The following is a 115343-nucleotide window of genomic DNA, read 5'->3' as shown; positions in this document are numbered from 1 at the left end:
TAGCGGTTTGTCCCGGACCTGCTGGCATCCATTTTTTCAAAGAAGCAGGATTTCCACCGCTCCTGGTTAATGTAGCAGAAAAAATTGATACACCTATTGAAACGGTGGTGCGAGATGCCCTGAAAGCATTTGAAAAACGGGAATCGATCGTGATTCCTGGGAATCCGCTCAATCCAATTCTGGCAACGCTGCCCCGGTTCTTACCACGAGAAGCCGTTTCTCGCTTTTGGGGACTGGTATTGGGAAGTAATGCTGGCAAATGAAAATCTGGCAAATGAGAATCGGAGCGTAATGGATGCTTATCGAGGCTGATCGCCTCTTTGAATGCACTGCATACAAACGTTGAACAGAACGAACACAGAGACAACTTCGATCGGAATTTGCAATACGGGCGGAGACGCAATCAGCCCAGCCAGAATAAAAGCTGAACCTACAAAGACAGAGACTATCAGAATTACCTCATCGTCAAACAGCTTTAGTCCAGCCCAGAAAGTGCCAAACCCGAGTATCCAGAAGATGAAATACTTCATAGGTTGATGTCTCAGTGAATCAACACGCTGATATCAGCAGAATACTTTAAGGTATCACAAGGCATCACAGTTTTTTGTCTTGTTACAGCGTTTTTCACTCCCGTAAGGTACGAGGGGTGTGGGGGCTTTCTCGCCGTACAGAGTTCTGCCCCTGCACCCCATTTTTTGTACTTCAATCGTCTGAACAAGGTTGTATCTGATGTCATCTCAATCGAGTCATCCATAAAAATGGCTCAGCCTGAAAGCGGAAACCCAGCCGCTAACACCCAGCCAAAAAACAGCGCACTCGCGATCGACGAGATCCAGGCTTCATCGATCGATGCCACCACAAACGACAGCACGGCAATCAGTGGCGGAAACAGCGGCAGCAGCAAAAACACAAACCCCAGCTCTGGCAAAAAGTTCAGCGTTAGCACAAAGCCACCGATAAGAATTGCACTCTGGGCAAACCACCAGGCAAATCGCTCTCCGTTTCCCGCGCCCTGCTGAGCAATGCCAGAAGCCAGAAACCAGGGCAGACAGGCGATCGCAAACGGTAGCCACACCTGAAGCCGAGTTGGAATTAACCACCATTGCAGCCAGACCACCTGCGCCATTGCCCCAAACGCAAACCATAGCAGCACAAACAGTCCGAAACCAATCGCGATCCGTCGCCCGCTCAGCCGAGGAATTCGTCCCAGCAAAGCCAACCAGATACTTCCGGCAATCAAAAACCAGAGTCCGATCGCCCCGCCAACCTGCACGCCGCCCAAACTTTGCAGATTGATTCGGGAATTCAGCAGCACCAGTCCCGCAACACCCGGCAGGGGAGCCAGCAGCAGTCCCCCCCATCGCTTAATCGCAGAGATTTTCATGCGATCGGGTTCAAACCAGCCTGCTACCGTGGGAGCCACTGCCCCAATCAGCAGCAGTCCGCCCAGCAAATGCAAACCATACCAGGCCATCCGCCGATCGCGATAAGAGCTGGACTGGGTCTGGTTAAACGTGGCATCCAGCCAGCGCACGGCAGCCTCGTGACTGCGATCGCTAAACAAAATCGTGATGTGCTCGACATTGGGCACGATGACTAGTTCTCGCGCCGTTCCTGCGGCAAAGTTTTTGTTTTCACCGCCACCGGTCTGCAAAATTCGCTCGGCATTACTGATAAACCTGCCTTCCCAACTTCCTGCCTGCATTTGCAAATTTCGGGGAGCCTGGGGCGTTACGGCTGCCCCTGTGGGAGAAACAGCGATCGTGGCTGCAAATCGATCGAGATTTTGAATTCCGGCAGACATGGCAATGCCGCTGCCCATCGAGTGCCCCAGGACTGCCAACCGCGTGCGATCGACTTCTGGCTGTTCGAGCAGTGCCCTCAACCCCACATCCAAATTGGACTGGAGGTCGTATCGCTGCAATCGATTCGGATTTGCACCGTGTCCGTCAAAGTCCCAGAGCATCACGGCATAGCCAGCGTGAGCCAGCACATGAGCATAGCCCAACATGAGCTGTTTGGAACCTGCATAACCATGCGCCACCAGCACACCCGGCACTGAATTTGCCCCTGAATTTGCCAGTGCCGGAGCGACATAAATCAAGGGAATGTTTTCCTGCTCCAGGGTTCGCACGACCAATCCACTCCGCGCTGCAACAATATTCCACCAGGACAGCACAATAAGCGCGATCGCCCCGATCAGTAGCCCTAGCTGAAATCGCTTCAATCTTCTGTCTCCCGGTTTCGATCGATCTGCCGCTATTATTTCAACAATCCAGCGGTCGGGCGCATCACTCCAAGGGCAGCATCCGGGATAGCTAGCGGGCAAAAAGAGCCGGGTCTTGATCTCGACGATGCTTGAGCATAATCGCAATCCCCTGACGCTCGCCCACTAGAGCAGCCGTTGCCTCCAGTGCCTCTCTCAGCCGCTTTGCTGCATAAATGGACATATCGCGAGGCACATTAATTCGATCGCGCAAATACCGCAGGGCAGCATCCGATCCAGGTGGTGGAACACAATCTTCGCCCGTCATCATCCGGGTTAAGGCACAGCGTAACGCCTGATCAAAGAGCGCATCGTCGGCAGGGTTCACGCGAATAATATTGGCACGATGCTTGATCACCCGATAAAGAGCTTCCTGACGCGCGTTTCCCGGCTCTGGATAAGTTACATCCGGCAGACCAAACCAGGGTCCGTTGTCTACTCGATGCTTGTTGATCAGCATTTGCGGCTCCCCGTTTTCCCAGCAGCCGCCCATCTGAGGAGGCAAATCGTGAACGTGGGTATGAAAGTCGCTTTGCGTGCCGCGATAGGTCGATCGGCTCTCCATCGCATCAAACCAGGCACTCAGGCTGGGATTCGATCGCAGCGAGTAGCCTTTGTAGTAATAAAGGCTGGCATTCATGCGTTCGACGTAGGGTGTGAAGATCACATCCGCCGTGCCAAACTCTTCCAGAAAATAAGAACCGGGCGTACTTGCCAACGCAAACTCAACCTTATCCACAATTCCGGTAAACTGCTCTCGGCTATGCTGTTCCTGCCGGGCTGACGTTGATGGATAGCAGAGCCAGCCGCACCAGGCACGAAACAGCAATCGCTCCAATCGGCGCAGAGGAATGACCTGGGGGTCTTCCATACCCTTTCCTAAAGAACCAAAAGCGCGTTCCAGGGCAAGTAAAATATCATCGCTTTCGGTAATCAGCCGTCCGTCTAACTCCAGCGCGGGCAGCATCCCGGAAGGCACTTTGCGTTTGTACCAGCTTTCCTTTTCCCCGTAACAAAACATCGTCACTTTCTCGATGCGGTAGGGAATTTGCTTTTCCTCAAGCCACAGCCAAACCTTCTGGCAGTAGGGACACCAGGCATGATTGTCGCGATAAAGCGTCACCCGCACATCGGACTCGGAATGACCAAACAACCGCAGCCGCGCCTGAGCATTGGTTGGACCATTGACCGTATCAATTTGAAAGTCGGTAAGGGCTTCGAGTTCTGTCCAGTTTAGGGGGGCAAGGGTCATGCGATCAACTGTCCTAGAATACGCTCAAGGCTTTCAGTCTATCAGAAGCCAATCCTTCCCTGTCCTGACTCTCCTTCCGTTACAGGAAGGCAAAGCATTTAGCCAATGTGACCTTTCGAGTTCTTCTTCCGATGCTGCAATCGGGTAGAAGTTTCATAACCCTGCTGCTGTCAGCATCCAATTGTCATCAAACTCCGCTTTTCGGTTGCGATAAATGGCACGCATCGCCTTTGGATTGTCGCTTGGCTTAACTTTAATTTGGCAAAAGGAAACTCATCCCTAGTAGGCTAGAAAAGCTGACTTTTTGGTTTACCACTGCTCGATTCATGCAAAAAACTAAAGCTTTCGCAATCCTGGTTTCTGTTCCAGAAATGCACCTGATATCTGGTTTAGAAGCGATCGCTGCCCAACTGGATTCTGAGGATCTGCCGCCTGATCAGCTCCCTAAAGTGGCGTTTGGCAGCATGGATTTTGAGCTGTTTGGGGAGATCGAGAAGCTGCGGGGCGGGAAGGCGATCGAAGTGTTCATCCATGCTGCTGATGCCAAGGGAGACCAGCCCCTCAACCCAGAAGTGACCTGGCGGGGATGGTATGTAGGGTATGTTGCCTCCCGTCGCGGTCGCTATCCCGGCAAATCGATCTATCGCCCCCCATCGACTGCGACTGATCCCCCAACCTGGGCAGTCTTTTGGGAGGCGCAGGAATTAGAGCAGCTCAAGAAGCCAATTGCGATCGGCCACCTGCGAGGGAAAGGGAAGAAAACTAGTCTCCAAGCTCGCTTTATTCCAGAAAGCCCCGTTTTAATTGAATATCCCGCTATCCGGCAGTAGTTTAATTTGCGCTGCAAGGAATGTACAGTACATTGCTGCCCACGATGGCAATTCTGAATTAGTGGCAGGAGTGGCTGCACGACCAGGTCTTCAACGACTCTGACCAGCAAGCAACCGTGTGAATCGATCTACATCACGGTAGCTCTGGGCGATCGTTGCATTCCCAGAAACCCAGCCAGTGAGAGCAGCACTAAGGGAACTCCCAACACCCACCGCTGCCGCCGTCGCGCTGCATTTCGCAGTTCTCGCTGCACAAATTTCTCTCCGTTTCGCATCTCGTGAAACGACATGGTATAGGAGGAGATGCGGCGCAGTTCTCGATCGCTCAATCCTTCTCCCTGCCAGCGGCTCTGACGTTCGATTTGATCGAGTCGGGCAATTTCAGACTGCCAGCGATCGGACCCTAACCCCGCCTGCTGAAGGTCATTTTGTTCATCGGAACTCAGAAACGCCTGCCGCAACGCTGGATAACAAGTTTCCAGCCAATCCAGTAAGGGCTGATCAGCATTGGGATTCAGGGTTAACCAGATGCCAGAAGCAAGGGCGATCGTGAGAAGGCTGGTAATTCCCCAAGAGCCTGCCTGCTTCAGAATTTGCAGCCGCGCTGAACTAAAAATAAACGGTCTCAGGAGTGCTGTCAGTGCCAGGATGCCGCCAAACACGCAGACAATCGTGGCTCCTGTAGGCAGATTGCCGACAAACGACAGGCTTAATCCGACGCTGCTGGATAAGGTGCCAATCGCCCAGCCGATCAGCAGTTTCGGCAAAATCCGATCGCTGTAGAGTGCGCCGATCGCCGCCGGAATAATCAGAAAGCAAAACACCAGCAGCACCCCTGCAATGGCAACCGAACTCGTCACCACCACGCCAAAGGAAACATAAAACAAAAAATCCCACAGCCACAGCCGCAAGCCTGCCTGTTTCGCCAAATCGGGCTGAAAAGAAATTAGCAACAACGGTTTGCGAACAAACCAGTGAAACAAGCCGACTGCGCTGTAGAGCAGCACAACTTTCAGCAAGTCTGTCTCAGTGACGGTGAGGATGCTGCCAATCAACATTTGCTTGATGTGCTCTGCGCCCTGCGGGGACTGATCCACCAGCAAAAACGCTGCCGCTGCCGATACCACATACACTACGCCGATAAAGGTTTCCTGTGAAACGCGCCCAGTCCAGCTTCGGCTAAAGCTGAGGACGATCGCACCACCGATCGTAAATGCCAGCGAATAGCCGTAAGCCGCGATCGATTGTGGGTAGTAGCCCAGCAAAAAGGCAACCGTCGCGCCCAGTGCTGAGATCTGGGCCAGTGCCAAATCGACAAAAATAATGTTGCGGCTGAGAACGTGGATGCCCAGATAGGTATGGATGCCTGTCAGAACCAGGGCAACCAGAAACGGAATCGTCAATAATTGCAGCCAATCAGCCATGCGATCCCCCCAGTGCCGCTAGCAGTGCGCTGATGTTGTAGTCGAACAGGGAAAAATAATCGTATGCTTGGGGAATTGCACCGATCGATGAAACTAGCATCACAACGGGAACTCTGGTTTTGCTGCTGAGTAAGCGCGGAATGCGATCAGACTCGTAGGGTTCGCGGATAATGACGGCAACCTGCTGGTCTTTGATTTCTCGCAGCAGGGCAGCGATATGGGTAGGGCTGGGCGGAATTCCAGGTTTGGCTTCGATAAAGTCCAACAGATTCAACCGGAAGCGACGTGCCAGGTAGGGCCAGCTATTGTGATAGGCGACGATCGCCTGACCGCGAAAGGGAGCAAGCTGCTGTTCCCAGGTCGTTAGCCGCTCCTGCAACTGAGCCAAAAAGCGCGATCGATTGGCTTCATACAAGGCGGCATGGTTAGGATCAATGCGCTCCAGCCCTTCCAGGATGCCGCCTGTAATCACCTCAGCATTTGCTGGATCAAGCCAGTAGTGCGGATTTCCAGCACCGTGATTGTGACCGTCGATCGGGGCAATACTGGTCGATCGCACTTCCAGGAGAGGGATTCCGACAGAGGCATCAACATAGCCCACTCCGCCCCGCTGAATTTCCCGGTTTCCGGTTTCTGCCAGCAGCGAATCGATCCACAGGTCATGATCTAAGCCAACTTTCACGACCATCTGTGCGCTTTTGAGCATCTGAAAGTCACCCGGACGCGGCTCAAAACTGTGGGGATCTTGGGCAGGAAGGGCGATACTTGTGACTGTTACGCGATCGCCGCCCACGACCTCCACTAAACTTTTCAAATCCGTTGTGGTCGTTACTACCTGCAGAGGTGTGCTATCTGCCCAGGCAGGCATCATCCAACCCAGGCAGAAGATAAGCAGGTAAACGGCTCCAAACCAGAATCGTGTCATTTGTTTATTTGAAGTACAAAAAATGGGGTGCAGGGGCAGAACCCTGTACGGCGAGAAAGCCCCCACACCCCCCGTACCTTACGGGAGTGAAAAACGCTGTAATCTACAAAGCGTTAATCAGCTTTTTACCCAAACGCTCTTCGGCAATACACAGGAGAGCCCCTTCTCTTCTGCATCCATTTTGCTAATCCGGCAGTCCATTTGCACACTTGCCAGGCCGTAGGCATCCAGCTCAGATAAGCCTTTCTCCTGCTGCAAAAGCTGAATCATTGCCATGGATGCGTTCGCCATGACCTGATTCAGATCGGAACCGCGATCGGAGGTGACAAAATATTCAGCGTTGCTGCTGGTCGGATAATCAACCGGCCTAGCTGCTCGCGGATTTTTCGGATTCAGACAGTGAATGCCGCGTACTCGATTCACAACCTGCGAAATGCGACAGTCCGAAATCCTGGGCATCAATTCCGCCGCCGCTTCCAACGTGATGCTGCGCTGTTCCGCCAGGAATTTCACCGTTTCTGTTTTTGCCATCTCCAGTGCCGTGTCCAGGCTTTCATTTAAGCCGATCGTAATCCAGTCCGTTGGCGTTTCACCGCGCGGCATCGTCAGGCTTTGTCCTTTAATCACCGAAACGTTTAGCACCAGTTCTTTGAATGCGGTTTCCAGTGCGGTCAGGTTAATTTCGCCGTTGCCCTGTGCAGCGTGCGAATCCCCGGTCCAGAGCAGTGCCCCATCGACAAACACAGGAATATAGAGCGTTGTGCCTGCGGTGAGATCGCGAATGTCCAGGTTTCCGGCGTAGGGTCCGGGGGGAACGGTGCTATATTCTCCGGCTTCTGCCCGCGCCACGCCGATCGTCCCCGGAAAGGGTTCTAGCGGAATTTCGATTTCTGGCGTAAACTTCGCAACCTTCTGCTCCATATCCAGATACAGATACTTCACCTGTCCATTCTGGAAGCGATCGGGAAACAAGCCGAACAGCCCGGGCAGGTTAAAATTTGCCGCATAGGAGCGGGGCACAACTCTGAGGATATCTACCTTCAGCACATCCCCTGGCTTTGCATCACGAACATAGATTGGACCGGTAACCGTATGCGGTCCCCGTCCCGGAAAATCGGTTCGCAGCTTTTTCAGTTCGTCTACGGTTTTACCAGGAACGACCTGATTGTGGGAGTGCATCATCGTCTCCACCACAACGGTATCCCCAGAATCAATTTCCATCACGGGAGGTTGAGCATTGTTAAACCATCCCCACTGGGTTGTTTCTAAGGTTGCGGGCAGCAAATGCACCTTGCCGGGATAAGATGCGTCCGTTGTTCGCAGCAGCGCAATTGTCGCTTTTGCATCCATTTCTTGCACCTGCTGAGCATAGGCAGCCGTAGCAAAAATGACGGCAAACACCGCTAGCCCTAAACTGAGCCATTTTAACCGCAGCGACTTCCAGCTATCTCGCAATTGTGCGATCGATTTTTGAATGTTTTGCATCAATACCTCCTTACTCCACACTCATGATGATTCCTGTCATCCGAACCGCCCCCTATATTCCCCCAAGCCTGGGGAAAAGTGTGCTTCCCTGCGGGTTCCAAAGTCTCCCAATCCTGGGTATTGCGGGAGCAATGTAGAAAATTTGCTACTTTTTAACTATCTTCAACTATCCTTTCAACCTTGCTTCTAGAACAAACGATGCAAAATCGCAACAGTACCAGATAAAACCTGTCCTAAACCAATCAACGCCAGCACCATCATAATAAACTAAAACCAATTCCTTGAGGGATCGAATTCTATGTCTGATCGCCTATCCCGATTCGTTCTCGTTGATGTTTTAATTGGCATTCTCATGCGTGTTCTTACCACTTCTTATAGGGCAGAAACTTACCGTTCATAATCACCTTCACTCGATCGCCCTTTGGATCTTCTTCTTTCTCAATATTCAGGGTGAAGTCGATCGCGCTCATAATGCCATCACCAAACTTCTCGTGAATGATTTCTTTCATCGGCATTCCGTAGACCTGCATGATTTCGTAGAAGCGATAAATCAGCGGGTCGGTTGGGACGATGGGACCCAAACCCTTTGCGGGATACGCCATCAGTTCTGTCGCAATGTCGCTGCCCAAACCCAATGCTTCTACAAGTTTGCTAGCTTCTTCTGCCGATGCGCTTGCCTGCCGATAAATCACAGCAGCAATCCAAACTTCATTGCGCCCGACAACCTGCTCTAACTCAGCAAAACTGATTCCCTTTTCGGCTTTTGCTGCCAGAAGTTTTTGCGTAATCATCGGAATTTCTACATCAGACATTGATCTTCTCCTCAATCATTTGGACAACAATTTGGAATAGAAATAGCATCAAGGGTGCTTCCTGGGGATGGACATCTGGACTCTCATCGGGATATCCCACTTCTACAGTTGATTGAATCCAAAATTCTTTTCGTGATTCAGTTCACTGCCTGAATGCGGAACTTTTCAACCGCGATCATCGATCATTGCCGCTGGCGTCTGAGGCACACTTTCCCAAAACTCCCAGTGGTCTTGGGACAAATGATTACCGCTACAGGGACACTCAGCCTTTGCCGTCAAGTCAATTCCTTGCAAACCTGTCATGGCAGTGAATGAGTAAGAATAAGTGAATGCGGTATCCACCGCAGCGGGAACGATACGAGTTAAAGAATTTCGAGCAGCCCCTGAAGGATATTCAAACAGGTAATGAAAGGGGACTCATGAAAACTTTTTGGGAAAAATAGGATTTTTTTTAGATCTTTTTTAGATAATAAATTGACGCATAGAGTAATACTTAGAAAAGCTAAAAAAGCTACAAAACGAATTTCAGGAAAAAACAGCCAGGCAGCATACTTTACCTCACCTGAATGTATTGTTCAAAACAGAAATAAAGCTATTTTTCAGACAGAAATTAGCTTGCCTGCGTCTCTAGCCCAGGCACAGGTGTACTCTGCCGCCACACTTGCGGGGAAACGCCGTGAATCTGCCGGAACTGCCGAATAAAGTAGCTCGCATCTCGATAGCCGATCGCCTGAGCAATTTCCGCGATCGATTGCGCGGTGTCGGTTAGGAGATGACGTGCCTGCACCATGCGCCGCTCGGTAATCCACTGCTTTACAGTGCGTCCAGTTTGATCCTGCACCAGCGTCGTCAGATAAGCCGGGGAATAGCCTGCTGCCTGCGCCACATCCGACAGGCTAATCGCCGAGTGATAGTGCGCTTCAATGAACTGAAAGACTTCGCGCAATTTCGGACAGGTCGGGAACAGCGTTGGTTGGTTTGCCAAATGGGCAGGCAGGGTAGCGTGGCTATACCAAGCTTTGAGTGCGTCCCGCCGCTCGAGCCGAATCGTGATTGCCGCCAGAAATTGCTCGATCGTGCAGGGCTTGGTCAGATAGTCGTCCGCTCCCAGTTCCATCCCGCACCGCAAATCTGCCATCGTTACCTTTGCTGTAAGGAAGATGAACGGAATCATTGCCGTTGCTGGATGCTGACGTAGTTGGGACAACACTGCATAGCCGTCCAAGTCGGGCATCATAATATCGCATACGATCAGATCAGGTACATGAATTTGAGCGAGCTTGACCCCGATCGCACCCCCTTCTGCGCCTAACGCCCAAAACCCCTCGAACGTGAGACAGCGCACAAAGAGTTCACGAGTTTGCGCTTCATCTTCAATCACCAAAATCTTTTTCATCGCGACACCGAATATAATATTGACCGAATCGCACCAACTCACCTCAAGCGGTTCCCGCATCTTTGCACGATCGGTTCTCTAGTTCTAGATAAGAGATCAATCGAAAATTTTTGGTGTCATAGAATACCGCAAATCGATCGTCGGATAGAATTGGCTTGAATCTCAGTCGGAATCAGCACAACAGGATAATGCCGCAATCTCACTGGCTGACCTCACCGCATTCCCCAACCCTCACTGATCTAATCTTGAATGCGATCGGGGAGGGGGTGTATGGCGTTGATCTGGAAGGCAAAGCGACGTTTGTCAATCCAGCAGCAGCTCAAATGATTGGATGGCGCAGCGAAGAACTTTTGGGACGATCGATGCACGAAGTTCTACATCATTCCCACGCGGATCACTCCTGTTATCCCAAAACCCAATGCCCAATTTATGCTGCCTTTAAAGATGGCACGGTGCATCGCGTTACTGACGAAGTGTTTTGGCGAAAAGATGGAACTTGGTTTCCAGTGGAATATATCAGTACACCGATTCGGGACGATCGAGGACAGCTAATTGGGGCAGTGGTGACGTTTCGAGAAATTAGCGAGCGCAAATGGGCAGAAGCAATTTTGCACCAAATGAACGAAGAACTTGAACAAAAAGTGCGAGAACGAACGGCAAAACTGCGGCAGGCAAACGAGCAGCTTAAATCCTTGAACGAGCAGCAATCCCGCCTGGTGGCGATGGTGTGTCACGAGTTCCGTAATCCACTAAACAACATCCTGCTGGCGGTTTCCTCGCTCGATCGCTATACGCATTATCTAACTGCAGCTCAAAAGACAGAATATCTCCAGAGTATTCAAACTAACGTCGATCGCATGACCTCTATCATTGACGATATTCTTGTGATTGGCAAAGCAGAAGCCAATCGCTTAACGCCGAATTTCAAAGCGATCGATCTAGTTCCGTTCTGTCGCAGATTAAGTCAGGAAATGCAAGCTGGAACTCAACATACAATTGATTTTGTCTGCCGTCATTCGTCTTTAATGACTGAAATTGATGAGAAAATTCTGCGGCTTATCCTGACCAACCTGTTATCGAATTCAATTCGTTACTCGCCCCACTGTCAGCAGATCCAGTTCAAGCTGATGCGTCAAAAGCAGCAAATTACATTTCAAATTCAGGACTGGGGGATTGGCATTCCCCCGGAAGATCAGCCCTACCTGTTTGAGCCATTTTATCGGGGGCGAAACGCCAGTAATATTCCGGGAACTGGGTTGGGATTGAGTATCGTCAAGCAACTCGTCGATCTTCACCAAGGTAAATTACAGGTTAAAACTCGACCCGGAAAAGGGACAACAGTTCGAGTGCTGCTTGATGTGAGGCAAATCCCGATAAATTTTTCCGCTGCAAGTCCAGCCAGATCGATCAAGTTTTGATCAGATAGGGAGTGGTTTTCCAGCAGCACTGCTGCGATCGCCCCTGGCTGAATAATGTGGCATTAGAGCGACTGTTTAATCACCCGATCGCTACTAGGCTGAATCGGTCGCACATTCGCGGGAAAGAGCGCGGCAAATTGCTGTACCTGTTCGGTCGAGACCTCGGTTTCAAGGCAGGATGCGGTTTTACGATCGATTCTGCAAAAAGCACGACTGCTTGCCGATCTGTACCAGGCACAGGCTAAAGAACAGGCACAAGCTAAAGGACGAGGGGGCTGCGGCAGTTTTCTAAAAACTAACTTACGGGAGACGATAAACAACTGGACGATCGCTAAGCTTAGAACAGCGTTCAATAGCTCCCGATGACTTCCTACTTACCCTCTCAGCATCGTCGCAAAGAAATCCTACGGGGCATTCTTGCCGTATCGCTGGTGATTGTTGGCATCACGCATTTTTTGAGACCGGAGCAATACGCCCGCATTGTGCCGCCCCCGTTTCCACCTTTTGCATCGGTTTATCTGAGTGGAGTCTTTGAAATTTTGGGAGGACTCGGCTTATTGGTTCCGGTCTTGAGTGTGACGGCTGCTTGGGGCATAGTTGCTTTGTTCATCGGCGTTTTTCCTGCGAACCTCTACATGACGTTCCATTTGATTAAAATCGACGGCATTCCCCAAAGCCCAGTTTTGTATTGGGCAAGGTTGCCGTTGCAAGCCGTATTGATTGCTTGGGCATATTGGTACACGCGCAATCCCCAGGGACAGATGGGCGCGTCAGCCGTTGCCCAGAAACCGGATTGATGCGGTGAATAAAAATTGCTCAGAAAATTGCTCAAGTACCGCTATCTGCTTGAATGATTAGTTGAATGATGGGTCGAATGATTGCGGTTGCTTCGCAGTTTCCCGAAGGGTTAATCGCCCAACTCACTCCCTCAATTATCCCTTCAGACTTCAATGATTATGCTGCTTAAAACATCGACTTTATTCTCAATTCTTTTTGCGGTGGCTAGCGTATCAGGCTGTGCTTCACTTCAAGGCAATCGCAACACCCAGCAACCTGCAACTTCTGCTGCCCCTACTGCTATATCGCCTGCTGCCCCTACTGCTGCATTGCCTGCTGCCTCTACTGCTGCATCATCGTCTCCTGCGCTTCCAGCAGATATCGGTGCCGTTGCAACCGTTGCAAAACAGGTCGGACCCGCGGTGGTGCAAATCAATACATCCCGCACCGTCAGAGAATCGGTCAATGACTTTGGTTTAGATGAGTTTTTTGGCAGACGAGCCCCGCGCCAAGGACAGGTGCAGCAGGGAACAGGATCAGGCTTTATTACCACTGCAGACGGGCAGGTGATTACCAATGCTCACGTCGTTGCCGATGCTGACACTGTAACGGTGGTGCTCAACGATGGACGGAATTATTCAGGGCGCGTCGTCGGCACTGATCCCATCAGCGATCTTGCTGTCATTGATATTGATGCAGATAATCTCCCGACGGTTTCCTTAGGCGATTCTGATGCTTTGGTTCCAGGACAAATTGCAATTGCGATCGGGAATCCGCTGGGACTGAGCAATACGGTGACGCAGGGCATTGTCAGTGCAACCGAGCGATCAGTCGCTGAAATTGGCATCGCGGATAAACGCATCAACTTTCTGCAAACCGACGCTGCCATCAATCCAGGAAATTCAGGTGGACCATTGCTAAATGCCGCCGGACAAGTGATCGGAGTCAATACGGCGATTATTCAGGGCGCACAGGGCATTGGATTTGCCATTCCCATCAATACGGTGAAGCAGGTATCTCAGCAACTTGTGACGCAAGGACGAGTAGATTACCCCTACATCGGCATTCAGATGGCGGAACTCACGCCAGAGCTGCGATCGCGAATTAATGGGAGTGACGTTGGCTTTCAGGTGACGCAAGACCAGGGCATCATTGTTCTAAAAGTGCTGCCAGACTCTCCAGCGGCTCGTGCCGGGCTCCGTGCAGGTGATGTAATCGTTGCTGTAAATGGAAATTCAATTGAAAACGTGGATCAAATTCAACAGCAGGTGGATGCTACCGGAATTAACAATACAATGCAGCTTACTGTAAATCGAAACGGCAATACGCAGCAAGTCACAGTTCGTCCAGAAGCGTTGCCTGCTCAGCAGCCTGGCTAATTAAGCTGGATCAAGTTCGCTACATCAGGCATCAATAAAAGCGCGCTGCACTTCGGATACGTCCCTGTCCTGACATCGACGTTCAACTCGTTGCACCGTCCATCTTAGGCAAGTTCTCAACCTGTCACACTACCAATCTCCTTTGATTGATCCGTCCGATTAGATGGAGAAAGCACAACGGGGATGGTGCTTGATTCACTTCACCTGAATAATCTCCGATTCAGGGCTAGACAGGGACTATGTTGAGAAGATTTCGACGATCGCTGCGACAATTTTTGACTCGGACTCGATCGATCAACAAGCAGCCACTGAATACAGTGAGCTTGATTGTCATCGTTCTGATTGACATTTTCATCCTGGTCAACGTTTTCACTGGGCTTCACGACATTAGCCGGTGGACGCTGAATCCCGATGAAGCTTATCCCTGCTATTCAGAGTGGCGCGACTACCGAACTTCAACACTGGATAATAAGGAGCTGGATAATAAGGACTTTGAGAAAATTCGGAGCATCACGGCAGATGAGAATGCTGACCCTGCTCTGGTTGAATTACCACAGTCGCTGAGCGTTCAGGAGCAATATCAACAGATCAATCAAGGACGACTCGGCAGTGTTTCATCGACTTGTTTGAGCTTTGCTGAACTCAAAGACCGGATTGATAATTCTGAGAACCAGCAATTGACGAAAGCGATCGACCAAAAACAAAGTAGCATCGAAAATCTAGAAAATTCCAATCGAACCATTCGCACTCAATATGATTCGACCCTGCTCGAACAAATTGCAGGACAGAATCGCAATCAATCGATTAATGCTGTTGGGGCAGACAGAGCCAGAGCACAGCTCAACAAAAACAATCAGCAAATTGCTCAACTCAAAGGTGAGATTGTAAAACTCAAAAGTCAGCTGGTTGCGAAACCCGAAAGCGTTGAGTTTCTTAAGTTTCTTAGAAATGATGCAGCGTTCAACGAAGCCGATCGCGGCTATCAAAGAGCATCATTTTGGTATCCCAGCATCCAACTGACGTTTCAAGCCCTGTTCCTTTTACCACTGTTGGCGGGCGCGGGTCTGGTCTACCGATTTGCCCATCGTAAACGCTACGGGCTGGTTGCGCTCATCAGCTGGCATCTGCTGATTATTTTCTTTATTCCGCTGATCCTGAAAATCTTTCAGTTTCTGCAAGTTGGCGCACTGTTTAGTTTTTTGTTCGATGTCATTAGTACCATCTTTGGCGGATTACTGTTTCTAATTAGCTATGCTTACATTTTGCTCATTCCGATCGCAGGCTTTGTCTTAATCAAATTCTTCCAAAAAATTGCGGTTCGCACCAAACTTCCACCTTCCTCACTAGTGCAGCAGTCCCGCTGTTTGAACTGTACAAGAACCTTAAAGCACAACGAAGGTTACTGTCCACACTGCGGCTATCATCAACATCTAGACTGTCACAACTGCCATCAGCCAACCTACAAGCACTTACCTTACTGTCGCAACTGTGGAGCAGAGCAAGATCTAGGTCGATCGAGTAGCAGTACATAAACAATTCGATTGTGCATCAGAGGATGGTGGGACAGGTAAAGTAGAGGAACATCCACTTGTACGAATTCCGGATGAGATGTATCCACAAACACTACCCTCAAATTGAGTAGCGAGATCTGACAGTTTCACTCCGGCACAGCCAGCGCAGAAACCACGAATAAATCCTCCACGAATTCCTTGTTCAGGTTTTCGTAGGAGAATGTTGTCTAAAACAATACCTGAACTCTGTAGAAACCGTTTCAGACCTTTCTAGTTCTTCAGATTGCAGCACTAGGGTACGAGCGCATTAGCATTCGCGTCAGCGATCGCGCACAATCACAAAATTTTTATAAAAAATGGTATTTGAAATTGCCTGTCAATTGACGGAACATGAGGCGATCAAGCAAGTCAACGCCCATGAAGGTACTTACCTCAAATTACTTACCTGAAATTGTCCTGGTGTTACCAAAGCTTAAGCAGATGCCCTGACATTCTAAGTCAGTGACCGATCATCCAGGGTCGCTCTCCTGCATGGCTTCTGACTCTTGAAGGTTCCTGTGCTTTCTCTCGCGTAACGACCTGAGGCTCCCGATTCTCATGCTTTAGCCGCAGCGAACCTGATAGCAGAGCCGGTGGCGAAAAGATGCGTTTGGCGACCTTCTCGCAGTCAGGGCACTGAGCGGGTGCATTACACTCTGCCATCGTGCGCCATTCGTCGAATACACCGCATTCATCGCAGCGAAACTCATAGAGGGGCATACTGTATTCTCCAACGTTTTGGATAAGCTGCAATTGGTTTTTCTCTGCGTCAGGCAGGGTTCTACTGCTGCTTAAAGAGAACGAATTGTTCAGCCGAAGGATGCTGTTGATCCGCCTTCTTACCTAACTATCAAACAGGCAAAATGTTTTTGTCGAAAATTTCGGTTGGAATTGCCAGGGTACAGCAAGCATTGGGAATATCGACAATCCCACTTATTCGCCCCTCGACTGGCGCACAGCTTAACAGCAGGTAAGCCTGCTCTCCGGTATAGCCAAACTTCTTGAGATATTCGATCGCATTCAGGCAAGCCCGCCGATAAGCAATATGCACATCCATATAGTATTGCTTGCCTGTGAATTCATCGACCGAGATGCCCTCAAACACCAGATACTCCGAATAGCGGGGTTCAACGGGACCAGGCTTAAAGATCGGATTGGTCATGCCATATTTTTCAACGCCACCCTTGATCAGATCCACATGCAGGTCGATAAAGCCTGACATCTCGATCGCCCCACAAAAGGAGATTTCACCGTCCCCCTGCGAGAAGTGAATGTCGCCCATCGACAGTTTTGCGCCTTCCACATAAACCGGGAAATAAATGCGCGTGCCTCGCGACAAGTTCTTGATGTCGCAGTTGCCCCCATGTTCGCGCGGCGGTACGGTTCGGGCAGCTTCAGCCGCAACTCGCTCATACTCAGACTTAGGCAGCGTTCCCAAAATCGCATTTTGGGGATTGGGCAATGCGGCAAGGACGGGCTGGTCGCCTGAAAGTCCTGCCCCATAGGTGCGGCGATCGGGAGCTGTCTTCACCAGTTCTGCTTCGCGCTGGTTCCACTTCGCTAACAGTTCATGGGAAGGGGCACAGCCAATTAAGCCGGGATGGGTAATGCCTGCGAAGCGAACGCCAGGGATGTGGCGAGAGGAGGTATAAATGCCCTGAAAATCCCAAATCGCTTTTGCTGGATTGGGAAAGTGATCGGTGAGAAAGCCACCCCCGTTTTTTTTGTCGAAAATACCGGTAAAGCCCCATTCATCGCCCTGGAGTGCACCGATATCGAGCAGGTCTACCACGAGAATATCGCCCGGTTGCGCTCCATTTACCCAGATCGGACCACTCAAGACGTGAACAACCGTCAAGTCAACATCGCGGATATCATCTGGACTATCATTATTTTTGATTTGTCCATCAGTCCAGTCCTTGCATTCAATCCGAAACACATCACCAGGATTGGCAGACGCCACAGCAGGAATATCAGGATGCCAGCGGTTGTGACCGGGAAGTTCCTGCTGATCTATTGGCTTCGTGAGGTCAACTTTGAAAAGTGTTTTTGGCATAGTCCCGTTCAGTTTAAGCAACGAAGTGGTGAACAAAGATTGAGACAAATATTAAGGCGATTGAAGACACTTAAGTAGTGAACAATCGTTGAGAAAAACGATGATGAGATATTTGAGCAATGTCAATGTAGGTGTACATGACCATAGGTCATCTAAATTGGCTAAAACTGCATTCTGGGCTACCGTTTCTAAATCTGGAGCGATCGCCGCTAGAGTTTGCTGAGCCGTCATATGCCCCAGTACGCCGAGTCGAGTCCCTGCGCCCAGTAATCCCGCCGTAAAGCTGTGCAGGAAGGCGAAAACAGTATCAGTCTTGGTTAACTGAGCCGCCTGTCCAACCAGCGCAAAGACGATTGCGTGCGCACAAACCATCCCTGCAACCGCAACAAGCTACCAAAGTGTCGTTTAAAAGGCGCGTCATCAAACCTAATCACGCAAATTGGGTGGTGATGTTCCAGCAGTTCTTCTAGAGTTATTCGGTTTAATCGTCATTCGATTAAAGTCATTCGATTAAAGTCATTCGGTTTTATGCGGTTTCATACAATTGGCGGTGACGATCGGCAAGCCTGAGATAGTCCGGGTCATTTTTGGCAAGCTGCCACTTCTCGTAAAAAATCCGGGCAGACTCGGCTTTGATCGGGTCTTCCTCACGCGGCAATACCGTCTTGCTGTCCTTTGCATACTTCCGCCCAGATTTGTGATTCGCATAGCGGCGCGACCGAGTGTAGCCCATCTGCAAAAACTTCCGCGCCATATCCATTCCCACAAAATCTTCCTGCGCCTTGTAATCCAAAAATCGCTGATAAATTGCCTCCGCCGACTGACGCGCAATCTCCGGGGTTTTAAACTTCCAGTCCGGCAAAATCTCGCTCTTGTAGGGTTCAACCATCAAAACACCCTGCTCTCCGCGACCAATTCGATAAAGTTCTGGGTGCTGGCGGAAGTCGATCGTTTTGTAGTCAAGGGAGTAGTTGAATTCGAGCATGGGGGAGTGGGTGAGAGTTTTTGGTTTGGGCGATCGGGCAATCAGGGGCGATCGAATCACTTTTCTATTGATTTACCCTTTCTTATCCCTTGCTTGTCTTCTCCCTAAATGCCTGTCCCAGCAAAACATCCGGCTCATAATCCCTACCTTCTGCCAACGCTATCACTATCGCTTTCCGACTGCCTTCCCCAACCTCATTTCCCTGCCAAGCCTCAAAAAATAAACTTAAAAAAACTATATAATCTATCTTTAGGAGGATGACTTGTGCCACAGTGTTGGTGATCTTTGCTTACCCTTCCTTTACCATGCAGCCTATTTCTCCCCAGTACTATCTTGCCCAAGTGAATACTGCCCGGTTACGCGCTTCGTTGGATACGCCGGAGATGGCAGATTTTGTTGCTCAAATTGAGGGAATTAATGCGATCGCTGACGAAGACCCTGGGTTTGTCTGGCGGCTTCGGAGTGAGGGCGCAAATGATGCCACAAGTATTCGTGCGTTTGATGATGACCAAATCCTGATTACGCTAACAGTCTGGAAATCGGTTGAAGCATTATCGAACTATGTTTATCGGGGCGCACACGGAGGAATTATGCGCGATCGACGGAAATGGTTTGAACGGCTAGATCAGCCCATTCTTGCGCTCTGGTGGATTCCGGTCGGGCATTTACCCACGATCGAAGAAGCTAAAGAACGGCTTGCCTATCTTCAGCAACACGGTTCTACACCGTTTGCTTTCTCGTTTGGAAAATCCTTTCCCAGCCCCGACTGCCTTGAAGGGGAAACTGCTTCGCATCGCATTCCAGTTACAGCAAGCGGCGCAGAATTGTAGCGGTTCAGCATCGCGATTATTGAGTTCGCGATTATTGAGTTTGAGCGATGTTCCAGCCTCTGCATTGCCCCCGCTATTTTCCTTCCTGACCCCAAACGTTGGGGGATTCTGAGCGTCAGAAAAGGCTCGGTTCCTCCTAGAATTGGGGGCTGGAACGTGCTTTAAAGTCCTTGCAGTCCCAATTCCTGAATGCTGAAGAACCTTTGACCCCTGCAAAGTTCCCCTATCTTGGGGGATTTAGGAGGCTTAAAGGACTTTGCAATTTAGCCGTTTAGAGTTTCAAAACATGCCATAAGAGACAGTTCGGTAAAGAGCATCGGTAAAGATCGATCGAAATCGAATAAGTTGAGAAAGTTCCTTGTACAGAACTTGTACAGAATCTCGCTCAAGCCCTTCCTTAAGGCGACTTCCAGGATTTTGGCTGCTGAAACCGATAAATATCCTGAATCGCCTGTACCCAGCCTTCCGCCAAAGATGCCAGAATTCGATCGCCTTTCTCGGCGGTTGCGGTAAGCGGATCACCAATCACACCCGATCGGCTTAAGTCACGGGTCGTCCAGGCAAAGGGCAGCTTTCCTTCGATGCTGAGTAGGCTCCCTTGCGGAAGTTCTGCGGGGTACTCGGCAACGGCATCTTGCATTCGCACTTGATCAGGCAACAGCGACAGCAACAGACTAGTTTCGGCATCCCCAGCATGAATTCCCAGTTCGGCTTCTTTGGGAGTCAGCAGTTCCAGCGCAATATTGGGCACGTTCCAGACGAAGCAGGGAAACACCATAAAATCTTCGTGTTTTTGATGCAGATCGCGGGCAACAATTTCGAGGATCTGGGGTTGTCCACCGTGCCCGTTCACAAACACCAGCTTGCGAAAGCCCGATCGATAAAGGCTTTCTCCCACTTCCATCAGCATCGTGATGAGCGTTTGAGCCGAAAGGGTAATTGTGCCGGGAAAGTGCCAGTGTTCGTTTGATTTGCCGTAATGCAGCGTGGGCAGTGCGTAAGCAGGAATTTCCTCATCGAGCTTTGATAGGGTTCTGCCAACAACTGCCGTACTAATTGCGGCATCTACAATCAGCGGTAAATGGGGTCCATGCTGCTCGATCGCCCCGATCGGCTGAATCAGGACAACGTTATCCTTATCGGGCATTGCCTGAATTGTGGTCCAGGTTAGATAAGGAAAGAACCGTTCTGGAGGAATGTATCCGTGCATGGAAGGAAGGTTACACCAAATTACACCCGTATTTTATTAATGATGGCATGACCCGATGTGTTCGCTGAAGAACTTTATGTTTTATACAAGCAGTGAATCAATTTGGGGAGATAGTGGGGAACTAGGAACACCGATCGTATTTCTATTGAATTTCCTCTGCTGACTCGGTCACAGCCTAAGCTTTGCGGCTCTCTCATCAAATCCTTAGTTTCTTCATATTTTCTTGTTGCTCAGAGATTGCTTGAAGGTGGGGTCTACTAGTAAAAAATGAATATAGGCCCAATTACGTTCGTCACGAATAATTCGATACATTTGCAGACCCCCTACTGCTATCCAATTTACTGGAGTCTGTCATGTCATTCGACAACGTTACTACAAAGCATTGCTTACTGCACTGGCTTTTGCGTATTTACACTGGCATAAGCTGAAAAAATAAAGCAAATATGCTTTGCAAAAACTACCTAGGCGTCCAGTATATTATTTCTGTTTTTGTGAAACACAGGTCAAGGCGGGCAGGCACGGAGAATTTGAGTCCAAGATCCTATAGTTTAGCGAGTCTCCTCAAAGCAATTCAGTGCGAGTTGCATAGTGCATCACTTAGCCTGATCTTGACTTGGGTGACTCATCAATGAGTGGCACTCGCACCACAAAAACTTGTCAGGCTTCAGGTTTCGCTCGATTGGCGTGAGTTCGTAAAGCAGAGAAGTTTTTTCAGGGTAATTCACTAATTTAAGTTGAATTCAGCCCTTCAAATCATTCACCAGCACGGGGTTTAATACTATGCATTGGACTGTTGCGGCTTCGTTTATTCATGATCTTAATTTGACGACCTCTACCTGGCTGACCCCCTTTGTGAAGAACCACCAGCATCACTTCACAATCATCCCTCGTTGCGTACCTCTTGCGAGCTGGCACACCCGCAAATCCTCGGTGACAGACTTGAAGGAATGGATGGATCATTGGTTCCAGGCAAGCGACGCCCTCCACAGAACACATGGAGGTGTGATTACCGTTTTTCCGCAACTTGCCGCAGCTGTAGCGATGCAAAAGCATTTACTCCGCAAAGATGCCCCGGTCGTGGCATGGATGTACAATGTGGGGACTTGTTCTTCGGGAGTGCGTCGTCTACTCGCTCAAAAAAGCAGTCAAGCGATCGATCGCTTTGTCGTTCATACGCAACGTGAGCGGCAGATTTACAGCGATTGGCTGGAACTGCCCATTGAGCGGTTTGAGTTTGTTCCTTATCAGGTTCCAGAAATTCCGGTAACTTATGAGGAAAACACCGCTCAGCCGTTCATTGCAGCACTGGGGTCTGCCCATCGGGATTTTCCTGCCTTATTTGAAGCGGTCAAAACCCTCAACATCCCGACGATTGTGGCTGCTAGCAAGCGATCGCTAGAAGGAATCAGCGTGCCTTCGCAAGTGCAAACCCCGTTTGATATTGGCAAACAAGACTGTCTGCGTCTAGCTCAAGAAGCTCGAATCAGTGTGGTACCCATGGTGCCCAATGAGCAAATCACCGCCGCCGGACAAGTCACCATTGTTGAGGCAATGCGGATGGGTCGGGCACTGATTGCCACACGCTGCAACGGGGCAGAGGATTACATTATTGACGGAGAGACGGGTTTGCTCGTGGAGCCACACTCTGTTAAAGATTTAACCGATGCCATTCAAAAGCTGTGGGAAGATCACGAATTGCGGAATCGCCTGGGTCAAAATGCAATGCGCTACGCGGCTGAACACTTCTCTAATGAAGCGGCTGGTGCAGCATTAGATCGAATTCTCACTGAGGTCGCCAATCAAGTTGGTGAAAGAAGCGTCGCTGCGTCCACGGAAACCAGTAGTGTAATGTCGCTGAGACTGGCTCAGCCATAACCGGTGACTGGTTCAAATTAGGGCGTTGCTGAGTTGAAGAGATACATCGCGGTGTTTGGTGGTGAGCCATTCCATCGTTTAGCAACGCTAAAACGAAAAAGGACTCCTCTATCAGGGGGAGTCTTTCTGTTTACAGATATATTCTTTTGCCAGATGACCAAATCGGGCTTCATTCCACGCGGGCAGTATTGTTAAGCGGGCGGAAGAATCTTCTAATTTGCGTATTTTTTTTAGCTTGGATCATCAAAGCATTCCCCAAAAGGTCTACCCAACCGTCAGCGTTTATTTCTTCGAGTTTTTGCCTTTGTTCTTTTTGCCTTTCTTTTTCTTATGTTTTTGTTTGGGTTCTTCTGAGTTCACTGCAGCAACGCCAGCAAGCACAGCCTGAGTTGTATTCATCGCGCTATTAATCCAGCTATCTAGATTTGGAGCAGCCGTACTCAAGTTTTCTTTGGTTTCAGTGACAACATCACGCACCAGCGTAGCAACCGCTTGTTTTGGGTCGTTTGAGGAGGCTTGCAGCACGGCGATCGCTTCATTTAGACGCGGGGTAGCTTCCTCTACAGCCGCTCGCACCGTTTTAAGAATGTCCTGCATCCCAGGCTTGATCTGGGTAACGCGATCGCTTACCGCGCCAGCAACGGTGGCAACGGGCTTATTTTCTAACTCAGCGCCTATCGGCTTAGCGTTCATCGGCGAATCTGATTTGGCTTCCTCAGAATGATCACCCGCTGCGTCGGATTGTGCATTAGATCGGAAAAGACGCTCAAGCACTTGCTGCACAATTTCAGTCACCAGTGTGGTCAGGAGCGCGACGGCAATTCCGTTGAGTCGTCCGCCCAACAAGCCGTTATTTTGCGATTCAGTAGATTGGTTTTTTTTCTTCGATTTCTTTTTAGAAGTCATTTTTATTCTTATGGATCTTTCTATGTTTGAGTCATCTAAATTAACGAATTTAGCCTGTCACCTGCGTCTATAGAAGGAATGAAGCGTTCTATTAACTAAGACAGAGTAAGATAAAGAACATCTGTATCTCGACCGATTCACCCTTAATTAATGCTTTCGCACCCCAAACCGAATGCTTGACCTGATGAAGCTTGCCCGCCAGATGCAGGGCATTGGTCAACACCTGACCCAGGAAGCCACCGCTGCCCGTCAACGGTTAGAGCTGGCAGAACAGCTTTTAGCGCAAGCCCGCGATCGACAGGAAGAATTGCTGGCTCTGCAAACTCAGTGGCGCGATCGATTGGGGTTTACAGCAGCGGAACCTGTGGAACCGCTCGATACGCGAGTTAGCATTACGCCTGCCCCAGCCCTTCACAGCGTCATCGCCACAGACGGGTCGCAAATTGCCCCCAGCCATCACGAAATTGCCTACTGCTATTTGATCAACGTTGGGCGAATTGTGCTGCACTATGGGCAAAATCGCCATCCGTTGCTGGATAGCCTGCCGGAGGTGTTTTATCGCCCGGAGGATCTTTATGTGTCGCGGCAGTGGGGCATCCGCACCGAGGAGTGGATGGGCTATCAACGCACGGTATCCGAAGTGGAAACCCTGGCAGAGCTAGCAATTCATCAGTTTGCAGATTCAGAGCTTGCAGATTCAGAGCTTGCAAATTCCCAGTTCACTAATTCCCAGATTGCAGATTCCCATCTCGCAAATTCGTCTGCTGGGATTGCCGCAGTTTCTACCGCGATCGACTCTGCCAGCGATTCATCTAGCCATCAGCTTTCGATTCCCTATGCAGTTCCTGAAGTGCCGCCACGTCTGGCAATGGTAGACGGTTCGCTGATTTACTGGTTTCTGGAAGCTCTGCCCACGGAAGCTCGCGATCGACTCTTGCCTCCCATTTTGACCGCCTGGGATCGACTGCGATCGAAACAGGTTCCGCTAGTGGGCTATCTCAGCGCAGCACGAAGCGGAGAAGCACTCAACTTTCTGCGGTTCCATACCTGTCCTTTTCCGGCTCCCGACTGTCACACCTTTTGTCCGGGTGCGACTGAAACGGCTCCCTGCCAGGTGTTTGCTCCGCTTCGGGATACGGCTCTCTGGGGGTTGCTGCTTGAACCGGGTCAGCGGGGGGCACTCTGGCGCAGCTCTGCCAAGATTCTGGAATGGTACGGCGATCAGGCAATTTACTTTTGCTATGTCAACGTAGGTTCTGAAATTGCGCGGGTGGAGTTTCCTGCCTGGGTTGCCGAAAATCCGACTTTGCTGGAAACTGCCCTCAGTCTGACTTTAACCCAGGTGCAAAAAGGCTACGGCTATCCGGTTGCCCTAGCAGAGGCACATAATCAAGCGGTCGTGCGTGGGGGCGATCGTGCCCGGTTTTTCGCATTACTGGAACAACAAATGATTCGATCGGGCTTGCAAAATATTGGAACTTCTTACAAAGAAGCTCGAAAGCGAGGCAGCATTGCCTGAACGTTGAATCTTATTCGCGATCGCATGAGGGCCAGCACAAACATTTTGACAATCTCTTCATGCGGTGAATACCTGATCAGACTCAAAAAATCTGCCTTAATTCGATCGAGCCACTGTGCCTCTACCGCTTCGCTCGCTGCAGCAGGCTATTGCCATTCGCTAAAAAATCGGGGTCCTGTACCCATTGCAGGCCAAACTGTTGCTCAACGTCACCCAGCTCCAGATCATTTGCAGAAGCAATTTGGACGATCACTCACCCGAATGGAGGACTAGCTTTAGTGTATCGGGTGAGTCCGATCGATTTCTTTCACTCGATCGCTAATATAGAAAACAAGGGAGTAAAAGACCGCTATACTCTCTGAAAATGCGATCTGAAAATGCGATTCACAAAGCCATAACCTGAACGCAATAACGCTGACCTATTCGATATCGTTTGCAGGGCTAAACTATGACCTCCTACGCCACTTCCACCGCACGATCGGATCTGAGTGAACTGAGACGGCTCAAGAGCTTGCTGCCGCCGGAACTGAAGAGCTGGGTAACGGTTGAAGCTTCAACGGCTGTCAATCCGGTACTGATCACCAGTGAGGAAATTGGAAAAGACCAGATCGAAGTGCAAATCGACCTGGTAAAGTGGGATCAGTTGGCACTGGATCAGCGCAATCTGCTGTTCTGGCATGAGGTTGCCCGCGTTCAGAACGATACAATTCCCCGTGACGGCTGGGAGATGGCAGCTCTGGCGATCGGTCTGGGCGGTGCAGTGGGCGAACTCTGGGTACAAGATGGCTTGCTGCTGATACTGGCATTGGCACTGTGCGGTGTTTCGGGCTGGCGGCTCTACGTTCGCAACAATGGGGAAAAGACGCTTCAAGAAGCAATCCAGGCAGACGAAAAAGCGATCGCCCTGGCAACCCGATTTGGCTACACGCTTCCTAATGCCTACAAGAGTTTAGGCAGTGCACTGAAAGTTTTAATCGAGCAAACGCCGAAGAAAAAGCAGCGGAAACGCTATGAGCAGCGGCTCGACGCACTGAAAAAGAGTGCCGCCAAAGCGAAAGAGCGGGCTAAGGGTAGCCGCACCGAAATGGCAGACGGTTACTAAGCTCTAGGCAGGCGATTTCTCCTGTGGCTGTTTATTCCTTTGAGTGGCGGCGATATCGGCGATTGTTTCGTCAGCCGCTCCGAACTCACCACGGCAGTTGGTCGGAGCGTGAGGGAATTATCGTGCGTTTGCAGCATGATAATCAGCAAATGGGCTGGGGCGAAATTGCCCCGATTTCCTGGTTTAGCAGCGAGACGATCGATCAAGCGCTCGAGTTTTGCCAGTCGTTGAAGGGACAGATAACCGAGGAGCAAATTGCTGAAATTCCGAATCAATTACCTGCCTGTCAGTTTGGGCTAGAGTCTGCTCTGGAAACGCTGAAGTGTGGGGCGATCGATACTGCTTTGCGATTGAATTTGCCTTGCAGTGTGCTGCTGTCGCCGGAGGCAGTGCTTGCGGATGAGACGAACTTGGAGCAGGGTGAGGAGTCTTACATCAGCTCCCTCAATCCCTTAATGCTGGAAAACTTTGAGATTCAAAACGAGCGGCTCGGTTCCTTCCAGCCTTGGGGGGCTAGGGGGAGGGCATCCCAGCGGGGCAAGCACTCTTCTAGAATTCTGTCTGAATTCGGCGAACCCGAACTCACGTTTAAGTGCAAAATTGGCGTGCAGGCAATCGATCGCGAAATGGCCCAGCTCGATCGCCTGCTCAAAGTTCTTCCCAAACAAGCAAAATTGCGGCTTGATGCGAACGGGGGATTGAGCGAAACAGAGGCTTATCGTTGGTTGGAATGGTGCGATTGTCATTCCCAGAACCCGCCGCAAATCGAGCTAATTGAACAGCCACTTTCGCCCGATCAATTTGAGCAAATGCAGCAGCTTAACCAGCAGTTTCACACACCGATTGGGCTGGATGAGTCCGTAGCGACGATCGATCAGCTTCAGGACTGCTATCGGCAGGGATGGCGGGGCATTTTTGTGATTAAGCCTGCTATTGCTGGATCTCCCTCGCGGCTGCGCCAGTTTTGCCAGGAGTATCAGCCGGATGTCATCTGGTCTTCTGCCCTGGAAACGACGATTGGGCGACGCTACATCGAAGATTTTCTGATTCCTTCCACCCAGCTTACAAAGCGAGCGATCGGATTTGGGGTGGATCAGTGGTTTGCAGATGAATGGGGAAAGCAGGAAGCGGATTTGCTCTGGCGCGATTTGGCAGAGGTCGGCTCATGAGGCTAGATCTGCTAGAAGCCCTGAAGCAGCAATCGAATCAGCAGCGGTTGATCGGCTTGGACGGAGCGGAGTTAGTCGATCGAGCAGAACAGCGATTTCAGATGCTCACGCAGCTTGATCAGGCAAATCCAACGGTGTTGCTGGCAGAGCCTGAGCCGATCGATTTTCTGGCAGGATTTGTTGCAGCCGTGGCAGCAGAATGTCCGGTATTTCTGGGAAACCCGCAGTGGGCGGAGGCAGAGTGGAAGAGTGTGTTATCTCTGGTTCAGCCTGCTTGCGTTTGGATCTCTGGACAGCATGATTCCCCGTTGCTGGTGAGTCATCAGAAGCCACAGTTTCTAACAGGCACGATGGGAAGCAGTTCTTCCCCTGGGATTATTGGCATTCCCACAGGCGGATCATCGGGGCAGATTCGCTTCGCGCTGCATACCTGGGAAACCTTAACGGCTTCCGTGGCAGGCTTTCGAGCCTATTTTCAAATCGATTGCTCCAAAGAGAGCACTACTTCGGCGCGCATCAATTCTTGCTGTGTGCTGCCGCTGTTTCATGTGAGCGGATTGATGCAGTTTATGCGATCATTCTGCTCGGGTGGCAAGTTTGCCCTGTTTGCCTCCAAGGACTTAGCACAGCAAATTCAGCACATTGACCCTGCCGAGTTTTTCATTTCCCTCGTTCCCACCCAGCTTCAGCGATTACTGCAAAATCCCGCTAACCTCGACTGGCTCTCACAATTTCAAATGATAATGCTGGGCGGTGCGCCTGCCTGGTCAGATCTGCTGGAAACGGCTCGATCGCATCAACTGCGAATTGCCCTGACCTACGGCATGACTGAAACCGCTTCTCAGGTTGTTGCCCTGAAGCCAGAGGAGTTTTTGCAGGGGCGATTACCCCAAAGGGGGAACTGCTTTGCATCGGGCTGCGGTCAAGTATTACCCCACGCTCAGCTGACGGTGCGCGATCCGCAGGGAAACCCAGTCGAACCCGGACAAAGCGGAATTATTACCATTCGCGCCGCCTCCCTCTGTCGTGGCTATCTTCCCGCTCAGCCCGACTCTCAGCTTGAGCAAACCCGGCAGCTTGCCACCGATGACCTGGGCTATTTTGACTCAGCAGGCTATCTGCACCTGATCGGACGCAACAGCCAGAAGATTATCACAGGCGGCGAAAATGTCTTTCCGGCAGAAGTCGAAGCCGCGATTCGCCAAACGGGTTTAGTGCAGGATGTCTGTGTGATTGGCCTACCCGATTCTTTTGAAGGGGAAACTGCTTCGCATCGCGCCTGGGGTGAAGTCGTGACTGCGCTGATTGTTCCTGTTTCAGGCCCCATTCCAGACTTCTCGATTTCGACCCTCGAAGCAGCCCTTCAGCTCAAGCTCAGCCGCTATAAACAGCCCAAAAAATGGCTTATTGTCGAGCGCATTCCGCGCAATTTGCAGGGCAAGCTCAACTACGAGCAGCTAAGACAAATCGCCCTTCATCCTACAATGGGTGCAGTAAATAGAGGGCGATCGACAGACGATGAATGCAGCTAACTGCTAAATCGATAATTTGTGAACCGATAACCTGTGAATCAATAACTGGGCTCAATGCAGCTAGAATTCTACGGGATATATTCTGTAGGAGTGCTACGAGAAAGACTTGCCGCAGCCACAGGTTTGATTGGCGTTGGGATTGGTGAACTGGAAGCCGCCGCCAATCAGCGCATCGCTGTAGTCCAGCATCAAGCCGTAGAGGTACAGCATACTCTTAGGATCGCAGACGACCTTAAACCCATCGTAGTCGTACACTTCGTCGTTATCGCGGATGTTGTTGGGGTCTTCAAAGTCCATTGTGTAGGACATTCCCGAACAGCCACCTTGCCGCACACCGACCCGCAGGCACAGATCTTTTCCCTGCCTGTCTCGCAGTGCCATGACATGGCGGAGGGCGGATTCGCTCATTAGGATGCCTCCTCGCTGTTGAGGTGCTGCTTGTGTCATGTGTTTGAGACTCCCTTGCTGTTGCAGTCTACTACTCCTTACTCTATTCTATCGCTGCTTCAGCAAACTCCTCCAATCCCCATCAAACTAACCCCACTCATCCATTCACTCATCCACTCATCTACCCATCCACTCATCTGCCCATTCACCCAGCTTTGCGATACTTTGCGATCGCCAAGACCCCTGACTTTTATAGATTAAAGCTAGCAGCCCATGCACTCAACCACGAAACCTCACTCAACCCCAATGCCAAACGATTATCCTAATGATAAGCAGCATTCTAGAAACACAAACTTCCCGTTTACCGGGAGCAAACCCCGCTAGAATGGCTGAAATCCATCCGTTGCTTCCGTAACTAATCGAAAGGCTGGTTGAAGCACTTGTCGAGAAAACGGTAGGCAATGCTGCATCTGTCTGTCCCGTCTTGTGGTGAGTTTGGCTATGACTGCTCTGAATCGCTCTACCCGTCGTCGGTTGCAACAATTGCGCCAGATTCCCAGCGTGTGGGAAGGCGATCGACGGTCATTGCTGCCAGAGTTTGGGGTCACGTCGCTTGACAATCCAGGACGCAAAGCAAATCACTGCATTCTGTGGGTGGACGGCACAGAAGGGATGGTGCGGGCAATGGACATGGTTTCCGGAGAGGTCGGACACGAGGCGATCGTGCGAACGCTGCTTCAGGCAATGGAATATCCGCAAGGTTCAGCCCTGCCTGCCCGTCCTCAAAAAATTGTGGTGCGCGATCGAGAGATTCAGTTTTTTCTCAGAGGTGTGCTGCAAGAGCTGGATATCACGATCGAATACGCGCCCGAACTACCAATCATTGACGAGATTTTTGAGGGGTTGCAGTCTGCGGTCAAGCCCCAGCCGCCTCAACTTCCGCCGGAACACGAAGCCACCATTCTCGAAGCAACTGCTGATATCTGGCAGGATGCTCCCTGGGAAGTGCTGGACGAGGAAAAGATTATCTCGGTTGAAATCACAGGCGCAGATGTCGGGACGCTCTATGTCTCGATTCTGGGCATGCTGGGCATGGAGTACGGGCTGCTGATGTATCGATCGATCGACTCACTGAAGCAGTTTCGTCAGCGGGTGCTGGCTGCCGGAGACTCGCCCGAAGGGTTGGAAGAAGCGTTTCTGGAACAGGATTGTCTGTTTGTCACCTTTGAGCAGGACGGCAACCTTCGTCCGGACGAAGAATCGCCTGCGGCAGCAGAGTTTTATGCCCAGGCAGGCGTCACGCCTACGTTTGGCAACCTGCACCCGCTAGAAGGAATGCGTCCCATTCTGCATGAAGAAGAAGCCATTACCGTTCTCGTTGCGCTGAAGGCACTGCACCGATTCTTTCAAAAGTCGCTCTCTCGTTTAGAACAGGAAGACTTTCCTTCTGTTTCAGGAAACTATCGCATCCCGAATCCCACGCACCCCGACCAAAAGATATCGGTCAAGGTAGCAACGCTGCCCAACCTCGCGGATGAACTATCGGAAATGACGATCGCCGCTGGATTTCCCGACGAAGATTTTCCGTTTGGTGCGCCGCCGCTGCTAAACAATCATCTAGTGCCGTCTGAATCCTTCTACAGCCTAGGCGCGATGTCCTGGGATGTGCTGGAGCTCTTGCGGAGCAGCGTTAAGTTTTATCAGGAAGCTGGGGCAGAGTTTCCGACTGATGCTGATGGGTTTCCCGTGATCTTGATCCAAACTTCTCGCCCCAAAGCCGCCGAACTGATCGAAGCGATCAAAACTGCAGGCGGACTGAAGGCAATTTGCTTTAACCCCGGCGAAGACCCCTTTTCGGAAGAGCGATACGATTTGGGCGTGCTGCAAACCCAGGACGACGAACTCCACCTGTTTGGCGAGTTTCACGAAAATGACTCAGTTCACATCCAGGCACGCAAAAAGTGGGATCAACGCTGCAAGAAAACGAAGGGCTACTGTGGCTTGATTATTGCTAGAGGACTCAAGGGTGCATCGAGCGGCAACCCGCAGTTCAACGACATGATGGCTCTGTTTGAAACGCGCTGCATCGCCGCACAGGATTTGGGATTGGGGGAGCTTCAGTTAATTCCGTATTTAGAGTAGCTGATTCCGGATTTAGAGTAAATGACCTGAGACAACCGCCCTCCCTCAGCCTGTTCCACTCTCTCTAAAGAACTATTACAGTTCCATACAAAATTGAGAATGTGAAAAGGGTCGAATGATAGGATGCGTGAAAAATGTTCAGAGAAACGTTCATGACAGAAACTCTTACTGGACAAACTCCTATCTTCGGCGGCAGCACGGGCGGACTGCTCACGGCTGCGTTTGAAGAAGAAAGATACGCCATCACCTGGACTAGTCCGCAAGAACAGGTGTTTGAAATGCCTACTGGTGGGGCTGCGGTAATGCGGCAGGGTGATAACCTGCTGTATTTTGCCCGGAAAGAGCAATGTATCGCTCTCGGTGCGCAGTTCCGCAACAAGTTCAAGCCCAAGATGGACAACTTCAAAATCTACCGAATCTATGCGAACGGCGAGATCCAGTATCTCCACCCGTCGGATGGAGTCTTCCCTGAGAAGGTGAACCAGGGACGGACTTACTTCGGTAAGAACGATCGCAGTATCGGTCAAAATCCTGAAGCTGCATCACTCAAGTTCACGGGCAAAAACACCTACGATTCGTAGCGTTGCATTCACCGAAAGATAAATTTGGGAGCAGATTCGTCTGCTCTTTTTTTGTTTCTTCTAATTTGAAACCAGTTTCTTCTAATTTGAAACCATAGGAAGCCGAGTTTTCTGCAGCATTAGCGGCTAGAAGTTTAAGTGACGATCGCAACTGTTCAAACCGCTTCCCCCACGCTACCAAAGTTTCAATCCTATAGAAAAATTTCTGGATCAATGCGATGGTTTACACACCATTCGTTTACCTTTGCTTGAATCTGTGCAGCTTGATTCGCAGCAAGATCTTGCTGCCATTGTCTAAGCTTTCCCGATCGAATGTGATTGATGTGCAGCAGAATTTCTCGATCGTAGTAATCAAACAGGTTTCGACGAATCCCTCGTTCCAGAGCGACTCAAACGGCTTTTCCTGCTGCTTCAAATACGAGGCAAAGACATCTCGAATATCGCAGTAGATGGAAATCCCTTTTGCATTGTTTTGTCTGAATTCTGCTGCGATCGTCTCACAGCACGTTGCTGATCCCATGTATGAATTTTGAAGGGGGTTTTAGAAACCGACCCTAGCAGAGAACTTTCTATCCAAGAATCCGATTTCCATTCAGCAATGCCGGCTCCTGTCAAGCGGATTCTGTCAAAGCTAATCTTATCAAAGCGAATCCTGTTGAATTAATACAGCGTCTGCACCAGTTTCTTGCGATAAACCGGCGTGAGGGGATGCTCGTCGCCCATCAGTTCAAACACCAGCAGCATCGCTTTTCTGGCCCCGTCATTGCGATATTTGCGGCTCTGAGCCACGATCGCCAAAAAACCTTCCAGCGCGGCTTCGTTGTCTTCCTGCAACGCCTGATTGACTGCTGTAAAAAAGGCGCGATCGCGATCGGTTTGATCGGTATCAGGCATTTCCTGACCTTCCTGCTGAAGCTGCACCAGATCTCGCAGTGCCTTTGCCTGAGCATAAAAGGGCTTTTCGTTTTCCTGAATATTGCTCAGCAGCTTTTCGGCAGACTCTTGCTTGCCCTGACCCATTAGGAACCGTGCGGCAGAAATCACCAGCTTGCCGTTCTTGGGATATTTCTCAATGAGCCGCGCAAATAATACCTTCGCTTCTTCGACTTCGCCTGCTGCCATTGCTACGCGAATCGCGTCGAGTCCGGCATCCAGCTCAGACTTCAAATTCAGGTTTGCAAGCAACTGACGCAGTTTCGGCTCAGGTAACACTCCCACAAATCCGGGATGCACTTCTCCCTGGTTCACCACTCGCACATCCGGCACACCTTCAACGTGATACTGATTCGCCAACTCCGGGCTTTGATCAATGTCTACCTTTGCCAGCACAAAATTATATTCCTGCGCCAGCTTTTCCAGCATTGGCTTCAGCATCTGACAGGGACCGCACCACGTTGCGTAGAAATCAATGAGAACGGGGCGATCGTAGGACGCCTGAACGACTTCAGTATCGAAATTGGTGGTATTGATGTCGAGAGAAGTGCCCATAGTGTGGTGAGGGGTAATGGAGTGAGGGGATGGGGAGATGCGGCGGGTAATTGAAAAGGAGTAAGGGGAGGAATCAAAAAAAAGGGCGAAGGTTATGTGAATAAACCTCCATCCCTTTATTTTTGCAAATGTTTTTACATCTGACTGTGCCTGCTTCGAGTTTCAAAGTCCCCCGTTTATGAATGATTTAGGGGGCAATAGGGGGCAATACAGAATGTTAAACATTCCTCAAATAAATGATCAGGCAATGGTTCTAAAGCAGATAAAGCAGGACAAAGAGAACCACCCAAACCACGTCAACGAAGTGCCAGTAGAGTTCAGCCGCTTCGATGCCAAAGTGATGTTCGCTGGAATAGTGGGCGCGGTTTCTCGATCGCCACAATACTGACAGAATCAGCACCAGCCCGAACAAAACGTGCAGACCGTGGAAGCCTGTTAGCACATAAAAGGTACTGGCGTAGAGGTTTGTTTTCAGCCCGAATTCCAGGTGAAAATATTCGTAGAGCTGACCGATCAGGAAAATGACGCCCATCAGCCCTGTAGCTGCAAACCAGGCGCGGAATTTAGCAACGTTGTTTTGCTTGATGGCAGTGTCAGCGTTGTGAATTACAAAACTACTCGACACCAGCAAAATGGTGTTAATTCCGGGCAGCAGCAGTTCCCGTTCCGGCGTACCTTCAGGGGGCCAATTCGGATAAACCGCGCGGAAGGTGAGATAGGCCACAAACAGCCCCAGGAAGATCATGCTTTCTGCAACCAGAAAAACGATGATCCCAAAAATGCGGAAGTCGGGATGCTCTTCGTGGGCGGCTGCGCTGGGGGTTTCGTAGTGCTGTCCAACCCGATCGACAGCCGTTCCTTCGATTGATCCTTGCATAGAGTCTCCAGTTGCTAGGGTCTAGGGTTAAGACAGAGGCGAAGAGTCAGGCTGAAGCTGAGGCGACGTAAGTGGCGGCTCGTTTTCGCGGTTGTCCACTTCTGGGTCAACGCCGTAGTCATAAGGACCATGCGTCAGGACGGGCAGCACCTCGAAGTTTTCGATCGCCGGAGGAGAAGTCGTCATCCATTCCAGCGTCAGCGCATTCCAGGGGTTATCGCCTGCGGGTTTGCCTTTCCACCAGCTCCAAATCGCATTGATCAAGAAGGGAAAGGTGGAAACGGCGAGAATGTAAGCTCCCACGGTTGCCATTTGGTTCAGCGACGTAAAGCGCGGATCGTACATGGCAATCCGGCGGTTCATGCCCATCATGCCAAGCTTGTGCATGGGCATAAAGGTGAGGTTCATGCCGATCAGCGTCAGGGCAAAGTGAATTCTCCCAAGCGTTTCGTTCATCATGCGTCCGGTCATCTTCGGGAACCAGTGATAGACTGCCGCAAAGATGCCAAACACACTGCCGCCAAACAGCACATAGTGCAGGTGCGCCACGATGAAATAGGTATCGTGAACGTGGATATCAAACGGAACGGATGCGACCATCACGCCGCTGATGCCGCCGATCACAAACATCCCCACAAAGCCCATCGCAAATAGCATCGCGCTATTGAGGGCAATTTTGCCGCCCCACATGGTGCCAAGCCAGCTAAAGATCTTGATCCCGGTGGGTACAGCGATTACCATCGTCGTGATCATAAAGAACATGCGCAGCCATGCCGGAGTGCCGCTGGTAAACATATGGTGCGCCCAGACCATTAGCCCCAGGAAAGCGATCGCCATACTGGAATACGCGACGGCTCGATAGCCAAACAGCGGTTTGCGCGAGTGAATCGGAATGATTTCTGAGATCGCTCCAAACAGCGGCAGGATCATGATGTACACCGCCGGATGGGAATAAAACCAGAACATGTGCTGATAAACGATCGGATCACCGCCGCCCAGCGGATTGAAGAATGCCGTGCCCACCAGCAAATCAAACGCCAGCAGAATCAGCGCACCTGCCAGAACGGGGGTCGAAAGCAAAACCAAGCCCGACGTTGCCAGCATTGACCAGCAGAACACGGGCATATCGTTTAAGCCCATGCTGGGGACGCGCATCTTCAGGATGGTCGTCAGGAAGTTAATCGCACCCAGGATCGAGGAGGTTCCCAGGATCAGCAAGCTAAAGATCCAGATGCCTTCACCCACTTTGCCGCTGACGATACTGAGGGGCGGATAGGATGTCCAGCCTGCCTGCGGAGCCTCGACCAGCAAACTACCCACAAGCAGAATGCCGCCGATCGGAATCATCCAGAAAGCGAGGGCATTCAGCTTGGGAAACGCCATGTCTCGCGCCCCAATCATCAGCGGAATTAAGTAGTTTGCCAGCCCCGCTCCGGCAGGAATGATCCACATAAAGATCATGATCGTGCCGTGCAGCGTCAGCAGGTTGTTGTACAGCTCTGGCGGAACCAGATCAGAAGCAGGCGTTGCCAGTTCGGTTCGCATGATGTCTGCCATCACGCCGCCGATCAAATAGAAGATAAACGAAGTGACGAGATACTGAATCCCGATCACTTTGTGGTCCGTATTAAAACTGAAGTAGTCCCGCAAGCGACGCTCGGACTTGCCGTGCCCGTGTTGCTCAACGGCTGGAGAATTTGCAGTGATTGGCATTTCTGCGTTTGTCATAAGCTCGGTTGCCAATAAAAAGACCAACAAGAAAAAGGAAAGAACATTAAGCCGCAGGCTGAAGCGACTTCAGGGTTTCGGCAGTGACGCCAAGCTCAGCAGCGACAGGAGCCAACCGGTCAGCATCCGTGCGATCGGTCAAACTCGCCACTGTTTGATCGCCCTCTTTTTGAGCGACCACCTGGGACTGAAGCCACTGATCAAACGCTTCCTGGCTTTCGACGTAGAGCTTCGCACCCATTGCGCCGTGGTAAGGTCCGCAGAGTTCCGCGCAGACGATCGGGTATTCGCCCTCCAATCTGGGCTGGAATCGCAGCTCGGCAGGTTGACCGGGGATCGCGTCCTGCTTCAGACGAAACTCAGGCAGCCAAAAGGCGTGCAGCACGTCCTGCGCTTTAATCGTCAGCTTAATGTCAGAGTTCACGGGGATGTGCAGTTCTCCCGAAGTCACGCCGCTTTCTGGATAGGTAAAGATCCAGGCGTACTGAAGCCCCATTACATCAACGCTCAGGTCAGGCTCTTTGCCCTCTGTAGAGGGGTCTGCCCCAACGCCAAGGGCTAAATGATGATGCATGGAATGGGTCTTATGGCTTTGCTGTCCATCGACGATCGGCGTTGCCATATCGGTATCTGCCATTGCCACCTGCACTTCTGGTGTACCCTCGATCGCGTCGGGATCAAAGCCACCCATATTGCGGTAGACATCAAAGCTGTAAACGCTGAGGAACAGGACGATAAACACCGGGATCGCCGTCCAGACAATTTCCAAAGTGATGTTTCCAGCGATCGGTGGACCATCGGTGGTGTCTCCCTTACGGCGACGGAAGCGAATGGCACTGATAATAATCGTGCCTTCCACCAGCAGGAAGATTCCGGTTCCCACAACCAGCATTGTGTTGAATAGCCCGTCGATTACTCTGGCATCGTCGGAAGCCTGAACGGGGAGCAATCCATGATTTTGTCCATACCAGATGCTCACCAGCGTTAGTGCAATGCCAGCCAGCATCGTCAGGATACTATTCGGAATGTTTTTCACGGTGAGTCAGGAGAGTAGGAGAACAGATACATAGTCATTAACGGGATCACCACTTTATTTACGGGATAACCATTTCAGGAATAACTATTTACGGGATAACCATTTCAGGAATGACCACTTTAGGAATGACTATGATGGTTGGAGAAAGATGTTCAACGCTTCAAATCAGGAAATGGAGCCGAGCCTTTGGATCTCAAATCGGGATGTCGAGAACTCTGATGTGAGGAATTCTTATGTTGCGACGGCAAGATTCAATGTGACGCTTAGCAAGATTAACTGGTTAAAACGCTGAAACATAGCCCAACTCCCACGTTAGCGAAAGATTCTTCTTTTAACCAACTCAAAAACTAATAAGTTGCTAAAGAAATTACAGATCCAATAGGCACTCGACCGAACCGTAATAACCGAACCAGTTGCATTAACTCTTAATGTTTTCTTTGGGATCATGTTTGCTGAATCTGTGCCTGAAGTCGATCGCCAAGGAAACCTTTCAAAATCGGTTCTCAATCCAGGTCTGAATCTAAATCTAAATCCAGATAAATCAAGTTTGAATCGCTAGAATGGAGAAAGTTAGAGACAAGGGAAAGAGTAGACTCTACCCTGATCCCGCATCACTACCGCACTCTAACATCATTGGTGGAAACATCACTAGTAGAAATTCGAGTCGAAGTTTCTGCATTACTTGTGCATTTTCGTCTCGGTCGTATGGCTAGCAATAGCACCCATCATTCTATAGACCAAGTTTTTTGATTGGTATTCCATTCGCCTGACCCCAAACGATCATTCAGATAATTTCCTCGCTAAAATTGTTCTGCCGTCGAAGTAATTCATTGACAGAATAATCCAGAGCAATCTTCGTTGCCAAGCCTGGAAGAGTGAGAAGCGATCGTTCCTTAAGCATTTGTGTTAAATTTTTCATCTCAAGAATCAAAAGAAATTCCGAAGCATTTGCCCTTTCAAGATTTGTCTATCTACAGTAGAGACTACAGCAGCCTAAAGCGGATTTCACCGTTTGCAGCCGTCGTCGCTGACGAATCGAAAAACTGATATAAGGGTAAGGTTCAAGAATTTAATTTCACAACATTACATATTGGTCAGCATCAAGCTTCTCTCTTATGGCTTGGTGGCGATCTATCTTTTGGCAGATCATGCTGCAAAATCTGCATTTAGTCTTATTTCTCTCCTTAAGCTTAATGGTTTTAATGCGAAGAGGAGATATGGCAAATGCCTGATTCCCTCCACCCAGAACTGAAATCAGATATGCTCATCCCGATTCATTCAGAAGTCCCTGAACCCCCAACCGAAAAACCCACGGCTCAACCGCGTTTCACGCCCCAGGACCGAGTCCGCCGCCTGGTCTGGAAAATGGCGATCGCAACGCTAGTCCTGATGGCGATCGGCAGCGCGACCCGCGTGATGAATGCCGGACTGGCCTGTCCCGATTGGCCCCTGTGCTACGGCACGCTGTTTCCGGCTCAGCAAATGAATCTTCAGGTGTTCTTGGAGTGGATTCATCGCCTGGATGCTGCGCTGATTGGGCTATTGGCGATCGTCCTGGTCGGCTACTCCTGGTGGAAGCGTCAGGCATTACCCGGCTGGACTCCCTGGGTTGCCACCCTCGCGCTAGGTCTGATTCTGTTTCAGGGCGTACTGGGTGGACTGACCGTAACAGAGATGCTGCGGTTTGATATTGTGACTGCCCACCTGGGAACGGCACTCGCCTTCTTTATGACGCTGCTGGTGATGGGAACACTGCTTTTGCCCCATCAGCCCACGGGAACGGTCGGTAAGCTACCCTGGCTCAGTCTGACGGCAGCCGTTCTGATTTATCTCCAGAGTATTTCGGGTGCGCTGGTGGGTTCGCGCTGGGCACTGCACCAGTGTCTTGTGGTGACCCAGCTTTGTAGCGTCATGAATATTCATCTGCTTGGCATTATTCCCGCTACGTTAATAACGCTGGCAGTTGTGATTGCTGCATGGCGCACGCCTGCCCTCAGCGGATCGCTCCGGCAAATTTCTAACCTGGTCGGACTACTGCTGCTGCTGCAATTGACCCTTGGCTTTGCCACCTTCCGACTGCACCTCCAGGTCGAACTGCTGACGATCGCCCACCAAATGGTCGGAGCCTCGCTGCTCGGATCACTGGTTTGCTTTACTGTGCTGGGACTCCGCGATCGAAAGCCAGTTCCAACTCCACTGCAAAACGACTTCATCCAGCCTGCCTAACCCTTTATCCCTTTACCTCCTCATCTCCTCACCCCTCCACCCCGATCCTTCATTCCTTTTTCGATACAGGTTCAAAAGTAATGCAACAGACCACCTGGACAGAAACTCATAGACACCACCAAAACCTCTGGCAGGTGATGCAGAGTTACTGGCAACTGACCAAACCTCGGATTATTGTTCTCCTGTTAATCACCACCGCAGGCAGTATGTGGATCGCGGCAGAAGGCAAAGTTGATCCCTTCCTGCTGTTGGTGACTCTGCTAGGCGGCACACTGGCAGCCGCTTCCGCCAATACGATCAACTGTTTATACGATCGCGATATCGACTACGAAATGGAACGGACGCGCCATCGTCCCCTGCCATCGGGTCGAATTCAGCCGCTCCACGCGCTGCTGTTTGCGATCGGTTTAGCCGTCACTTCCTTTACGCTGCTGACGGTGTTTGCCAATCTGCTGAGTGCCTGCCTAGCGATGTCCGGGATTGTCACCTACGTCCTGGTCTACACCCACTGGTTAAAGCGACATAGCACCCAGAATATTGTGATTGGCGGGGCGGCAGGTGCGATTCCGCCTCTGGTGGGCTGGGCAGCCGTCACAGGTGATTTGAGCTGGGCAGCCTGGGTCTTTTTTGCGATCGTCTTTTTCTGGACTCCGCCCCACTTCTGGGCACTGGCAATGATGATCGAGAAAGACTATGCCAAAGTCGGCGTTCCGATGTTGCCCGTCGTCGCCGGACGCGAAGCAACCGCAAAACAAATCTGGCTCTACACGCTGCTGATGTTGCCGGTCACGCTGCTGCTAGTCTACCCCCTGCACGTCATGGGAACCTTCTACGCGATCGTCGCCCTCGCCCTCGGCGGACTCTTTCTTGCTAAAGCCTGGGAAGTACTCAAAGACCCGATGGATCAGCAAGCCGCCCGATCGCTGTTCAAATACTCCATTCTTTATCTGATGCTGCTCTCCGCAGGCATGGCGATCGATAGTCTGCCTATTACCCAGGAAATCACCAGCACGATCGCCGAAAACCTGAACACGGTAATTAGCAGCCTGCCCATTCACCTGAGCCTGTAATACTCATTCGCCATTTGTAAAGTCGCAATTTGGAATTGCAGAGCGCAGAAGTACCTGCAAGCTTGAACAATCGGCTGAAATAACAGGTTTGCTTGACATGATCGAACAAACAGAGGTGGGACACCCCACCTTTTTCTTGTCTTTTTTCTGGTTTTTTGTTTCTTTGTTGTGCTGTCCTTGTCCAATCCCCAAATCAGGGGATCAGCCGATCGCCTCTCGCAAACAGTAAACTATATCAGCTTCCTTATCCCCCTCTCCTCCTCTCCTCCTCTCCACCGCCCTTATTCGCCCCCTCCCCATGCACGGCTTCCTCAACCTCAACAAACCTGCCGGACTCACTTCTCACGACTGCGTTGCTCGTCTACGGAAACTGCTGCGAACCAAAAAGGTTGGTCATGGGGGCACGCTCGATCCCGCAGCGACAGGCGTATTGCCGATCGCCGTAGGAAAAGCGACTCGCCTGCTGCAATATCTCAGCCACCAAAAATCCTATCGAGCTACAGTTCGGTTTGGGCTGCGAACCACAACCGATGATCTGGAAGGGGAAGTTCTATCCCAGTTTGATGCCTCTGGACTCACGCAGGATCAGGTAAAGGCAGCTCTGCCCAAATTTCAGGGCACGATCGCCCAAATTCCGCCCAGCTATAGCGCGATTCAGGTTGGGGGTAAACGGCTTTATGAGCTGGCGCGATCGGGCGAGACCGTTGAGGCTCCAGTGCGAACAGTGCAAATCGATCGGCTCGAAATTCTTGATTGGCGACCGGGCGAGTATCCCGAATTAGATCTGGCGATCGACTGCGGCACGGGAACGTATATTCGATCGATTGCGCGAGATTTAGGTGATGTTTTGGGAACCGGGGGAACGCTGGCAAAATTGCTAAGAACGCGCAGCAGCGATTTTTTTTTGCAGGACAGCCTTTCGCTAGAAGCGGTTGCGGCTCAAATGGAAGCAAATGCCTTATCTCTCATGCCGCCATCGATCGCTCTGGGTCAAATGCCGATCGCGGTTCTTAATTCTGACCAAACGTTAGCCTGGTCGCAGGGAAAGCGGCTGTCTCTGGAGCAAATCCAGATTGAGCAAGAATCTTCTTATTTTCAAGTACAGAATCAGTCAGGACAATTTTTGGGCATCGGTCAGGTGCTGACTGAAGCCAATGCCCAGCCAAACGCTGTACAGGATCATCGCCTTTTGCAGCCAAAGCTCGTTTGGGATATATCTACGCGATAATCATGACTTTAATCATTCAATCGATCGCTTTCGTTCTGCTAGAGCAATCCCAATCCCTTTACGCAGGTTTGCAGAAATTGCTGTATCCTGCGAGAATCTGACCAGCTCAAAATTTACTGCATCCTGGTCAAAAGCTTTGAGCGCAGCAATCACATGGAGTTGTACGCCTGCATCTGAATCTTCTAGCAGTCGGATCAGCGCAGTGATCACCTCACTAGATTGCTTTTGATTCGAGTGTTGATTCGCTGAAATGTTACTTTCTGAAATTGCTGCAAGCTGTCCCAGGCTGTGGGCGATCGTCTGTTTGCCTTTGCTGGTCTGGCTGATAGGGTGCTGAGTATGCAACAAATCGAGCAGGTTTTGTACAGCAGTTGGGCAAAGTTCTACTTGCTTGAGCCGTCCTAACACGGTAACGATTTCAATCTGGCTTTCATCGTTCAGAATTGCGGAATTGAAGAGTGCCTGCTGTAGACAAGCCATTGCCTCTGGTGTCCCAATCCAGCCGATCGCTCGAATGATTGCCTGCTGTAACGAAGCAGGAGTGTTACTGGATTGCAGAACTTTACCGAGCTCCGAGACTGCGTCGGCTGTACCAATTCGTCCTAGCGTCAAAGCCGTTTGACAGCAGACTTCCAGATCTAAATCCCACAGCAGCGGCTTCAGGGCATGAATGACTGCATCCATTAATGCATTGTTTTCCCCAGTCAGAACCTGCGCCTGAAATCCCAACGCGCCAACGGCTGATCGTCTGACAGAACTATCGAAATCCTGTAGCGCAGCAAACAGAGCGTCTTGAATTGCGGAACTCGAAAAACGGCTTAGGGCATCGATCGCCGCCGATCTCACCGCAGGCAGCGAGTCTAATGTAAGCGGCAACAAAATGGGTACAACTTCAGGATGTTCAATCTGTGCCAGTGCCCGGATTGCCAGAAGCTTCATTTCAGGCTGATGCAGCAAATCGGTCAGCGAAGGAATCGCGGCTGCACCACAGTTTGCCAGCGCGGTTGCTGCCATGCCTGCCACATCTACACTGCAGGAAGTCTGGAGCAAATGCGTCAAGCCTTGCACGGCAAGCGGATGGCCAAACGTGCCCAAAATTCGGGCGATGTACCAACTCACTTCTTCCTCAGAATCTTCTTGCAGCAGGTTAAGTAGTGGATTAATTACTTCTTCGGGGGAACCGCTTTGCGTCGCCTCAATGCCGCAGGCAGAGATTGTCTTTGCAGCTTCCCAGCGGGTGTAGAAGTCACCTGTCTCTAGCGCGATCAGGGCACAATGCAGAACAGAGCTAACGGAATTGCTGCAATTATCAGATTCAGAAAAAGGTTCGTTAATGAATTCGGAAAGATAAGGCATAGCGGAAACAGTAAAAGTGCAGGTCGGCGATCGGGTGGACTTCTAAGGCAGGGCAAAGCAGGGCAGGGCAAAGCAGATCGGAGCAAAACAAGTCAGAGCAAAGCTTTGGATCTCCAGGGGCAGAAGGCTAAAGAGCAATTTAGTTCACGCTGGAGGCTGTCGAAACAGTTTAGCGGCTGCGGCAAAGCAGTTTCTCTTTGGGGTGCAGTCTCTTGAGGGTTGAGTGGAAAAAGGGGCTTTCAGAAAGCGGTATATCCTGTATTTCAGCATCAAAGGCTTTGGAATGCGATCGCCTTCAGCCACAAAACGGGCACGAATTGTAAAAAACGCATATCTCTGATGCAGTTGCTTCATGACTCGCAACCGAATGTAGCTATCAATACGAAATAAAGCTTTGAATTTTTCTAGTTTGATTACATCAGCTCAAGGGTTTCTATCTTAAATTTGCTTATTTAAAGCTAGGCGAAATCCTGAGATTAGGGAAGGAGAGCGATTAGAACGAATTGAGATTATTTCATCATTGCTCGTTTGTTTTTTATAGCCAGGTGTTAAGGTCGGCTTGCAATTAATTTCCTTAACAATTTAGTTTGTAAGCCTTGCAATGTCTCAAAAAAGCTTGCCAAACCTTTTCCGAGAGCCAGCTCTGCGATTTTAAGACCTGTCTAAAAAAAGCTAGGTGTCATGAAACAGTGACAGTAATTTAGCAAGATTCAGTTAGATTGTAAGAATCGTGGAATTACCCAGGCAAGTTACGATATCGAGTCGCTCTTAAACGTTTGTAGAAGGTTATTAAACTTTCAAATTTTTAACTCTGGTTACTTCTCGGCGAATAGTTTTTGATTGCTTTTAGTGTTCATAAGCTCTGTTTATAAGGACCAAAATTGTGAGCTGAAGCACTTGTAAAGCAATACTTCAAAAAATAGTTACGTGGAATACAGAAATAGAAATATGGCTGATTTTCCACCCACATAAAAGTTTGTTCGATCGCCCGCAAGCCCCATCCTGAATACTTTTGAGCCTTCGGCGTCTTCTGCTTGAACCTGAATAATGCTCATAATTCGACCTTATGCAAAAAACGCATCGCTAGAATGCAAATTGCTCATTGTCGGAAACAATTGGTAACAAAATGCACCAAATGATAGATGCATTCCCCCTACGCTATGCCAATAGCAGGTTTCACCCCGCCATCCTGAGAGGATAAACCCGTGACCAGCGTGATTAGCCCTCAAGCCACGAGCTTGAACAAGTTTGAAAAAATCAAAGCCGAAAAGGACGGACTGGCAGTTAAGCAAGACCTGTCTCACTTTGCCCAAATCGGCTGGGAGGCCATTGACGAAGCCGATCGCGACTATCGCCTCAAGTGGCTGGGTGTGTTCTTTCGTCCGGTAACGCCCGGTGAATTTATGATGCGGCTGCGGATGCCTTCGGGTATTCTCACCAGCGCACAAATGAACGTGCTGGCAGACATTGTGCAGCGATACGGCGACAGCGGCAACGCAGATATCACCACCCGCCAAAACCTTCAGCTTCGCGGCATTCGGATCGAAGATATTCCCGATATCTTTAACCGCATGGATGCCGTGGGCTTGACCAGCGTGCAGTCTGGAATGGACAACGTCCGCAATATCACCGCTTCCCCGGTTGCCGGACTCGATGCCAGCGAACTGATCGACGTGCGCGATCTGGTACAGCAGGTGCAGGACATGATTACGGGCAACGGCAAAGGTAATCCTGAATTTACGAATTTGCCGCGCAAGTTCAACATTGCGATCGAAGGTGGACGCGATAACTCAGTCCATGCTGAAATCAACGATATTGCCTTTGTGCCTGCCTACGCACCGTCGGGCGACCTGGGTTTTAATGTGGTGGTGGGCGGCTTCTTCTCGGCGAAACGCTGTGAGGCTGCTATCCCGATGAATGTCTGGGTTTCTCCCGCTGAAGTCGTTTCGCTCTGCCGCGCCATCCTGGAAGTCTACCGGGATAACGGACTGCGGGCAAACCGTCAAAAGTCGCGCCTGATGTGGCTAATCGACGAATGGGGACTCGATCGCTTCCGGGCTGAAGTTGAACAGCAGTTGGGACGATCGCTTGCGCCTGCTGCCCCCAAAGACGAAATCGACTGGGAAAAGCGCGACCACATCGGCGTGTATCCGCAAAAGCAGCCCGGACTAAACTACGTGGGACTGCACGTTCCGGTTGGACGGCTCTTTGCTGCGGATATGTATGACCTAGCGCGATTGGCTGAAGTCTACGGCAATGGCGAAATCCGGCTCACAGTCGAGCAAAACCTGATCATTCCCCATGTGCCCGACTCTCGGCTTGATGCCCTGTTGCAAGAACCCCTGCTGCAAAAGTTTTCCATCCATCCCGCTCCGCTGAGCCGATCGCTTGTGTCTTGTACGGGCTCACAGTTCTGCAACTTTGCCCTGATCGAAACCAAAAATCGAGCCACGGCAATGATTCGCGAACTGGAATCTGAACTGGACTTTGCGCGATCGGTTCGCATTCACTGGACAGGCTGCCCCAACTCCTGTGGTCAGCCGCAGGTGGCGGAAATTGGATTGATGGGCACAAAGACTCGCAAGGACGGCAAAACCGTTGAAGGGGTCGATTTATACCTGGGCGGCAAGGTTGGCAAGGATGCTCATCTGGGCACTTGTGTTCGGAAAGGCATTCCCTGCGACGACCTTAAGCCTGTATTGCGCGAGTTGCTGATTCAGCAGTTTGGCGCAACGCCGAAAACGCTTTGATCATTGCTATGACGATCGCCGATAGCATCACAGATTAATTCACGGCTTAATTTGCGGTTAGTCATTGATTGCTGCTTCGATCGGTTCACAGATTGTTCTAGGTCAAGGGTCATGATGCGATTGTCCAATGTTGCAGGATAGTCTGCTCCTGCGATCGAATCGGTTCGCTTGTTTTAACTCCTTGAACTTCACTCAACTTTCATTCATAGGGTATTGAATCCATGTCCAAGATTTCGAGACGCAACTTCCTGGTAACAGCAGGTGCAACGACGGCAGCAACGCTACTAATGCACGGCTGTAGTTCCTCAGCATCAAAGACGGATACTCAGGCGACCACCAGTGCGGCTGCTCCGATTTCGGCAGCGGATGCGCCAGAAGTAACCTCGGCTAAACTCGGCTTTATTGCCCTTACCGATGCGGCCCCCCTGATCATCGCGAAGGAAAAAGGCTTGTTTGCCAAGTACGGAATGCCCGATGTCGAAGTGACCAAGCAGGCATCCTGGGCTGTCACCCGCGACAACCTGGAACTGGGTTCTCAAGGGGGCGGAATTGACGGCGCACACATCCTCACGCCGATGCCCTACCTGATGACCACCGGCAGAATCACCAAAGGCAATAAGCCTGTGCCAATGTACATCCTGGCGCGGCTGAACGCCAACGGACAGGGCATCACGCTGGCAAATGACTACAAAGGGCTGAATGTCACTGCTGATAGCTCTCCCCTGAAGGATGCTTTTGCAAAAGCCAAGGCAGGCGGTAAGGAAATTAAGTGTGCAGTCACCTTCCCCGGCGGAACCCACGATCTTTGGATGCGTTACTGGCTGGCTGCAGGCGGCATTGACCCGACGAAGGATGTCTCGGTGATTGTGGTGCCGCCGCCTCAGATGGTTGCCAATCTTAAAGTCGGCAACATGGATGCCTTTTGTGTGGGCGAACCCTGGAACGCGCAGAGTGTGAACCAGAAAATCGGCGTGTCTGCTTTTACAACAGGCGAGATGTGGAAAGACCACCCCGAAAAAGCGCTGTCTCTGCGGGCTGACTGGGTGGATCAGAACCCGAAGGCGACCAAGGCTCTGCTGATGGCAGTTCAAGAGGCACAAATGTGGTGCGAGAAGGCTGAGAACAAAGCGGAAATGGTGGACATCGTTTCGGGTCGCCAATGGCTGAAAGTGCCCAAAGATGACATCCTCGGACGCCTCCAGGGCAACTTTGATTTCGGCGATGGTCGCAAGCTCGAGAACAGCGATCTGCTGATGAAATTCTGGGAGAATGGCGCGTCCTATCCCTACAAGAGCCACGACCTCTGGTTTGTCACTGAAGATATGCGCTGGGGCTACCTGCCGGGTGATACTGACGCGAAGAAGCTGGTGGATCAAGTAAACCGGGAAGATCTCTGGCGTGAGGCTGCCAAGGCGATCGGTCAAGATGCTGCCATTCCCAAGAGCCCCTCACGCGGCGTTGAAACCTTCTTCGATGGCGTCAAGTTCGACCCCGAAAATCCAGAGACCTACCTCAACGGCCTGGCAATCAAGAAAGCATAGTTTCAGATGTCTGACGCGGGAACGGTTCAGTTTTGAATCGCTGCGATCGTTCCCTTTCCCATTCTTTTTCCATGATCTCCTGAAACCTAGACCTGTCTTTCACGATTCTGTAAGGGCGTTTTGCAAAATGCTCCTACACGATCTGCGGTTCCTCTTCAGGAAATCTAAAACAGGAAATCTAGAATTACTTTTCCCGATCGTTCACGACCCTATCCCCCTTATCGTTTCTTTTTCTACCACTCCTCATGGCAGTTATTACCAATCGCTCCCGAAATTCGCTTGCAGCCCAGCTTCCCTCGCGAATCGCTCAATTTTTCAAGCGGGCAATTCCGACCGTGATTGCGATCGCTGTATTTCTAACCGTCTGGCAAGTTCTTTGTTCTGGAGCGGATGCAACGCTGCCTAGCCCGACCAAAGTGCTGCAAGAAACCTGGGACCCGCTGATTATCGATCCGTTCTTTCAGGGCGACGGCACAGACCAGGGCTTGTTCTGGCAGCTTGCGGCAAGTTTAAAGCGGGTGGCGGTAGGCTATACCCTGGCAGCAGCAGCGGGAATTGGTTTAGGAATTGTGATCGGCGTTAGCCTGTTCATGTTTCGCGCCCTTGACCCTATCTTTCAGGTGTTGCGAACGATTCCCCCCCTGGCATGGCTGCCGATTTCTCTGGCGGCGTTCCGCGATTCCCAACCTGCTGCCATTTTCGTGATTTTTATTACTGCGATCTGGCCCATCATCATCAATACGGCAGTGGGGGTTCGCAATATTCCCCAGGACTATAACAACGTGGCAAAGGTGCTTCAGTTATCGCGCATCGAGTATTTCTTTAACGTCCTGCTGCCTGCGGCTCTCCCCTACATCTTTACTGGACTACGGATTGCGGTCGGTCTATCGTGGCTGGCGATTATTGCAGCAGAAATGCTCACAGGCGGCGTCGGCATCGGCTTCTTTATCTGGGATGCGTACAACAGCGGCAGCTTGAGCGAAGTAATCTTGGCAGTCTTTTACGTGGGTCTGGTGGGTCTATTACTCGATCGCCTGATTAGCTTTATCGGTCATCGCATCGTCCCCGACGAACAAAACTAACCCCTTATTTCTCGCTCCCCGTATCTCCCCACCCATCCACTCCTTCACTCCTCAACCTGCCATGTCTTCTTTTGTTCACATCGACCATATCGATCAAGTCTTTCCGCTTCCCGGCGGCGGTGAATATATCGCCCTCAAAAACATCAACCTGCAAATCAAAAAAGGTGAATTTGTGACGCTGCTCGGGCATTCCGGCTGCGGTAAATCGACCCTGCTTAACATTGTTGCCGGGCTCGCAAAACCTGCGGCAGGTGGCGTGGTTCTGGAAGGGCGACAAGTGACAAAACCCGGACCCGATCGCATGGTGGTGTTTCAAAACTATTCGCTGCTGCCCTGGCTCACGGTGCGTCAAAACATTGCCCTGGCAGTGAATCGAGTGCTGCGCGACAAACCGGAATCAGAGCGACAGGCGATCGTTGAAGAACACATTGACCTAGTGCATTTGCGTCATGCGGCAGACAAGCGACCCGGACAGCTTTCCGGTGGCATGAAACAGCGCGTGGCAATTGCTCGTGCTTTGGCGCTGCGCCCGAAGGTGCTGCTGCTGGATGAGCCGTTTGGTGCGCTCGATGCCCTCACCCGAAGCGGATTGCAAGATCAGCTCATGCAAATTGCTCAGCAAAACGAGTTGACCTGCATTATGGTGACCCACGATGTCGAAGAAGCCCTGCTGCTGTCCGATCGCATTGTGATGCTCACTAACGGCCCCGAATCCCATATCGGACAAATTCTAGAAGTGCCGTTTGAGCGTCCGCGTGAACGATTGGCAGTCCTGGGGCATCCCAGCTTTTATGGTCTGCGAAACGAAGTCAATTATTTCCTGAACCAGCAGAAGCGAGCAAAGCAGCGTCAGGTGATTCCGGTGATTGCAGGCAACGGGCTGGAAAAAATCAACCTGGAAATTGGCTTTATTCCCCTGACAGACTGTGCGCCGCTGGCAGTGGCAAAAGAAAAGGGCTTCTTCCAAATGCACGGACTGGAGCAAGTCACTCTGTCGCGTGAACCGGGCTGGAAAGCGATCGCCGATGGCATCATGAGCGGTCGTCTGGATGCGGCGCAAATGGTCGCGGGTATGCCGCTCGCCCTTAGTTTGGGGATGAAAGGAATGCAGCCCACGCCCATCGTCACGGGAATGGTGCTGAGCCGCAACGGAAACGCGATTACCCTCAGCAAGCGGTTTTACAACGAAGGTGTGCGATCGCTAGCAGATCTGAAAGCGGCAATCGATCGCAACCGGGACAAAGTGCTGACGCTGGCAGTGGTTCACCCGGCATCAATGCACAACCTGATGCTGCGACACTGGCTGGCTTCGGGCGGCATTGATCCCAACCAGGACGTGAATATTGTGATGATTCCGCCGGCTCAGATGGTGAGCGCGCTAAAGACCGGGGCGATCGACGGCTATTGTGCAGGCGAACCCTGGAACTCGCGAGCGGTGCAGGAAGGCTTGGGCTTTGTAATTGCCACTGACCTTGATATCTGGTCGGGACACCTGGAAAAGGTGCTGGGTGTGCGCGAAGACTGGGCAAATCGCTATCCGCAAACCCATATTGCGCTGGTCAAGGCACTGCTCGAAGCCTGCGAATACTGCGACGATCGCCGCAACCGCGAAGAAATTGCCGAAATCCTTGCCCGTCCTGAATACATTGGCGTATCGGTCGATTACATTCGTCCGGGTCTGGTGACGCCCTACGATCGCGGCATGGGCGAAGCTCCCAGCTCTTTACTGCGCTACAACCAGTTTTACGTCGATCGGACAAATTGTCCCTACCGGGTCGAAGGACTGTGGGTCATGACGCAGTTGGCACGCTGGGGAATTACTCCTTTCCCGCGCAACTGGGTAGACGTGCTAGAGCGGACGCGTCGCGTAGATGTATTCGGCGCAGCAGCACGGGATCTCGGAATGCTTGATATTGAACCTAATCGCCGTCCGGTCACGCTTTCTGATGGCACAGTGTTTAATCCCGATGACCCGATCGGCTATCTCAATAGTCTGACGATCAAGCAGAACATTCGGATCGAAGAAGTCAACCTGGATCAAGTCCCTGTTACTCCGTAACTTCTTTCATCTTGCTTGCGGGCTAGCTTCCTGCTTCCCCAGTTCAAACAGTAATTCGACGCTCCGCCCAGCTAATTAAGCTGCACAGCGCATTATTTGCTCTTTCCTGACACCCCCCTATGCAAACTCTCAACTCCAAGAATCTCGAAATCACACCGCCCTCGGTTCAAGAACCGTTTCTGACAATTGAAAACGTCTCGAAGTCCTATCCTACCCAGGACGGTGAACCTTATCTGGTGCTGAAAGATGTGAATCTGACGGTGCGGGAAGGCGAGTTTATCTGCGTCATCGGTCACTCTGGCTGCGGTAAATCGACGCTGCTCAATATGGTGGCAGGCTTTAATCAGCCCACCGAAGGCGAAATCCGGCTGCAACAAAATCGCATCACCAAGCCTGGACCCGATCGGATGGTGGTGTTTCAAAACTATTCGCTGCTGCCCTGGAAGACCGCATTCGAGAATATCTATCTGGGCATTAACTCGGTGTGGCGCAAAAAGCCCAAAGCCGAGAAAGAAGCGATCGCCCGCGATCACCTGAATATGGTGGGCTTGGGCGAAGCCGCAGACAAAAAGCCAAAAGCCTTGTCCGGCGGCATGAAGCAGCGCGTCAGTATTGCCCGTGCTCTGGCACTGCGTCCCCAAGTGTTGATTCTGGATGAGCCGTTTGGCGCACTCGACCCGATTACCCGCGAAGAACTCCAGGACGAACTGCTGAAGATCTGGACGGAACACCGCACCACGGTTCTCATGATTACCCACGATATTGACGAAGCTCTGCTGCTTGCCGATCGCGTCGTGATGATGACCAACGGACCCGCTGCGACGATCGGCGAAATTCTGGAAGTGCCTTTTGCCCGTCCGCGCAACCGAGTCCAGGTGATCGAAGACCCGCGCTACTACGATCTGCGGGCTCAGGCGATGGAATTTCTCTACCGCCGCTATGCTCACCTCGACTAGCTGTAGGGTGGGCACTGCCCACCAATTTCTGTCCTTGCTTGCTACCAATCCTGATGTAAGGACGGTTCGCGAACTGCCCTTATGAAATCTGCGGTTCTTCCTCCGCGAACTGAGATTATTCGTCCAGAACTCCCTGCCGCCTTCCCCATGTCTACCCCGATCAAAACCCTCTGCCCCTACTGCGGCGTAGGCTGCGGTCTCGAGGTTGTCTCTAGCGAAGCCTCCCAGCCGTCTGCCCCTGCTTCTACCTACAAAGTCCGGGGCGATCGATCCCATCCTTCAAGTCAGGGCATGGTGTGTGTCAAAGGCGCGACCGTTATGGAGGCGATCGACCGCGATCGGTTGCTGTATCCTCTGTGGCGCGAATCGCTGGATCAGGAATTTCGGCGGATTAGCTGGGAAGAGGCATTTCAAAAGATTGTCGATCGGATTCAGACCATCCAGCAAACCCAGGGCAAGGATGCGATCTGTGTGTATGGCTCCGGGCAGTTTCTCACGGAGGACTACTACACGGCGCAAAAGCTGGTGAAAGGCTGTCTTGGCACGAATAACTTTGATGCCAATTCGCGGCTTTGTATGTCGTCAGCGGTGGCGGGTTATCTACAAAGTCTGGGTTCCGATGGTCCGCCCTGCTGCTACGACGATCTAGAGCTGACGGACTGCGCTTTTATCGTGGGCAGCAATGCCGCCGAGTGTCACCCAATCGCCTTTAATCGGTTCCGCAAACACCACAAACGCAATCCAAACGTTAAACTCATTGTCGTTGATCCCCGCTGCACAGAAACTGCCGAAGCTGCTGATCTGCACCTGCCCATTCGACCGGGAACAGATATCGATTTGTTTAACGGCATGGCGCATTTGCTGAAGCAGTGGGGCTATGATCAGCCGGAATTCATCGCTCAGCATACGGCTGGTTTTGCGGCATTCGAGGAAGTGATGCAGCACTATTCGCCGCAGGTCACTGCCGAGCGCTGTGGCATCTCGGTCGAGCAACTAGAGCAGGCGGCTCGGATGTGGGGCGAGTCCAATCGCGTCCTGTCGCTCTGGTCGATGGGCATGAACCAGTCTAGCGAAGGCACGGCGAAAGTTCGCAGCCTGATTAATCTGCATTTGCTCACCGGACAAATTGGCAAACCTGGAGCCGGACCCTTTTCGCTCACTGGGCAGCCCAACGCAATGGGCGGACGCGAAGCAGGCGGACTGTCTCATTTGTTGCCGGGCTATCGCTTTGTGATGAGCGATCGACATCGGGCGGAAGTCGAGCAGGTCTGGAAATTGCCTGCCGGAAGCATTTCACCTCATCCCGGACGCACGGTTTGGGATATGATTACCGGGCTGGAAACCGGCGAGGTGGGTTTAGTCTGGATTGCTGCGACCAATCCGGTCGTCAGTCTACCCGATTTGGAACGGGCTAAGTTTGCCTTGCGTCGATCGCCCTTCACGATTTATCAAGAGGCATATTACCCCACTGAAACCGCCGCCTATGCTCACCTGCTGCTGCCTGCCTGTCAGTGGAGCGAAAAAACAGGCACCATGACTAACTCCGAGCGGCGGGTTACTCTGTGTTCAGCCTTTCGTCCCGCTCCCGGTGAGGCAAAGCCCGACTGGGAAATTTTTGCAGAAGTGGGGCGGCGGCTCGGCTTTAAGGAGCAGTTTGCGTTTGAATCGGCGGCTGACGTTCACGCAGAATTTGTACGGCTTACCCGAAATCGCGTGTGCGACATGACGGGCATTAGCCACGATCGCCTGCAAACTGAAGGACCGCTTCAGTGGCCCTTGGCTGAGGGACAGTTGGTTTCAACGCCGCGCCTCTATCACGATTTACGCTTCCCCACCCCCGACGGACGCGCCCGCTTCGGAGCATCCTATTCGCGAGGTTTAGCAGAACCACCCGACGAAAATTTTCCTTACGTGCTGACCACCGGCAGGCTCTACGGTCACTGGCATACCCAGACCCGCACCGGACGCATCGAAAAAATCCGTCAGATGCACCCTGCGCCGTTTATTGAAATCCACCCCCGCGACGCGGCTCAACTCGAAGTGAATGACGGTGAATGGGTCGAAGTTCGATCGCGCCGAGGCATGGCTCGTTTTCCCGCTAAAGTGACCAAGGCGATCGCCCCAAGAACGCTGTTTGTGCCAATGCACTGGGGCGAACTCTGGGCAGACCAAGCCGAAGCAAATGCCCTTACTCACCCAACTGCCTGCCCCGACTCAAAACAGCCGGAGCTAAAAGCCTGCGCCGTGCAGCTTATTCCCATTCGCCAAGCCGAATCTTTGCATCCATTAGAAGCAGCTACAGATCTTCTTTCCGCAACATCACCTCTGACTCCTTCCCCATTGCCCCGTGTTCACTAATCACTAATATTGATTGTCATTTGCGGCATACCGGGGAAGGAGGTTCAGGGAAATTACAGTTCCCTTAACTTCGCGTCAGATACAAATCGGTTTTGCTCTAATAGGATGAGCTATTAGAGGTTCTGTAATTTCAACTAATTTTAAGTATCAATTACACAAGAAAGTTCTGTTTTTTTCATCGAATTTTTGTTGACTCTAGGCTTAGGTTTATTCTTTCTAGCTATTAATGTCCCTAAACTAAACGGTAGGCAGAATAACAAGTTGCCTAGCCGAATGGATTAAAACATCTGTTTTTACAGATCTGCTTGAGTGCCCTCATTCCTTTGCCTTTATTCCTCTGATTGTTGAAGTCGTAAGTCAGGTGTTTACCCGCCCCAGAACCCTGAACTTTGGCTCAAATCTACGCATACAACTTGTAAAATTTGGAGATATCCGGTATGGCAATTGCTATCAAACAAATTTTGTTAGGGGCGGCTGTATGCCTAAGTGCAGGGGCAATTGTTAGCCCCTCTAACGCTGCAACGTTGACTCCGAGAAATATCATTTTCGACACATCTAACTACAGGACTTATACAGGTGGCTCTAACGGGATTTTTTCTAGCAATCATGCTGGTGCTGCCATCGCAGCCCTACAGGACAGCAACCCCACTTCTAACGTAGAGCTATGGGCTTCCACTGAAAATCCCACTGCTAATGTTGGTTTCAGCAGCACACTGGGCAAATACAATGTCACCGTTCAAAGCGTTACAGCAGCCGACTGGGCAGTATTTGGGAATCAGTGGCTCACTGATTTTCTTGCATCGAGTGCTCAAATCACCCAGATGTGGTCAATGCTAACCTTGTCTCAACAACGAGATGCCCGGTCTTCTCTGCTCTCATTGGGTTTGCCTAGTTCTGGCGATCCAAATGTAGGATCGCTCACCCTGGATAGTCTGACAGGGCAGTTGAAGCTAGACTTGATTGGGCATCTAGACCTGAGACCACGAATTTTGGCAAGGCAATACAGCATGGGGAACACTACCTGGGACAATATTTTGCTTAGGTTTGCCGGCAGAACCCAAAGTGCTATCCAGGCTAGTGAAATTGCGAAGGTGACGATCGGTAAGGATACGTACTACGCCTACAGCTTCAATGCAACTTCAACCGGAGTCTCTACCAATGACGGCAGCGAGTCCTACACAGGTCGCTACACCTGGACAAAGACCTTAGCTCCTTCCCCCAAATCGACCCCAGAACCTTCTGTAATTGGATCGCTGATCGTTGCGGGTGGTCTTGTTGCCTCACGTAAGCTGAAGACTGCCGCATAGGTAAACGGCAATAGCCTACATCTCGCTCAAAACAGGTTGAAACATGGGTTGTGAGAAATGCACCATCGAGGTACGTTTTTCGCAACCCATTCGTTTTTGATTCCTACTCTACGCAGTCACCTCAGACGGGGAACTGTTTCGCACGGTTGTATCTGGCAGTCCACCCTGCATTCGGCTGAAATAGCCTAGCAAGTTTTCAAGCTGCTGATCGGGTTTGAGAATACCCAACCCGCGCACCGTCACTTTGCCGGGAGTGTAGACAAAGCGGGTTTGCAGGTGGGCAGGCAGATTTTCGCGCAGCAGATTCCAGGCGGGTTCCTCCATTGGGGTTTCCAGGACGACGTGCTGTTTGCCTTCGGGTTTGATGCGGCTAAAGCCGAGCGATTTTGCTACCTGTTTCAGTTCCATTACTTTGAGGAGCTGCTGGGCGGCGGAGGGAATGGCTCCGTAGCGATCGACCCAATCCGCTCCGATTCTTTGCAGTTCCAGCGGAGACTGGGCGGCTGCCACCATGCGGTAGGCACTCATTTTTTGATCGAGATCGGCGATGTAGTCAGCGGGAATGAATGCCGTGATGTTGAGATCAATTTGGGTATCGTCGACCTGCGGGATTTCCTGACCGCGAATTTCTTTGATTGCTTCTTCCAGCATTTCCATATAAAGGTCAAAGCCGATCGCATCCATTTGTCCCGACTGCTCTGCGCCGAGCAGATTACCTACTCCCCGGATTTCCATATCGCGGACGGCAAGCTGATAGCCCGATCCGAGCTGGGTGAATTCCTGAATGGCGCGGAGTCGCTGTCTTGCGGTATCAGTGAGGGCAGACTGACGCGGATACAGCAGCCAAGCGTGTGCTTGAATTCCGGCGCGTCCCACCCGTCCCCGAAGCTGATAAAGCTGGGACAAACCGAACTTTTGCGCGTCTTCGATCACGATCGTATTCACACGCGGAATATCCAGTCCAGACTCGATGATTGTGGTACAGACCAGAATGTCGGCTTCGGCGTTGTTGAACGTCACCATCATCGCTTCCAGTTCGCCTTCCTGCATTTGACCGTGGGCGATCGCAATTCGCACCGAGGGAATCATTTCCCGCAGTTTGCCTGCCACTTCTTCGATGCCTTCTACCCGCGGAACGACATAGAAAACCTGACCCCCACGATCGAGTTCCTGCCGAATGGCAGTTCGTACGACTTCAGGATCGTATGCCGCAAGGTGAGTTTTGATCGGGCGACGAGAAGGGGGCGGCGTGGTAATCAAGCTCATTTCGCGCACGCCAGAAAGAGCCATGTACAGAGTACGCGGAATCGGAGTCGCGCTCAGCGTCAGCACATCGACCTGAGTTTTGAGGGATTTGATTTTCTCTTTCTGGTTGACGCCAAATCGCTGTTCTTCATCCACCACGAGCAAGCCCAGCTCCTTGAACTGAATGCCTTTGCCCAAAAGCTGATGCGTTCCTACCACAACATCAATTTCCCCAGTCGTGAGCCGCTGCTGAATCCCCTTGCGTTCTTCGGGACTACGGAAGCGGTTGAGCAAGCCCACCTGGATTGGGTAGGGAGCGAAGCGTTCCTTGAGCGTGTGGTAATGCTGCTGCGTCAGGATGGTGGTGGGGGCGAGAAGGGCGACCTGCTTTCCGGCAGTGACCGCCTTGAAGATGGCGCGGATTGCCACTTCAGTTTTGCCAAAGCCGACATCGCCGCAGACCAATCGATCCATCGGGCGATCGCTTTCCATATCGCGCTTGACATCCTGGGTTGCCTTAAGCTGATCGGGCGTGGGCTGATAAGGAAACGACTCTTCCAGTTCTTCCTGCCAGGGCGTGTCGATCGGATAAGTGAATCCCTGCTGCTGGGCGCGCTGGGCATAAAGCTGGAGCAGATCGACAGCCACTTTTCTGACGGCTTTTCTGACCTTGCTCTTGGTCTTTTCCCAGGCTTTGCCCGACATTTTATTCAGTTCAGGAGCCTGATCTCCCGCTGTCCGATAGCGTGACAGAGCACTGAGCTGGTCGGCAGCGATTCTTAGCAAGCCGTCTGCATATTGCAGCACCAAATACTCGCGGGTTTCACTATTGATCGTCAGGCTTTCCAGCTTTAAAAAGCGACCGACCCCATGATTGCGGTGAACGACATAATCGCCCAGCTGAAGCTTATTCGGGTCTACCTGCTTGGAAGCTGCCTGTCTGCGCTTGCGGATGTAGGTCGGCGTGGTAAGGCTCTGCTGTCCAAAAAACTCGCGATCGGTGACAACTACAAGGCGAAATGTCGGCAGAATAAAGCCTTCCAGCTCCGCCAGACCGGAATACTTGACGGCAACCGGAGTGCGCTGCGTTTGAAGCTTGTCGATCGCCAGAAAATCCCTTGGATTCGGAACAAACTGCGCCGGACAGTCGTGCTCCTGCAACAACGCCACCGATCGCGACGGCTGCGCCGACACCAGCCACACGGCAAACCCCCGATCGCGTTCTTGCCGAATCGTTTCTGCTAGCCTGCCAAACTGATGCGGAATTGCCGGAACCGGCCGACTCGCCAGATTCAGCGTTGAGGATGCCCCGTCTTCTGCCAGTTCGGTCAGGTGCAGGCGATCGAAGGATTCCAGTAACACCAGTGAATCTTCAAACGATCGGTGGATTTTGGGCAGTTCATATTCTGCCTCTTCCTTAGAATTGACTTCGCGCCACAGTTCCTCGGCGTGTTCGTACCAGCGATCGCTGTGTGCCCGACACAAATCCGGCTCATCGATGCCAATCAGCGTATCGGGCGGCAGATAATCAATCAGCGAAGCAGGCTGATCGAATGCGACTCCCAGAAAGCGACGAATTCCTTCGGGAGCCTGTCCCTGCTCTAGCCGCTCCAGTTCTTCTACCGATAGAAAGGGCGCGATGTGGGTCAGTTTGTTCGAGGTGGAGTTGCCAATCTCCAGTGCGCCCAGAATTATCGGTGTGAAATTGGTTGCGGTGAGCAAGAGGCGATCGGTGCCCTCAAGGGATCGCTGTGTGGCGGGGTCGAATTCGCGGATTTGATCGAGTTCGTCGCCGAATAGTTCCAGGCGCACGGGCAACTCTGCCGCCACCGGAAAGATATCAATAATGTCTCCGCGACGGCTCCACTGTCCCTCGGTCTCTACCAGCGAAACTCGCTCATAGCCCAGTTCTGCGACCTGTTGGCTGAAATCTTCCAGGCTCAGATCCATGCCCTTCATCAGCGTCAGGCAATAGGGACGGAAAGCTTCTACAGGGGGAAGATGGGGTTGTAAAGCACGTTCAGTAGTGACGATCGCTACCGGGGGATGCTGTTTCCCAGACTGCATCTGCTCCTGCAAATCGGCAAGCACCTGGAGCTGACCCCAGAGCATTTCGGCTTCCGGGTCAAATGGGTCATAGGGAGCCGCCTCCGAGGTGGGATAAAAATAAACCGACTTCCAGCCCATCGCCTCAAGCTGCGCCGCCCAGCGTCCTGCCTCTTCCAATGTTCCGGCAATCATAACAAGACTGCGATTCTGCGCTTGTGCCAGAGCCGAGGACACCAAGCCTTTCGGCAGGCGTGAAATCCCACTGAGGCGAACGAGGTGCTGCTGGTCGAGCTTGGTCAACAGGTCAGCGGTGAGGGGCGATCGTCCGAGGGCGCGGGTAATAGAAGAGAATGCCATAGCAGGTCGGTGAAAGCGGATGGGTGCAAGAAGAGCGGAGCAGAAAATCGAATCGACAGGTGCAGTTTCGATCTCTACTATTGTAGAAGTCTGTAGAAGTCTGGATAGGCGAAGGCTGAGAGATTCTCCTAGCTTCTCTCCGACGGTACAAATTCTGTCCTCGATTTATGCCTTCGATTCATGCCCTCGATCTGAGAATGGTAAGTTTTATCTATTACAGTACGCTTTGCGATCGGAAAATTTGCTTCTAAGAAAATTTTTGATGAGTTGGAAATCTCTTGCGTTGTCCCCTAAATCCGCTAATTTTGGAAGACTTGGAGACCGGAGGAAGTTTTAGATTTTGTATCTCCCAGAGAACTCGTTACCCTACCTTGATCCAAACTGTGCAAGCATTCTCATCCCCCGATAAACGATCGGTTACGCTGCGCTAACACATCCTACGATTCCCGTTCCCCTTCTTCCCATTCCCTCATCGCTTCACCCACTTGCCCCGCCACTCATCCACCCCTCCTTCCCCGAAACAATGCTGCTCGAAGTCCTGACCATCCTCCTGCTTATACTGGCAAACGGCGTTTTTGCGATGTCAGAAATGGCGATCGTTTCTGCTCGTCGTGCCCGCTTGCAGGAACTTGCTGAACAGGGCGATCGACAGGCGCGGGCGGCGTTGGCTCTCGCAAATTCACCGAATCGCTTTTTATCCACGGTGCAGGTCGGCATTACCCTGATCGGAATTCTAGCGGGTGCATTTGGAGGAGCAACGCTATCGCGCAGTTTTGCCGGATACATCGCACAAATTCCTGGCGTCGGGCAATACAGCGAGGCGATCGCCTTTGGGCTGGTGGTGATGGTGATTACCTACCTGTCGTTGATTGTGGGCGAACTGGTTCCAAAACGGCTGGCACTGCATAGCCCCGAAAAGATTGCCTCCTCGATCGCCCAGCCGATGCAGTGGGTAGCAAAACTCGCTTCGCCGATCGTCACCCTGCTCACAAGTTCAACTGAATTGGTGCTGCGGCTACTGCGGGTCAACCCTAATGAAGGCGAGCCGCTCGTCACTGAAGAAGAAATTAAAGTGCTGCTGCGGCAGGGGGCACAAGCAGGCACGTTTGAAGCCTCTGAGCAAGACATGGTGGAGCGAGTGTTTAGCCTGGGCGATCGGCAGGTGAGTGCGATCATGACGCCGCGCCTGGATATCATCTGGCTGGATATGAATGACTCTTATGAGATCAATCGCCGCAAGATGATAGAGAGCCACCACAATCGCTTCCCCGTTTGCCTGGACTCGCTCGACAACGTGCTGGGCGTGGTCTACGTCACAGATATTTTGAATCGCAGTCTCTCCAATCACCCGATCGACTTTACTGCCCTGCTGCGTCCGCCCCTATTTGTGCCCGAAAGCACCCGCGCTCCCCGCGTCCTGGAACTATTTAAGCAGCTCGGAACTCACATCGCTTTTGTGGTAGACGAATACGGCATCACCCAGGGCATTGTCACCCTGAATGACGTCATGGAAATCATCATTGGCGATATTCCCTTTGCCGATCAGCCCCAGGAAGCCGAATTCATTCAGCGCGAAGACGGTTCCTGGCTCATTGATGGAATGCTACCCATCCACGAACTGAAGGAACTGTTTGAAATCAACGAGCTGCCCGGAGAAGATCGTGGCAACTACCAAACGATGGGCGGCTTTATCATCACCCAACTCGGACACATCCCCAAATCATCCGATCATTTTGAGTGGGAAGGCTTCCGGTTTGAAGTGATGGATATGGACGGAAACCGGGTGGATAAGGTGCTAGTGATACCGCCGGGGAAAGTGGGCGAGCCAGGAGCAGGAGGTGAGTAAGGGACGACCTACCCTTCCTGCCCTCTCACTTTGCCGTAATGGGCTTGAAACCATTTATAGGTTTGCTCAATGCCTTCCTTAAGGGAAGTCTTGGGCTGCCAGCCAAGCTGCTGTAAGCGAGTGGTGTCCAGCAATTTACGAGGCGTGCCGTCGGGTTTGGTACTGTCGAATTGCAGTTCGCCTCTATAGCCGACGATCGCTTGAATCGTCATTGCCAGTTCCCGGATTGAGACTTCTTCACTAGTACCGACGTTGATAAAGTCCTGCTCGTCATAGTGCTGCATCAGAAACAGCAGAGCATCGGCCAGATCATCAACAAACAGAAACTCGCGCAGGGCAGTTCCCGTGCCCCAGATTTCGACAGCGGGAGCATGGTTGAGCTTGGCTTCGTGGAATTTGCGAATCAGGGCAGGCAAAACGTGGGAATTTGCCAGGTCAAAGTTATCGTTGATGCCGTAAAGGTTGGTGGGCATGGCGGAGATAAAGTTAGCTCCGTACTGACGGCAGTAGTTTTCACAGAGCTTCAGTCCAGCAATTTTGGCGATCGCATACGGTTCATTCGTCGGCTCCAGGAAGCCCGTCAGCAGATAGTCTTCGCGCATCGGCTGGGGGCAGAGTTTGGGATAAATGCAGGACGACCCCAGAAACAATAATTTCTTCACGCCTGACTGGTAAGCACTGTGAATCACGTTGGCTTCCAGCATCAGATTGTCATACAAAAACTCGGCGCGGTAGGTGTTATTTGCCCCAATGCCGCCCACCTTGGCAGCCGCCAGGAAAACGTATTCGGGACGCTCCTCCGCAAAAAAGGCTTCAACCTCGGTCTGTCGCCGCAAATCGAGTTCTCGACTTGTTTTCAGCAGCAGGTTGGTGAAGCCATTGGCTTGCAGCACCCGCACGATCGCACTTCCAACCAGTCCGTTGTGTCCGGCAACGTAGATTTTTGCGTCTTTATTCATCACATTCACGGCAGTTAGCGAGAGATTCACCTGGCAGTTTTCGTTCCAGTCAAAACTAACACAGCCTTTTATGCAAATCCGGAAATTGACCTGCATGTACTGACTGGGAAAGCTATGAACGGAAACTACAGCGCATCTCCAGAGTTCCCAGGGATTGCTGAAATCGCTCTTGGCTTATACCTAGATTTGATTGGCAATTGCCCCTGCCAGAGCTGCCGAAATGGCTCCCGTTGAGACCGTCAAAAACAGCCACCAAGCGGCAATCGTCGCTGCTTTTTGAGTCGCCTGAAGCTGCTCTTGGGTTTGTGTCTTGAGCGTGTCGGCAGTTGCTTGAAGGGTTTGCTGCACTTGCTCAATCTGCTGCATTGATCGATCGCGCAAATGATCGACCTGATCCACAACCGTTCGATTGAGATCTGCCATACCAGACTGATTCACCAGGCGATCGAGAGTTTGGCGAATGTGCAATGAGTCTATCCCGTCTTCGGGCAACAGGTCTTTTCCTCGCATCAGTGCCATTGCCAGCATCGCTAAACCTGTTCCGGCAGGAAGCTGATTGCCCACTTGCTGAAGCAGTTCGGGGAGTTGCTGCATTACCCGCTCAACGGCAGCATTGTCGGTGAAGGAGCTGGGAAGCTGTTCGGCTAGTGTCTTTAAAGCAGTCTCCGTAACCTGTTGAATCGCTGGATTGGATGCAGCAGAATGTTCACCAACACCGTTTCTTTCATTCTCTTCAATTTGATCCTCGCGATCATCCTGATTCGATCGCCGGAATTCATTCCAGGTCTTCTCAATCTGATTCAAAATCTTTTCGCGCTGCTTTTCGCCCAGGTCTTCACGATCCATTAGCAAACGCATTGCTGTCGTTCGATCGACCTCAGGAATCAGGGCTAAATCAGGCAGGACAAATTGGGCAGCGTCCAGGATTTCTCGCAAGCGGCGATCGACTCGTTTCGCGGTCAGTCTATCCGTATGCTGAAGGAATTGAATAAGCTGCTGCTGAACGAGGGTCAGGGTCGAATCGGTTTTCGACAACTGCAAGGCTGTTTTTTCTTGAACAGTTTTTTCTTCCGCTTTTTCTTGGGCGGTTGGTTCTTGATAATGCAGTCCTGGAACCGCCGATTGCTCCGCAGTTTCCGCAAGCGTGAATCGTTGAAGCTCCGCTCGAATTAAAGACTGGAGCTGTTCTGGCTCAAAGGCTGCCTGAATTTCCTGACGAACCGTTGCCAGCATCTCAGTTTCGGTTACAGGGACGGGTTCCGCTGGGGTAAACAGCGCGCCGATCGGATGAATCAGTCGCCGAAATCCGCCCGTCGTGATGCTCAGCAGCGACCCAACAACAGAACTTACCGCCGTTGAGCTAAGCCAGATCAAAATCAGTAAATAGGCAGACCAGATCACAATCCCCTCGATCGCCCCAGTTATCGGACTTTGAGCCTGACTAAATCGCGCTGCTAAAAAACAGGCGGCAAACAAAACCGTATTCACCGTCAGCAAAACGCCAAAGCCTGCCCAAAATCCAAGCTGAACCCCAGAGGATTCCGCAGACGCTGGCTCACTCGCGATTTCTGGCTCTACGGCGTTGGATTCAGCAGAATTCAGTTCTAATTCCTGGCTGAGATCTTGCTCTAACTCCTGATGTGCAGCTCGATGAGCACTGGCTCGAATGGCTAAAACCGACATTCCGATCGCCACGCCTAAACTGGTCAGCAAAACCTGAAGCGCAAACGCGACCAGCAACCCAACAACGATCGCGGTTAAAAGCTGCGTCCAGACCGAACCGCCAAATAGGATTGTTTGACTGCCCTCAATCACGATCGCCACGCTCCACAGATCAAGCTTCCAGACCACCTTTCCACGTTAGCTAGTCTAAACGCGGGTGTCGTCTGGCAGAATGCAGATTTCAGCGTTCCTGATTCGCATTGCCGCCTTCTGACCACCACCCTGTAAAATAAAAAACGGTCAATCGGCAGGTTTGGGGTAAGTTCAGCATGGTTTCAATTTCAGACTGCATGGAGAAATTACGCGATCGAGGCGAATGTGCGCTGATTCCCTTTATTACCGCAGGCGATCCCGACCTGGACACCACCGCAAAAGCACTGCAAATTCTCGATCGCAGCGGAGCCGACTTGATTGAACTAGGCGTTCCTTACTCTGACCCGCTTGCTGATGGTCCTGTCATCCAGGCGGCAGCAACTCGTGCCCTGGCAAACGGAGTCCGGCTAGAGCAAGTGCTGGAGATGCTCAAAACTGTGCGTCCTCAGCTTCGGGCACCGATCGTCCTGTTTACCTACTACAACCCAATTTTGAATCGCGGCATTGCCAACTTCATGCATCAAGCAGCAGCGGCAGGCGCAAATGGACTGGTGATTCCCGATTTGCCGCTCGAAGAAGTCGATGAAGTCTTAAAAGCCGCCGCTGATGCCGGAATCGAAGTCACTTTGCTGGTCGCCCCCACCACGCCCAAAGACCGGATTGCCACGATCGCGGATCGCTGCCAGGGCTTTCTTTATCTGGTTAGCGTCACCGGCGTCACTGGAGTTCGCACCACAATCGAATCCCGGGTGCAGGAACTCTTAACCCAGCTTCGTGAAGTCACCGATAAGCCGATCGGAGTCGGGTTTGGCATCTCCCAGCCCGAACATGCCCGCCAGGTCATGGAATGGGGCGCAGATGCCGTGATCGTCGGCAGTGCCTTTGTCAAGCGCCTCAGCGAAGGCTCCCCCAAACAGGGTTTACAGGCGATCGAATCTTTTTGCCGCAGCTTAAAGCAAGTCATTAAAAATCGAGACTGATATTCTGTATCCTCATGCGGTAGAAATGGTGTTCGATCTCCCGATTCCCTCATCCCCTACCCATCCACCTTCAACAAAACCGATCGCCCCTTGCACGAGAGCAGTAAAATAGATCGGTCGCATTCTCCACAAAGCCTTGATAGAACGGTACACCCTGCCCGAAATGGGCGAAATTTGGACAGAAACCTACAAGCTCAAAACCTGGCTTCAGGTTGAAATCGCCGCCTGTGAAGCGCAGGCAGAGCTAGGCTACATTCCGGCAGAGGCAGTCGAGACGATCAAGGCAAAGGCAAATTTTGACCCAAAGCGCGTCCTCGAAATCGAAGCTGAGGTCAAGCATGACGTGATCGCCTTCCTGACGAACGTGAATGAATATGTTGGCGACGCAGGACGCTATATTCACCTGGGCATGACCAGTTCGGACGTGCTGGATACTGCACTTGCGCTTCAGTTGGTTGCCAGTTTGCAGATTATTCAGTGCCGCGTCGAGGATTTAATTCAGGCGATTCGCTATCAGGCACAGCAGCATCGCGATACGGTGATGATCGGTCGATCGCACGGCATTCATGCTGAACCGATTACGTTTGGCTTTAAGCTAGCGGGCTGGCTAGCAGAAATGCTGCGGCATCGCGATCGCCTCTCACAGCTTTATCCTCGGATAGCAGTAGGCAAAATTTCGGGCGCGGTCGGAACCTACGCCAACGTTGACCCGCAGGTAGAGGCGATCGCCTGTCAGAAACTTGGCCTGGAGCCTGATCCCGCTTCGACCCAGGTCGTTTCCCGCGATCGTCATGCGGAATTTGTGCAGGTGCTGGCGCTGGTTGCCGCGTCGATCGAGCGATTTTCTGTTGAGATTCGCAACCTTCAGCGCACCGATGTGCTGGAAGTGGAAGAGTTTTTCTCAAAGGGACAGAAAGGCTCTTCTGCCATGCCCCACAAGCGCAACCCGATTCGATCGGAGCGGTTGACCGGAATGGCACGCATTATTCGGGGTCACGCCGTTGCCGCGCTGGAAAACGTCGCCCTCTGGCACGAGCGAGATATCTCTCACAGTTCGGTGGAGCGGGTGATGCTGCCCGACTGCTGCACTCTGATGCACTTTATGCTCATGGAAACGATCGATCTGGTGAAAAATCTGCTGGTCTACCCGGAGAATATGCAGCGCAACATGAACCGCTATGGCGGCGTAGTGTTTAGCCAGCGAGTTTTGCTTAAGCTGGTCGAAAAAGGCTTAAACCGGGAAGCTGCTTATGCGATCGTCCAGTCCTGCGCCCATACGGCCTGGAACACCGAAACCGGAGACTTTCATGCCCTGATTGCCCAGGATTCGCGGGTGACAGAGCATCTCTCGCCGGAAGAAATCGAGGAATGCTTTAATCCGCAGCACCATCTGCAAAACCTGAACACGGTCTATCAGCGATTGAATATTTAAATCGGGTGGTAAAAGTAGGGCAGTAAAAGTGGGACAGTCATAAAGGTAAGGGCGGTTCGCAAGCCGTCCCTATAGGGGCTATCACACTGCTCCATTTTTTTGCTCAACTACTCACAACTCGATTGCGTCCCAGCGATTTAGCGCGAAGCAGGCGATCGTCTGCCCGTTGCAGCAGGCTAAGGCCTTTCGGATCATCTTCCGAATCCAGCGTAGCAGCTCCAATACTGACGGTGATCGTTAGATCCAGCGTGTCGTCGATCGCAAAGGGCTGAGCGTTGATGATTTGACAGATTCGGTTTGCAATCATGTCAGCTTCTTGGGCGCCCGTTTCGCTGAGGATAATCACAAATTCTTCGCCGCCATAGCGGAAGGGCGTATCGTAAAACCGCAGATTGTGCCGCAGCCGTGCTGCCAGGACTTTTAGAGCACGATCGCCAATTAAATGTCCATAGGTGTCGTTGATCAACTTGAAAAAATCTACATCCAGCATGATCAGGCTAATTAGCCCTCGGCGTTCGCGGGCGTTCTGGATCTGGCGCGGCAATTCCCATTCAAAAGCGCGGCGATTGTTCAGTTCCGTCAGCGGGTCGAGTAGGGCGATCGCCGACAGCACATCGTTAGCCCGAATTAGCTCTCGATAGTTTCGCACTTGCCGCAGTCCAACCTGAATTTGTGCCGTAATTAAAGAACGCCATCCGGCTTGCTGAGAAGTTTCCCGATTGAGCGGAATGTTCAGGTAAGCATCTGCTCCTGCGGCTAACGCTTCGGCTTGTTTTTTAGCGTAATGAACTGCCGCCTCGCCGTCAGCAGAATCGATCGTCATCTGGGAGACTGCATCAGAGCTATCCTCCAGCACAAAGCAATAAATCCAGGCAAGACGACTTTGCGATTTGAGCTGTTCACAGAGGGAAAGGCTTCCTGGCTGTCCGGCTTGGATTACGAGCAGATCGGGCTGCTGCGCCTGGATAAGCGGAAGTGCCTCCTGAGGATTTGGAGCAACTTCGATCGCAAACGCATTCAGCTCAGAAAGGAGACGAAGCAAGGCAAGTCGGAAAGCATCACTCCCAATTAAAAGTATTGAAGCGTCCATCCCTGAATCACGCGAAAACGCTAAAAAGTTTGGTAGGATGATGCACCCGTAACCTCCTAAATTCATACTGCACCACATTCCTCAGGTACGAATCCGGCTGCTGAAAACCCAAAATCTGATGCTTATTCCTGTTCCCAGCTTACTCCGGCTGAATCAGTGATACATTCGAGATTTTGCTAATTTCGAGGATTAACAAATCTTCATCCGGCTCGTTGAACCGCTCCAAACAAATGTTGAATCAACTGAATCAACGGGCGAGTGCCAGGAATGGAAAACTTTGCTGCTCAAGTTTTGCGAATGGGTTTTGCCCAATCAGCCGAACTGTATAGCTGAATGAGTCCAGCCGAATCATGTCACCGAATTGGTTTTGCCGAATTGGTTTTGCCGAATCGGGCAGGATGAATAAGAATAGAGATCTTGAAGTCTACACCACGGCGGTCGAAAGTCCATGTCCACTCCTCTTAGCGGCGCACAAATTCGGCAAACGTTTCTTAATTTTTATCAGGAGCGCGGACACCAGATCCTGCCCAGTGCCTCCCTGGTTCCAGAAGACCCGACTGTGCTGCTGACGATCGCCGGAATGCTGCCGTTTAAGCCCATTTTCCTGGGACAGCGCACCGCTGAGTTTCTCCGCGCCACCACGTCGCAAAAATGTATTCGCACCAACGACATTGAGAACGTGGGACGCACCGCCCGCCACCACACTTTCTTTGAGATGCTGGGCAACTTCAGCTTTGGCGACTACTTCAAGGAAAAGGCGATCGCCTGGGCATGGGAGCTTTCGACTCAGGTGTTTGGACTGCCGCCGGAACAGTTGGTGGTCAGCGTCTTTCGCGAAGATGATGAGGCTTATGCCATCTGGCGCGATCAGGTTGGCGTTCCGACTCAGCGCATTATCCGCATGGATGAAAAAGACAACTTCTGGGAATCGGGTCCGACGGGTCCCTGCGGTCCGTGCTCAGAGATTTACTACGACTTTCACCCAGAACAAGGCGATGAGGCGATCGATCTCGAAGACGACACCCGCTTCATCGAGTTCTACAACCTGGTGTTCATGCAGTACAACAAGGACATCCAGGGCAAACTCACCCCGCTTCAGGCGCAGAACATCGACACTGGACTGGGACTGGAGCGAATGGCACAGATTCTCCAGCGCGTTCCCAATAACTATGAAACCGATTTGATTTTCCCGATTATCAAAACGGCGGCTGAAATTGCGGGAATCGACTACGCCACAGCAGACGAAGAAACGAAAGTTTCCCTCAAGGTGATCGGCGATCATATCCGGGCAGTGGTTCACATGATCACAGATGGGATTAACGCATCGAACGAAGGACGGGGCTATGTGCTGCGGCGACTGATTCGGCGAGTGGTGCGACACGGCCGCTTGCTCGGGATCGATCGCGAATTCACAATCGACGTAGCAGAAACCGCGATCGCCCTGGCAGAATCCGCCTATCCGGGTGTGCGGCAGCGCGAAAAGTCGATCAAAGCTGAACTGCAATTGGAAGAAGCCCGGTTCCGCACCACGCTCGATCGCGGCGAAAAGCTTTTGGCAGATCTGATTGCCAAATCCACCGGCACAATTTCCGGCGAGGATGCCTTTGTGCTATACGACACCTACGGTTTTCCGCTGGAGCTAACGCAGGAAGTCGCAGCCGAGAAAGGTTTAACGGTTGATGCGGCAGGCTTTGAAGCCGAAATGGAAAAACAGCGAAATCGATCGCGGGAAGCGCATGAAACGATCGATCTCACCGTGCAAGGTACGCTGGATACTTTGGCGGAGGATCTGCACGAAACCGAGTTTTTGGGCTATACAACATCAGCAAGTAAATCCACTGTGCGGCTTTTGCTGTTGGGCGGTCAGCCGATCGAAACGGCAACAGCGGGAACGGAAGTTCAAATCGTGCTGGATCAAACGCCGTTTTACGCAGAATCCGGCGGACAGATTGGTGATAAGGGCTACCTGACAAGCACAGATACCGTCATTCGCATTGAGGATGTCAAAAAAGACGGCGCGTTTTTTGTTCATTTCGGGCGCGTCGAGCGCGGCACGCTCAAGGCTGGTGATCTAGTAACCGCTCAAATCGATGTCTCCTGTCGGCGACGGGCACAGGCAAACCACACCGCAACCCATTTGCTGCAGGCTGCGCTGAAAAAGCTAGTGGATGACAATATCGGTCAGGCAGGATCGCTCGTCGCGTTCGATCGCCTCCGGTTTGACTTTAATCTGAATCGTCCAATTACGCCGGAGGAATTGCAGCAAATCGAAGAGCAGGTGAATAGCTGGATTGCAGACGGTCACGCAGCGCACGTTGAAACCATGCCGCTTGCAGAAGCGAAGGCAAAAGGCGCAACGGCAATGTTTGGCGAAAAGTACGGCGACGAAGTACGGGTGATCGACTTTCCGGGCGTGTCGATGGAGCTGTGCGGCGGTACTCACGTTGCAAATACGGCGGAAATTGGCTTGTTCAAAATTATTTCTGAGTCGGGTGTTGCAGCAGGAATTCGCCGAATCGAGGCGGTTGCTGGACCTGCGGTGCTGGAGTATCTCAACCTGCGCGATAAAGTGGTGCGGGATCTGAGCGATCGATTCAAAGTCAAGCCTGAGGAATTGCCCGATCGCGTCACTGCCCTGCAAACAGAACTCAGAACTACGCAAAAACAGCTCGATCAGCTCAAGTCCGAACTGGCTCTAGCAAAATCAGATCAGCTTTTGGGTCAGGCAGAAGCAATTGATGGATTTAAGCTGCTGGTAGCAGAACTGCCCGGAGTCGATGCCGAGGCACTGAAAACCGTAGCCGAACAGCTTCTTCAAAAACTTGGTGAAGGCGCGATCGTCCTGGGCTCGGCTCCCGAACCGAATAAAGTAAGCCTGGTGGCAGCTTTCAGCAAAGGCGTCAACGACAAAGGACTTCAGGCAGGCAAATTTGTGGGAGCGATTGCCAAAATCTGCGGGGGGGGCGGCGGCGGCAGACCCAACCTTGCTCAAGCAGGCGGACGCGATGCCAGCAAACTTCCCGAAGCTTTAGCAACTGCCCGTCAAGAGCTGAAGTCTGCGCTGTAATCGGTCAGAAAACCTTAAATCAGCCATCCTTCTTTTGGTGGGGTGGCTATTCTTTTGAATGGTTCTTAGAGGATCAGAAGATTAGCTTGCTTCCTATGCCTGCTTTCCAGGAATGACGATCGCCGCTGCTCATCCGCAAATAATCAGCAAAACCACAACAAAACGATCGCTCCTGATAAAAATGCGGCAACTTCTGGGCAAGCTAACGTGAAGTTTATTCAGAGAGCGGACGAGACTGGGCTGAAGGTTCTGCCGCCTGGAAAATTCCTTGAATCTGGCTGACTCCCTCTATAGAATGAGCTGAGGTCAGGATTTGGACTCACTTCGATTTCAGCTCGATCCGGCATCTCGGATGATCTTTACGGCTCTGCTCTTTACGGCAAGTGGTTTATGACTGAAGCACAACGTCCATTCACCCCGCCTTCTGCTCCGCGTGTGCCGCCGCCGCCCCCGCCCCGTCCTGCTGCCCCGCCTGCTCAGCCCCATCTTCAACCGCCTGCTGAAGCGACACAGCAAATTCCCGCGCAGACCATGCCGCTGCCGCCTGCCAATCCTGCCGCGCCCGGAATGCCTCAAGCCCGTCCTGTAGCTCCGCCTCCTCCTAACCAGCCGCCCCGTGTCCCGCCTGCGCCACCGCCAGGTATGAAAGGAGCAACCCGCAGCAAACTGGCTCCCGGACAGCCTACCCTGGCGCAAATCGTACGGGAAGCGTTTGACAAAGGCTTTTCGGATATTCATGCCGGCGTGGGAGAGTCGCCGCGCTTCCGCAACCGGGGTGAAATCGACAAAACAGACTATCCCGTTACGGATCAGGAAACCTTCTTTAGCTGGCTGAAAGAGATTCTCAGCGACGAAGAAATTCAGCGATTTCAGAACACGCTCGACTTTGACGGCGCAACCCAGTACGAGTTTGCCCGCGTCCGAATTAACATTTTCGATTCGCTGCGCGGTCCGTCAATGGTGATGCGTCTGATTCCGCTCAAGATTCTGACGATCGATCAGTTAAACCTGCCGCCTGTATTCCGCGACGTTTGCCACTATCACAAAGGGTTGATCCTAATCACAGGACCAACCGGATCGGGTAAATCAACGACGATGGCGGCAATGATCGACTACATCAATTCTGAGATGCCCAAAAACATCATCACCATCGAAGACCCGGTGGAATTTGTGCATCAAAGCAAACGATCGCTCATTAAGCAGCGCGAAGTCGGCATTCATACCCACCAGTTTGATACCGCTCTGAAAGCTTCGCTGCGGGAAGACCCGGATCTGATCTTGATCGGAGAAATGCGCGACAAGGAAACCGTCAACACTGCGCTAAAAGCAGCCCAAACCGGACACCTGGTGATGGGAACGCTGCACACGAACAGTGCCGTGAAGACGATCGAGCGGATTCTCAACCTGTACGAACCTGATCAGCAGGCTCCGATGCGAATTGCGATCGCCGAATCTCTGGTTGCCGTCATCGCGCAAGGACTGTGCCGCACTACGGACGGAAAACGCGCCGCCTTTCACGACATCATGATCAACACCGACGCGATTAAGGACTACATTCGTCGGGGCGAAATTGATGAAATCGAGGCAATTATTCCGCGCTGTACGTTTGACGGGATGTGCTCGATGAATCAGTCGCTCTACAAACTGTACGAAGCCGGGCGAATCACCGAAGAGACTGCCCTGGAACACTCGCCGAAACCCAATGAAATGGCGCAAATCCTGCGCGGACGGGTGTAGCGCAAATAACGATCCTCTGAAACCAGGGCGATCGTCATTTGAGGGGGTGGCATGATGGAGAGGCAGAGCATTCCCAACAGAAACACCAATGACTTTGCCTCCCGGCCCCACCACTCCCCGCGTTGTGCGAATGATTCGGCTGATCACGCAGCCGCTTGACTATCTGGAAGCGTACTATCGCGCTTACGGAGATATTTTTGCAGTGGGCTGGCAAAAGCCGCCTGCCGCCGTGTATGTGAATCATCCAGAAGGCATTCAGCAGATTTTTACTGCTAGTCCTGCGCTATTTCAGGCGGGTTCTGGAGGGGCAGTGCTGCGCGATTTGCTGGGAGATTCTTCGGTGCTGCTGCTGAATGGCGATCGTCATACCCATCAGCGCAAACTCTTGATGCCTCCGTTTCATGGCGATCGGCTCAAGGCATACAGCAAACTGATTTGTCAGATTACCGAAGAAGTTGCTGCATCCTTGCACGGCAGGCAGTCTTTTCAAGTACGACCCCTGATGCAGGAAATCACACTGCGCGTTATTTTGCAGGCAGTATTTGGCTTACAGTCGGGTGAGCGATTCGATCGGCTAAGGGTATTGCTGAATGAACTGCTGGAATCGCTAGGTTCTCCGATCGGGGCGGCATTGCTGTTCTTTCCGGCTCTGCGGCAGAACTGGGGACGCTGGACACCCTGGGGCAAATTTTTGTGGCTCAAGCAGCAGGTCGATCGCCTGTTGTATGACGAAATCCACGATCGCCGGAAAAATCCTGACCTCACCCGGACCGACGTTCTGACGCTGCTGCTCTCTGCCCGCGACGAAGCCGGACAGCCAATGAGCGACACGGAACTGCGTGACGAACTGATTACGCTGCTACTGGCAGGACACGAAACGACGGCTTCCGCACTCACCTGGGCACTCTATTGGATTCATTCACTGCCGGACGTGGAACGCAACCTGCGATCGCAACTCCAATCCCTCCATGGGGATGACCTGGGGGATGACCCGGAGCAGATCGGTCGTTTGCCCTATCTCACTGCCCTTTGTCAGGAAACGCTGCGGCTCTATCCCGTCGCCTTAACTGCCGGAGTGCGGATACTGAAGGCTCCTTATAAAATCATGGGCTACGAGCTGCCTGCGGGAACGGCGCTGTTTCCCTGTACCTACCTGGTGCATCACAACGAGGCAATCTATCCACAGTCCAAGCAGTTTCGCCCAGAGCGGTTTCTGGAGCGATCGTTTTCCTCGTCTGAGTTTTTGCCCTTTGGCGGCGGACACCGCTACTGCATCGGCGCAGCACTGGCACTGCTGGAAATGAAGCTAGTTCTCGCGACGCTGCTGCAAGGGCGGAGGTTTGAGCTGCCGCCTCAAAAAGCGATCGAGCCTGTGCGCCGGGGGTTGACGCTTGCGCCTCCGGGTCATTTCAGACTGCGCGTTCAGAACTTGGTCGATCTTGAACGAGAAGTTTTGATTCGGTGAGACAAATTAATTCTTCCGGGGAACCGTACCTACAAAAAGGTATTTGATGGGATAGCCCTATGTGGGCTGTTTGCCCTATTGTTAACTTGATTTTGGTGACGATCGCTACAGGAGTGAACACTCCGCGAAGCATAGGTCTTGAGGTAGAGAAGGTAAAGAAAAATCATTCTTTTGTTAAATCTCCTGAAATTGTTTTTCTTAGAGCCAAAGGGTAAAATAAGATACAGAAATAAATTTGAAAACGTTCATCTCCAGCGATACTGCTCACCCTACCCTCAACCCGTAGGGAAATCGCGAGAGACGGAAGTAGGGTCAATGACACATCAGTGACTTGAAGGAACGCGCCTATTTCACGAAACCTGAGCAGTTTTAGGAGTAAATATATGAGACTTTCCTATCGTGGTACCGAGTACGAGCCTGAGCTAAGCACGGTTGAGACGATCGATCGGGGCGTGATGGGTCAGTATCGCGGACAAGCTTATAGCGTTCGTTATCCCAGACATATTCCGGCTCAGCCTGTGCATACGCTCAACTACCGCAGCGTCACCTATGCCACGATGCCTGACGGAAGCCACATGAGTGTTCCGGGTCGTTTGCGGACGAATGACTTGCCCGTGCGGTGGGCATGTGACACGGCTTCGATTGGTTCGAGCTTTCATCGTGTCCAGCGCGACGAGATGGAGAACGTCCATCGGCAAAACATTCAGCGTCGATTAGTGCAGCGGATTCAAGCCGCAAAACAGCGAGGCGATCAGCAATTGCTTCAGCAGCTTGAACGCGAGATGAATCTGTTTGTCTAATGAATTGATCTCTCGTTGAAAGGGGGCAAAGGGGCAAAATCCCGATCCCTCTTTCAGCTGGATCATTCATTAGCTTAATTCATTGGATTAGAGATTAGATTTCTCTATTTTCTAAATATGTCTCTCCGCTTTCGGGTAGTGTCGGAAATCAGTCCAGACCTGCCCGTTTTTATTGCGTCTTTTCCCAAACATTTATCAAAATCGTTAATCAAAATCGGTTGGCAGGTCAGGCTGTGTCTCGTGCTGAAATAGCCGATCGATTTGCGAAGGCACAACTCGACTCAGCGACAGTTCCGGGATTTGGTCGGGCGCAAAGAAATCAACTGCTTCGGTTTCTATACTGGGTGTCGGGCTGCCGCCGATCAGCTCACAGCGAAAAAACAGCTTGTAAATTTGCACGGGAAGGGGCGGGTGTCCGTGGCGCGGATGGTCACGATCGTACAGAGCCAGCAATTTTGTGGCTTTCGTCTGATAACCCGACTCCTCAAACACTTCCCGCTCGATCGCCAAGCTGGGAGGCTCACCCACATCTACCCAGCCACCGGGCAGCGTCCAGCCGCCGTCCGATCGCTCTTTCACCAGCAAAATTTTCCCATCTTGAAACACAGCTCCTCGCGCATCGACTTTTGGTGTCGCATAACCCCGCTCATGCCGAAAAAAATTCAGCACCTTTTCGGGTTCGGTGTCTGTATAAGCTGCCATCATATCCGCTGTAATTTGCTGAATCTGCCGATAGCGATCGACATCATAGGGATTTTCGGTGTAGGTCAGCCCGTTTTGGGCGAGTGCCTGAAGCCTGCGCCCCCACTCTAACCACTGAGTATTCATTTCTCAAAATCATCCTGCTAGAAATCTACGCCCCGCTTCAGATCCACACCTTTTTCTGCATAGTGCTTGTGGTTAAACACCTCCGAGTGTGTACTGGCAAAGTCAAAATAGTCCGGCGGATGTTTGCAGCGTCCGGTGATAACGACTTCCGTGTCGCGTGGCTTTCGCAAAAGTGCCTGAACGATCGGCTGTTGGGGCAATAGCTCTAGATCAACGGTGGGGTTCAGCTCATCTAGAATAATGGTTTTATATAAACCTGAGGCGATCGCTGCCCGGGCAATTTCCCAGCCTCGCTCCGCTTCTACATAATCTAATTCCTGCTGCTGTCCGCGCCAGACGATCGCATCTCGCCCGCATCGCTGATGATCGACCAGATTGGGGTAGATTTGGCGCAGTGCCGCAATTGCTGCATCTTCGGTATAGCCAGAGCCGCCTTTGAGCCACTGCATAATCAGCACCCGGTGAGATTTGTCCTGACTGATGCCTTTGCCGATCGCTTGCAGAGCCTTTCCTAACGCACTTGTAGATTTGCCTTTGCCCGAGCCCGTATAAATTTCGATGCCTTCGATGCCGTGGGCAACGGCGTTAGCATGCAGATGTGCCCGCATCTCGGAATGGAGATCCGCAATATCGAGCAATGCTTGCGGTGCGCCTCGTCCGGTCGCGATAATCTCCAGCTCCTCTGGCTTGCGCTTCAGCGTTTGCACCACTTCATCCACAGGTAGCAATCCCAGATCCAGCACTGGATTTAGCTCATCCAGCACCACCACGGAATACAGCCCCGAAGCGATCGCCCCCTTTGCCACATCCCAGCCGCGCTGTGCCTCCATCCGATCGAAGCGCGTAATATCATCCGACCCAAAAAACTCGGCTCGACCCGTCCGCACCTGATCGATCAAATGGGGAAAGCCTCGCCGCAGTGCCTCGATCGCCGCGTCTTCGTCGTAGGTGCGTCCTGGTCCCTTCAGAAATCGCAGCAGCAAGACTCGAGTTTGACTGCCCGTGTGAATGCCCAGCCCGATCGATCGCAGCACCACCCCCAGAGCCGCCTGCGATTTCCCTTTGCCAACCCCGTCATAAATATGAATCTGCCCTGCCAGTCGTTCTGATCGCGTTTGGGCAGTCCGAATCCCAATTCCAGTCCTTGTCATGACTTTAAGATGGTTCTTGTACCTTGGATTTTAACGAAGCTCTAGAAGTTCAGCCTGACCCGAGTGAAACTTTTTAGCACGAGCCAGCTAACCCTCTCGCCAAAAAGTGATTCCCTGAAGAGTCTCTCAAACTGCCCTTTCCCCTGATACTCTAAAACTCTATATATAGCGTCCTATGAAATATACATCGAATTCACACTCTACTAGTTGATTTATTCGCACTTCATCAAACTTCCGAGTCTAAACTCCTAGCCTCAAACTTTTCTCCGCAAATTAGCCTGTAATCGATGCAATAGGCCTCCCGCACGAACCGAAGCTCCCCTCACTCATCTACCCCTTCATCCCTCCATCCCCCTCTCCCATGCCCTCTGTCCTCCCCCTCCGAGCGATCGCCCTGCAAATCCTATTTCTGCTGATTGCGATCGCGATCGAATCCTCTATCCTGTATCGGCAGCTTAAAATTACGCCGCGAGAAGGGGTGCAGTACGCAGCCACTCTGAACCTCTTGTCTACAGTAGCGGGATGGATTGTGATCTTTATCGTTTTGAATACTGGAGTAGGAGGGCAGATCAGGCGCAGTTTAGATGTGGAGATTGCCCTGATCAGTCTGGTGCTGTTCAATCAGGCAGTTTCGGTGGGCAGCAATGTGGTTGGCGTTCTGGTTCTGGGGGCACTTGCAGCGTTTCCTGCCAGCTTTGCCGTCAAGCAGTTTGGTTTAGTGCTGCTGAAATGGGTGCTTGACCCCAGCCTCGCCGAAGCCAAGCCGCTGCCTCAACCGGAAGTGCGATCGGTGATGCGAAATCCGCGAGAAGTGGTGCGTAAGGAAGCTTCTTCGCAAGTTCTGGCTGTTTTTCTGGCGAATTTGCTGAGCTATGGGGCGATCGTGCTCGTGTTGCTGCTGCTCATTTTTATTCAGGGGGGAATCGCGCTATAGCGGCGATCGGCACAAAGCGCAATGCTCAAGGAATTGGGTTAGCTCGGTTGGAGTCCTGTTCTAAGTCGGGGGTTTCAGTGAACGCAATCGCGGGGATCTTTGCATGATCGACTTTTTTCAGTTCTTGTTTGGGTTGAGCCTGTTTCGCAACCTGCGTGAGTCCTTGACAGAGCAGTTCAAGCAGACTCAGAGAAGCATTCGCCAGATCAAGCCTTTTTCCTGGCAAACCACGCTACTGCTCAGCCTGCTGTCGTGGCTGGTGTATTTGCTGCTGCAAGATGAGATGGCAAAGCGGTTTGTTTCCTTTTTTGGCTGGGTCTTTCTGATCCTGGGGGTGGATTGGGCATTGGTTAAGCGGAAGCTCACAGTTCCCATTCTTGGACTGCAATTTCGCTACGCGCCCTGGGTTACGGGAGCAATTCTCACGATCGCCCTCTACACCAATCGGCTACTGATCCTGGATCTTGCCAGTGCATTGACCAGCTATCCCATCTTTTCTGCCTTACTGGCGAGTATTCCAAAGTTTATCCATCCGGGTCCCACGTTTCGTCCACCCCATCGGGCTGGAAGGCAGGATATCGTAATTGTGCTGCTGCTGGGAAGCCTGTATAGCTGCTGGTTTCAGCTTTACTTTGATATGCAAAATTTACTGGATCAATACCCCAGCCTGCTGGCAGACGACATGAGCCGCAGTCGTTTTGTGGTGCAGCTAGAGTCCGATCCACCGCTAACCAACGGGATTCAAATCCTGAATGTGGCAGAAGCCAACGTGCGAGAGACGCTGAACGGGCTTTCGACCTGGGTTGCGGTGCAGCAACAGCTCAGTAATATTCAAGCTGAAGTCCCTCGAATTGCGACGCTCGCCCGCTCCGAAATCTACGGCAGCCCGCCCAGAAGCAGAGAATATCGGCTGTGGCGACTGAATGCCCAGAGTTTCCCTGATCCTTTACAGCCCGGTTCCCTTTTGCTTCAGCTCCAGGCCCTCTGGTATGGTCCTAGCTCAGATGGCAAAGGCTATATTTTGCAGCGATCGTGCCAGGTTCAGCCAGCAGGCAGCCAGATTCCCATTGCTCAGGCTCCGGGAACCCAGTCTACGGTGTATCAGATGCAGTGTGGAGCGATCGAGTCTTCGCTACCCGCCGTGTTGCCTCAGGAAAACTGAACTTCTACCAGCCCCAGCTTCCCAATCCACCCTTAAACGGACCCACAATATCTTTAGTGATCCAGCCGCCGTAAAAGTCTCCGGGCTGGGTTGTTACCTGCTCATCGTCTATAAAGCAGGCATCCATCCGACTGGGATAAAAAGCAACATAGTGCTGAATTCCCGCAAAAGACGGAGTAGGGTTGGCATAAAACCAGGCAGCATTCTCAGCCGTTCGATCGCCCACTTGAATCGTGTAGTACCCAGCTTGCCCCTTCCACTCACAGAAGGTCGATCGTCTTTCCTGCGTCAGGTACTCCATCTGAATATCTTCCGGGGGAATGTAGTACACAGGCGGATGGCTCGTTTCCAGGACGCGCTTTGCCCGATGGGTATCGGCGATCGTTACGCCGTTAAACACCACCTGAATATGCTTTGCCAAATCCTCTAGTCGCGGCGGACGGGGATAGTCCCACACCGATTCCTGTCCGGGCTGAGGAATAATGCGATCGATGGTCACAGTGGCTCCGTTGTTTGCTTGATCTGCTGTATCACTCTTTCGATCGTGCCAGAGGATTGCGATTTTGGGCAGCCGCCTTGATAGTTTGCTGAATCCGGTTCAATCGAGTTTCGGGACGTTTTGCGCTGCCAATCCACGACAGGATGTTCTTTTTGACGGAATTACTGAATGCCTGAAAATTCTGCTGCGCCGCTTGATCTACCGCAAGTGCCTGCTCCAGATCGATTGGAATGACTAACGCCTCAATCTCATCGAGCGCATTCCAGGAGCCGTCTTGCTGAGCGGCAATGATTTTTGCCATGCCTGCTTCGGTCATCAAGCCCTGCTCGATCAAATTCGCGACGTATTGCTTATTCAGCTTTGACCAGACGCTTCCCGGTTTGCGCGGCGTGAAAATCTGACGATAGCGATCGTCGTCCAGCGTTTGCACTTTGCTGTCAATCCAGCCAAAACAAAGGGCTTCCTGCACGGCTTCAGGGTAGCGGATGCTCGGTTTGCCGCTTCCGACTTTGTAATAGATAAGCCAGATGCCGATCGCCGTTTGATGATGTTCTGCTAACCACTGCCGCCATGCCGGGCGATCGATCGCTTCAACGATTTCAAGCTGGTCTTCAAATCTTGTCTGCTTCATTGGGCTTCATTGGGCTTCATTGCTGATCCATCAAAATCTGCCCGATGCCCGTGCCTGGATAGTAGCGGCTGAGAATTTGCTGGTGAGAATAGCCCTGCTCTGCTAAATCCAGCGCGCCGAGCTGACTCATGCCCTTTCCCTGAAACGCTTCCATCACAATGTCATCCGATGCGGCATAAAGCGACTCCACCACGCCACCCCGATAGCTGACAAACTGACCGCTCGTTTCATCAACTGCTTGACTCGTCCGGTCTGCCTCTCGCTCAATGCCGCGATAAACCTGATAATATTCCGTTGCGCCCAGGTCAAACAGTCCGCTCATGGGCTTGTAATAATAGGTCAACGCATAGGATCGGGCGGCGATCGCCTGTGCCTTCAGAGCTTCCATGTCCCAGCTTGGTGAAACTTCACTGCCAACGACGCTGTGCAAATACTGCCGCATATTCACCTGATTCACTGCCCAGAGTTTGCCGCCATCCACCGCTAAGATGAGATGCCCGTGATAGGTGCGCTCATTGAGGGTAAAGAGTCCATCGGGCGGCAGGGAAATCATTACAATTCCCGGAAACGCTTTGCCGTTGATGCGGATGCCGTCTCCCGCGACTTCCACGCTGTAAGACTGGTTCGCGGCAAAATGACCGATCGCCTGTCCTTCTGGATTTAGCGCATCGGTGGCAGTTGAAAAGCTTACCGTGAGTGCCAGAACTTTCTCTGCGATCGCCACTTTCATTTCAATAAAGGAATCAACAGGCGCAGAGGATTGAAGAAGTTCTTGTTTCGCTTTCTCGTTGAGGGCGCGTTCTTCGGGGGTGAGAGCAGAAGGGTCGATGGGCTGAGGAGATGGGGATGGGGATGGGGTAGATAGGGGGATGGGTGAGGGTGCAGGAGCAGGGAGACTGGAGGAGAGTTTACCGGGAATTTGATTGAGGGAGGTGGAGGCTTGGAGGGGGGTTGGAGATGATTTCGCGAAGGCAACGAGGGTCAGGGCAATGATTCCGCCGATTGTTAAGCTTGCCCCAATCAGATAGGGGGGCTGAGTGAAGCGTTTGAGCCGATCCTTGGTTTGGGTAACGGATGTTGGGTCGATCGTCATAATTTCTGTCTGGTCTGAGGGAATTGTGTCAGCACCAGTGGCTTTTAACCGCGTGATGTAAGGGGCTGCAAACTGCTCTTGAGATTCCATATCTCCGCTGGCAATGTGCAAAACCAAGTGCTTCTGCATCGAGAAAATTTGCAATTGCCAAAACTTTCACCGAAGATTTTAAACCTGCTCTAGCACTGCAACCGTTCGATCGCTTTGCACATTCCCCGTATTCAGCGTGGCGGCAGGTTCAAACAGCAGCACATGAACTTCCTCAAGGGCAATCGGCAAATGCTCGACCCCTCTGAGAACGATGAAAAATTCGCCCTCGTTCAGCACCACATCGCGATTGCGCAGCCGCATCGTCAGCTGACCTTTCAGCACCAGGAAAAGCTCGTCCTCATGGTCGTGGTGATGCCAGACAAACTCCCCTTTGAGCTTGACCAGCCTCACCTGCTGCCCATTGAGTTCCCCGATAATTCTGGGACTCCAATAGTCTGTGAAGGAGCTGAGTTTTTCAGTCAAATTGACCTTTTCCATCGCTACGGGTTCCCGATGCAGATCAAGCCCAGCCTAGCTTACTTGTGGCGAATCAGTTCATAAATTGCCAGGTAATCTTCGCCCGGATGGTTCCAGGAGAAGTCATAAGCCATGCCCTGAAGCTGAAGCTTCTCGAGCTCTTCAGGGTAGTATCGCCACAGCCCGATCGCCCGATCCATTGCGGACTCCAGTGCTGGATAGTCCATCTGGTAAAACACATAGCCGTTGCGCTCTTCGGGGGGATGGGTTTCGTCGTAATCGCGATCGAACACGGTGTTCACCAAGCCGCCTACCCCTCGGACGATCGGCACGGTGCCGTACCTCAAGCCGATCATTTGCGTCAGTCCGCAGGGTTCAAAGTTGCTCGGCACGACGATAAAGTCGGCTCCGGCATAAATCAGGTGAGACAGTTCCTCGTTGAAGCCAAGTTCCAGATGAATGTCGGGGTTGTCGTTGAGGAAGCTTTTCTCGTGCTGGAAGTGGGCATTAATTCCGGCTTCAGTAGCTGACCCCAGCAGCACAAACTGAGCATTCCGCAGCATCGCGTGATAAATGGCGTGGTGAACCAGATGCACGCCTTTTTGCTCATCTAGTCGTCCGATAAAGGCGATCAGGGGCTTGTCTTCGTGCTGAAGCAGCAGCCGATCGCGCAGAGCTTTTTTGTTTTTTTGCTTGTCGGGCAGGGTTTCCGGCGTGAAGTGGTGAGGAATAAAACGATCGACTTCGGGGTTCCACACATCGTAATCAATGCCGTTGAGAATGCCGCCAAACTTGCCTTCGTGCAGGTGAATGGTGTGTCCCAACCCGTAGCCAAATTCGCCGTAGTGAGCTTCCCAGGCGTGATGGGGGGAGACGGTATTTACGAAGTTGGAATAGACGATGCCGCCCTTCATGAAGTTGATCGCAAAGGGGTTGAAGTTGTCTTGCAGGCGATCGTACTGGAAGTAGTATTCGGGGCGGTTCAGTCCAGTTGCGGTAAGAACCTGTTCGCCGCCGTGTCCCTGGTGCTTAAAGTTGTGAATGGTGTAGCAAACGCGCTGAAACTCCAGTCCGTGATGCTTATAAATTTCATACAGCATAACGGGGACGAGTCCGGTCTGCCAGTCATGGCAGTGCAAAATGTCCGGTCGCTTGTTAGTAATCAGCAAAAACTCCAGCGCCGCCTTGCTGAAGAAGGCAAACCGCATGTTGTCGTCATCGCAGCCGTAATAGGTGCGGCGATTAAAGAAAAAGTCTTCCGAGTGAGGATCGATAAAGAAGCAAAGCCGCCCCTGTACCCAGCCGCAAAAGACATCGCACTTGATACTCGCGCCGTACCAGGGCACGTTGAGATCCCGGTATGCCTCGTGCCAGCCCCAAATCTGGTCGTACCGCATACAGTCGTACTTAGGCAGGATGATCTCAACGGCATGACCCCGAATCTCCAGCTCACGGCTCAGCCCGTACACCACATCGCCTAACCCGCCTGCTTTAATGACCGGGGCGCATTCCGAGGCAATTTGTACGATGTACATCCCTTTTCCTCACCAGGTAGAAATAACTTGGTAATAACTTAACAAAAATATATTTATACGTTTTTGGTAGGCAAGCAACCTGAGAGGGAGTTTAATTCCAAGAAAGGGGGTGAAAACTTCCAGAGCGTTGATGTCCCCCAAATTCCTCAACTTTAGGAGACCTTGCAATCTGCGAATAGGCAAGATTCTTCCCAAAATTAGGTAGCCAGAGAGCTATTCAGGTTACGAATCTCTCCAAACATTCCCTTAGAGCTTTGTGACGTGGCAGTTTGCAGGTGAGAAAGTAGCATGAGCTATAAAGACTTTGAATCAAACCATAACTTTGAAGTAATCATCAAGAGCAGCACAAAGCTAGAACAAGTTTTAACAGGGGTGCGTCAATGGGAAGCAGTTCCCCGTATGGGGTAATTGCCTCTCAGGAAACCAATCTGTATCGCCTTTATCCTCCCAATCCCCTGAGTTCTTATGCGTCAATCCCGATTTGCGCTCTATTTTTCCATCGGATTATTTTTGGTTACGCTTTGTACGATCGTCTTGCTAATGGTTGAGGTTGCCCCAGCACGATCGAATGCGCCGTTCATGGGAATCATGATCGATCCGGGTTCTTCAGCTCCGATAGTGCATCTGCCGAATCGTCTTTTCAACTGCACAGATGAAAACCAGCAATTTCGCTGTCAGGCATCCTTAAAAGAGCAGCCCCTCCAGATCACGTTTGATCAAGGCAAAGACTATATTTACTTTCTGCAAAACTGCCGTGCGACCTATGCAGGTCAGGCAACAAACTGTCAGGCAGCGCAAGGCGGCAATATGACCCAGCGTGGCGTTCTATCTTATTATTCGCTCACCACCAATCTGGGACTGACAGTTCCTGAACTTAAGGCTCTCCAGCGACAATACTGGCTGACTAACCTGGTGGGCACTAGCGCAGAAGGCTTTATCTGGATCGGGGGCTGGGCGATCGCAGCGATCGGGGCGGCACTTGCGATCGGGTTGAACTGGCTGGAGGATAACCTCCTCACTCGCAGTTTCACCAGCCTGAGCAGTGGCTTTGGTCTGGCTTTGTTGACCTGGTTTGTGCTTGCCAGAATTCCTTACACAACGCTGGCGCAGTACGGCATTAACGAATCGACTTGGCGTTTTGTGCTTCCCATTATCACAATCGCGGCTGGCACGCTGGGGTCGATTCTGACAGGTTTTTATGTGAGTCGGCGCACCCGCCCAGCCCTGAAAGCAGTGACAAGTTTGCTGATGGGATTTGCCACTGCATTTCTCTCCTGGTTCTTTTTCCCAATCGTTCTTTCAGTCATTCCGGAAGGCTGGTGGCTGAGGATTCCCTTAACCGTGATGTTTGGAACAGCTACAACTATTCTGCTGCTGAAAGACACAGGGCGATCGATCAAGTTCTTTTCCTGTAGCGTCAGTGCGCTAGGAGCGTTTGTGATGCTGCTGACGCTGATTACTCACCTTGGGCTAATTCTGGGATTTGCAGATTAGTGGATTGCCTGAACTCATATAATTTGAGTTAGAACTATTCTGCTGCCGCCATGACCGATTCTCCTCATCCCACAACTCAATATTCCTATCTGCCTGTTCTGAGAGAGCTTGTTCGCACTTATCAGGCTTTCTCTTCGATTGATGAGGCACAAATTCGCACCTATGGGTTGACGGCAAGCCAGTTTGACGTGATTGCTACCTTAGGCAACACAGACGGCATGACGATGAGCGATCTGGCAGAAAAAACGCTGGTCACAAAAGGAACGCTGACCGGAATTGTCGATCGTTTGGAAGCAAAGCAATTAGTACGGCGAGAAGTCCCGGAAGGCGATCGTCGCTGCTTTAAAGTCGTGCTGACAGCGGCAGGAGAAGCCCTGTTCCACGACATCTTTCCAAACCACATGGCGTTTCTTCAGGAGCGATTCGATCGTCTAGAAACCTCGGAATTAGAGCTATTGCGGGTTTTGTTGGGGCGTGTGCGATCGGCATTTACAGAGCGATCTTAAGCCTGGATAAGCAGTATTCTTTGAACAAGATAGTTTGACACCAAACTAATTCATGCTAGATTAGCTTTAGTAGAAAGTACGAGTTCAAACTTTTTGGCTTTAAACAATTAATTTTAAGGAGAACTCCGATGCCTGAACTGCCTCTGACCCTGCAACTTGATGCAGGAACCTACTGGCTCTGCACCTGCGGTAAGTCCGAAAACTTTCCCTATTGCAATGGCGCACACAAAGGCTCTGGCTTTACACCAAAGCAGTTTGAGCTGACCGCACCTGCCACCGTTGAAATTACGGCTCCGGGCGAGGCGATCGTTCGCTAAAAGTCGCGCCTTTGCAAAGCACAATTCGATCGTCCCAAAATCGTCCCAATGAGGAATCTGCTTCCCCTGCGGCTGGGTTTTTGGCAGGGTTTCGGTTCAAAATGAAAGTAGCCTGTCTCAAATCCAGCCATTTCTGAGGAATTTGCCGTGAGTGCCAGAGGCTATCGCAGCGCAGGTGATTCGGTGCGTGACCCGGTAGGTAATCCAGTTGTGATCGTGGGTGCGGGATTTGGCGGCATTCAGGCAGCACGCACTCTTGCCCGGCAGGGAGTTTCAGTTCTGCTGATCGATCGCCAGCCTTATCACCTTTTCACGCCGTTTCTGCATCAGGTGGCAATGGCAGAGCTAGAGCCAGATCAGGTGGGAATTCCGATTCGGCGACTGCTGCGATCGTCCCCCAAGGTTCAGTTTCTCCAAGCCGACGTGCAGGCAATTCGCTGGGACAAACAGAGGCTTGAAACCTCAGCAGGACAGGTTTCTTTTGAGTATCTGGTTCTGGCAACGGGCAGTTTCACTCATGCAGAAGTTCCCGGAGCAGCACAGCACACGCTGCCGCTCAAAACTCTGCCTCAGGCGATCGAGCTTCGTAATCACATTTTGTCTCGTGTTGAACAGGCCGTGAATGAGCCTGATCCGGCGCATCAGCAGCGGTTACTCACGTTTGCCGTGATTGGAGGCGGCTCAACGGGTGTCGAAGTTGCCGGATCGCTTGCCGAGTGGATTCAGGAGGGGCTGAGCAAAGACTATTCTATGCTCGATCGATCGCCCCTCAAGGGGAAGGGCTTCGCATCGCAGTTTCGGTTAATGGTGCTGCATTCAGGCGATCGGCTCCTGGAAACAATGGCTCCTCGGCTTAGCCGCTATACCGAACGACAGCTTAAACGGCTCGGGGTAGAAGTGTGGCTGCATAGCAGGGTGACTCAGGTTAAGGCAGGTCGAATCACGGTTCAGACGGGCAATCTTCAGACGGACGATCTTCAGACAGGCGATCACGTGAATTTGATTGAGGCAGAAACGATCGTCTGGGCGGGCGGCATACAGGTGAAAGTGCCGGAGTTGTGGCGGCTTCCCACCGCACCCAGCGGCAGAGCAGCTACGTTAGCCTCGCTAAATTTGCCAGAGCACCCCAAAGTGTACGCGATCGGCGATCTGGCAGAAGTGGGCTGGAATGACCAGGCGTTACCCATGCTGGCTCCCACTGCTGATGCTCAAGGCAAAGCCGTTGCCCAAAACATTCTGCGCCAAATGCAGGGACAGCCTCCGCTTCCCTATCGGCACAACGATCGCGGCACAATGGCAATTTTGAGCCGATTTCGGGCAGTGGTGCAGCGCGGCAAGTTCACCATGACCGGATTTCCCGCCTGGCTGCTGTGGCTTGGCTTTCACTGGTTTATTCTTCCCGGCATGCGCCAGCGCATTCTTGTTTTAATTCACTGGATGTCCAATCATTTGCGGCATGATCGCATTCCGGCTGCTGTTCTTCGCTCTTCGCTTCAGGATTCCTCAACGCAAAACAAAACTTATTCCGCTCGTTCTCGATAACGTTCTTTGTAATGTTCACGCTTTGTAATGTTCACGGTTCTGCCCTTCATCCGAGTTTGGTACAGGATTTTGATATGAGCTTCCCCAGCGTTTTCGTTTCCCACGGTTCGCCCGATTTGGTGTTGCATTCTGGTCGATCGCTTGACTTTTATCGGCAGCTTGGAACCCAGATCGGCAAACCTAGCGCAATTCTCGTCGTTTCAGCTCACTGGCTTTCGACAGAACCGATCGTCAGCACCGCAGCGCAGCCCCCAACAATTCATGATTTTGGCGGCTTTCCAGCAGAGCTGTATCAAATGCAGTATCCCGCTCCCGGTGCGCCTGCCCTGGCGGAAGCAGTGAAATCGCTGCTGATTCAGGCCGGATTTGCAGCCCAAACCCACCCCGATCGCGGGCTCGACCACGGAGCCTGGATACCCCTGATACTGATGTATCCCGATGCGGAGATTCCGGTAACGCAGTTATCGATCCAGCCCCGCCGCGATCCTGCCTATCATTTCCAGCTCGGACAGGCACTCGCCCCCCTGCGTGACCAGAATGTGCTGATTCTCGCAAGCGGCTCGCTGACTCATAATTTAGGAGCTTTGACCCGCAACAACTTTGAAGCAGAACCTACGGATTGGGCAGTTGCATTCGACGAGTGGATCAGCAAGACGATCGCCCAACGCAAAATAGAAGACCTGCTGAACTATCGCCAGTTGGCTCCCTTTGCGATCGAAAACCACCCGACCGACGAACATTTGCTACCGCTTTTTGTGGCTGCCGGAGCAGGCGGGAATCAGCCCGTTCAGCTTCACTCGAATTTCACCTACGGTTCCCTCAGTATGGCAAGCTATGCCTTCGCCTGATCTGCGCCCAACAGGCGGCTAAATAGCTCCTGCACCTGATTCCAGGCATCTGCCGCCGCTTCTGGCTGATAGCTCGATCGTCGATCGCAAAAGAACCCATGCGCCGCATTCTCATAGCGAAAAATCCGGTGCGGAATCTGGGACTGCTGCAAAGCCGCCTTGATCTGATCCACATGAGCCGGCGGAATACTGGCATCCGCTATGCCAAAAAATCCATAGAGTGTGCCTTTAATTTCTGGCGTATAGGCGATTGTTGGCTTACCGTTCTCTGAACTCATACCCGGACTCCAGACCGGAATTCCAGCGCCGTAAAAAGAAGCGGTTGCCTTGATTTCTGGCAGAGTTGCCGCCAGGTATGCTACTAGCCCCCCAAAACAGAAACCAATACAGCCAATCGCCGCCGAACTGACGTTAGGCTTTGCGCTCAGATAAGCGATCGTGCTGCTCAAATCGCTCAGCAGCTCATCTACCTGCGTTTGCTCTTTGTATTTGCGCCCAAGCTGAACGTCTTCTGCGGTATAGCCTGCCTCAAACCCCAGAGCCAATCGCTGATAAATGGCAGGCGCGATCGCCACATATCCCAGCCGTGCAAAGCGATCGGTGACATCACGGATATGACTGTTCACCCCAAAAATTTCCTGAATCACAATCACCGCCGGACGCTGACTTTCTGAACCTGACTCCGATACGGGTTCTGCCAGATAAGCTGCAATCTGCAAATCACCGTTCTTAATCTGAACTTGGTTTGTCTGAATCTCCATCTCACTCTTTACTGCTTGCGTGACTGCTTGCGAATATTTGAAAAGTAACAAAAGGCTTGTCCTGTGTCCCCCCGATTTCCCTTGCTGTCCCGCAATTCTGGAGAACTTTCAAACCTACAGCTTCTTTACCTCATCTCTCTATCTCTCTATCTCCCTATCTCCTCCCCTTCCCATCTATCCATCTACCCGCACGATTGCCGCCACAGGTCCACCCCCTGGCAATCCCTGATGCTCACTGCCCCCTGACACATACACCATTGGGTCTTGCACCACAGAAGCCACAACGGCTCCCACGACTGCACGCGCCATCCGGGTATGGTTAATATCGGAGTCATCCAGCATCGTGTGTCTCCGTCCCAAAATCGCGCCAGCGGGATCGGCTTCAGCTTTCGCAAAGATATTCACAATTCGATCGATCGGCTGTCCAGTTTGCTCGATCGCCCGCCGTACCGCATCCTGATCGAGCGCGTGAGCCATAACGCTGTGCCCAATTACAAACTCGCTGGCAGAATGGCTGGCATTGCCCATCACAATAATCTCGCAGTTTTGCAGCTCCACCCCCGCAGAAGTCGAAGCGATCGAGGAGTAAAGGCTGTAATTTGAACAAATGTCTGCATCGCTTAACTGAGCCAGATCGACTTCTCCCAGAGCAACCGCCACGCCCAGCGCAGAAGCTCCCCGCGAATATGCCATCGACTGATAGCTGCTGCCCGCCTGCCCGGACTGTTCTCGTTGAGCGGCAGTGACCAAGGGACATTTGATCTGGACAAAATGCACGTCGGCTTTGTTTAATCCTGCGGAATCGATCGCTTGCTGCACCGCATCGGCAACTTCCTTCACCATTGCCACGGTTCCCACTTCCTGCGGCAAAAAGTCTCGCGTTCGGCTCACCCCCAGCACCAACCCCCAGCGGTGCGGCGTATCTGGCTCGACCTGCTCCTGAGTAAAAATTGTCAGATGTGGACTCAGCACACCTTCTGTGCCGCCCGACATCACATAAATAATTTCCTCGGCTGTCTTCTCAGCCATTTTCCCTTCACCATCGCCAATCTGCTGGCTCAAAAATGTCTTCAGCGTTTGAACCGCGAAACCCCGTGTAAAATCATTAACACAGCCGTTGCCTTCGGTTTTTCCCATAATGGCAACGATCGTCGCCGGATTAACCTCGTCTTCAATTAACTTTTGTAACCCGGCTAAATCATCAGGGCTACTCTGCGGAATTTTGTAAACTCCTACTTTCATGGGTGTTTTCATGGGGGTTCGCCTCACACTGATCGCCTTATATCTCACCCTCAACATCATCTCAGCAATTCCGCCGATTTTCGCCTCTGCGCTCTCCTGCCCGAAATGCCGTCTATCCTTTCTGTAGCTACCTTTCAGTGTTCTTCCTTCGTTAAACGCTTTACCCTCTTTGGAGACTGCTATGGTTCAGTTCCGGATTCAACCCGATAGCGAAATCCCGGCATCGACCCAGCTCTATAACCAAATCCGCTTTGCGATCGCCTCACGGCAGTTTCCGCCCGGTCATCGGCTGCCCAGTACCCGCCAGCTTGCCATGCAAACTGGACTGCACCGAAACACGATCAGCAAAGTCTATCGCCAACTTGAGGATGACGGCATTGTTGATGCGCGAGCCGGAGCCGGAATCTATGTACGGGCGCAGGGTGACGAAGGCGGCAACATGGCAAAAGGACGATCGCCCCTGGTCGAGCAATACCCGCAGGCATATAAGCTAGTGCAGCGCAGCCTCGACGATTTGCTGAATCACGGCTGCTCCCTGACTCAGGCAAGAGAACTCTTCCTTGCTGAAATTGACTGGCGACTCCGATGCAGTGCGCGAGTCCTGGTCACGGCTCCCCAGCAGGATATCGGCGCAGGCGAACTGATGGCACACGAACTAGAGCACGCTCTCCAGATTCCGGTGCAGCTTGTCCCCCTAGAAGAACTGGCTCAAGTGCTGGATCAGACCCGATCGGGCACGGTTGTTACCAGCCGCTATTTCATTGGAGCCGCTGAGTCGATCGCCTCACCCAAAGCAGTGCGCGTCATTCCCGTAGACATCTACGACTATGGGCACGAAATTCAAAAACTGCTGAAGCTGCCCCAAGATAGCTGCCTGGGCTTGGTCAGTCTCAGTGGCGGCATTCTGCGCGCTGCCGAAGTGATTGTAAACAGCCTGCGAGGGGACGATTTGCTGATTATGACCACCCAGCCCAACGATACCTATAAGCTGAATGCGATCGTCCACAGTGCCCAAACGATTTTTAGCTTTGATCAGGCAAGCGGGGTCGCAGTCAAAGCAGCTGTCGCAACCGCCAGAGAAGATTTAATTCGCGCTCCGGTCATTATCTGCTGCGAGAACTATATCGGCGAAAAGTCCATTCATCTCTTGAAGCGCGAACTTGGCTTGGATTAAGCCACGACTTCCGGCTGTAAAAAGGCTTCAACTTCTTTGAGATAAGTTGCTTCGTCTTCTAGCATTGGGAAGTGACCCGTCTCGCGCATCACAATCTGTTTTACGTAAGTTGGGTTGAGGCTGGCAGCAGTCTGCCCCAGTGCGGCGGGAATAATCTGATCATATTCGCCAGAGACCAGCAGCGTCGGAATGTGCAGCTTGCGATACTCCTCTGGCATTTCGATCGAAGCCCGCTCGCTTACAGCCGTATAAATCGTGCCCAACGCTGCTTCCTGCTCTGCCATCAAATAATCTTCCAGAAAGGCGCGGCTTGCCTCACGCGGAATCGATCGCCGCAAAAACCGCTGCATAAATAATCGATCGGCTCCCGGAATCTTGCTCATCCAGGTCGGGCGAAACTTGACCACATAGCCGCCAAACTGGTGAAACGCCTTAAACGATCGCTCATCATACTCAAACACGCCATGACAGGTGAGAATCGTGCGCTCCACCCGCTCTGGATGGCGGTTCATAAACAGCACGGCAACCGATGAGCCAGTCGAGTGAGCATTAAGAAACACTTTGTTCAACTGAAGCCGATCGAGCAATACTGCCAGGTCGTCTGCATAGGTCTCTAGCTCATAGCCGAGCGCCACCACTGCTTCTGCCACCGGACGAGTAAAGCGCGATCGACCAAATCCCCGCAGGTCATAAAGCAGGCAGTCAAAACGGTCAGACATTGACTGCGCCGTCGTTTCCCAGTAGCGTGCCGAGCCACCCCAGCCATGAATAAACACCATCGTCGGTTTATCAGGATTCGGCTTTTGCTCAGAATTTGCGGTGGTGGGGCTGCTAATCCACTCGTAGTAGTGATTGACTCCCCGGATTTCAAGATAGGGCATGGTCAGCAATATCAACGAACGTTTGATTTGTACTTTTTGTATTTAATATCCTAGAGGATGAGCGAACGGCTCCCTCCGAACGATGGAATTTCTTTAGCGATCGATTCCACTCACATTTGAATTGAAATCGAAAAAGGCTGAGTCCAACCAGACCCAACCTTTCTTTGCAGCACAAACCTCAGAGAGAAATCAAAAACGCAATCTCCTTAAGCAGATTCCGGTTTCGGCAGCGACGACGGGTGCACCAGCAGTTCCGCAGTCGATCGCTTCTCAACCATTTCGCGGGTAATAGCGCAGCGCGTCACATCCTTACGGGAAGGTAGCTCGTACATGACGTCAAGCATCAGTTCTTCCACAATGCTTCGCAGTGCCCTTGCTCCGGTCTTACGACGGTAGGCTTCTTTGGCGATCGCACGAACCGCATCCGGCTTGAACTCAAGCTGCACGTTGTCCATCCGCATCAGCTTCTGGTATTGCTTCACCAAAGCATTGCGCGGCTCGGTCAAAATTGCAGTTAGAGCATCTTCGTCCAGCGGCTCGACCACGGCCATGACAGGAACCCGTCCAATAAATTCAGGAATCATTCCAAACTTGACGATATCATCCGGCTCCAGGTGCTTCAGCACATCCGAGGCACGCTTTTCCTTAGATTGACCTTCGCCTGGCTGGATAAAGCCCATCGTTTTCTTACCAATCCGCTGCTCGACTGCCTTATCCAGACCAACAAACGCACCACCGCAGATAAACAGGATATTGCTGGTGTCGATCTGAATGCAGTCCTGATAAGGGTGCTTGCGTCCGCCCTGAGGGGGTACGTTAGCGATCGTTCCTTCCAGCATCTTAAGGAGTGCCTGCTGTACACCTTCGCCGGATACATCGCGGGTAATCGAGGGGTTTTCGCTCTTACGGGCGATTTTGTCAATTTCGTCGATATAGATAATGCCGCGCTGGGCTGCTTCTACGTCCAGATCGGCCACTTGCAGAAGCCGCAGCAGAATGTTCTCAACGTCTTCGCCCACATAGCCTGCCTCGGTCAGCGTCGTGGCGTCGGCGACCGCAAAGGGTACATCCAGCATTTCTGCCAGAGTTTGCGCTAGCAGGGTTTTACCGCAGCCCGTCGGACCAATTAGCAGAATGTTGGATTTTTGGATTTCGATCGCATCATCACCCTTGCTGCCCTTCGACTGAGCATAGGTCAAACGCTTATAGTGGTTATAAACCGCGACCGAGAGAATTTTCTTTGCCTCGTCTTGACCAATTACATGATCGTCCAGGTGATTTCTGATTTCCCTGGGTTTCGGAATCTGGCTCAAGTTAAGGCTAGACGCACGCACCTGTCGCTTTTCGGGCGGACTCTCGCGACGGGCAGAAGGCTGAGGAACTGTCGCACTGGAGTCAAACAACTCCTCATCCAAGATCTCATTGCAGAGGTCTACACATTCGTCACAGATATATACTCCAGGTCCAGCAATCAGCTTACGGACTTGTTCCTGCGACTTACCGCAGAATGAACACTTGAGATGGGAGTCGTACTTTGACATATTTTCCCCTTACTGCACAGCGGCAATCGATTCACCGGGCATCGGCAGATTTTGACGCGCAATCACCTGATCGATCAGACCATAGTTCTTGGCTTCTTCGGCAGACATAAAGAAATCGCGCTCCGTGTCCGCTTCAATTCGTTCGAGCGGCTGTCCAGTATGATAAGCCAACAGCTCGTTGAGCGTACGTTTGTGGTAAAGAATTTCCTTCGCCTGAATCTCGATATCCACCGCCTGACCCTGTGCCCCACCGAGCGGCTGGTGAATCATGATGCGGGAATTGGGCAGTGAAAGCCGTTTCCCGGCTGCGCCCCCGCAAAGCAGAAACGCCCCCATACTGGCAGCTAGACCGTAACAGATAGTCACGACATCAGGACGAACCTGCTGCATTGTGTCATAGATAGCCATCCCCGCCGTTACAGAGCCACCCGGCGAGTTGATATAAAGCTGAATATCGCGCTCCGGGTCTTCCGCATCGAGGAACAGGAGTTGAGCTACGATCGCATCGGCAATCGTATCGTCTACCTGAGTGCCCAGGAAGATAATCCGCTCCCGCAGCAACCGTGAGTAGATGTCAAAGGCTCGCTCACCGCGCCCAGACTGCTCAACCACCATCGGCACAACGCCGCCAGAGATGGATGCGCTCGTTACAGGATGGCTGCCAAGCGATGTAATTTGAGGAGTCCGAATGCTGAGCAGATCGGAGTGAGGAAGTTGAGGTTTAGCCATAGCAGGAATGAAGTGTCGTGAGTTCATTCTGACAAATTCAAGCACAATTGGCACGTGACAGGCTCAACAACTCTTATCAACGGTAGACCAAGACGCTCTCGAAGCAAACCCTGTGAATCTCCCGACAGTTGACTTTTGAGCACTCATCTCACCAATAAATATGGGCAATCCGGCTCCAAGGAAATCGAACTTTGAGCGATGCGAAGCAATTTCCCCTATCAATTTCCCCTAGAAGCAATTTCCTCTATAAGGTAATCGATCGTGATGCTACTGCCATCCTACATTCAATCTAAAGCGATGTTACAAAACAGCCTCAGCGACTGCTTTAACGCAATGCTCTGATGACGCAATGGATAGCAGGGGTTAGGATTCTCTCAGCTCGGTTCCTCCAGTGGAACGGTAGAAGATTTGCCAACAACGCTGACTCCCCTTCACCCGTTCCGAGAAAACATAGAGGAAAATGAGGACTACCGTTTCAGGGCTTATCGTTTCGCAGGATTACGCTTAAGCATAAGGTAAAACGATCGAGCGCCCATTGCTCCTCAACTATTTCTTTGACTTTCCTGACTGAGATTTTTTAGGCTCTGCGTCAGGAGCAGCGGCGGCTGCACTTTCCGCCGTGGCTTCTGGTGTAGCTTCAACTTCCGGTTCGGCTTCCGGTTCGACGGTTGATGCTTCGACCTCGATCGTTTCTTCTGCTGCCGAGGTTTCCTCAGTAGGGTCTTCCTCGGAAAGCTCAAGATCTTCGTCGTCTTCGTCCTTCTTCAGGGTTCCTTCTGGCACAAGCTCAACTGTATTGTTTTGCTCCAGCCAGTCGATAATCTTGTCCTTCAGCAGGTCTTCTTCCACGACTTCGCGCAGTTTTTGCATATCGACGCCTTCCGTAGATTGACCCTCGATCAACTCAGCGACTTTTGCATCGACTTCTGCTGCCTCGACCTTAATCGAGTGTGCTTTCGCGACTTCTCCCAGCGTCAGGGTTCGCATCAGCCGCTTGATTGCCTCTGGACGCGCCTGCTGCCGCAGCATATCAACGATTTCAGGGGTGAACATTTTTTTCACGTCCATTCCCTGCTGGCTCATTTGCATTGCCGTCTGGGTAATCGAGTGGTCAACTTCCCGCTTGACCAGGGTTTCAGGCAGCTCTACTTCGATATGGTTCACCAGCTCGTTCAGCAGTGCTTCCTGTTTGTTGTCCTTAGTTTTGCGATCGGCTTCTTCCTGAAAACGCTTTTCGAGCGATTGGCGCAGCTCTTCTAGCGTTTCAAACTCGCTCACTTCCTGGGCAAAGTCATCGTCCAGTTCCGGCAGTTCCCGCCCCTTCAGCTCTTTCATCGTCACGGTAAAGACGGCTGGCTTGCCTGCCAGATCTGCCTGCGGGTAGCCTTCGGGGAACTGTGCCTGGACTTCCTTAGTTTCACCAGGCTTCATGCCGATCATGCCGTCGATAAAGCCTTCGATAAATCTGCCTTCTAATAGCTCGATCTCAAAGTCTTCTGCGCTGCCGCCGGGAATTTCGGGCGGTTCTTCGCCTTCGGGCGCGTCTGCAGCGGTGAGGCGTCCTTTGAAGTCAACGGTAGCAAGGTCGCCTTCTTCTGCCGGACGGTCTTCGACGGGAACCAGGGTCGCCGACCGCTTGCGGTAGTCCTCTAGCGTGCTTTCGATTCGCGTTGGGTCATACTTCACTTCTTCTGCCTGCACCGTCAGCCCGGTGTATTCCTTCAGCGCCACCGTGGGCGGCACATCTACCGCAGCGGAGAAACTAAGGGCAGCCCCGGGCTGATACTGAGCCACCAAATCCTCAAACGACGATTTCAGCTCAAAATTACCGAGCGCGTCAATCTTCTCCTGCTCTAGAGCCTGCTTCAGGCTGTTTTGCACCAGATCCTCAACAACGGCGGCTTTAATGCGCTCCGAGCCAAATCGCTGAATTAAAACCTGGCGCGGCACTTTGCCCTTGCGGAACCCAGGAATATTGACAGAGCGGGTGAACTCCTGCAATGTTTTGTCATATGCCTGTTGTGACATCTCAGGGGTCACTTCGATCTGCAAACCTATCTGACTCGCGGGCAGTTTTTCCTGGGTTACTTTCATCGTTTTCTCGTCACATCGTCACTTCTAGACGGCTGAGCTTTGATTTTGCGCTGCCGCAATTAGCTATGGTAACTGATTCTGGCCTATCCTGATGCTGAATCACGAGCGAGGTTGTGAGAATCTGCCCATATGCCGATTTATTGAGCGGATGAGAATTTAGCAAGGAATTATTAGGTATCAGAGCGAAGTCGTGCGGCAAAAGTCAGCTATTATCGGTGTTAAAGATTAAAAAGTTAAGACGAGTAAGACGAGCAAGTTAAACTTATTATTAATTTAAACTTCTCTTTATCTCACTTCACCGATCGTCTCTTTAACTTCTAAAAGCAGCCCTAATTCTTTAGTCTACTAAGATTGAAAATCAGCTTAAAAAACAAAATTTGATTCTTTATACGGAGGAGATTAATTTGCTCAAGACATATCGCGTTGCTATTTTGGGCGCAACCGGAGCCGTTGGAGTCGAACTACTAGAGTTGTTAGAGCAGCGGCACTTTCCGATCGCAGACCTCAAGCTGCTTGCTTCTCCGCGATCGGCAGGGCAGCAGGTAAAGTTCAACGGCGAGACTTTAACTGTGCAGCCCGTAGATGATCGATCGTTTGACGGGGTTGATTTGGTGCTGGCATCGGCGGGTGGCTCTGTCTCGAAAGCCTTTGCGTCTAAAGCCGTTGCCGCTGGCGCAGTAATGATCGACAATTCCAGCGCGTTTCGCATGAATCCCGACGTGCCGTTGGTCGTCCCCGAAGTTAACCCGGAGGCAGCCGCCCAGCATCAAGGCATTATTGCTAACCCAAACTGCACGACAATTCTAATGTCCGTTGCCGTGTATCCACTGCATCAGGTGCAGCCCATTCAGCGCATTGTTGCTGCCACTTATCAGTCTGCCAGTGGAGCCGGAGCGAGAGCAATGGAAGAAGTCAAGGTGCAGTCCCGCGCCATTCTTGCCGGAGAAACACCCCAGGCTGAGATTTTTCCCTACCCGCTTGCCTTTAATCTTTTTCCGCATAACTCTCCGCTAAGCGAATCGGGCTACTGCGAGGAAGAGCTCAAGATGGTGAACGAGACGCGCAAAATTTTTGGTGCGCCCGATCTGCGGATCACAGCGACCTGTGTACGGGTTCCCGTACTCCGCGCCCACTCGGAAGCGATTAACCTGGAGTTTGCTTCGCCGTTTAGCGTAGTTCAGGCACGCGAAATCTTAGCTCAGGCTCTGGGAGTCCAGCTCGTTGAAAACTGGCAAACCAACTACTTCCCGATGCCGATCGAAGCCAGCGGCAAAGACAATGTTTTAGTTGGGCGCATCCGCCAAGATCTCTCAAACCCGAATGGTCTAGAGCTGTGGCTCAGCGGTGATCAAATTCGCAAGGGAGCCGCCCTGAATGCGGTTCAAATTGCCGAGTTGCTGGCAGCACAAAACTTAATTCGTCCTGCTGAGCCAGTGGCGACAGTGCGCTAGACGGTGCGCTAGGTAGATTGACTGCCGCTTGTGTAGGATGTGTTAGCACAGGGTGAGGTATTGCCCCCAGAAATTAAATTGAGGGGTTACGGCGATCATTCTGTAGCGAGACTTGCAAAGCAACCGCCCAAACCATTCTGCCTAACCCATTACAAAGCAGAGCATGGCACTTTAGGAACAGGATTGCAGTCTTTTGAGCATTGAGCGCGATCGAGGGTCGATCGAATTCCTGCCCAATGACCCGAAGGGGAAACTGCTTCGCCAGGTCTAGCCAATCGCTCAACCCATGCCGATTAACTTGCTGAATTGTTTATCGCTTAATATTTATCGCTCAATGAGGAGTGCGTCGCGTGTGACCGAGTTTGGACGAGTTTTAACCGCAATGATTACGCCATTTCAGGAAGATGGCAGTGTCAACTACGCGGTCGCTGAAGAGCTGGCTGCTTACCTGGTTGCTCATGGAACAGATACACTGGTAGTCTGCGGTACAACGGGCGAATCTCCGACGCTGACCTGGAGCGAAGAACACGATTTATTTCAGGCAGTGCAGAATGCAACATCAGGCAAAGCCAAAATTATTGCAGGCACAGGGTCAAATTCCACCCACGAAGCTGTCACAGCCACCCAAAAAGCTTCTAAAATAGGAATAGACGGGACGCTTCAGGTCGTTCCCTACTACAACAAACCTCCGCAGGCAGGGCTGTATCAGCATTTCAAATCGATCGCTGAAGCAAGTCCCGAACTGCCTATGATCCTTTACAACATTCCTGGACGGACTGGTCAGAACCTCTTGCCTGAAACGGTTGCCCGTCTGGCTGAGATTCCAAACATTGTCGCCATTAAAGAGGCAAGCGGGAATCTCGACCAGGTTAGTCAGGTTCGCCGTCTTACGTCCCCTGATTTCTTGATTTACTCTGGAGATGATTCGCTGACGATGCCGATTCTTGCTGTAGGCGGCTATGGTGTTGTCAGTGTTGCAAGCCATTTAGTCGGTTCGCAGATTCAGCAGATGATTCAAGCGTTTGAGCAGGGAAAGGTTCAAGTGGCAGCTCAGATGCACCTCCAGCTATTTCCCCTGTTTAAGGCACTCTTCACGGTGACAAATCCCATTCCTGTGAAGGCGGCACTTCGACTTCAGGGATGGCAGGTTGGCTCAACACGCCTGCCTCTCGCTGAAGACTCTACCAACTTTGAGATGCTGCTTAAGACCGCAATGACCGATCTGGGCTTACTGGAGGCAGCATAACTGGAAACCTTTGCAGGTCGGCTGCCTATAAAGTTTCAGACAATTAAATACCAATGAATTCCGATAAAGCGAACCCTAATCAAGACTGACGCGAAGCAAGTTGATGCAACATCACTCAAGCCTTTTCTGTACGTTTTGGGGCTGATTGCTTTATTTCCTGCCTTTGGCGATCGTCCTTGTCCGCAATACCTGGCTCCTGTTGACGTTATTGCTCAGGCTTTCCTTCTTTCCATTTCCAGTCGTTTACCAACACCTAGTAAAGTTAGTTACAACCACACATGAGTCAAAACGGTTCTGCAAGTGCGCTTAAAGTCATTCCGCTCGGAGGACTGCACGAAATTGGTAAGAATACCTGCGTCTTTGAATACAACGATGAGATTGTGCTGCTGGATGCAGGCTTAGCGTTCCCCACTGATGGAATGCATGGCGTTAACGTGGTGCTGCCTGACACGAGGTATTTACGCGAAAATCGCCACAAAATTAAGGGCATGATTGTCACCCATGGTCACGAAGACCATATTGGCGGTATCCCCTTTCACCTAAAACAGTTCGACGTACCTGTGATTTATGGTCCTCGTCTCGCAATGTCACTGCTGCAAGACAAGCTGGAAGAGGCAGGCGTTGCAGAGCGAACCGAGCTGCGAACGGTGCAACCGCGGGAAATCGTGCGAATTGGCACTTACTTCCTGGTGGAATACATCCGCAACACTCACTCGATCGCCGACAGCTTTAGCGTGGCAATCCACACGCCTGTTGGAGTTGTGATCCATACTGGCGACTTTAAGTTTGACCATACACCTGTAGACGGCGAGAAGTTTGACCTTCAGCGATTGGCAGAACACGGTGAAAAGGGCGTTCTCTGTTTGATCAGTGATTCCACGAACTCAGAAGTTCCGGGCTTCACGCCGTCAGAGCGTTCCGTGTTTCCCAACCTCGATCGCACGTTCAGTCAGGCTCAGGGACGCTTGATTGTCACCACTTTTGCTTCATCGGTGCACCGGGTCAACATGATTCTGGAATTGGCGAAGAAGCACAAGCGAGCCGTGGCAGTGATCGGGCGATCGATGCTGAATGTGATCGCTCACGCCCGCAACCTGGGCTACATCAAGTGCGAAGACGATTTATTTGTGCCGCTCAATATGGTCAACAAGATGCCAGATGAGAAGGTGCTGATTCTCACGACCGGGTCGCAGGGTGAGCCGATGGCTGCTTTAACCCGCATTGCCAATCAATCGCACCGTCAGGTGAAGATTCGCGAGGGCGATACCGTTATCTTTTCAGCAAACCCGATTCCGGGGAATACGATCGCTGTGGTTGGCACGATCGACAAACTGATGATGCAGGGCGCGAAGGTCGTTTATGGACGCGATAAAGGGATCCACGTTTCCGGTCACGGTGCCCAGGAAGACCAGAAGCTGATGCTAGCTCTTACCCGTCCTAAGTTTTTCCTGCCCGTTCACGGCGAACACCGAATGCTGGTCAAACACTCCGAAACGGCTCAGAGCATGGGCGTTCCGGCTGAAAATATGGTGATTATTGATAACGGTGATGTGGTCGAACTAACCCAGGACAGCATCTGCATCAGCGACAAAGTTCCTTCAGGAATTGAACTGGTGGATTCTGCCCATGCGGGTGTGGTGCATCAGCAGGTGCTGAAAGAACGGCAGCAGCTTGCCGAAGAAGGCATTGTCACGATCGCCGCTGCTTTGGGCTGGAAAGGTGAACTGATCGCGAAGCCCGAAATTCACCTGCGCGGTGTGGCAACGGCGATCGAAGCCGCTAAGCTAGAGCAGTCGATCATGCAAACGATCGAAACTGTGGTGGATAGCCGCTGGTCAGACTATAGCCGCACGATCGGCAGCCTGATCGAAGTGGACTGGGATCGGGTGCGAGTTGATCTCGAAACGGAACTCCGGCGAATGCTGCGACGTGAGCTTCAGAATAATCCAACGCTGCTGTTCCTGCTGCAAAAGCCAACCGAGCAGCCTGTCAGTACCGCCCGTAGACAGCGATCGACTGCAAAAGTTGCGTCTTAATGTCCGTCGTTTGCTGCATCTGGCGACTGAATCTTGAATTGAATCGGAGCAATTGAACTAAAGCGATCGTCCTTTTTCTGGGGCGATCGTTTTTTTTGATTCTTTTATAGAACTGCTTTAATCCCCGCTAATCCCTGCTGATCTCCGCTAATCCCCGAGTGCTTCATGCTTTGCATTCAATCCAGCCGGCAGCATAGACCGTAAATCTACGCATACTATCCACCCCTACCCTAAAAGTTAAGTGGTATTACGGCGATCGATTAAAGGGAGTTTTGGCAAAATTGCCCTAGATTCAATTAAGTTCCTTTGCAGATGAGTTGCTTGCAAATTTTGCGATCGTTTCCGATTTGAGCCGGTTTGCTTTTGTAGATCCGGTCATACAGATTTAAAGACAAGGTTCAACCTCAGACAAACTGCACCTCACTTCATCGCAGCACCAATCTAGAGTTACCTTTCGCCACGCTATCCCCCAAAGCCCGCTTCTCTAAAATCACTTCACCAGAAGGAGAACATCATGAACGCATCTCATTCGACTTATCACCAACCCGTTGACCTGCTGCTGCCCCTGCGTCACTGGCTTGACAATATCGAACTGCAAAACCCGAAGCTGGCGCACCAAATCTGCCGCCTGATTCCGGCGCAGTGCCCCTTTGAGCGTGATGTTCAGTTCTGTGGACGGACGTTGTTTCACGTTCCACCCATGTGCAAGCTGAACCCTCTATACGAGCAGGTTGTGGGCTTGCGCTTCCGGGCGTTGTGCTACTTGGCAGACGTTTGCGGCGAAGATATCAGCCGCTATTGCTAGCAGCCATCATTGCTAGCAGGCATTCATTCAAAAGCGCGAATTGATTCAATTGCCCAGCGGGAAAAACTGCTTCGCATCACTCACTTTAGTTGTGCGAAACCCAGAAACAAAATTTGGTAGCCCTGTCAGATTAGTTTGAGAAGCGATCGGATCAAGAAACGCTCGAACAAGACCGAGGCACGATCGTCGAAACGCCTAAGAGAACAATAAACGGGCAAATCTTGAACAGTTTATTAGCGAATTTCTCAATATTTTCTGGCACGGTTGACGGAACGCGAAAATGAACGGCTGAATTCACAGCGCAACCTATCAGCTTACCCAAATACCAATGACAGCAGCGTTAATGCCCCTGCTAATACCATCAATCCCGCAGGCATAAACTTTCGAGTTTTAAAGAGGCGCACAGCGAACACGATCACGAGAACGATCGCCACGATCGTCGCAATAGGCAATCCCCAATTCAATCCCTGCTGCTGAGCCACTCCGCTCACAATCAGCAAAATACCGCTAATTATCCCAGAAACCAGGGAAGTAGTGCTGCCTGCTTTGGTATATCCTAAAACGCCGCCGACCAGAGCTAAAACGCCATAAACATAGGTTGCCAAAATATCTAAACTCACAGCTTCTTCCCAAAAATAAAGTTGTTAATGACTGCAAATTATGCCAGTAAACGCAAAGGTTTTTTGCAGTTTGACAGGGATTAAAATCTTTCTTTACGCAGATTGACTCGGCGTTTTTATCTCAATTCACCGCCGCGATTCCGCGCATTATCGCATTGAAGAAAGCGGCAATTATTGATAGATTGACCGCATGACGGATTTAGATGCGGTTTTGGACACAGCTCAGCCTACCTTTTTGCAACAGCAAGCCGCCGCGCTGCTGCTTTATCAATCAGTGCTGGAAACAGAGGCGGGCACTGCGTTTTTGAAGCTGCTCCAGACGCTCACATCGCCCCAGCTCAATGCAGTTCAAGTTCTGCAAGCTTACGGTCACTGGTTCAAAACGCTGGCAAATCTGAACCAGAGCTGGCAATTTTACCTGGTGGATCAAATTCTCAAGGCTGAGAATCCCTTTACGCAGCAGGCTCAGAAAATTGCCCTGATTGAAATGCCGCCCCCTCTTGTCGAAGCTGCCCGGCAGGATCTGCGACTGCTATGGGAACTTTATCGCTGTGGCGGCGAAGAGGTCGCTGAGTGGGTGCAAAAGGCGGCCGAACTGACCAATGCGCCAGTTGTTCCTCAGTTTCCGGTAAAGGGCGTTGCCTCAGGAGCGGGTGAAAGACAGGACGATCGAACTCCAGATCTAATAACAAAATTTGCACAGACAGGCGATTGGGCAGACCTGATCGAGCCGCTTGCTGCCTATTATCAGCAGTGCGGAACGGGGATTTTTGCGGCTTACCGGGCGTTTCGCTGGCAGGATGGGCAGATTTGCGGCATTGCTTATCCGGATACGATTCGTTTGTATGAGTTGGTGGGATACGAAGCCCAGAAAGAAGCTCTGCTAAAAAACACGCAGGCGTTGCTGAAGGGCTACCCGGCACTGCACGTTTTACTTTATGGCAGTCGTGGGTCAGGCAAATCTTCTCTAGTGAAGTCACTGCTACACCAGTACGGACAGCAGGGCTTGCGGCTCATTGAAGTGCCGAAGGCTGATTTGCGAGAGCTGCCGGCAATCGTCGATCGATTACGACAGACATCACTCAAGTTCATTATCTTTGTGGATGATTTGTCGTTTGAGGAGGATGACGACGCTTACAAAGCTTTGAAAGTTGTGCTGGAGGGCAACCTCACTGCAAAACCGCAAAACGTTGTTGTCTATGCTACGTCTAATCGACGACACCTGATTCGCGAATTTTTTGCCGATCGCCCCCGTCCCAGCGATGCCGACGAAGTTCACGCCTGGGATACGGTGCAGGAAAAGCTTTCCTTTAGCGATCGGTTTGGTTTAACCCTCACCTTTAACCCAGCCGATCAGGAAACCTATCTAGAAATTGTGCGGCATTTGGCGCAGGGAATGGCGATCGAGTCGCAGGACTTGCAGTATCGCGCTTTGCAGTGGGCAACTCGTCACAATGGGCGATCGGGCAGAAGCGCACGACAGTTTGTGGACTTTCTGAAGGCAGAGCTAGCAGCAGAGCATTAACTTTAATCGTTTGAAAAGTTCTAATAATGACCCTAACCGCCCCCTAACTCACGCCATTAGGGAGGGAACTGAGCTGATTACGTCACGCTCGAAGTTCCCCCTCGCTCTTTTAGAGCGGCAAGTCAAAAGTTGGGGAATTTAGGGGGCAATGTAGGCTGATATGTAGGCGATTGACGATTTGTTAAACAACCTCTAAAGCGCAACTTTTGAGCTGGGAAGCGTTGAGCTGGGATAAAGTGCGCTCAGTTCCGGCTGCTGCCAAACTTGCCCATCGAGTGCCATTTCTTCAATCAGGCTGGCAAGACGGAGTGCCTTGAGCGCCTGTTCGCCGCCAACCGAGGGCTGATTGCCGCCGCGTACACAATTGACAAAATGCTCTAGCTCGGCATGAAGCGGCTCAATATTGCTGGTTTGCACTTTTTCGATCAAGCCATCCTGTCGGTAAAGCACCTGTCCGTAGTCGGTCAGGCAGTTAGCAGTCGTTTTACGGTGAATCAGAATCTCATTGTTGAGGAAGTCTGCTTCGGTCAGGGAATTGCGGCAGTGGGCGGAAATGCGGCGAATTTTGCGGTGGGTAACTTTGCTAGCAGTGAGGGTGGCAACGATACCGTTTGCAAATCCCAAAATTGCCGTTACATAGTCTAGATAGTTTGAATCTGGGGCACGGTTGCCGCTGGCGGTGAGCTTGACGACAGGCGCACCAACTAACTCCAGCAATAAATCAATGTCGTGAATCATCAAGTCCAGCACGACGGATACATCATTGGCGCGATCGGAGTAGGGGCTCATGCGGTGCGCTTCAAGAGCAAGCAGTTCCTCGGTTTTAAGAACTTTGTTGAGTTCCTGAAAAGCTGGGTTAAACCGCTCAATATGCCCTACCTGGAGAATGCAGCGAGATTCAGCGGCAGCGTTGACCAGTGCCTCGGCTTCGGCAATACTGGCGGCGATCGGCTTTTCAATTAGCACATGAACGCCTGCCTGAAGGCAAGTAGTTCCCACCGCATAGTGCGCTCTCGTGGGTACAGCAATACAAACCGCATCCACATGCTGAATCAGGTCGTGATAGTCCTCAAAGAAATGCGCTCGATATTTACTTGCCGTATCGATGCCGCGCTCTACGTTCAGATCCGACACGCCAACCAGCTCTACATCCTTTAGTAGGCTCAACACGCGAGTATGGTGCTGCCCCATGTTGCCCACCCCAATCACCCCAACGCGAATCGGCACGGAGTAGTTGTGCTGCCTGGAGAGATGAGTCTGCCCGATCGATGATTTTTCCTGCACGCCTGCTGTCTCCTACACCACAGAAGAAACGAATGTTACACTAGCTGACTGGAACGCCCCTAGGCAGGCGATGGGTCGCAGTTCCCCTAGCGGGGTAATCGAGCAATCAAGGACCCGCTTCACGATCGCCACCAGGCTGGGAATAGGGAGCAAAAGTAAAAACCTGGGAAGACTGCGCTCCCGCATTTCCGTTTCCTTGTTGGTATAGCGATCACGATACATAAAGAATTTTAAAGGTTTGTTGAGCTCAATCATATCGTTGCCCCGATTAATTTTCTGGATTTCACGGACGACCGATGCGTTTGCTTGTGTCAGTTTTTGCCCTGTCTATTGGCTTAGGTGACTTTCGCCTAATCATCCTGACCGCGATGCTAAAGCTTTTGAGCCGTCCAGCTTGAGGAAATCAATCCCGCCAGGGCGGCTCCGGCGGCTTCTGCCAAAGTGCTAATTAGGCGATATAGCGCAACACTTCCCAGGACAGCGGCGATCGAAAAATGGTTCGACAAGAGGGCAACTGCTGTTGCTTCAAACACGCCAATTCCTCCCGGTGCGCCTGGAACGACCAGTCCCAGCAGCCAGGCAATGGTGAACCCACTCAGGGCAGGCAGGAGATCGGAAATTTGAAGCGGTTGGAGTGCCTGAAGGATAAACAGAAAGCCGACACCACGCAGCAGCACAAACAGCAGTTCGCCGAGCAGCGGAATCACGGGATAGCGATACAGAACAGTTTCTCTGGGGCGATCGGTCGCAGTTTCTGCCCTGAAAGAATCGAGTTGAGCCGGAGCCATGTCCTCTACGGCAGCTGATCCATGTTCAAGCTCTGAATTGCGACCCTGACGAGACTTGCCCTTCAGCTGACGAACGACGTGAAGCAGCCGATTGAGAATGTAGGGATGCACGATCGCCAGCACAAACACAAGACCCAAAATTTGCAATAGCGCATGGGTTCTCAGGCCGGTCAGCAGGGCAAGACCAAGGGCAGAAGCGGCCATTAGCAGCGGTTCCAGCAAAACGCTCAGAGTTGCAGTCGGGGTCGGAATGCCTGCGGCTCGGGCAGCCGTGACTCTGCCGTAGAGGTGCCAGACATTGCCGGGAAGGTATTTTGCAATATTGGTTTTCAGGTAAGCCTGCATTGCCCAGATTCCTGAAGTTTGCTGTCCCAACTCCCGAAGGATGAGATTCCAGACGTAGCCCGTCCAGCAATGTGCCAGCAGCGTCACCCCAAATCCCAGCAGCAGGTTGAGCGGCGCAGCTTCCCTAAGTTGAAGCGCGACAATGCCCTCCCAGTGCTGTCTCAGCGTACTGGCAAGGAAAAACAAGGTCGTTCCCAGGATCAGCCAACGCAGATAGGGCTTAAGCCGAGAGATTATGGATTTGCCGATCGGGAGCTTTGTCATGCAGGCTTTTTAGACGCAAACCAGTGGACGGGCTTTTTATGCCTCGCGTTCCACAAAAATAACGTTTTCTGTTACTTTCTCAAAGGTGTCGTCGTGGCTGATCACAAAGAGCTGACGAAAGGATTTAATTCCAGCGATCGCTTCTGCCAGGCTTTCCCGGCGCGGCTTGTCCATGTTGGTCGTTGGCTCATCGAAGAATGCCACGTCGATGTCTGCCAACACCCGCAGTAATGCTAGCCGAACTGCCAGTGCTGCACACATTTGCTCCCCGCCGGACAGATTCACAAATCGGCGCGTATGCGCTCCTTCCTGCACAATGATTTCGTATTCGTTTGTCCACTCCAGGGCGACATTTTGACGATTCAACAGTTCCCGGAAGAGACGATCGGCTTCCTTTGAAATGGATTGCACATACCGTTCGGTAATGCGAGGAGCGGCTTGCTTGTAAATCTTGCGGGCAGTGGTGATAAATTTCAGCACCTTCTGTTTTTCCTTCAGAGCAAGCTGTGCCCGATCGCGCTGCTCGGCGATGGCTTTGAGGTTGCTGAGCTGGTGTTCTAGCTCTGCTAGAAGTTTGCGCTGCTGCGGCAATGCCCCAGAAATCCGATCTGCCTGACTGCGAAGGGTGGCGTACTGCGTCTCGATCTGCTGTCCCTGCTGGGGGTCGTAGTGCTGCAATAGCCGATCGTATTCCGCCTGCACCCTCGATCGCGACGATTCAAGCTGCTGCAGGTGAGCGATCGTTTGAATCAGCTCAGACTGAAGCTGGGGCAGCCGCTCTGCCGTTTGCTGCTGCTGGAGTACGGTGAGATAGCCGTTCTGGTGATTGCGCTGAAGGGATTTTTGCTGCTCGATCTGGTCTTCGATCGCGGCAAAGGGAGCAAGCTGGCGATCGAGTTCTTGAATTTGCTGCTGAAGAAGCTGGTACTCGTGGTAAAGCTTGACGTATTGCGTTTTAAACTCCTCCTGCTTCTCAATCTGCTGCTGAAGAAGCTGGGCGCGTTCTCTCGGACTGTTGAGGCTCTTAAGCAGATCAGACAATTGTTCGCGCTGTTTGAGGCGATCGGGTTCGGTCTCAATCTCGTCTTTAAGTTGGTCAAGACGGCTGTGAAGCTGCGCTAGCTCTTGCTGAATCTGGCATTGCTGCTCTTGCTTGGCTTCCAGAGCAGCGACTTCTGCCTGAAACTGATAGAAGCCTTGCAGTTGAGTTTTGATTTGCTGAAACTGCTGCTGAAGTTTGGGCACAGACACCTGCTCGGACAAATCCGCCAAAATTCGCCAGAGGGCTTGCAGCAGGTCAGTATTGAGATCTACCCCTGCCTGGACTGCCTCTAATGCCGATTTAACCGATACCGTCGCCAGCAAAGGCACACTGCGCTGCACTTCCCGCAAAATTCGAATGGCTTCGTCGGACTGAAGCTGATGCCGATCGCGCTTGGCTTCTCCTTCGCTAACGAGCTGCCGAAGTTCTGCTTCAAACTGTTTCGCGGCTTCGACGCGGCTGAGCTGTTCCTGCAATCGATCGCGCTTTTGCTCCAGGTCAGGAATATGCTTAATTTGAGCAGCGACCGTTTGGATGCGATCGATCTCCTGCTGTAGTCGAACGGCTTCCCCCTGGAGCTTCTGGAGCTGTTTGGTGCCGTTTTTATGCTCGGTTTTGTTGATTTGCAGGTGATTGAGCTGATTGGTAAGGGCGATTTGTGCCTGCTCTAGCTGGGCTTGCTGAGCGATCGCGGGCTGAAGCTGCTGGATTTCTGTCTCGGCTTTTTCCAGGCTTTCGAGCTGGATTTGCAGGCGCGTTAGCTCTTTGTGGCGATCGAGCAGTGCCTGTTGCTGCTGTTCTTTCTGACGAAGCAGGATTTGCTTTTGCTTGAGATGCTGGTCGAGCTGCTTCAGGGTTTGGTCTGCTTTAAGATACGCATCATGACTGGCGCGATTGGCGGTACAAAGTTCGACTGCCTGTTCTGCCTGCTGCACTGCCTGCCGGAGAAGCCCGATCGCCTGCTGCTTACTATCAAGCTGCGTGGTCAACTGCTGCACCTGCTGGGCGGTCTGCTGTACCTGCTCTGCCTGCGCCGCGAACTGCTCCTTCACTGCCTGAAGCTTGGCGAGGTCGCCTTCGAGCTGTTGCAGGGCTGCTTCTGATTGGACGATTTCGGTAATGACGGTTTGCTGGCGATCGGTCAGACTGTCCCACTCGGCTAAATCTGTTTCGTGGCGAACAATCTCATCCGCCAGCTTTGCGACCTGATCTTCGGCATATTTCTCAAGCTGGCGCGAGTCTTTTTGCACCTGCTGGTATTCTTCAACTTTTAGAATGCTGTCAAAAACAGCCTTGCGATCTTTGGGCGGCTGAAGAAAGTCTACGGTAAAGGTTCCTTGTGGAACGCCGATCGTATTCGCAAAAAGTCGCGCCAGATCGGTTCCCGGAGCAACCCCCAACTGCTGTCGAATCCAGGGGAGAATTTCGGCTTCGATACTTTTATAGTCGAGCTTGACATCAAGCTGCGGATCGTAAACCGTATAGCCTTTCGTCGTGCATCGCTGAATCTCGTAAGTGCGCCCATCTCGATCGGATACAAACATGACGATCGCCTGAGCACTCCCCGCCCCGTTGCGAATCAAATCCTCCACCTTATACGCGCCGCGATGGTTAAACATGACCCAGGCGATCGCTTCCAGAATGCTCGTCTTGCCTGCTCCGTTTTCTCCACAGATGGCGTTAGTTCCCGGCTGAAAGCTGAAATGACGATCGCGGTGCGTCTTGAAGTTTTTGAGGGTAACGGAGAGGATTTGCATCAGACGGCTGGGGATGAGGGTGAATAGGCGGATGAGGGGATGAGTAGGTGGGTGGAGGTGAGGAGATGAGGGGGTGGGAGGATGGAGAGCAGAACAATTGAACCAATCTCTACCGCTAGTGTACTCCGTTTCACTAGAAGCAGGATGCCTGATGATTTGGAACTTGAAGGTCAGATTAGCGTCAAAAAGTGGGACGAATCAGGCTGATTCGGCGTTCTTTGGGGCGTTCCTGAGAAGGAGGTATTCTGTAGAGAGCCAGAGTAGAGTATTATCTTGCTTTGAACCTTATTGTTAACAAGTAGATACATTTATACGGCGGTTATCGGTTTATTGGGATAGGTTTGCAGGCTGCCCTGAAGTCCGTGCGGTTGAAACGCTCAGAAAAACGGATCGAAATAGCTGGTGTTAAGGGGTGAGGAGGCTCGGTGTGAACGGTCGGATCGCAAAAAACTGGAATCGAGTTCGGACGCTCGGCTATCACCGGGACTGGGAGAATTTCCGGGATTTGCTGATTGTCCTGGTGCAGAAAGAACTCAAGGTTCGCTATGGCAACAAGGCACTGGGCTATATCTGGTCGATCGCCAATCCGCTTGCCTCTGCACTGGTTTACTTTATTGCCTTTCAAACCTTAATGCGGGTTAATATTCCGGGCTATGCAGTGATTTTGCTATCGGGCATATTTCCCTGGCAGTGGTTTAGCAACGTGGTAGTCTCCTCGCCCAATGTGTTTGTGGGCAACGCAAGCATTATTAAAAAGGTTAATTTCCCCCGCAATGTTGTTTTGCTTTGCACCGCTTTGAATCACATGATTCACTTCGTCGTTTCGATTCCGGTGCTGTCAATTTTTTTGATTGCCTTTAACCATATTCCGACTTTCACCTGGGTCTGGGGTATTCCGGTGCTGCTGGTGATTCACTTCTTAATGGTTTATGGAATTGGGCTGGCACTTGCCTCGATCAACCTATTCTTCCGGGATTTAGAACGGTTGACGGGCATTATTATGAACTTCACCTTTTTCCTGACTCCGATTCTTTATCCGCTGGAACAAATTCCGCCTCACATTCGCAAATTTATCTGGCTCAATCCGGCGGCTCCACTCATTGTGAGCTGGCGAGAACTATTTCTCTATGGCAGGCTGGAGCCGATGTACCTGCTGTATAGCCTGCTGTATGCGATCGCCTTTTTCGCGATCGGTCAGGTGATCTATCGCAAGCTTTCCTGGAAATTTGCAGAACTGATATGAGAGAGCCAGTCATCACTTTCTATAACGTCAGCAAGTCTTACCCGCTCTATCGGCATATCCGGGGCATCAAAAACTTTGTCTTCAATATGCCAAAGCATCTGAAAACGATGCAGCAGGAGCAGTATGAGGCACTGCGAGATATTACGTTTGAGGTGTACGAAGGCGAAAACTTCGGCGTTATCGGCAACAACGGAGCTGGAAAAAGTACCACGCTGGGACTGATTGCAGGCGTACTGAAACCAAACCGGGGAAGAGTCATTGTGCGGCGGCGCGTGTCTCCCCTGCTGGCTCTGGGGGCAGGCTTTCACCAGGAACTCAGTGGGCGAGACAATATCATGCTGAACGGCGTGCTGATGGGCTTGACCCGCCGTGAAATCCGGGAAAAGGAAGAGGAAATTATCGAGTTTTCGGAGCTGGGCGAGTTTATTAACCATCCAATTCGAATGTATTCAACGGGAATGGTGGCGCGATTAGGATTCTCAGTCGTGGCCCATCTCGACCCGGAAATTTTGCTGATTGATGAAGTGCTGGGCGTGGGAGACATTCGCTTCCAGAAGAAATGCCTGGATAAAATGAAGACCTTCCAGGATAGTGGCGTAACGATGGTGCTGGTCACTCACTCTGTTGCCAGCGTGATGAATCTGTGCGATCGCGTCATGTGGATCGACAACCACGAAATCAAAATGATTGGTGATCCGACTGAGGTAGTGACCTACTACTCAGAGGCGGTGGGTGTGCCGCTCGACTTGAGCGCAGTCAACAAAGCAAAGCTATAGAAGATAAGCTTGCAAAACGCAAAGTTACAGACAGTGCAACGCTAGAGGCAGTATCGACGGTCATGAGAAACTTTCCGGCACAGTACACCCTGAACGATGAGGATGTGTTGTATTTTTCACACATTCCCAAAACCGCAGGCATGACCTTTCGGACGATCGTGGAAGATCAGTTTGACGATCGCGAAATCTGTCCGGCAACACTCAATGCTCAGGTTGCCAAAATTCCCAAAGACCAGTTAAAAGACTATCGCTTGTTTCGCGGACATTTGGGATTTATCAACATCCCAGAACTGCTGCCCGGAAAGGAAGTGGTAAATGTAACGATTCTGCGTGAGCCGATCGCCCGCGTCATTTCCCACTACGAATACATCCGCCGCATGCCCGGAGATCCGCACTATAGAGCGGTGAAAGACATGACCCTGGCAGAGTTTGCCCAAAAGCTCACTGCCGGAAAGGTCGGAAAAAACATCCAGACTTACCATGTTGCAAAGGCGATGCGGTTCAAACTGGATGACCTGACCCCGGAAGAAACGCTGGCTCTGGCAAAAGAAAGCCTCGATAATTTTGCCTTTGTCGGCTTGGTCGAACGGTTCCAGGACTCGCTGTTTCTGCTGTCCTACATTCTGGGCTGGAAGCCGATCCTGAATAGCCGCAAGGAAAACGCCGCTAAGAAAAAGAAATCCTTTGACGAGATTCCGGCTGAGACCCTAGAGATTATCCGCGAAAATTCGCTGCTCGATCTGGAACTCTACCACTACGCGCAGGAAATCTTCGAGACGCGCTTTAACGAGATGGTGCAGCAGCTGATCTCCCAGTTCGGCACGGCGGCAGACCAAGCGGAAACTATCTCATCCGATCGCCTCAAAGAATTGCTAGAACTCCACTACGAGCAACGCTATCGCGATCTAGACCGCACTCCATCTTCTACCCTGCTTTACGATTTTGGTCAGGCGTTGCGCGGCATGGGCTGGCAGCGTCGAGAATGTCCGCCTTCTGGACCGCCTGCCTATCGTTGGACTGGACCTGGCACCGTTTCGACGCTTGATCTGCCCCAGATTGCTCCTCCAAATGGCAATTGCTTGCTGGAGTTTCGTGTGATTGCGACTCAGGCGACTGCGCCCAATATTCTCGATAGCCTTTCTGTTTTGGTCAATCAGAATCCAGTGCGACTCAACACACTGCATAGCGATCGCGGTGTGAAACTGCTCCAGGCGGTCGTTGCCCCAGAAATGCTGAAATCTGAGCGACCCTTTACCGAAGTAAAATTTGAGGTCGATCGCGTCACGTCCCTGAATGCGGTGAATCCGCTTGATCCCGATACGCGCCAGGTGGGAGTGGCATTGAACTATGTGCAGCTTTTCCCGCAGGAAACCGAACGACAGCACAGTGCTGCTGCTCAGCTTTTTGAGGATGAAGCCTGGAAAAACACGATCGATTTCCTGAGTCAGCATCTCCAGCCCCAGGAAGTCGTAATTGCGCCCCTGGCATTCCGGGTCATGGTGAATAATTCGGTGCTGGACTACGATGCATTTCTGGAGGGCAAGCAGGCGCAGTGGCTCGTGCTGCACAAAGGTATGGCGGCGCAAATTAGCACAATTTTGATGAAGCTGCTTGGTCGCGGTTTGTCTCCTGTGTTTGCCAACGAAGTGTTTGTCCTGTATTCCAACCGTCAGGGCATCGCTACAGCAAACTATGCTTCAAAGCACGTTCGTCCCGTGTACATCGATCGCGTCAAGAAGAACGTCGAGCACAAGCTGAAAACGCTGTATCGCCAGTACGCAGGTAAGAAGCAGTTGATTCGCAGTTCCCCCAAAGGGTAATCATCCCCCATGACCCAAGGAGCAGGATCAGACAAAAACGCCGCACAAATCATCGCTAACTTATCCTTTGTTGGACAAAAGCCCACAGGACTCGCAACCTACGCAATTAATCTTGCCTCAGAGCTGAACCTGTCTGGATTAACACTGCTGGCTCCGCCTGCCCTGCATCATCACACCCAATCCAGGCAGCCCTGCTATGAAATTCCGGGCGGCATGAGTGCGGAGGAAGGCAAAGCCGGACATTTTCGCCGCCTGAAGTGGTCACAGTTTCAGCTTCCGGGCATTTATCGCCAGCTTCAATCGGACCTACTCTTTTCCCTGGTTCCTGAAGCTCCGATTGAGGCGAAATGTCGATCGATCGTCATGGTTCACGATCTGATTCCGCTTCGGTTTCCGCGCTGGACTTCTCCCCTGTTTCACTATGCCCGTCTCTATGTGCCGCAGGTTCTAAAGCAGGCTGAGCATATCCTTTGCAATTCCCAGGCGACCGCTCAGGACATCTGCAATTTTTACGGAATTCCTGCCTCAAAGATCACGCCCGTGCTGCTGTCCCACGATTCGCGCCATTTTCGGATTCTTGATTGGCCGATCGAAGGAATGGCAATGGATTACTCCTCTAAAAGCGCTACGTCGCATCGCCCCTATTTTTTCTACATCGGACGGCACGACCCCTATAAAAACCTCCTGCGGTTGATTCGCGCCTTTGCTGCCCTGCCCAGTCCCCAAAATTATGATCTGCTGATTGCAGGTTCCCCCGATCTGCGCTACACGCCTCTACTTAAACAGCAAGCGATCGAGCTAGGGGTCTCCGAGCAAATCAAGTTTCTCGACTATGTGGCTTACGATCAGCTTCCCGGTTTGCTGCATGAGTCAATCGCCCTGGTTTATCCCAGCTTGTGGGAAGGGTTTGGATTTCCCGTGTTGGAAGCAATGGCATGCGGTGCGCCTGTGATTACCTCAAATCTGTCTTCCCTATCGGAAGTGGCGGGAGACGCAGCCATTCTGATTAATCCGTATGATGAGCAGGCTTTAACTGATGCGATGGCTCAAGTGGCAACCGATGATCAAGTGCGAAAAGACTTGCGATCGGCAGGATTAAAGCGATCGAGCCAGTTTAGCTGGGCAAAAACCGGACAACAAACGGCAGCAGTGCTGCAACGGTTTCTCTAGTTTTCTTCAAGCTCTACCTCTGATTCATGTTGCAAAACCTATCGTTTTCACATGAGGATCGATCGTTTGTTGAAGAATGGAGGGAAGCTGTCCTAAAAAATCGGTTTGATTATGACAACAACCTATCCCAACACCCCCGACCTCTCCGCCTCAGATTATCTGGTTGTGGGGCTGGCAACCTGCTTCGTGAAAGAGGATGGCGAAGTGCATCCTGTGCATGTGGTAGAACCCATTCCCTCGGCAGCTCTGGAAGCTCTCAGTAAGGGCATCGCTACTTCCTACGAATTTGCCTGTGCGACGACGATCGGCACAGTCCTTCCAGATGGCAATCCGCAGCTTCTTGCAGAATTGCCGCCCGATACTCAGTTTTGCGATGACTTTGCCTTTCGTGCCACGGCTGCCGCTCGGACTTACAAAAGCCGATCGGAGTCTCAAAGCCTGATTCCTACCGGAACCACGAAGCGCGACTTCAATTTTTCCACTGAAAGAAAGCGCGTCCTCAACTCCGATCGCATTGTCAAAAGCGAGGATAATGTGAAGCAGCACGCTTACACGCATCAGGTTCTTTAGCACAGGTTTTCTCGTCTCAGGTCTTATGCTCAAACTTTACGGCGGAGCCAGAAGCCGCGCCTCGATCGTCCAGTGGTATCTTGAAGAATTGGGCGTTCCCTACGAATATGTCTTGCTCGATATGCAGACAGGACAGCATAAAGAGCCAGACTTCCTGACAATTAACCCGTTTGGCAAAGTTCCAGCTATCAAGGAAAACGGCTATCGGCTTTGGGAATCGGGCGCAATTTTGCTCTATCTGTCCGAAAAGTACGACACTTCGCTGACCACCTCAGAACACCGTGCCACAATTGCCCAATGGGTGATATTTGCCAACGCAACGCTGGGACCGGGCGTTTTTGTAGAGGCAACCCGCGATCGAGAAATGCCACGCCTGCTGGCTCCTCTGAACGAGATTTTCGATCGTCAGCCTTTTCTGCTGGGCGACCAGCTCTCAGCCGCAGATGTGGCAGTTGGCTCGATGCTGGCGTATATGCCGCTGTTGCTCAAGATTGGTTTTGATGACTATCCCGCGATTGGAAATTACCTGAAGCGTATTGCAGAACGTCCGGCATTCCAGAAGACGATCGGCAGTAGGAAAGCAGCGTAGTTTGTTCCATTCATTACGGTTTACCAGGGGGCAGGTTTCAGGCTTGCCCCTTTAATCATTTTTGACGCTATTTTTGGCGTTGCTAAATCACAGGATGAATTTCTCCACCTACGGAAGACTTTCGATCCGTTCAAAGTCCCCCAGAATTAACTTATTTAGGAATCCGCTCAGCAATTCTCTAACTCAGTTCATCCTTCGATTCAGCGGCGCCTTTGATCGATCGCCTATAAAGACCGAGCGCCCATACAACAATTTTCCTGTGCCTGATCGACTTTCTGCTCGAATTGGGAATTCTAGTTTCAAGAACAGGGTTTAGCTACCAGATAATCATTGTTTCAGGTCGAGATGAATTGCTTGTGTTTACAAGCGAAGCAGTGAATCCTGTAGCCGCCCCAGCATTAGATTCAACTGCTTATTAGTGTCCCCCTTCACGCTTCGGACTCAGAATCGCGGACATTACTAAAGGATTTTTCCATGTCGAATATTCTTGTAACTACCACAGCGGACAGTGGTACAGGTTCCCTACGAGCAGCAATTGCCTCGGCCACTGCTGGAAGTATAGCGCTACGCAATCACGTTAGGGCAGTTTTTGAAAGCAGCGTCGACACAATCAAAGGTTTCAAACTCATCCCATCGCTGTCGCATCCAGTTCTTCAGGACAAACCACCAATGCTCAATCTTGTTCAAGTCTGGAGAATAGGGCGGCAGGTACCAAATCTCACATCCTGCGTGAGTGACGATCTCCTCAATCGCTTGACGATGATGAAAACTAGCGTTGTCAATGACGATGACATCTCCTGGCTGCAATTGCGGCACTAAGCATTGCTCCAA

General features: G+C 51.8%; 95 protein-coding genes, 1 pseudogene and 1 riboswitch (1 of these 97 running past the window's edge). Of the genes and pseudogenes, 50 read left to right on the top strand and 46 right to left on the bottom strand.

Annotated elements, in window-relative coordinates:
- Positions 1-263, top strand: partial view of an SDR family oxidoreductase gene (locus NDI45_RS14875; protein ID WP_348247788.1) — the end only. 529 nt of this gene lie to the left of the window's left edge; only the last 263 of its 792 coding nucleotides appear in the window; the start codon falls outside the window, past its left edge; it ends in the stop codon at positions 261-263.
- Between the two features lie 36 nt (positions 264-299).
- On the opposite strand, the gene NDI45_RS14870 is transcribed toward NDI45_RS14875, so the two are convergent.
- The 3 genes from NDI45_RS14870 to NDI45_RS14860 form a co-directional block, all read right to left on the bottom strand.
- Complete coding sequence (locus NDI45_RS14870) at positions 300-530, bottom strand: hypothetical protein (RefSeq protein ID WP_348247787.1); 231 nt, start codon at positions 528-530, stop codon at positions 300-302.
- Between the two features lie 233 nt (positions 531-763).
- Positions 764-2227: an alpha/beta fold hydrolase gene (locus NDI45_RS14865; RefSeq protein WP_348247786.1), complete on the bottom strand. Its 1464-nt coding sequence runs from the start codon at positions 2225-2227 to the stop codon at positions 764-766.
- A gap of 91 nt (positions 2228-2318) precedes the next feature.
- Positions 2319-3518 carry a glutathione S-transferase gene (locus NDI45_RS14860; protein WP_348247785.1) on the bottom strand — a complete coding sequence of 400 codons (1200 nt, stop codon included), beginning with the start codon at positions 3516-3518 and terminating at the stop codon, positions 2319-2321.
- 326 nt (positions 3519-3844) lie between these two features.
- Here NDI45_RS14860 and NDI45_RS14855 point away from each other — a divergent pair, with 326 nt between their 5' ends.
- The gene (locus NDI45_RS14855; protein ID WP_348247784.1) at positions 3845-4348 is read left to right on the top strand and encodes a hypothetical protein; all 504 of its coding nucleotides are present in this window, start codon (positions 3845-3847) and stop codon (positions 4346-4348) included.
- A gap of 128 nt (positions 4349-4476) precedes the next feature.
- Here the strand turns inward: NDI45_RS14855 and NDI45_RS14850 are convergent, their stop codons facing one another.
- The 6 genes from NDI45_RS14850 to NDI45_RS14825 form a co-directional block, all read right to left on the bottom strand.
- Positions 4477-5772 (bottom strand): iron chelate uptake ABC transporter family permease subunit, encoded by a 1296-nt coding sequence (locus tag NDI45_RS14850; protein WP_348247783.1) that lies wholly within the window; start codon positions 5770-5772, stop codon positions 4477-4479.
- Positions 5765-6697 carry a metal ABC transporter substrate-binding protein gene (locus NDI45_RS14845; protein WP_348247782.1) on the bottom strand — a complete coding sequence of 311 codons (933 nt, stop codon included), beginning with the start codon at positions 6695-6697 and terminating at the stop codon, positions 5765-5767. The genes NDI45_RS14850 and NDI45_RS14845 overlap by 8 nt, the downstream gene beginning before the upstream one ends.
- A 117-nt stretch (positions 6698-6814) precedes the next feature.
- Positions 6815-8182 carry an acetamidase/formamidase family protein gene (locus NDI45_RS14840; RefSeq protein WP_348247781.1) on the bottom strand — a complete coding sequence of 456 codons (1368 nt, stop codon included), beginning with the start codon at positions 8180-8182 and terminating at the stop codon, positions 6815-6817.
- Between the two features lie 362 nt (positions 8183-8544).
- The gene (gene cynS / locus NDI45_RS14835; protein ID WP_190789865.1) at positions 8545-8994 is read right to left on the bottom strand and encodes a cyanase; all 450 of its coding nucleotides are present in this window, start codon (positions 8992-8994) and stop codon (positions 8545-8547) included.
- A gap of 165 nt (positions 8995-9159) precedes the next feature.
- Positions 9160-9297 carry a hypothetical protein gene (locus tag NDI45_RS14830; RefSeq protein ID WP_348247780.1) on the bottom strand — a complete coding sequence of 46 codons (138 nt, stop codon included), beginning with the start codon at positions 9295-9297 and terminating at the stop codon, positions 9160-9162.
- Between the two features lie 307 nt (positions 9298-9604).
- Positions 9605-10390 carry a helix-turn-helix domain-containing protein gene (locus NDI45_RS14825; protein WP_348247779.1) on the bottom strand — a complete coding sequence of 262 codons (786 nt, stop codon included), beginning with the start codon at positions 10388-10390 and terminating at the stop codon, positions 9605-9607.
- A 188-nt stretch (positions 10391-10578) separates the two neighbouring features.
- On the opposite strand from NDI45_RS14825, the gene NDI45_RS14820 reads away from it, so the two are divergent.
- Positions 10579-11808 (top strand): PAS domain-containing sensor histidine kinase, encoded by a 1230-nt coding sequence (locus tag NDI45_RS14820; RefSeq protein ID WP_348247778.1) that lies wholly within the window; start codon positions 10579-10581, stop codon positions 11806-11808.
- A gap of 62 nt (positions 11809-11870) precedes the next feature.
- Here NDI45_RS14820 and NDI45_RS14815 read toward each other — a convergent pair whose 3' ends face one another.
- Positions 11871-12161 carry a hypothetical protein gene (locus NDI45_RS14815; RefSeq protein ID WP_190790778.1) on the bottom strand — a complete coding sequence of 97 codons (291 nt, stop codon included), beginning with the start codon at positions 12159-12161 and terminating at the stop codon, positions 11871-11873.
- Positions 12162-12170: 9 nt separating this feature from the next.
- Here NDI45_RS14815 and NDI45_RS14810 point away from each other — a divergent pair, with 9 nt between their 5' ends.
- From NDI45_RS14810 to NDI45_RS14800, 3 genes are all read left to right on the top strand, one after another.
- Complete coding sequence (locus NDI45_RS14810) at positions 12171-12605, top strand: DoxX family protein (RefSeq protein ID WP_190790777.1); 435 nt, start codon at positions 12171-12173, stop codon at positions 12603-12605.
- Positions 12606-12806: 201 nt separating this feature from the next.
- Positions 12807-13964: an HhoA/HhoB/HtrA family serine endopeptidase gene (locus NDI45_RS14805; protein ID WP_347277833.1), complete on the top strand. Its 1158-nt coding sequence runs from the start codon at positions 12807-12809 to the stop codon at positions 13962-13964.
- A 239-nt stretch (positions 13965-14203) separates the two neighbouring features.
- Complete coding sequence (locus NDI45_RS14800) at positions 14204-15496, top strand: hypothetical protein (protein WP_348247777.1); 1293 nt, start codon at positions 14204-14206, stop codon at positions 15494-15496.
- A gap of 477 nt (positions 15497-15973) precedes the next feature.
- Here the strand turns inward: NDI45_RS14800 and NDI45_RS14795 are convergent, their stop codons facing one another.
- From NDI45_RS14795 to NDI45_RS14780, 4 genes are all read right to left on the bottom strand, one after another.
- Positions 15974-16234: a zinc ribbon domain-containing protein gene (locus NDI45_RS14795; RefSeq protein ID WP_190790192.1), complete on the bottom strand. Its 261-nt coding sequence runs from the start codon at positions 16232-16234 to the stop codon at positions 15974-15976.
- Positions 16235-16364: 130 nt separating this feature from the next.
- Positions 16365-17570 (bottom strand): formamidase, encoded by a 1206-nt coding sequence (fmdA, locus tag NDI45_RS14790; RefSeq protein ID WP_348247776.1) that lies wholly within the window; start codon positions 17568-17570, stop codon positions 16365-16367.
- Between the two features lie 51 nt (positions 17571-17621).
- Positions 17622-17942, bottom strand: coding sequence for an urease accessory UreF family protein (locus NDI45_RS14785; protein ID WP_190790194.1), 321 nt, complete (start codon positions 17940-17942; stop codon positions 17622-17624).
- Positions 17943-18096: 154 nt separating this feature from the next.
- Positions 18097-18555: a DUF4385 domain-containing protein gene (locus NDI45_RS14780; protein WP_190790195.1), complete on the bottom strand. Its 459-nt coding sequence runs from the start codon at positions 18553-18555 to the stop codon at positions 18097-18099.
- A gap of 305 nt (positions 18556-18860) precedes the next feature.
- Between NDI45_RS14780 and NDI45_RS14775 the strand changes: the two genes are divergently transcribed.
- Positions 18861-19385 (top strand): DUF3291 domain-containing protein, encoded by a 525-nt coding sequence (locus NDI45_RS14775; RefSeq protein ID WP_190790196.1) that lies wholly within the window; start codon positions 18861-18863, stop codon positions 19383-19385.
- Between the two features lie 397 nt (positions 19386-19782).
- Here NDI45_RS14775 and NDI45_RS14770 read toward each other — a convergent pair whose 3' ends face one another.
- On the bottom strand, positions 19783-20595 hold the full coding sequence (locus NDI45_RS14770; RefSeq protein ID WP_190790197.1) for a creatininase family protein: 813 nt from the start codon (positions 20593-20595) through the stop codon (positions 19783-19785).
- Between the two features lie 780 nt (positions 20596-21375).
- Between NDI45_RS14770 and NDI45_RS14765 the strand changes: the two genes are divergently transcribed.
- Complete coding sequence (locus NDI45_RS14765) at positions 21376-22470, top strand: glycosyltransferase family 4 protein (RefSeq protein WP_190790905.1); 1095 nt, start codon at positions 21376-21378, stop codon at positions 22468-22470.
- 282 nt (positions 22471-22752) lie between these two features.
- Here the strand turns inward: NDI45_RS14765 and NDI45_RS14760 are convergent, their stop codons facing one another.
- On the bottom strand, positions 22753-23376 hold the full coding sequence (locus tag NDI45_RS14760) for a hypothetical protein (RefSeq protein ID WP_348247775.1): 624 nt from the start codon (positions 23374-23376) through the stop codon (positions 22753-22755).
- 172 nt (positions 23377-23548) lie between these two features.
- Here NDI45_RS14760 and NDI45_RS14755 point away from each other — a divergent pair, with 172 nt between their 5' ends.
- From NDI45_RS14755 to NDI45_RS14740, 4 genes are all read left to right on the top strand, one after another.
- Positions 23549-24895 carry a DNA double-strand break repair nuclease NurA gene (locus NDI45_RS14755; RefSeq protein WP_348247774.1) on the top strand — a complete coding sequence of 449 codons (1347 nt, stop codon included), beginning with the start codon at positions 23549-23551 and terminating at the stop codon, positions 24893-24895.
- Between the two features lie 448 nt (positions 24896-25343).
- Positions 25344-25997: a DUF3318 domain-containing protein gene (locus tag NDI45_RS14750; protein WP_190790901.1), complete on the top strand. Its 654-nt coding sequence runs from the start codon at positions 25344-25346 to the stop codon at positions 25995-25997.
- A gap of 23 nt (positions 25998-26020) precedes the next feature.
- Positions 26021-27166 carry an o-succinylbenzoate synthase gene (gene menC / locus NDI45_RS14745; RefSeq protein WP_348247773.1) on the top strand — a complete coding sequence of 382 codons (1146 nt, stop codon included), beginning with the start codon at positions 26021-26023 and terminating at the stop codon, positions 27164-27166.
- Positions 27109-28698, top strand: a complete 1590-nt coding sequence (locus NDI45_RS14740; RefSeq protein WP_348247772.1) for a 2-succinylbenzoate--CoA ligase — start codon at positions 27109-27111, stop codon at positions 28696-28698. The genes menC and NDI45_RS14740 overlap by 58 nt, the downstream gene beginning before the upstream one ends.
- A 93-nt stretch (positions 28699-28791) precedes the next feature.
- Here the strand turns inward: NDI45_RS14740 and NDI45_RS14735 are convergent, their stop codons facing one another.
- Positions 28792-29145: an iron-sulfur cluster assembly accessory protein gene (locus NDI45_RS14735; protein WP_190790898.1), complete on the bottom strand. Its 354-nt coding sequence runs from the start codon at positions 29143-29145 to the stop codon at positions 28792-28794.
- A 441-nt stretch (positions 29146-29586) separates the two neighbouring features.
- Between NDI45_RS14735 and NDI45_RS14730 the strand changes: the two genes are divergently transcribed.
- Together NDI45_RS14730 and NDI45_RS14725 are read left to right on the top strand one after the other, a co-directional pair.
- Positions 29587-31227 carry a hypothetical protein gene (locus NDI45_RS14730; protein WP_190790897.1) on the top strand — a complete coding sequence of 547 codons (1641 nt, stop codon included), beginning with the start codon at positions 29587-29589 and terminating at the stop codon, positions 31225-31227.
- Between the two features lie 152 nt (positions 31228-31379).
- Positions 31380-31808 carry a photosystem I reaction center subunit II PsaD gene (locus NDI45_RS14725; RefSeq protein ID WP_348247771.1) on the top strand — a complete coding sequence of 143 codons (429 nt, stop codon included), beginning with the start codon at positions 31380-31382 and terminating at the stop codon, positions 31806-31808.
- Positions 31809-32046: 238 nt separating this feature from the next.
- On the opposite strand, the gene NDI45_RS14720 is transcribed toward NDI45_RS14725, so the two are convergent.
- The 5 genes from NDI45_RS14720 to NDI45_RS14700 all read right to left on the bottom strand — a co-directional run bounded on the left by NDI45_RS14720 (position 32047) and on the right by NDI45_RS14700 (position 36937).
- Complete coding sequence (locus tag NDI45_RS14720) at positions 32047-32328, bottom strand: hypothetical protein (protein ID WP_190791895.1); 282 nt, start codon at positions 32326-32328, stop codon at positions 32047-32049.
- A gap of 140 nt (positions 32329-32468) precedes the next feature.
- On the bottom strand, positions 32469-33296 hold the full coding sequence (locus tag NDI45_RS14715; protein ID WP_348247770.1) for a tetratricopeptide repeat protein: 828 nt from the start codon (positions 33294-33296) through the stop codon (positions 32469-32471).
- A gap of 253 nt (positions 33297-33549) precedes the next feature.
- Complete coding sequence (locus tag NDI45_RS14710; RefSeq protein ID WP_348247769.1) at positions 33550-34173, bottom strand: heme-copper oxidase subunit III; 624 nt, start codon at positions 34171-34173, stop codon at positions 33550-33552.
- A 27-nt stretch (positions 34174-34200) separates the two neighbouring features.
- Complete coding sequence (ctaD, locus tag NDI45_RS14705; RefSeq protein ID WP_190791898.1) at positions 34201-35901, bottom strand: cytochrome c oxidase subunit I; 1701 nt, start codon at positions 35899-35901, stop codon at positions 34201-34203.
- A gap of 46 nt (positions 35902-35947) precedes the next feature.
- On the bottom strand, positions 35948-36937 hold the full coding sequence (locus tag NDI45_RS14700; RefSeq protein WP_347277871.1) for a cytochrome c oxidase subunit II: 990 nt from the start codon (positions 36935-36937) through the stop codon (positions 35948-35950).
- Positions 36938-38161: 1224 nt separating this feature from the next.
- On the opposite strand from NDI45_RS14700, the gene NDI45_RS14695 reads away from it, so the two are divergent.
- The 3 genes from NDI45_RS14695 to truB all read left to right on the top strand — a co-directional run bounded on the left by NDI45_RS14695 (position 38162) and on the right by truB (position 41461).
- A complete protein-coding gene (locus tag NDI45_RS14695) occupies positions 38162-39163 on the top strand; it encodes a heme A synthase (protein WP_242067325.1) in 1002 nt (333 codons plus the stop codon).
- 80 nt (positions 39164-39243) lie between these two features.
- Positions 39244-40233: a heme o synthase gene (locus NDI45_RS14690; protein WP_190791899.1), complete on the top strand. Its 990-nt coding sequence runs from the start codon at positions 39244-39246 to the stop codon at positions 40231-40233.
- A 298-nt stretch (positions 40234-40531) separates the two neighbouring features.
- Positions 40532-41461, top strand: a complete 930-nt coding sequence (gene truB, locus NDI45_RS14685; RefSeq protein ID WP_348247768.1) for a tRNA pseudouridine(55) synthase TruB — start codon at positions 40532-40534, stop codon at positions 41459-41461.
- 12 nt (positions 41462-41473) lie between these two features.
- Here the strand turns inward: truB and NDI45_RS14680 are convergent, their stop codons facing one another.
- On the bottom strand, positions 41474-42817 hold the full coding sequence (locus NDI45_RS14680; protein ID WP_348247767.1) for a HEAT repeat domain-containing protein: 1344 nt from the start codon (positions 42815-42817) through the stop codon (positions 41474-41476).
- Between the two features lie 1205 nt (positions 42818-44022).
- On the opposite strand from NDI45_RS14680, the gene NDI45_RS14675 reads away from it, so the two are divergent.
- The 7 genes from NDI45_RS14675 (at position 44023) to NDI45_RS14645 (ending at position 54870) form a co-directional block, all read left to right on the top strand.
- The gene (locus NDI45_RS14675) at positions 44023-45567 is read left to right on the top strand and encodes a ferredoxin--nitrite reductase (RefSeq protein ID WP_348247766.1); all 1545 of its coding nucleotides are present in this window, start codon (positions 44023-44025) and stop codon (positions 45565-45567) included.
- Positions 45568-45788: 221 nt separating this feature from the next.
- A complete protein-coding gene (locus NDI45_RS14670; protein WP_190792506.1) occupies positions 45789-47108 on the top strand; it encodes a CmpA/NrtA family ABC transporter substrate-binding protein in 1320 nt (439 codons plus the stop codon).
- Between the two features lie 245 nt (positions 47109-47353).
- A complete protein-coding gene (gene ntrB / locus NDI45_RS14665; RefSeq protein WP_190792505.1) occupies positions 47354-48190 on the top strand; it encodes a nitrate ABC transporter permease in 837 nt (278 codons plus the stop codon).
- 61 nt (positions 48191-48251) lie between these two features.
- Positions 48252-50249, top strand: a complete 1998-nt coding sequence (locus tag NDI45_RS14660) for a nitrate ABC transporter ATP-binding protein (protein ID WP_190792504.1) — start codon at positions 48252-48254, stop codon at positions 50247-50249.
- Positions 50250-50368: 119 nt separating this feature from the next.
- A complete protein-coding gene (locus tag NDI45_RS14655) occupies positions 50369-51205 on the top strand; it encodes a nitrate ABC transporter ATP-binding protein (RefSeq protein ID WP_348247765.1) in 837 nt (278 codons plus the stop codon).
- A 147-nt stretch (positions 51206-51352) separates the two neighbouring features.
- Positions 51353-53563, top strand: coding sequence for a nitrate reductase (locus NDI45_RS14650; RefSeq protein WP_348247804.1), 2211 nt, complete (start codon positions 51353-51355; stop codon positions 53561-53563).
- Positions 53564-54000: 437 nt separating this feature from the next.
- Positions 54001-54870 (top strand): NF038130 family PEP-CTERM protein, encoded by an 870-nt coding sequence (locus tag NDI45_RS14645; protein WP_348247764.1) that lies wholly within the window; start codon positions 54001-54003, stop codon positions 54868-54870.
- Between the two features lie 108 nt (positions 54871-54978).
- Here the strand turns inward: NDI45_RS14645 and mfd are convergent, their stop codons facing one another.
- Positions 54979-58521: a transcription-repair coupling factor gene (mfd, locus tag NDI45_RS14640; RefSeq protein WP_348247763.1), complete on the bottom strand. Its 3543-nt coding sequence runs from the start codon at positions 58519-58521 to the stop codon at positions 54979-54981.
- A 523-nt stretch (positions 58522-59044) separates the two neighbouring features.
- On the opposite strand from mfd, the gene NDI45_RS14635 reads away from it, so the two are divergent.
- On the top strand, positions 59045-60367 hold the full coding sequence (locus NDI45_RS14635) for a hemolysin family protein (RefSeq protein WP_190789582.1): 1323 nt from the start codon (positions 59045-59047) through the stop codon (positions 60365-60367).
- Between the two features lie 8 nt (positions 60368-60375).
- Here NDI45_RS14635 and NDI45_RS14630 read toward each other — a convergent pair whose 3' ends face one another.
- Positions 60376-61326, bottom strand: coding sequence for a GDP-L-fucose synthase (locus NDI45_RS14630; RefSeq protein WP_348247803.1), 951 nt, complete (start codon positions 61324-61326; stop codon positions 60376-60378).
- 180 nt (positions 61327-61506) lie between these two features.
- Positions 61507-63177, bottom strand: a complete 1671-nt coding sequence (locus tag NDI45_RS14625) for a hypothetical protein (RefSeq protein ID WP_348247762.1) — start codon at positions 63175-63177, stop codon at positions 61507-61509.
- Between the two features lie 140 nt (positions 63178-63317).
- Here NDI45_RS14625 and trpA point away from each other — a divergent pair, with 140 nt between their 5' ends.
- Together trpA and purB are read left to right on the top strand one after the other, a co-directional pair.
- Positions 63318-64121 (top strand): tryptophan synthase subunit alpha, encoded by an 804-nt coding sequence (gene trpA / locus NDI45_RS14620; protein WP_190791707.1) that lies wholly within the window; start codon positions 63318-63320, stop codon positions 64119-64121.
- 136 nt (positions 64122-64257) lie between these two features.
- Positions 64258-65553 carry an adenylosuccinate lyase gene (gene purB / locus NDI45_RS14615; RefSeq protein WP_348247761.1) on the top strand — a complete coding sequence of 432 codons (1296 nt, stop codon included), beginning with the start codon at positions 64258-64260 and terminating at the stop codon, positions 65551-65553.
- Positions 65554-65656: 103 nt separating this feature from the next.
- On the opposite strand, the gene NDI45_RS14610 is transcribed toward purB, so the two are convergent.
- The gene (locus NDI45_RS14610) at positions 65657-66595 is read right to left on the bottom strand and encodes a diguanylate cyclase (RefSeq protein ID WP_348247760.1); all 939 of its coding nucleotides are present in this window, start codon (positions 66593-66595) and stop codon (positions 65657-65659) included.
- 496 nt (positions 66596-67091) lie between these two features.
- Between NDI45_RS14610 and alaS the strand changes: the two genes are divergently transcribed.
- From alaS to NDI45_RS14590, 4 genes are all read left to right on the top strand, one after another.
- Positions 67092-69710, top strand: a complete 2619-nt coding sequence (alaS, locus tag NDI45_RS14605; RefSeq protein ID WP_348247759.1) for an alanine--tRNA ligase — start codon at positions 67092-67094, stop codon at positions 69708-69710.
- A 390-nt stretch (positions 69711-70100) separates the two neighbouring features.
- The gene (locus NDI45_RS14600; protein ID WP_190791703.1) at positions 70101-71447 is read left to right on the top strand and encodes a type IV pilus twitching motility protein PilT; all 1347 of its coding nucleotides are present in this window, start codon (positions 70101-70103) and stop codon (positions 71445-71447) included.
- Positions 71448-71535: 88 nt separating this feature from the next.
- Positions 71536-72912, top strand: coding sequence for a cytochrome P450 (locus NDI45_RS14595; RefSeq protein WP_348247758.1), 1377 nt, complete (start codon positions 71536-71538; stop codon positions 72910-72912).
- Between the two features lie 240 nt (positions 72913-73152).
- Positions 73153-73258, top strand: a riboswitch (Glutamine riboswitch).
- Positions 73259-73295: 37 nt separating this feature from the next.
- Entirely contained in the window at positions 73296-73712 is a 417-nt protein-coding gene (locus NDI45_RS14590; protein ID WP_190791701.1) for a DUF4278 domain-containing protein, read from the top strand.
- Positions 73713-73916: 204 nt separating this feature from the next.
- Here NDI45_RS14590 and NDI45_RS14585 read toward each other — a convergent pair whose 3' ends face one another.
- The gene (locus NDI45_RS14585; protein ID WP_348247757.1) at positions 73917-74540 is read right to left on the bottom strand and encodes an NUDIX hydrolase; all 624 of its coding nucleotides are present in this window, start codon (positions 74538-74540) and stop codon (positions 73917-73919) included.
- Between the two features lie 17 nt (positions 74541-74557).
- Complete coding sequence (locus NDI45_RS14580; protein WP_348247756.1) at positions 74558-75691, bottom strand: cob(I)yrinic acid a,c-diamide adenosyltransferase; 1134 nt, start codon at positions 75689-75691, stop codon at positions 74558-74560.
- 361 nt (positions 75692-76052) lie between these two features.
- Between NDI45_RS14580 and fraC the strand changes: the two genes are divergently transcribed.
- Positions 76053-76625 carry a filament integrity protein FraC gene (gene fraC / locus NDI45_RS14575; RefSeq protein WP_348247755.1) on the top strand — a complete coding sequence of 191 codons (573 nt, stop codon included), beginning with the start codon at positions 76053-76055 and terminating at the stop codon, positions 76623-76625.
- Positions 76626-76728: 103 nt separating this feature from the next.
- Positions 76729-77787 carry a DUF5357 family protein gene (locus NDI45_RS14570; RefSeq protein ID WP_190791697.1) on the top strand — a complete coding sequence of 353 codons (1059 nt, stop codon included), beginning with the start codon at positions 76729-76731 and terminating at the stop codon, positions 77785-77787.
- Between the two features lie 4 nt (positions 77788-77791).
- Here the strand turns inward: NDI45_RS14570 and NDI45_RS14565 are convergent, their stop codons facing one another.
- From NDI45_RS14565 to glgA, 5 genes are read right to left on the bottom strand one after another with little or no spacing between them, the layout of a single operon-like run.
- Positions 77792-78286, bottom strand: a complete 495-nt coding sequence (locus NDI45_RS14565) for a DUF427 domain-containing protein (RefSeq protein WP_348247754.1) — start codon at positions 78284-78286, stop codon at positions 77792-77794.
- 31 nt (positions 78287-78317) lie between these two features.
- Positions 78318-78917: a YdeI/OmpD-associated family protein gene (locus NDI45_RS14560; protein ID WP_348247753.1), complete on the bottom strand. Its 600-nt coding sequence runs from the start codon at positions 78915-78917 to the stop codon at positions 78318-78320.
- Positions 78918-78933: 16 nt separating this feature from the next.
- Complete coding sequence (locus NDI45_RS14555) at positions 78934-80139, bottom strand: SpoIID/LytB domain-containing protein (RefSeq protein WP_348247752.1); 1206 nt, start codon at positions 80137-80139, stop codon at positions 78934-78936.
- Between the two features lie 39 nt (positions 80140-80178).
- The gene (locus tag NDI45_RS14550) at positions 80179-80538 is read right to left on the bottom strand and encodes a cupin domain-containing protein (protein ID WP_348247751.1); all 360 of its coding nucleotides are present in this window, start codon (positions 80536-80538) and stop codon (positions 80179-80181) included.
- A gap of 38 nt (positions 80539-80576) precedes the next feature.
- Positions 80577-82052, bottom strand: a complete 1476-nt coding sequence (gene glgA, locus NDI45_RS14545; RefSeq protein WP_348247750.1) for a glycogen synthase GlgA — start codon at positions 82050-82052, stop codon at positions 80577-80579.
- 465 nt (positions 82053-82517) lie between these two features.
- Here glgA and NDI45_RS14540 point away from each other — a divergent pair, with 465 nt between their 5' ends.
- The 5 genes from NDI45_RS14540 to NDI45_RS14520 all read left to right on the top strand — a co-directional run bounded on the left by NDI45_RS14540 (position 82518) and on the right by NDI45_RS14520 (position 86759).
- Positions 82518-83546, top strand: a complete 1029-nt coding sequence (locus NDI45_RS14540) for a hypothetical protein (protein WP_190793337.1) — start codon at positions 82518-82520, stop codon at positions 83544-83546.
- Positions 83547-83596: 50 nt separating this feature from the next.
- The gene (locus tag NDI45_RS14535) at positions 83597-84052 is read left to right on the top strand and encodes a MarR family transcriptional regulator (protein ID WP_190793336.1); all 456 of its coding nucleotides are present in this window, start codon (positions 83597-83599) and stop codon (positions 84050-84052) included.
- Between the two features lie 128 nt (positions 84053-84180).
- Positions 84181-84369 (top strand): CDGSH iron-sulfur domain-containing protein, encoded by a 189-nt coding sequence (locus tag NDI45_RS14530; protein WP_190793335.1) that lies wholly within the window; start codon positions 84181-84183, stop codon positions 84367-84369.
- 147 nt (positions 84370-84516) lie between these two features.
- On the top strand, positions 84517-85911 hold the full coding sequence (locus NDI45_RS14525; protein WP_190793334.1) for an NAD(P)/FAD-dependent oxidoreductase: 1395 nt from the start codon (positions 84517-84519) through the stop codon (positions 85909-85911).
- An 11-nt stretch (positions 85912-85922) separates the two neighbouring features.
- The gene (locus tag NDI45_RS14520) at positions 85923-86759 is read left to right on the top strand and encodes a class III extradiol ring-cleavage dioxygenase (RefSeq protein ID WP_242067475.1); all 837 of its coding nucleotides are present in this window, start codon (positions 85923-85925) and stop codon (positions 86757-86759) included.
- On the opposite strand, the gene NDI45_RS14515 is transcribed toward NDI45_RS14520, so the two are convergent.
- Together NDI45_RS14515 and NDI45_RS14510 are read right to left on the bottom strand one after the other, a co-directional pair.
- Positions 86744-87520 carry a dienelactone hydrolase family protein gene (locus NDI45_RS14515; RefSeq protein WP_348247749.1) on the bottom strand — a complete coding sequence of 259 codons (777 nt, stop codon included), beginning with the start codon at positions 87518-87520 and terminating at the stop codon, positions 86744-86746. The genes NDI45_RS14520 and NDI45_RS14515 overlap by 16 nt on opposite strands.
- A 174-nt stretch (positions 87521-87694) precedes the next feature.
- Positions 87695-88774 carry a ring-opening amidohydrolase gene (locus tag NDI45_RS14510; protein WP_348247748.1) on the bottom strand — a complete coding sequence of 360 codons (1080 nt, stop codon included), beginning with the start codon at positions 88772-88774 and terminating at the stop codon, positions 87695-87697.
- A 169-nt stretch (positions 88775-88943) separates the two neighbouring features.
- On the opposite strand from NDI45_RS14510, the gene NDI45_RS14505 reads away from it, so the two are divergent.
- Entirely contained in the window at positions 88944-89936 is a 993-nt protein-coding gene (locus NDI45_RS14505; RefSeq protein WP_190793332.1) for a GntR family transcriptional regulator, read from the top strand.
- Here the strand turns inward: NDI45_RS14505 and NDI45_RS14500 are convergent.
- From NDI45_RS14500 to tig, 4 genes are all read right to left on the bottom strand, one after another.
- Positions 89933-90817: an alpha/beta hydrolase gene (locus NDI45_RS14500; RefSeq protein ID WP_190793331.1), complete on the bottom strand. Its 885-nt coding sequence runs from the start codon at positions 90815-90817 to the stop codon at positions 89933-89935. The two genes, NDI45_RS14505 and NDI45_RS14500, sit on opposite strands and share 4 nt — an antisense overlap.
- 206 nt (positions 90818-91023) lie before the next feature.
- Positions 91024-92358: an ATP-dependent protease ATP-binding subunit ClpX gene (gene clpX / locus NDI45_RS14495; RefSeq protein WP_190793330.1), complete on the bottom strand. Its 1335-nt coding sequence runs from the start codon at positions 92356-92358 to the stop codon at positions 91024-91026.
- A 9-nt stretch (positions 92359-92367) separates the two neighbouring features.
- Entirely contained in the window at positions 92368-93087 is a 720-nt protein-coding gene (clpP, locus tag NDI45_RS14490) for an ATP-dependent Clp endopeptidase proteolytic subunit ClpP (protein ID WP_199296706.1), read from the bottom strand.
- Positions 93088-93633: 546 nt separating this feature from the next.
- Complete coding sequence (gene tig / locus NDI45_RS14485; RefSeq protein WP_190793329.1) at positions 93634-95181, bottom strand: trigger factor; 1548 nt, start codon at positions 95179-95181, stop codon at positions 93634-93636.
- A gap of 404 nt (positions 95182-95585) precedes the next feature.
- Here tig and NDI45_RS14480 point away from each other — a divergent pair, with 404 nt between their 5' ends.
- The gene (locus NDI45_RS14480) at positions 95586-96632 is read left to right on the top strand and encodes an aspartate-semialdehyde dehydrogenase (protein WP_190793328.1); all 1047 of its coding nucleotides are present in this window, start codon (positions 95586-95588) and stop codon (positions 96630-96632) included.
- A 73-nt stretch (positions 96633-96705) separates the two neighbouring features.
- On the opposite strand, the gene NDI45_RS14475 is transcribed toward NDI45_RS14480, so the two are convergent.
- Positions 96706-96915, bottom strand: coding sequence for a hypothetical protein (locus NDI45_RS14475; RefSeq protein WP_190793327.1), 210 nt, complete (start codon positions 96913-96915; stop codon positions 96706-96708).
- Positions 96916-96984: 69 nt separating this feature from the next.
- Between NDI45_RS14475 and dapA the strand changes: the two genes are divergently transcribed.
- The 3 genes and pseudogenes from dapA to NDI45_RS14460 all read left to right on the top strand — a co-directional run.
- Positions 96985-97878 (top strand): 4-hydroxy-tetrahydrodipicolinate synthase, encoded by an 894-nt coding sequence (gene dapA, locus NDI45_RS14470; RefSeq protein ID WP_190793326.1) that lies wholly within the window; start codon positions 96985-96987, stop codon positions 97876-97878.
- A 278-nt stretch (positions 97879-98156) separates the two neighbouring features.
- Positions 98157-99914, top strand: a complete 1758-nt coding sequence (locus NDI45_RS14465; protein ID WP_190793325.1) for a ribonuclease J — start codon at positions 98157-98159, stop codon at positions 99912-99914.
- Positions 99915-100464: 550 nt separating this feature from the next.
- Positions 100465-100719 (top strand): annotated as a pseudogene (locus NDI45_RS14460) (Mo-dependent nitrogenase C-terminal domain-containing protein); the annotation flags it as partial.
- A gap of 314 nt (positions 100720-101033) precedes the next feature.
- On the opposite strand, the gene NDI45_RS14455 reads toward NDI45_RS14460, so the two are convergent.
- A complete protein-coding gene (locus tag NDI45_RS14455; protein WP_190793323.1) occupies positions 101034-101339 on the bottom strand; it encodes a TMEM14 family protein in 306 nt (101 codons plus the stop codon).
- A gap of 190 nt (positions 101340-101529) precedes the next feature.
- On the opposite strand from NDI45_RS14455, the gene NDI45_RS14450 reads away from it, so the two are divergent.
- Positions 101530-102864: an ATP-binding protein gene (locus tag NDI45_RS14450; protein ID WP_190793049.1), complete on the top strand. Its 1335-nt coding sequence runs from the start codon at positions 101530-101532 to the stop codon at positions 102862-102864.
- Between the two features lie 192 nt (positions 102865-103056).
- On the opposite strand, the gene NDI45_RS14445 is transcribed toward NDI45_RS14450, so the two are convergent.
- The 3 genes from NDI45_RS14445 to NDI45_RS14435 form a co-directional block, all read right to left on the bottom strand.
- Entirely contained in the window at positions 103057-104148 is a 1092-nt protein-coding gene (locus tag NDI45_RS14445) for a Gfo/Idh/MocA family oxidoreductase (RefSeq protein ID WP_190793047.1), read from the bottom strand.
- A gap of 371 nt (positions 104149-104519) precedes the next feature.
- Complete coding sequence (locus NDI45_RS14440) at positions 104520-105545, bottom strand: lysylphosphatidylglycerol synthase domain-containing protein (RefSeq protein ID WP_348247747.1); 1026 nt, start codon at positions 105543-105545, stop codon at positions 104520-104522.
- A gap of 36 nt (positions 105546-105581) precedes the next feature.
- Complete coding sequence (locus NDI45_RS14435) at positions 105582-108344, bottom strand: SMC family ATPase (RefSeq protein WP_348247746.1); 2763 nt, start codon at positions 108342-108344, stop codon at positions 105582-105584.
- A 427-nt stretch (positions 108345-108771) separates the two neighbouring features.
- On the opposite strand from NDI45_RS14435, the gene NDI45_RS14430 reads away from it, so the two are divergent.
- From NDI45_RS14430 to NDI45_RS14405, 6 genes are all read left to right on the top strand, one after another.
- Complete coding sequence (locus NDI45_RS14430) at positions 108772-109587, top strand: ABC transporter permease (protein ID WP_348247745.1); 816 nt, start codon at positions 108772-108774, stop codon at positions 109585-109587.
- Positions 109584-110363 carry an ABC transporter ATP-binding protein gene (locus NDI45_RS14425; protein WP_348247744.1) on the top strand — a complete coding sequence of 260 codons (780 nt, stop codon included), beginning with the start codon at positions 109584-109586 and terminating at the stop codon, positions 110361-110363. Before NDI45_RS14430 ends, NDI45_RS14425 begins: the two co-directional genes overlap by 4 nt.
- Before the next feature lie 62 nt (positions 110364-110425).
- On the top strand, positions 110426-112183 hold the full coding sequence (locus NDI45_RS14420) for a sulfotransferase family 2 domain-containing protein (RefSeq protein WP_348247743.1): 1758 nt from the start codon (positions 110426-110428) through the stop codon (positions 112181-112183).
- Positions 112184-112192: 9 nt separating this feature from the next.
- The gene (locus NDI45_RS14415) at positions 112193-113353 is read left to right on the top strand and encodes a glycosyltransferase family 1 protein (protein WP_348247742.1); all 1161 of its coding nucleotides are present in this window, start codon (positions 112193-112195) and stop codon (positions 113351-113353) included.
- 111 nt (positions 113354-113464) lie between these two features.
- Entirely contained in the window at positions 113465-113923 is a 459-nt protein-coding gene (locus NDI45_RS14410) for a hypothetical protein (RefSeq protein ID WP_348247741.1), read from the top strand.
- Positions 113924-113948: 25 nt separating this feature from the next.
- Positions 113949-114512 carry a glutathione S-transferase family protein gene (locus NDI45_RS14405; protein WP_190793039.1) on the top strand — a complete coding sequence of 188 codons (564 nt, stop codon included), beginning with the start codon at positions 113949-113951 and terminating at the stop codon, positions 114510-114512.
- 564 nt (positions 114513-115076) lie between these two features.
- On the opposite strand, the gene NDI45_RS14400 is transcribed toward NDI45_RS14405, so the two are convergent.
- The coding region (locus NDI45_RS14400) for a transposase (RefSeq protein WP_348247740.1) at positions 115077-115343 on the bottom strand (267 nt) is incomplete at its 5' end.

The organism is Leptolyngbya sp. GB1-A1 (assembly GCF_039962475.1).
In the GTDB taxonomy this organism is placed as follows: domain Bacteria; phylum Cyanobacteriota; class Cyanobacteriia; order Elainellales; family Elainellaceae; genus Leptolyngbya_A.
Note: the sequence above shows the minus strand (reverse complement) of the source record. Positions and strands in the feature narration are given on the sequence as shown.

Bases quoted from the DNA above. Each gene is read 5' to 3' on its own strand.
- NDI45_RS14580 (WP_348247756.1), bottom strand. From the start codon at position 75,691: ATGACAAGGACTGGAATTGGGATTCGGACTGCCCAAACGCGATCAGAA.
- NDI45_RS14735 (WP_190790898.1), bottom strand. From the start codon at position 29,145: ATGACACAAGCAGCACCTCAACAGCGAGGAGGCATCCTAATGAGCGAA.
- NDI45_RS14630 (WP_348247803.1), bottom strand. From the start codon at position 61,326: ATGAATAAAGACGCAAAAATCTACGTTGCCGGACACAACGGACTGGTT.
- NDI45_RS14425 (WP_348247744.1), top strand. From the start codon at position 109,584: ATGAGAGAGCCAGTCATCACTTTCTATAACGTCAGCAAGTCTTACCCG.
- NDI45_RS14775 (WP_190790196.1), top strand. From the start codon at position 18,861: ATGCAGCCTATTTCTCCCCAGTACTATCTTGCCCAAGTGAATACTGCC.
- NDI45_RS14600 (WP_190791703.1), top strand. From the start codon at position 70,101: ATGACTGAAGCACAACGTCCATTCACCCCGCCTTCTGCTCCGCGTGTG.
- NDI45_RS14670 (WP_190792506.1), top strand. From the start codon at position 45,789: ATGTCCAAGATTTCGAGACGCAACTTCCTGGTAACAGCAGGTGCAACG.
- cynS (WP_190789865.1), bottom strand. From the start codon at position 8,994: ATGTCTGATGTAGAAATTCCGATGATTACGCAAAAACTTCTGGCAGCA.
- clpX (WP_190793330.1), bottom strand. From the start codon at position 92,358: ATGTCAAAGTACGACTCCCATCTCAAGTGTTCATTCTGCGGTAAGTCG.
- NDI45_RS14785 (WP_190790194.1), bottom strand. From the start codon at position 17,942: ATGGTTTGTGCGCACGCAATCGTCTTTGCGCTGGTTGGACAGGCGGCT.
- mfd (WP_348247763.1), bottom strand. From the start codon at position 58,521: ATGGCATTCTCTTCTATTACCCGCGCCCTCGGACGATCGCCCCTCACC.
- NDI45_RS14660 (WP_190792504.1), top strand. From the start codon at position 48,252: ATGTCTTCTTTTGTTCACATCGACCATATCGATCAAGTCTTTCCGCTT.
- NDI45_RS14440 (WP_348247747.1), bottom strand. From the start codon at position 105,545: ATGACAAAGCTCCCGATCGGCAAATCCATAATCTCTCGGCTTAAGCCC.
- NDI45_RS14725 (WP_348247771.1), top strand. From the start codon at position 31,380: ATGACAGAAACTCTTACTGGACAAACTCCTATCTTCGGCGGCAGCACG.
- NDI45_RS14795 (WP_190790192.1), bottom strand. From the start codon at position 16,234: ATGCCCCTCTATGAGTTTCGCTGCGATGAATGCGGTGTATTCGACGAA.
- NDI45_RS14405 (WP_190793039.1), top strand. From the start codon at position 113,949: ATGCTCAAACTTTACGGCGGAGCCAGAAGCCGCGCCTCGATCGTCCAG.
- NDI45_RS14850 (WP_348247783.1), bottom strand. From the start codon at position 5,772: ATGGCTGATTGGCTGCAATTATTGACGATTCCGTTTCTGGTTGCCCTG.
- NDI45_RS14770 (WP_190790197.1), bottom strand. From the start codon at position 20,595: ATGCACGGATACATTCCTCCAGAACGGTTCTTTCCTTATCTAACCTGG.
- NDI45_RS14505 (WP_190793332.1), top strand. From the start codon at position 88,944: ATGGTTCAGTTCCGGATTCAACCCGATAGCGAAATCCCGGCATCGACC.
- NDI45_RS14570 (WP_190791697.1), top strand. From the start codon at position 76,729: ATGATCGACTTTTTTCAGTTCTTGTTTGGGTTGAGCCTGTTTCGCAAC.
- NDI45_RS14730 (WP_190790897.1), top strand. From the start codon at position 29,587: ATGACTGCTCTGAATCGCTCTACCCGTCGTCGGTTGCAACAATTGCGC.
- NDI45_RS14755 (WP_348247774.1), top strand. From the start codon at position 23,549: ATGCTTGACCTGATGAAGCTTGCCCGCCAGATGCAGGGCATTGGTCAA.
- NDI45_RS14740 (WP_348247772.1), top strand. From the start codon at position 27,109: ATGGGGAAAGCAGGAAGCGGATTTGCTCTGGCGCGATTTGGCAGAGGT.
- NDI45_RS14535 (WP_190793336.1), top strand. From the start codon at position 83,597: ATGACCGATTCTCCTCATCCCACAACTCAATATTCCTATCTGCCTGTT.
- NDI45_RS14720 (WP_190791895.1), bottom strand. From the start codon at position 32,328: ATGGGATCAGCAACGTGCTGTGAGACGATCGCAGCAGAATTCAGACAA.
- NDI45_RS14555 (WP_348247752.1), bottom strand. From the start codon at position 80,139: ATGCAGAAGCACTTGGTTTTGCACATTGCCAGCGGAGATATGGAATCT.
- NDI45_RS14825 (WP_348247779.1), bottom strand. From the start codon at position 10,390: ATGAAAAAGATTTTGGTGATTGAAGATGAAGCGCAAACTCGTGAACTC.
- NDI45_RS14810 (WP_190790777.1), top strand. From the start codon at position 12,171: ATGACTTCCTACTTACCCTCTCAGCATCGTCGCAAAGAAATCCTACGG.
- NDI45_RS14645 (WP_348247764.1), top strand. From the start codon at position 54,001: ATGGCAATTGCTATCAAACAAATTTTGTTAGGGGCGGCTGTATGCCTA.
- NDI45_RS14780 (WP_190790195.1), bottom strand. From the start codon at position 18,555: ATGCTCGAATTCAACTACTCCCTTGACTACAAAACGATCGACTTCCGC.
- NDI45_RS14760 (WP_348247775.1), bottom strand. From the start codon at position 23,376: ATGACTTCTAAAAAGAAATCGAAGAAAAAAAACCAATCTACTGAATCG.
- NDI45_RS14465 (WP_190793325.1), top strand. From the start codon at position 98,157: ATGAGTCAAAACGGTTCTGCAAGTGCGCTTAAAGTCATTCCGCTCGGA.
- NDI45_RS14860 (WP_348247785.1), bottom strand. From the start codon at position 3,518: ATGACCCTTGCCCCCCTAAACTGGACAGAACTCGAAGCCCTTACCGAC.
- alaS (WP_348247759.1), top strand. From the start codon at position 67,092: ATGTCCACTCCTCTTAGCGGCGCACAAATTCGGCAAACGTTTCTTAAT.
- NDI45_RS14830 (WP_348247780.1), bottom strand. From the start codon at position 9,297: ATGACAGGTTTGCAAGGAATTGACTTGACGGCAAAGGCTGAGTGTCCC.
- NDI45_RS14690 (WP_190791899.1), top strand. From the start codon at position 39,244: ATGCAACAGACCACCTGGACAGAAACTCATAGACACCACCAAAACCTC.
- ctaD (WP_190791898.1), bottom strand. From the start codon at position 35,901: ATGACAAACGCAGAAATGCCAATCACTGCAAATTCTCCAGCCGTTGAG.
- NDI45_RS14870 (WP_348247787.1), bottom strand. From the start codon at position 530: ATGAAGTATTTCATCTTCTGGATACTCGGGTTTGGCACTTTCTGGGCT.
- fraC (WP_348247755.1), top strand. From the start codon at position 76,053: ATGCCCTCTGTCCTCCCCCTCCGAGCGATCGCCCTGCAAATCCTATTT.
- NDI45_RS14650 (WP_348247804.1), top strand. From the start codon at position 51,353: ATGTCTACCCCGATCAAAACCCTCTGCCCCTACTGCGGCGTAGGCTGC.
- NDI45_RS14715 (WP_348247770.1), bottom strand. From the start codon at position 33,296: ATGGGCACTTCTCTCGACATCAATACCACCAATTTCGATACTGAAGTC.
- NDI45_RS14800 (WP_348247777.1), top strand. From the start codon at position 14,204: ATGTTGAGAAGATTTCGACGATCGCTGCGACAATTTTTGACTCGGACT.
- NDI45_RS14540 (WP_190793337.1), top strand. From the start codon at position 82,518: ATGCGTCAATCCCGATTTGCGCTCTATTTTTCCATCGGATTATTTTTG.
- NDI45_RS14585 (WP_348247757.1), bottom strand. From the start codon at position 74,540: ATGAATACTCAGTGGTTAGAGTGGGGGCGCAGGCTTCAGGCACTCGCC.
- NDI45_RS14680 (WP_348247767.1), bottom strand. From the start codon at position 42,817: ATGCCTTATCTTTCCGAATTCATTAACGAACCTTTTTCTGAATCTGAT.
- NDI45_RS14710 (WP_348247769.1), bottom strand. From the start codon at position 34,173: ATGCAAGGATCAATCGAAGGAACGGCTGTCGATCGGGTTGGACAGCAC.
- NDI45_RS14515 (WP_348247749.1), bottom strand. From the start codon at position 87,520: ATGGAGATTCAGACAAACCAAGTTCAGATTAAGAACGGTGATTTGCAG.
- ntrB (WP_190792505.1), top strand. From the start codon at position 47,354: ATGGCAGTTATTACCAATCGCTCCCGAAATTCGCTTGCAGCCCAGCTT.
- NDI45_RS14590 (WP_190791701.1), top strand. From the start codon at position 73,296: ATGAGACTTTCCTATCGTGGTACCGAGTACGAGCCTGAGCTAAGCACG.
- NDI45_RS14500 (WP_190793331.1), bottom strand. From the start codon at position 90,817: ATGCCCTATCTTGAAATCCGGGGAGTCAATCACTACTACGAGTGGATT.
- NDI45_RS14450 (WP_190793049.1), top strand. From the start codon at position 101,530: ATGACGGATTTAGATGCGGTTTTGGACACAGCTCAGCCTACCTTTTTG.
- NDI45_RS14550 (WP_348247751.1), bottom strand. From the start codon at position 80,538: ATGGAAAAGGTCAATTTGACTGAAAAACTCAGCTCCTTCACAGACTAT.
- NDI45_RS14635 (WP_190789582.1), top strand. From the start codon at position 59,045: ATGCTGCTCGAAGTCCTGACCATCCTCCTGCTTATACTGGCAAACGGC.
- NDI45_RS14520 (WP_242067475.1), top strand. From the start codon at position 85,923: ATGTTCACGCTTTGTAATGTTCACGGTTCTGCCCTTCATCCGAGTTTG.
- NDI45_RS14435 (WP_348247746.1), bottom strand. From the start codon at position 108,344: ATGCAAATCCTCTCCGTTACCCTCAAAAACTTCAAGACGCACCGCGAT.
- NDI45_RS14420 (WP_348247743.1), top strand. From the start codon at position 110,426: ATGAGAAACTTTCCGGCACAGTACACCCTGAACGATGAGGATGTGTTG.
- truB (WP_348247768.1), top strand. From the start codon at position 40,532: ATGCACGGCTTCCTCAACCTCAACAAACCTGCCGGACTCACTTCTCAC.
- NDI45_RS14530 (WP_190793335.1), top strand. From the start codon at position 84,181: ATGCCTGAACTGCCTCTGACCCTGCAACTTGATGCAGGAACCTACTGG.
- trpA (WP_190791707.1), top strand. From the start codon at position 63,318: ATGGTTTCAATTTCAGACTGCATGGAGAAATTACGCGATCGAGGCGAA.
- NDI45_RS14845 (WP_348247782.1), bottom strand. From the start codon at position 6,697: ATGACACGATTCTGGTTTGGAGCCGTTTACCTGCTTATCTTCTGCCTG.
- NDI45_RS14410 (WP_348247741.1), top strand. From the start codon at position 113,465: ATGACAACAACCTATCCCAACACCCCCGACCTCTCCGCCTCAGATTAT.
- NDI45_RS14415 (WP_348247742.1), top strand. From the start codon at position 112,193: ATGACCCAAGGAGCAGGATCAGACAAAAACGCCGCACAAATCATCGCT.
- clpP (WP_199296706.1), bottom strand. From the start codon at position 93,087: ATGGCTAAACCTCAACTTCCTCACTCCGATCTGCTCAGCATTCGGACT.
- glgA (WP_348247750.1), bottom strand. From the start codon at position 82,052: ATGTACATCGTACAAATTGCCTCGGAATGCGCCCCGGTCATTAAAGCA.
- NDI45_RS14510 (WP_348247748.1), bottom strand. From the start codon at position 88,774: ATGAAAACACCCATGAAAGTAGGAGTTTACAAAATTCCGCAGAGTAGC.
- NDI45_RS14595 (WP_348247758.1), top strand. From the start codon at position 71,536: ATGACTTTGCCTCCCGGCCCCACCACTCCCCGCGTTGTGCGAATGATT.
- NDI45_RS14765 (WP_190790905.1), top strand. From the start codon at position 21,376: ATGCATTGGACTGTTGCGGCTTCGTTTATTCATGATCTTAATTTGACG.
- NDI45_RS14560 (WP_348247753.1), bottom strand. From the start codon at position 78,917: ATGAAGCAGACAAGATTTGAAGACCAGCTTGAAATCGTTGAAGCGATC.
- fmdA (WP_348247776.1), bottom strand. From the start codon at position 17,570: ATGCCAAAAACACTTTTCAAAGTTGACCTCACGAAGCCAATAGATCAG.
- NDI45_RS14655 (WP_348247765.1), top strand. From the start codon at position 50,369: ATGCAAACTCTCAACTCCAAGAATCTCGAAATCACACCGCCCTCGGTT.
- NDI45_RS14695 (WP_242067325.1), top strand. From the start codon at position 38,162: ATGCCTGATTCCCTCCACCCAGAACTGAAATCAGATATGCTCATCCCG.
- NDI45_RS14750 (WP_190790901.1), top strand. From the start codon at position 25,344: ATGACCTCCTACGCCACTTCCACCGCACGATCGGATCTGAGTGAACTG.
- tig (WP_190793329.1), bottom strand. From the start codon at position 95,181: ATGAAAGTAACCCAGGAAAAACTGCCCGCGAGTCAGATAGGTTTGCAG.
- NDI45_RS14855 (WP_348247784.1), top strand. From the start codon at position 3,845: ATGCAAAAAACTAAAGCTTTCGCAATCCTGGTTTCTGTTCCAGAAATG.
- NDI45_RS14820 (WP_348247778.1), top strand. From the start codon at position 10,579: ATGCCGCAATCTCACTGGCTGACCTCACCGCATTCCCCAACCCTCACT.
- NDI45_RS14840 (WP_348247781.1), bottom strand. From the start codon at position 8,182: ATGCAAAACATTCAAAAATCGATCGCACAATTGCGAGATAGCTGGAAG.